Below are 115,343 nucleotides of genomic sequence, written 5' to 3' on the forward strand. Positions count from 1 at the left end.
GAAAGCTGACGATGAAGAGCGCGCTCATGCGCTGGAAGAGCTTCATGCGCTGTGGTCCAATTGGACCCAGACAGAGAATGACAAGAAGGGCAGCACGGCGGTATACAGCATTGTTGGCCAGAAAGCAGACTTCGTCATTTTCCATCTGCGTGAAACGTTAGAAGAGCTCAACGAGCTGGAAAATGAATTGAACAAAACGTCCTTTGCCCAATATACGACTCCTACCTACTCTTATGTAAGTATTGTCGAACTGAGCAATTACTTGGCGAAGCCGGGTTCCACGGAAGATCCGATGGATAATCCGGAAGTCATCGCCCGGCTTAAGCCGATTCTGCCGAAGAGCAAGCACATCTGCTTCTATCCGATGAACAAGAAGCGTGATTTGGCGGATAACTGGTACATGCTGTCGATGGAGGACCGCCGCGCGATGATGCGCAGCCACGGCATGATTGGCCGCAGCTACGCGGGGAAAGTGAAGCAAATCATTTCCGGTTCCATAGGCTTGGACGATTGGGAGTGGGGAGTAACACTCTTTAGTGATGATGCGCTGCAGTTCAAAAAGCTGATTTATGAAATGCGTTTCGATGAAGTAAGCGCGCGCTTCGGCGAATTCGGTTCCTTCTACGTTGGGAATTTGCTCACACCGGACAAGCTGAACGAAATGATGAAGTAAGTTGTAGTTCTTTCTATGCCGCGCGGCGAGAGTGGAGACCGGGAAGCCCGAGGGCGGCCCGGTTTTTTTATCTGACGGCTACTGTCGTTTCCCCGTCACTATACCCGGCATGCCCGACACACAGCCAACGCGGGGAGGCCGCTTAACCATGAGCTGCCAGCACCGATACCGGAATATATGCCTCTCCTTCCATTAATCTTCTGGCGGTTCTGCCGCAAGCCGCACGAATTACATGCCAATCCGTTTCTTTCCTTTCGACAACAGCCTCCACATACATTGTGCCTGACGGATGTCCTATACGTACAGCAGAGCCGGAGGACGATGTTAAGAGGCTAGGAATGGTTCCCGGTATTTGACAAGCTGCCGCTAACGCCATGGCTCCCCCGACAGCGTGTGCTTTGTGCAGCGCTCCCATGGAGATATAACGCGATAAAATATCGATGTCCTCCGCTTGAACCGCTTGATTCGTTAACGTGATATAATCCGTCGACTGTGCGACCATGACGATCTTGGGGAGCGAATGCGTCGTCGGTCTGACTGATTCTTGGGGCCGGATCAGTCCGGCGAGAATTCCGCCCTTCACGCGAATCTGCTCCAAGGTATCTAACAGCTCTGCATTGCTGTTAATTGGATACTGGAGTTCCGTACCTTTAACACCCACATCTTGCGCTCTTACAAATACAATGGTATTGACGCAATCAACGACACTGATTTCAAAACGCCTTCCGTCTTTAATTTGCACCGTGTCGATCGCATTGCCTGACGGCAGCATTTTTTTCGTGAAAGTGCCGCCCGAATCGAGAAAGTTCAACATGATCTTGGAAGATAATCCGGGAACGCCTGCGATTGAAAAATTGCCTTCATATTTAATTGCTCCCTGTTCTACCGGAATTTCAGCCACGATAATTTTATCGATGTTCGTATTATAGATACGGACTTCTGTTATCGGTTCGGTCAACGTTGCATAGCCTTCTTCTGCAGCATAAAGTCCGACCGCCGCGAGCAAATTTCCGCAAGTTACTTTATAATCGATCACATTTTTTTCGAGGCTGACTTGACCAAAGGTATAATCGATGTGGGCCTCCGGTGTTGAAGGAGGCCCAATCAGCGCAAGCTTGCTTGTGAGGCTGGTCCCCCCGCCCAACCCATCGATCTGGCTGCTGTCCGGGCTTCCAAACATGCGCAAAATGATTTGATCCCGTAACGCGGAATCTTGCGGGAGGTCACATCTGCGTAATATGAGCCCTTTGCTTGTCCCCCCTCGCATAATCACAGCTGGTATTTTCACCAATTGTCCGAAGCTATACATTGAAAATCACTCCTTGCCTCTATTCGAATTCTCTCGGAATCCGCCGAGCAGTGAATAATTGACTTTTCATTTTAAGTGTATTACTGTATTTGGAATAAATAAAATATTGATGTTTTATCAATTTCAATAATTTTTTTCAATATCTAAGTAGAGGTGTTGTAAGATGGAGGATAAAGATTGGCTCATATTGGAGACGCTGCACAACGAACAAAACATCACCAAGGCGGCTGCGCAACTCTACATTTCTCAACCTGCATTAACTTATCGGGTTCAGCAGCTGGAAAAAGAATTCGGGATTAAAATTGTAAATCGGGGAAGAAGAGGAATTCAATTTACGGCTCAGGGCGAATATCTTGTCAAATATGCGAAAGAAATGCGGCTGCAATTGCGGCAAACCAAGGAACACCTATGGAATATGGATAATAAGGTAACGGGAATCCTTCGGTTAGGGGTCGCCAGCAATATTGCCACTTATATACTTCCTGCCATTCTAAAACGATTTCTAGAACAGTATCCAGATGTTGAAGTGAGGGTCATGACGGATTGGAGCTCGGATCTCGTTCACTCCGTGTATAGTCAACATGTGCATATCGGAATGATTCGGGGAGATTACGATTGGCCGGATGATAAGCACTTAATGATGGAGGAGAACATATGCATCGTTTCAAAACACGAAATTCATCTTCACGATCTGCCCAACCTGCCAAGAATCAATTATAAAACGGAGCCTTCGCTGCAAAATATGATAGACCTGTGGTGGAAGGAACGATATTCGCAACCCCCGAGCATAGCCATGGAAGTCGACAAAATGGAGACAGGAAAAGAAATGGTGTTGAACGGACTCGGATATGCCATCTTGCCGACTATCGTGCTCGGCGGTCAAGAGGATTTATACAAAATTAATTTGACATCCAAGCATGGTGTTCCATTAAAACGGAAATCATGGATGATCTACAAGAAGGAATCGCTTTATCTATCTCTAATGAAGGAATTTGTTGATTTCATCAAAAATCTTGACTCGGAAGCACCAAGAAGAAGATAAGGTGACAAGCGCACAAGCTCTTCTTATATCTTCTTCTTGGTCTTTAGCTCAATCGTTGTTAACAATTGCGGCTATCGGCCGGGCTTGCTTGAGCGGCTCGCCGCTATCTGCGTCGCTTTCTAATTCGTCCAAGCTGCGCTTGTTCGTTTTGGGACCAAAGCTCAATGCCATAGCCGAACCAATCCAACAAAGGGATATTAAGGTGAATACACTAGAGCTTCCAAACTCGAGGATCATAAAGCTGATGAGCACCGGGCCAAACACATTAGAGAATCTCCCCAATCCGTAAGTAAGTCCATAACCCGATGCACGGATATGTGTAGGATACAATTCCGATGTATACGTGTATAAATTGGAGGAATACGTTCTCTCAATCATATTTACCAAGAACCCGAACACAATCAGGAACACTGGATTTAGGGTCGTGCCATACAAAAACACGGAAATAGCTATAAAAAGTGATGAAGCAATCAAATTCCACTTACGTTCATAGCGATCTGCAATGAGCGCTCCGAGCAGCGCGCCCAACGGAGCCCCAATCGTGATGAGCGTGCTGTAAAGCAAAGATTTATTGAGTACGACTCCGTTCTGTACGAGAAGTGTTGGAACCCAAGAACCAAATCCGTAGAAGCCCAACGTTTGAAAAATCCAAGCCAAGGTCAAAATGACCGTTCTGCCTCGATATTTCCCTTTAAACAGCTCACTGTAGGCATTTGTTTTAGTATCGGCGTTCGGTCTTATTGCAGCATCGCTGATTGGGGGCAGCTCTCCTTTTTCGCGGCGCACCTGTTCCTCGATACGCTGAATGATTTCCTCGGCTTTTTTACGTTCCCCCCGAGATAAATACCAGCGTGGTATTTCGTGGATATTACGCAGAAACCAAAGGCCAACCATCCCCATTCCGCCCCATACGAAAACATATCTCCATCCGTGGGGGCCTAAGGAAATGAAGCAAGTCGAAATCCATCCGGTCACTGGAATGCCCAATAAACCAACGACAAGTGCGATGCCCTGGAATTTGCCGCGGGAAGCGGAAGGAAAAAACTCACTGATATAGGTGCTCGAATTGATCAGTGCCGCCGACACTCCCACACCGGTGAAAAAGCGGAGTATTCCGAGTATAACAGGATTCCATGCCAGAGCCGTAATCATAGAAAATATCGAAAAGAACAACGTCATTATGATGATGGCCCGCTTCCTTCCGAATCTATCCGCGAACCACCCGCCAAATACCGAACCAATGAACATCCCCAGAAAGGAGCTCGACGTAATCCAACCAATCTCGGTGACCGACATCCCCCATTCTTTTTTCAATACGGGAGCTACGAAAGAGAATGTATTCAAATCTGCATACTCAAAAAAATAAATAAACGCAAGCGCCATTAACGTCTTTCGATGAATCGAACCAATCGGCAGACGATCCAATCGGCCGGATACATTGATACCGCTTTCAATTGGCGTGATACGCAAAAGCTTCCACCTCCGAATTGTATTTCCTACCTAATTTCCAAGCACACATTATACGGTTTGAGCTCGCGGCATCAGCTGATTGGTTACACTATAGCACGATTTATGATATAGAAAAAATCAATCTTTTATATCATTATTGATAATTATTTTTTATTATTTCAAATTCAATCGAATCCGTTCTGCTTCGGGATGCTTGTCTCTATTTCCTTAACCTGACGCAAACACACCGCATTTGCTTTTGAAGCAAGGCATTGTCTCTTCACCGTGAACGAAATGTTACGTTCGTGCAGCAGTGACGCGTTCAGACTGACGGTGATTCATATTATCCGCCCCTTTGCTCCATTCTTCCCTTTCATCAGGAGGCGGCACGCCCAAGGACGACTCTGTTTTACTCCCAGTATAACGGGCCGCTTCACGGCATGTAATACAAACGCCATGCCATGCGCCTTATCTTCAAACATTCTCCCTTCTGACTGCATGGGAGAATGGAACTAAGGGCCATTATACGGAAGACCGACTCTACAAAATGAAAAAACCGCCACCGCAATAAGCTGCGGCGACGGCTTGACCATCCCTAATCATTCCTTGTCTTCATCATCTAAAGAAGCCAAATATTGTGCCGTCATACGATCACGCATGCGGCCTTTTTCCTTCAGCCGTTCGATCGCCGGTTGAATGAGCAGATCGACTTCTTTTTGCACCGTATAAGCCAAATCATATCGGTCCTGTTGCTCTAAATAGCCCCCGACTTCCATTAAAGCATTGTAACGCTCCAATTCATCGCGGGTTAAGAGCCCGCGCACTTGCACGCTGCAGTGACGCATGGCTTAGAAGAATTTCCCTTTGCGAAGCGCAAGCGAGATGCCTCCGACGATGAACAGCCAGCGGATGTCGATGATTTTCTTAAGCTGAGCAGCCCAGAAACCTTTCAGCTTTTTCTTGCCAACTACGCCGATTGCTTCGCCTTTACCCAAGGAAGCTACCGTACCTTTGTTGTGGTATTCGAATTTCTTTAGCGGTTGATTGCGAATTGAAGCCACGATGTTGCTTGCGCACACCGGACCTTGCTGCATCGCCATTTGCGCCGTTGGTGGGAACGGGCGATCGTTCTCCGAATTAATCATCAGCGAGTTATCGCCGATAATAAAGATATTGTCATGTCCCGGAGCGCGCAAATGTTCATCAACCTTCACGCGGCCGCGCATCGCTTCAAAGCCGGCTTGTTCAATCAGACGGTTGCCGCGGATACCCCCGGTCCATACGACCGTAGCCGCTTTGATTTCTTCGCCAGTAGCAAGCATTACACCTTCAGGAGTACATTCTTTAATCGCAGTGGCGAGCTTGAAGGTTACGCCCTTCTTCTTCAGCACATCCATCCCGTATTCTACCAATTCCGGATCAAATCCCGGAAGGGCAGACGGCGCCGCTTCGACATTGTAGATATTAACCAGTTGCGGATCCACATCGAACTGCTTGCATAGCTGCGGAACACGGTCGGATAATTCGCCTACGAATTCAATTCCGGTAAAGCCCGCGCCGCCAACGATGAAGTTCAGACGGTCCTTGCGTGACTCGTCCTGCTTGTAAAGGGCGAATTGATGCTCGATATGCTCACGGATAACGCGAACAGAGTTGATGCTGCGAATGCTGAACGCATACTCGCCAAGTCCTGGAATACCGAACGTCTCCGGCTCTCCGCCAAGACCGATAACCAAGTAGTCATACGACAGCGTCCCGTCTTCAAGAATAACCTTCTTATCTTGAATGCGGATTTCTTTGACCGTCGACTTGACGAAATCAATTTTGAACTCATCGATTAGCTTCGAGATGGACACTCGAGCGTTGTCGTAAGAGTCCGTTCCGGCAGCCGGCATATGCAAATGAGTCGTAAAGTAATGATAGTCATGCTTGTTGACTAACGTTACGTCCGCTTCATTATAGTTCAATTCCTTTTGCAAGCGTTGCGCTGCCATGATGCCACCGTAACCCGCGCCCAGAATTACGATTTTAGGTATGTTGCTCATCGTATATGCTCCTTCCAATCAGGTAAATCATTTTGTGTCGGTTCCTTATCCTCTCGGTTAAGCAACTAGTTAGTTCCTCATACTCCGTTTATCCTCATCAATCATTGCGCAGTTGTGAAAAACTCCACAAAAAAAAACATAGCTTGCCTATATCTCTCTCTATGTGATGTTATACAAATCATCAACCAAACACAACGTTATTATGAACTATTTACCTTAAAACAACCCGTATACTCTAAGATAAAGCGTGTATGGTCATCAATTTGTCCAACATCGACAAATTCTCGACAATTTGTATACAATTCACATGCAATGATATCGAGTTTCCAGCTAAATTACAAGCACCTTTTTAGCTGTTCCCCATAATGTAAGCGGTTTAATTAAAATTTTTTTCTAGCTTGCACATTCTGGGAATTTTTCGAAAAGTATAGTTTCCTTCTTGCTCCACTAGGTTTATAATGATAGATGTGCCTAATTACACAATGACCATAATCACATGGTCAGACATCGCCATTGGAGGTGCTCTGCTTTGAATTCGCAACTTACATCGCAACAAGATGTAGTAGATATTTTAATTATCGGGGGCGGCCCTGCCGGAATGTTTGCCGCATTTTATGGCGGCATGCGCCAAGCTTCCGTTCGCCTTATCGAAAGCATGCCGCAGCTTGGCGGACAACTGGCTGCGCTTTACCCAGAGAAATACATTTACGACGTTGCTGGCTTCCCTAAAGTAACCGCACAAGAGCTCGTAAATCAATTGAAACAACAGATGGACCATTTCCATCCGGACGTACGCCTGGAAGAGAAGGTGCTGCGGGTAGAGAAACGTGACGAGCGACTGTTCGAAGTAACAACAGATAAAGGAGTCCACCAAGCGAAGGCGGTCATTATTACAGCTGGAGTGGGCGCTTTTGAGCCTCGCCGCTTGGAATTGCCTGATGCAGGGCAGTACGAGAAGTCAAATCTGCACTATTTTGTCAGTGACCTGCAGCAGTACAAAGGCCAACGCGTACTCATCAGCGGCGGCGGCGACTCTGCCGTAGACTGGGCGCTTATGCTTGAACCGATTGCGGAGCAAGTAACGCTCATTCATCGTCGTGACAAATTCCGTGCGCACGAGCATAGCGTAGAACAGTTGATGAACTCCAAGGTTCAAATATTGACGCCGAAAGAGATTACGCACCTTCACGGTGAAGCCGGCCGCATCGAACGCGTTACGATTGCGGATACGAAGACGAAAGAAACGCTCGACATCGATGTCGATGCCGTCATCGTTAACTTTGGTTTCGTATCGTCCCTCGGCCCAATCTCTGAATGGGGTCTCTCGATTGAGGGCGGATCCATTGTGGTCGATTCCCGTATGGAAACAAATATTCCAGGAATCTTCGCAGCGGGTGACGTGACAACATATCCTGGCAAGCTGAAGCTTATCGCCGTAGGTTTCGGCGAAGCTCCAACGGCAATCAATAACGCCAAAGTGTACATTGATCCGACAGCAAAGCTTTCTCCGGGACACAGCAGCAACATGAAGATGTAACGAAGTCTGCCGACAATAATTTTAATATCATGATAGAACGAAAGAAAGGGTATCCTACTCCTACATCTTTATCTAATGGAGGCGGATACCCTTGTTTCATGTTTGTCCACTATGCAATGGCATAATCAGTCCTGTGTTTCAATGTCCGAACTGTTTGAACCCAGCTATCGACAGCGGCAAACTAGAGGATTATTTGGGACCTTACGCCCCCTATCAACCGGATGACCTATCCGAAGCTCACTTCACAATGCAGGCAGACGGTTCTACGAACGAGTTATGCTTGCATATAGTGTACTGTGAACATTGCCATACCATGATGCATATCAATGGAATGGCGTGGGAGTAAAGTCACGGCAAAGCTCCGGTCATTCTATCTGCGTACCGGCTTCTGGAAGAGGGTCGGATGAAGGCGGCGTCTTCGAATTTCCTTAAGCAGCAAAGAGATGAATTCATGATCCAATTGAAGCTGGATTGCTTGCTCATAGGAATCCATAAGCAGCTCATCGGAAAGCAAAGCCATCTCAATCACAACCTTTCCTAAATGTTTCCTGTCCGTTCTCATCATAGCACGGGTGCGAAAAATAGAACAAGCGTTTCCATTATCCACAGGTGGTTGTGGAAAAATTGTGGTTAAATTGTTGATAACCGTCGAAAATCGTTCTGGCCCAATGGGGATGATGTGGATAGTATTATTCACACCCTTTTTTGGTGTGTCTATAATAAAAATCTTTAATCAAATTGCCTAGCACAACAAATGGAATCTATCATATAGTAATAGCAAAATAGATTTACATGACAGCATCGTTATTGTGGACGCGTATTTACTTCAAATATCCAAATTCGGCCTGAGCGGTCGATACCGTAATCAAACCCGAGCTGACCGATCCCCGGATATTTCCCTTCCAAAATACTTGTGCACAATCGGGTCAACTGCCGCATTTCGCTTTTTTTCAATCGAACTCGACCACTGGATAGCGAACGTCCGATGCCCTGAGCCGCAGTAAGCATCGAGCCGCCTTTGCATAAGTTCGTCACAAACAATCCTTTCCGCGCCACTCTTCCTACCATGGAGCGAAATACCCATTTTCCGTTCTTCTTGACGACTTTGACGCGATAATCGATTGGGCGCCCGCCGACTGCTGCCAACTGAATACCGCGCTGGATCAAATACGCTCGCTTTCTCTTCACAGAAGTTAACGAACGCATCAAGGCGTCGAAGTCGTTAAAAGAGCGGGTACGCGACATATACGTATGCCGGTAGGTCGCTCCTTCCTTCGTCACTTTAATAACCCCCGCCCCGCCGCCGCCCACGACCGGCTTGATGACAACAAACCCGTACTGATTCAGCATTTGGTGCAAGTTGGATGAATTATAAATGCGTGTCGCCGGAATATGAGCGGCAGCGCGAGCGTCCGATAATAGCGCCTCGGTCTTGAGCCACTTGCTCGCCAGTTGTCTGCTTTCCATGCGTGCATCTCCTTTCATCATTATACTTATACATACTCAGAGGCCTTTCACTATTCTTGTATGATTGTCCACGGCTTCTGCCTTATTTTAATAGACTAGAGTAGAGTGAGAAGTAATGATGCTTGTCTTTTCCAAGTTTCGGATGGTATCGTATAAGATGAATGAAAAATGATGAGTTACGCATTTATGAAGATGGGAGCGACCGTCATGACTACCGCAGCTGTATTTGAAGTGTTATATTGGGTAGCCATTGTATCCATGTCCGTTGTGTTAGTACTCGTGAATGTGGGAATATTGGCGATCGGATTTCAATTTTGGAAGAAGCATAAGCGAGTTCTTGGGATAGGATGCTGGCTCTTCTCCATATTCTGCTTCTATCTTATCTCCATCATGATCAATAAGACGTTTATGTAGCTACGTTCCGAAATCCTTGGTATCCGCTTGCGGGTGTCAAGGATTTCGTTCGTTATAACCGCTGCCGCAGGCGGATATCATAAGATTGTATTCCTCAGGAGGTTGTAACCTATGAAAATCAACGTGCTAGTGGCAGACGACGATCCGAATATTCGCGCATTGCTGCGCCTCGTTCTCGAATCGGAACAGTATCACGTGTTCGAAGCGGCCGACGGACAGACGGCAGCAAAGATATTGGAGCACGAGACCGCGCATCTTGCGATCGTCGATGTGATGATGCCGGTTAAAGACGGCTGGGCGCTTTGCTCCGAAATTAGGGCGTCATACGATATTCCCGTCATTCTACTGACCGCCTTGGGCGAGCTGGAGGATAAAGAAACAGGCTTTGCCGCAGGAACTGATGATTATATGGTCAAGCCATTTGAACCGAAAGAGCTGCTCTTCCGCATGAAAGCTTTGTTGCGAAGATATCAGATTGTATCCGATTCTATGATCCGCTTTCCGCATACCATTATTGACCGACAAAGCTATACCGTGATGGTGGACGGGCAGGAACACGTGCTGCCGCGAAAAGAATTCGAGCTGCTCGCCCAAATGGCCGCCTATCCTGGCCGCATCTTTACACGGGATCAATTGCTCGATTGGATCTGGGGCAGCAACTACGAGGGCGACGTCCGCACGATTGACGTACATATCAAGCGGCTGCGTGAACGGTTCCACGATAGCAGCAGTGACTTTCATATCGTCACCATTCGGGGATTAGGATACAAATTGGAGGTACGTGATGCATGAACACGTTATATACGCGCATTGTCCTGTTTTCCGTCGTGATCGTGCTTGTTAGCTTTGCCTCCGCATTTTTCGCAGCTAATTTTGCATACAGCCACACTCTAACCGAAAATTACGAACTTAAAATGGAAAAGGTCGGGGCTGCGCTATCTAAGCTCGGCGAACAGATGACCAACAGCCCTTCTTCTGTCGATGAACTGCTCGATTCATTGTCCAAGCTCGGCTATCAGCTCTATGTCATTGACGAGGCCGGTCACATCAAGACATATGGAAGGGCGTTCGATGACGTATCGTTGACACCCGAAATTATCGACACCGTGTTAAAGGGCGGAACCTATCAAGGCATGCGCACCCACAAGCAAAGCTGGTTTGTTCCAACTGTGTTTGAGAACCGTCTCGAGCTAAGCTACGGTACTCCAGCCGAGCTCGCCGGAGAAAGACATGCCTTGTTCGTGCGGCCGGATATGGTGCAGCAGACCGAAGAAGTGCGTATATTAGTCGCTGTACTGCTCATCGGCACCTTTGTCATTAGCCTTGTTCTTATTGCCATCAAGACCCGCTATCTCGTACGACCTCTTCATCGGCTTACTGACGCGACGATGAAGCTGGAAAATGGAAACTACGACGTTCAACTCGACATTACACGCAAAGATGAAATCGGTGTGCTAGCCCGCAGATTTACCCGCATGGCTGCCGTACTGGGACAGGTGGACGCCATGCAGAAGCAATTCGTGGCGAACGTCTCTCATGAGATCCAATCTCCGTTAACCTCCATTCGTGGCTTGGCCCGACAACTGTTGGATCACCCGCTCCCGCCGGAGCAAGAACGGAAGTATTTGCAGATTATCGATGATGAGAGCTCTCGGCTGTCAGGTCTAGGGCGACAGCTCTTGACCCTCGCGGCGCTGGAGAGAGGGAAAGAATCGCTGAAGCACGCCCCCTTTCGGTTGGACGAGCAGTTGAGACAAATCATTATCGTGCAGGAGCCTCAATGGGGCGAGAAGAATTTACAGCTGAATCTGGAGCTTGAAGAGGTCGTCATTCATGGTGATCCAGGTCTGCTTCATCAAGTGTGGAGCAATTTGTTGAGCAATGGGATCAAATTCACTGAACCCGGAGGCCAGCTCCATATAAAATGTAGGAAACTGCTGCATGAAGTAGAGGTGATATTTTCGGATACGGGTGAAGGTATCCCCGAAGAGGCGCTCCCCTATTTATTTGATCGTTTTTACAAGTATGACAAACGAAAGGGAAATGCCCACGGAACCGGACTTGGGTTATCAATCGTGAAACGAATCGTTGAATTGCACGAAGGAACCATTCGCGCGACAAACAATACCGGCGCGGGAGCGGCATTTTCGGTCAGGCTTCCGGTAAGGGAGATATGAAAGACACGGCTGTTAGAGACATTGTAACAGTCCATTCATCTTCAGTTCACAGTTCTCGATTATACTCGCTACAAGCGGTACATAATCGTCGCATTAATTGAAAAGGAGATCATCACGTTGAGAAAACTATATGTAACTTCTTTTGCCTACGCTATTCTCGGCTTAGTGGCGGGTATCTTTTTTCGCGAGTTTACTAAAATAAACGAATACACGGCCTACACGACACTCAAACCGCTGCATACGCACATTTTGGTGTTAGGATTTATGTTCTTTCTCATTCTTACGCTGCTCGCCAAAACCTTCCACGTCCACGAAACACGCTCGTTCGGTCCATGGTATTTCGTATATAACGGCGGTCTCATTGTTACCTTAATCGCTATGACAGTCCGCGGCGTCTTACAAGTAAACGGAACGGATATGAACGGATTAAATCACATCGCGGGCTTGGGACATGCCATACTTGGCGCTTCTATCATTTGGTTTATGGTGCTGCTCGGCAAAAAAATAAAAGAATAGCGACATAACTGCCCACTGTCGAATAGGAAGCTTCGTAAGTAATTCGAACTGTGGATTATTTCAGGAGAGGGGGCATCCCCTCTCTTAGCTTGTCTCATCCCCCATTGGATTTATCCAATGAAATAGCATGTAAATCTCTGTGCAGGCAGACTTCATTGGAATTTATCCAATCCATTCACACTCATTTCGCTGCGTTCGCTAAAAACAGCTAATTCCACTGTACAAAATACAGTCCACGTGCCGTTCGACCGTCCAATCCGTACATTTGACTGCATATTTTCCAATGGGGCTTACTTAGAAAAATAATTCATTACTATATAAGTTGAACTATTGAATTTCTTGTTCAGAGTTTGTTACAGCTTCGTTACTTATCTCATATTGGAGAGGCGGTACTCTTTCCGTTCGGCGTTCCCGATCACTCTCCCCTCCGCTCAGTAACAATGATTCCAGCATCGCCCAGGCGCTCTATGGTGTGGTCGAACGGTTGATGTAATATTGGGAGGAGCGTCTCCAACTGTAGGCGTTGTGATATAAAGGTGATGTTGCTGCATCGTCTGAGAAGCAATGTTACTAGAGACATGTATACCAAAGTTAAGCTCACCATACGGAGGGATGCCCCTTCTGAACGAGAGGGAGAGTGGAGAGAAGAACGTGACAGCGTATCGTTATTGGTTGGAAATGTGATCTTTCTTTAATTCAATTTATATAGCACAACCATATGCTATTCAAAATAAAGACCTCTCTAATGATTAATTCAACATTAACCATTAGAGAGGTCTGTCATTAACAGTGCTAGCTTAATCGTCGCATTTCTCCGCCTTGCCCTCATCCTTCGCCGTACGGAAGCTGGAGCCGCACCCGCATGTGGCGATGGCGTTCGGATTGTCGATAGTAAATCCGCCCGACATCCCGGATTCTTTAAAGTCAATGACGAGGCCATTCAAATACGGCATGCTTTCTTTATCAATGACGATTTTCATGCCGCTCACTTCCATATGAACGTCCGCTTCGTTCTCTTCATCATCAAAGCCCATTCCGTATGAGAATCCGCTGCAACCGCCTGGGCGCACGCCTAGACGCAGGAACAAACCCGCATTTTCTTCTTGAGCCATCATTTCTTGTATTTTTTCAACCGCAATATCGCTGATTGTAATCATTCTAATCCCTCCTCGTATTTCTAAGTATAACCATCCAGCTTGGCAGATACAAGAGAACGAAGTTGATGGAAAATCCACCCTTCCAGATCCTCACATGTATTGCCCCATCTGATAGGCAAGAGTATAATGGAAATGACTAGCTAATGTGATACGTCTCACTGCAATCCTCCGACGGAACGTCTCCGCCGCGGAGTTTTTATTTTGTTTGGAGACCGAAAACAAATACCGGACATGCTTCATAGTGTCATTCGCAATGTTGCCACTAGCAATGCAAGGCATGAATAACAAAGGAGGCCTGTGTATGACCACAGTCATGACACGACATGCGGATGCCCGCATGGCTGCAATCGCGGATAAAGTTGAACGCGGTGAACGTTTGACGCTGGAAGACGGCGTATATTTATACGAGACAGACGATTTGTTAACCTTAGGTCAATTGGCCAACCTTGCGAATCTGCGCAAGAACGGAAAAAAAGTGTATTTTATTGAAAATATGTCGCTCTACTTTACGAATGTCTGCGAAGCGCACTGCGCATTCTGCAACTTCCGCCGTGATCAAGGCGAAGACGGTTCGTACACGCTGTCCGGACAGGAAATGATTGACTTCGTTGATCAGCACATTCATCCTGACGTGCGTGAATTCCACATTGTAGGCGGACACAACACGCACGTTCCGTTCCAATACTATGTGGACTCCTTGCGTATCCTGAATCAGACTTATCCGAATGTGACGCTCAAGGCGTATACTGCCGCAGAAATTGATTTCTATACCCGCATCAGCGGCTTGAGCATTGAGGAAGTGCTGCGCCAATTGATGGATGCGGGACTTCAATCCTTGACGGGCGGCGGCGCTGAAATTTTGTCGGACGAGTACCGCAAGAAGATGCGTGTTGAGAAGGCCGGCGTAGACCGTTATCTGGAGGTGCACCGCACCGCGCACCAGCTCGGCATGAAGACACACACGACGATGCTGTACGGCGCAATCGAATCGCATGAAGATCGTGTAAGCCATATGATCAAAATTCGCGAACTGCAGGACGAGACGAACGGATTTCTCGTATTTATTCCGCTCTCCATGCAGCCGAAGAGCCCGAAGGCGAGCATTAAACGCCGCAACTCGGCGTACGAGGACTTGAAGACGATCGCGATTAGCCGTCTCATGTTGGATAACATTCAGCACATTAAAGCGTATTTCATTAATATCGGGACACAGCTTACCCAAGTGGCGCTCACTTTCGGCGCTTCGGACGTGCATGGCACTATCGTGAAGGAGCGAATCAGCCATGCGGCAGGCGCGCTCACTCCAGAAGGCTTGACACGCGATGAGCTGATTTGGCTGATCAAAGGGGCAGGTCGCATTCCGGTAGAGCGTGATACGTTCTATAACGAAGTGAAAGTGTACGAGTAATTACTAATTTTGATTTTTAGTGTGCAGAATTAGGATATAGAGATAGAGGAACCTGATGTCATTATTGGATAGACAACGTAAGAATCGGCAACCTAGACAGACAGTGGGGCCATACGACGTACTCGCCGCTAGCGGCGGCACACATCTTTCTAACATATTCGGCATCATGGGGGGAAGTCGAAAGGATGAAACGATACGTCATTTTAGGAGGCGGCTACGGAGGTTTGGCCATCATCGGGCGTTTGCTTGAGGGCGAGCTGCCTTCTGATGTACAGCTTGTATTGGTTGACCGTATGCCCTATCAAGGTTTAAAGACAGAATACTATGCACTGGCTGCCGGGGCGGTGTCGGACATGGAGATTCGCGTTCAGTTCCCGAGCGATCCGCGTGTACACATCCATTATGGCAACGTGCAAGCGATTGACTTGGACGCGCAGCTTCTCCATTTCAGCAACGACGAGCCGCTCAGCTATGATCATCTGGTCATAGGACTCGGCTGTACTGACAAATACCATAATATTGAGGGTGCCGAGCAGTTCGGCAACAGCATTCAATCGCTTGCGAGCACAAGACGCACCTATCAGCTGTTGAATGACATTAAGCCTTACGGACAAGTCAACATTGTCGGCGGCGGTCTAAGTGGGGTTGAACTCGCTGCGGAACTGCGCGAGAGCCGAGCTGACTTGAACATACGCATTTTGGACCGCGGTGGGCGCGTGCTGTCCTCCTTCCCGGAGAAGCTCTCGCGCTTCGTGTCCGGCTGGTTCAATGAACGCGGGGTCGAGCTGCGTTCCCATGTTAACGTCAGCCGTTTGGAAGACGGCGTTATCTACAATCGCATCGATGATGGGGAAGAAGAAATTCATTCTCACGTGACCGTATGGACCGCAGGCATTCAACCAGTGGAAGCGGTGCAGAAGCTCATTGTACCGAAGGATCCACAGGGGCGAGTTATCATTAACCCGTACCATCAAATTCCGGATTATCCGAACGTGTATGTCGTCGGAGACTGTGCAAGCTTGCCCTTCTCTCCGAGCGCGCAAGCGGCGGGAGCCCAAGGCGAGCAGATTGCTGACGTCATGCGGGCGATGTGGCAGGGAGAAACGCCGAACCTTGGTAAAATTAAGCTAAAGGGTGTCCTCGGCGCACTCGGCAAGAAATCAGGATTCGGCGTTGTTGGCAAACGTGCCGTCGTTGGTTATGTGCCTCGTGTCATCAAAAGCGGAGTATTATGGATGTCCAAGCATCATAAAGGATAAACAAACAAGGGAGCAGCGACGTCAATCGACGTCCAACTGCTCCCATGCTTGTAGTTCTTCAATTTTTGCCATAATCTTATTATATAGCTCCTCAGCGGTTTCCGCTGCTACGATCTCTCCGTTGACATAAGCGAAAGGAAACATATAACATTCTCCACAATGGCCGAGACACCCATACTCCAGAACGTCATATTCTGGATTCTGTTCGAAGCGCTTCATAACGCTATCTGTTCCATGATGCATATTGTTGACGCAGAATTCTATGATCGGTCGCATTGACTTTATCCCCTTCTTTCATCTTGCGCCTTTGAATTCAGTTAGCTTTATAATATAATAAAAGCAGCATGGATGAAAGGAGTTGGCAAAGATGAGCGAAAATACACAAGTCGGCATGTACGACGAAGTGCTGGAAGTGTTAGATAAACTGCGCCCGTTTCTGCAACGTGACGGCGGCGACGTTGAATTGGTCGACGTTGAGGACGGTATCGTAAAACTGCGCTTGATGGGCGCTTGCGGCAGCTGCCCTAGCTCCACCATTACATTAAAAGCGGGGATCGAACGCGCTTTGGTGGAAGAAGTGGAAGGCGTTAAGGAAGTTGTTCAAGTATTTTAATTGAGAAGAGGCTGTATGCAAGCGGCAGGTTGCCGCTTGTTACAGCCTCTTTGTTTATACCGATGAGATTAGGAGATATGCGTCCCGGCTGTTCCTGTCAGAGCCAGAGCGGCATCTTCAAGTGAACATATAATGGCGTGTTTGCCCTGCTCCGCAAACGAAACGGCCGCCTCCATCTTCGGTCCCATACTGCCGGTGGAGAAATGCCCCTCCCCGACATACCGTCTCGCTTCACACGTACCGACATGTCCTAGCGCCTGCTGTTCCGGTTTTCCGTAATGAATAAACACATTCTTCACATCGGTCACCATCATAAAAATATCGGCGTTCGCTTCCTGAGCCAATTTGCGGCCGCTGCGGTCCTTGTCGATCACCGCTTCGACGCCTTTAATCGTGCCATCCGCTTCTTGGACAACGGGTATGCCGCCACCGCCGGAAGCAATGACAATCACCCCGCTCTCCACAAGCTTCATAATCGTCTCCGCTTCCAATATGGATTGCGGCTGCGGCGAAGGAACGACGCGCCTCCACCCCCGGCCCGCATCTTCCCGCATGTTCCAGCCTTTCTCCCGCATCATTTGCTTGGCTTCTTCTCCGCTGTAGAAGGTGCCAATCGGCTTGGTCGGATGCCGGAAGGCTTCATCTTCCTGAGACACCTGCGTTTGCGTCAGCACACTGACGACCTGCTGTGGCAATCCCCGCTTCCGCAGCTCATTCTTCAAGCATTGATCGAGCATATAGCCGATCAATCCTTGAGACTCCGCGTTGCACACGTCTAACGGAAAAGGAGGGACAACCTCTTTCGCTTCTTCATTTTGCTGCAAAATCAACCCCACCTGCGGACCATTGCCGTGCGTAATTACTACTTCGTAGCCCTTTTGCACGATATCGGCAATAACTTCGCTGCTGCTGCGTACATTTTCAAGCTGGTTCTCATAGGTTGCTTCTTGATGAGGCTGCAAAATGGCGTTGCCCCCCAATGCAATCACAACTCGTTCTGACATATTCATACCTCCTTAGGGCTATGATGGCATTGGCGATCCCGAATGCCGTATCAATCCCGGAGCTGTGTCCGGTGTGCAGCAATTGTGCAAGCTTGGCTTGAAAATGAGATGTATCTTCCGTAGTCATCGCGTTCAACACCTGGGTTACTGTGTCGCTGAATCGGCCATGCAGCGCATGGAGCAAATAAGCTTTGCTTACATCCGTCGTGATGGCTTCTCTTTCCACAATATGACGCAAGATGGTCAAAAACGCTGGATGAAAAGCTTCGGTTAACCTATGAACGGCCAACAATCCGACAAGAAAGTCGTCGCCCGATGGCGTCAATCCTTTCCCGCGCCCGAGAAAATAGCGCAAATGCGACTCAATGACTCGGACTTCCCCGGAAAGCAAGGCGTCAAGCAGTTGTTCCGCATGCTGTACCGTGACGTACTGCGGGTCATCCGGCATATAATCATGCGCGAGAAAGCGGTCCCATTCCACATCGAGTCCGGTCGGCACACCCCAAGAGAGACATGTTTCCATAAATGAACAGACGTGAAATAAATCACGATTCATCCGGTAACGCTCGGCACGGATTTCATTGCGGAACGGCACGGCTTGAGAAAGATCAAGCGTAAGCGGGTATGTTGGATGATGAAATTGAATGATGTCTGGCGTCCCGGCAATGACGTCGTTGCGCCTGACATAGAAGCGCAGCCTTCTCACGCTCTCTTGTCCCATATGAATGCCGAAGGGAAGTCTGCCGTTCTTCGCCGTCCCGACAAATACTAGCGCGTCTCCCATAGCCAAGTTGATGCCGTTCTCGAATATGCTGTGGACGTAGCCGCTCGGCCTTCGGGAGAGGAGTGCCGCAAGTTGAGCGTGCATCTCCTCCCCCATGAGACACGACGTATACAGCGGTGCGCTACAGAAGTCCGAGCTTGGACGCATAAGCTTCAAGCGCTTTCTCAAAGCATTCGACAGGCGGACGGACCGTACCGGCGCCAATCTGCCCCACCCCCGGCTCCTTGTGGGCGATACCGGTATTAATGACAGGTGTAATTCCTGTTTCCACTACCTTCCGGGCATCGATACCGAGGCAAATGCCACGGAAGTTCCAGGTCGGGACCGTAAAGTTCGGGTTCTGGTCGATTGAAATTTCGACCATTTCGTTGCTCGTTGCCAAGGCATCTTGAAATCCCCCGGCGCCGACAAACCGCGTAACGCCCGGCGCGGCAATCATTGCCATCCCTCCGACGCCGAATGTTTCCGTAATGGCGCTGTCGCCGATGTCCGGATTGGCGTCTGCTTGCGAATATCCGGTAAAGAAGAGCCCTTGCGGCGTGTTTACGGGTGCGGTAAACCATTCGTCTCCCATGCCGCTGATGCGGATTCCGAAGTCTCTTCCGTTCCGGCACATGGCGGTGACGACCGTGCCTGCTTCGATCGTGCGGGCGCCATCCATCACGGCCTTGGTCGCTGCCATCATGATGTTCAAGAAGAACTGATCGGTGTCCGCCAAAAATTTGATAACGTTCCGCATCTCTTGCTTATCCATATCGAGATTGACGATATAAGGGCTGATTTCTTTCAAAAAGACGAGTGAAGCGGCAATGTTGCGTTGATGGAATTCATCTCCCATCGTAATCGCCTTCGCGATCATGACGTTCAGGTTAAGTCCTTCCTTCGTCGCCTTGAGCGCTCGGGAAAGCACCGGACCAAGCACGTCCTTCATCCATGTCAAGCGGGTGACGACCTCTTCCGAATAGGCGCCGAAGCGCAGCACCTTGCCGATGCCTTCATTCATGATGCAGTAAGCCTCATTGCCTTCGGAACGGTTATTGACTACGAATACTGGCATATTTCCTGATGTGATTCCTCCCATAGGGCCGACTGCCTTGACATGGTGGCACGGGATGAAATGGATGTCGCCCCGTTCAAGCATGCCGCGGGCCTCCGTTTCATCCTTCGCCCAGCCCTCGAATAAAGCGGCGCCTACGCATGAGCCTTGCATCGGGCCCGTCATGTCCTTGTATGCTATCGGCGGACCCGCATGCAGCAGCGTCTTGCCTTCCAACTCCGGAATGACGGTGCGTGCCGGCACCACATCGACGAGAAACGGCGTTCCGCCGGCAATTTTATCAATAACCGCCTGATTGGCTTCATCAATTGTCTGATATTTCATATGAGATTCCCTCCCGGCTGTTCATCCGCGACGTCGATAGTTCATCGTTGACGCGGTTAATTCGCAGTTGATTCACAGTTAATTCGTAAACCGGTAATCGTTCAACTGGCTTAATATGCGCTGCATCTTTACGCTGCCGCCCGCAACCGGCCTCCAATCGTACTGGATCGCCTTGGCACCGCTTGCAGTAATGGCTTCCGTAAATTTCTGCAAGCCCACGTTAATGACGGACGGCTTCCCTCCAAGCAGCGCTTCGACTGCGGCAGATGCAGAGAACCCTTCGGAGATAGTCGTTGCTGCTGGACGGTGCGCCTTCGGCACTTCTTCGAGGCCGAGCTTCATCATGGCCAGCACGGTGCGTACCGCTTGATTGTTGCTCTCTTTGACAAGTACGCCCGCCTGTTCGAACTTGCGCTTCTGCTCCTCATAAGACTGCGGATCTTGACGAGTTCCGCACAGAGCGGCCACAAAGTAGAGCTTGCGGCCCTCCGTCTGTGCCTTGGCTGCCGCTTTCTCGATAGCCGGCGCCAGCACACTCGCCATGTCGTCATGGCCACCGTACCCCAGTACGACGTCGAACAATATAACCGCCGTGATTGGGTCTTGCGCAGCCTTCTCGATATGCTGAATCCGAGTAGCCGGATCGATCATCGGATGCGGCTTGCCTTGCGTGTACATATCGTCGCCCAAATCAACTATGGCATGACCGTTCGATTTGAGAACATAACCCGCTTCATGAATAAGCCCGTCCTTCAGTTGAAGCGCATCCGCGATGAGCATGGCCGCTTCGGCAGCCAATGTGCCGCCGGCATACAAGCCCTGAATCGAGGTCTGCCCCGGATTCAATGCTGCCTCCGGCACTTCGAGCGGTAAGCTATATAATGGTTTCACTGCGGCGCCTTTGGCCAGATCGACCGCAATCATCGCCGCTTCCTCCAACGTATAGGCTTGATAGACATTCCCTTCATGCGCGGCGGGTTTCTCTCCGAGGAAGAGCGTGACCACCGGCTTGGACAGCCCTTGCAGCTGGCCCACAACCTTATCGCGCACCGCCTTGGCCGGTGGCTTGGATACGATGACAATCACTTCGGTCCGGTCGTTGTGCGCCAGTCCGCAGATACCGTCCAGCATCGTAATCGCCCCGACGGTTTCCGAGAGGTCACGTCCTCCGGTACCAATCGCGTGACTGATGCCGCCGCCCATGCGGTCGATCAGCGTCGTCACCTCTTGAATGCCGGTGCCCGATGCGCCGACGATGCCGATATTGCCCGCTGTCACCCGGTTCGCGAAGGCGAGCGGAACGCCTGACAAAATACCCGTACCGCAATCAGGCCCCATCACGAGCAGCCCTTTTTCATGCGCCTTCCGTTTCAGACTCAACTCTTCTTCCACCGGCACATTGTCGCTGAAGACGAAGGCATGCAGGCCGTGATCGAGCGCTTTTCCCGCTTCTGCCGCCGCATATTGGCCTGGTACCGAAATGATGGCCAGATTGGCATCCGGGCTCTCCTTCAGCGCGCGCTCCCACGAACGGACGCTCTCGATTGCGGACTGGCCGCTGCTGACGGATTGGTCGCTTAAAAAGCTGTCAACGGCAGCGAGAATATGATCCAGCTTGCTTTGCGCCTCGGCATCGATGACAATGCACATATCGTTGGCTCCAGCCTGCTCCAGCTCACCCGTATACAATCCGGAATTGCGCATAATGTCCTTGTTGGCCGGCGTTCCCATCATGATGGACGCTTGCGTTACGCCTTCAAGCGCAGAAATATGATTGGTCAGAAGCATCAAATTGACTGAATCTTGATACGAATTTTTTTTAATGATCGTATGCAGCATTCTGGTTCACCTCTGGTTGTCCATTTTGATTGTAATGACATTCCTGTAATGCACGTGTTACGTGGCAAAGGGATCTTTATGATCGTAAGTGTTGTTATGAACGACATCGGACGCGAGATAGTCATATACCTCATCTACAATCTCAATGCCGTTAGCTTCGTTCTCCTGCTCGATCAGGTCATAGTTCTGCCCCGGGTAGAGAACGCGCTCGAAGCCAGGTGCGGGATTGATGCCGTTCAGATCACGCATCGTCTTCGAAATGTTGCGCCGGAATATTTCTAAATCGGTAAAAAAGGACGGGTCAAGCACAATATGAAGCTGTCCCAGATTCCGGCCCTCAGTCAGATCGTGGTACATTGAGCTGACCTGATTGCCGAATGGCAGACCGAGCAGAATGCCGGACAGCACATCGACCATCATCATCAACCCGTACCCTTTCGGGCCTGCAATCGGAAGCAGCGCGTGCACTTGAAACGGGTCACTCGTCCTCACTCCGCGTTCATCCACCGCCCACGTATCCGGAATCGTCTCGTGCTTCGAACGGGCGTGTAGAATCTTCCCCCAAGCTTGGACGGTCGTCGCCATATCGAAGGTCATGATCGTGCTTCCTTCGCCGGGAGCGGCGAAGGCAATCGGGTTCGTGCCGTAGTATGGTTCGGCCCCTCCAAAAGGCACGACCATCGGATCGGATTGGCAGACAGAGATGCCAATTAGCCCTTCCCGCGCCGCTTGCTGCACATAATAGGACAGCGATCCGCTATGCCCGATTTGTCTTACCCCAACCACGGCGACGCCATGTTCCTTGGCAATATTCACTGCCTCTTCCATCGCCTGCTTAGCCGCGACATGCCCAGCGCCGTTATCCCCGTCGAACACGGCGGAGCACGGCCCTGTCTTCTCGAACGTAAAGCGAGGATTCACGTTCGTTCCGCCTTTCGCAATGCGTTCCGCATAATATTCGACCCGCATGGCACCGTGCGAGTGGACGCCGCGGACATCAGCATGAACGAGCACGTCCGCCACTACATCCGCATGATCGGCAGACAATCCGGCACGGGACAATTTTGTTCGGATAAGCTCATACAGTTTCTGTTTGGTTACTCTCATGTCAATTCCCTCTTTGCTTGTATTCCGCCTTCTGCCTGCTGCTGGACCGAGCTAGGTCTGGCCAGCAACAGGAAGCGGTTGATCCATATCGCTCTATAGGGACGCATCCCGGTTACAATCTTTGGAATACAAGTAGGCGAACGATTCTCTGCCTACAGCGTAGGTCGCTTGCGGCACGTAAGGACCCATGTACAAGTAATCCCCTTTTTTAATCGGAATCCATTCATTGTCCAGATTGTAGACGCCTTCACCGGATAGCATAATCGCCCCGTGCTCTTGATAATGCGTCTCCACAAACGGATGGCAGCCGCCCGGCTCAAACGACAAAATATGAAAATTCATATCGAACGCGAGGTCAGTTGGAAGCAAGTCCTTCAGCTTGACATTCGTCATGCCGTCGTAATCGATCGCCTCAATATCGTGCACGTTCCCTGCAACGACCCATGGGGTATGGGTATTCCCTTCAAGCGGCGTATATTTCTGCTTGTACAAAAACAATCGCGTATCTTCAGCCAACTCGTTCTCCAAGTACAGCTTCACGCCCGGCGGACAGTACAAGTAACCGCCTTCCTTCAGTGAGAATGACTCTTTATTGGCGGAAGCCTTCACCTGTCCTTCCATACAGTACACGAATGTTTCTACGCCGTCTTCGCCGAAACCTTGTGCATTCTTGCCCCCCTCGTGCATCGTCACCACATAATCGACGAATTTGGCGCCGAGTCGCGGGGAGGCCAATATCGTCAAATCGCATTGTTCAAAGCCAGGTACGATATTTTTGACCAATCCTTCTGGCGGAATTAAGGCGAAGTTGCCGCGTTTGATAATGGAACGGCTCGATAACAAATCTTGCGGATAACCCATGTTTCACACTCTCCTTTTTCTAATGAACCCATTTGCACTACGAATTTTAGAATATTAGATTTTGAGAACAGAAGTATCAAGTCGTCTTAGGCGTCTTCTTCACGTTAGCCAGCAGCATAACCGCCGCCCCGACGACAATGATGATGGTTGCCAGATAGAAGCCCAATACCTTGCTGCCCGTCGCATCAGATATGAGGCCGGTGACGAACGGAGCTACGACCGATGACATCATGCCGAAAAAGTTGAAGAAACCGAACGTCGTCCCGATTCCTTGCTTCGGCGCGATATCCGCCACATACGAGATTAAGAGAGGCTCAACGGCCAGCTTGCCGAGAAAGCCGTACAGAATCAGACAGATGATGAGCAAGGTGTTCGTATTAACTGAAACGGTCAAATATAACATGACTGCCGCAAGCAGTTCCAAAATGATGATGAACGTAATCTTCTTGTGCATGAACTTGTCGGACAGCCGGCTGAAGAGCAAGGCGCCTGGTACGGCGCTGAACGCAACCAGAGCGGCTGCAAAGCCGATAGCTGTCCCATGAAAGCCCCGTTCTTCCTGCAGATAAGACGGAAGCCATGTAACAATCATGTAATAGCCATAGCAAGTCGCAAAATAAAGCACATAGGAGGCAATCATCTTCGGATTGGCTAACAGCCGCTTTAATGTCGCCTTATCCTGGACATCCTCCTCCGAATCCGCCGCTGCCGCTTTGGACAGCACCGTGGTCTTCTTGATGTTCTTGGCGAACACCAGCATTAAGGTGAACGCCAAACCTGCCGTAATAAAGAGCAGCACCCGCCAATCCCAGCCGGCATCCTTCACTAGGAAGCTCGAACCGATGAGGCCGATGGCCATACCAATGGCGGAACCGCTGTTAATGATAGCCGTGGAAATGCCCCGCTTCTCCTTCGGGATCGTCTCCGACGAGATGGAATATGCAGGACCGTAATAAGTGCCTTGTCCTAATCCCGTAATGAAGCTCGCTACCAAAATGAACATGAGCGAGGTCGAGAACCCGACGAGAACAGCCCCGACGGTAAACAGGATAAATCCCGGAATGATTATCGTCTTCCGTCCGAACCTGTCCGCCAGCAACCCCGACGGAATTTGCATCATCGTATAGGCGAAGAAGAACACACTGAAGATGAGGCCCATGCTCGCGTCTGATGTAACATTCAAATCACGTTGAATTTCGGGAAGAATCGGATTCAAGATGGTGCGGTAAATCCAAATGACCGTCCATCCGAGACAAAGCATAACGATGACTTTTTTCCAATATTCCCACTTTCCCTGTTCGCTTGCGTCCCTCACATTACCCACTCTCCTCAGCGCAAATCGATTTGTGCCTGTCTTTCGTTGCCAATCATGCTTGGTACGCCAACTCATATAGCGCATGGGTCAAAGCTTGTATGCCGTCTGCAAGCTGCTCCGGACTGGTGTACTCTTCCGGATTGTGACTGATCCCCTTGCGGCTTGGAACGAACAGCATCGCCGTAGGCACAAACTTCGCCATAATCTGAGAATCGTGTCCTGCTCCGCTGTGCATCGATTTGAACGGAATGTTGTGTTCCCGGCATTGCCGTTCCAATACATCGAGAATCTGGTTGTTCATCGGAACGGGATCCTCATCCATCCACATTTCTATGTTCAACTCCACCCCGATTTTTCTCGCGGTCCGTTTCATCAACTCTGTCACTTCGTCGGAGAATCGGATCAGCTCCGCTTTGTCTGTATGACGGATATCCAAGGTGAACAGCGCTTTGCCCGGCACGACATTAACCACGTTCGGCTTCACTTCAATCTTTCCCACCGTCGTCACAAGCGGATCACCATGCGCTTGCGCTTGATCCAGAATTTGTTGAATCATCCGGCCCGCCGCATGAACGGCGTCTTTGCGGTATCCCATTGGCGTCGTTCCGGCATGGTTGGCTTCTCCGGAGATTTCGACGGTAAAGCGCCGCTGGCCGACGATGCTGTGAACAACGCCGACCGACAGGCCTTCGTGTTCCAACACGCTGCCCTGCTCAATATGCAGTTCGACAAACGCTTTAATATCGGTGCGTGGTTCCGCCGATCCATCGCGGAAGCGGAATCCCGCTTGCTCCATCGCTTCCGTGAAAGGCACGCCATTGAAGTCGGCGATGTCTTGGACATCCTCCTTTTTCGCCACGCCCATAAGATTTTTGCTCCCCCAGAACGTATAAGGAAACCGGCTGCCTTCTTCTTCCGCAAACGATACCACTTCCAACGTGCGCAGCGGTTGACCATACTGCCGCTTCAAGGCCCGCATCGCCATCAAAGCGGCGATGATTCCGTATTGCCCGTCATACTTCCCGCCGTTGCGCACCGTATCCACATGGGAACCGCTCATAATCGTTTCATCGGGGTGTTGGCTTCCTTCCAACCGTCCGTACAAATTGCCAATCTCATCGTAATAAGTGGTGAACCCTTCCTCTTGCATGTACTGCTCCAATGCTTTCTGTGCAGACGTCCATTCCTTGGAATACAGCAGGCGCGAGACGCCTCCATCCGGGTCATTGCCGAACTGGCTCAGCCACTCGACAAGGCGAACGGTTTCCGTTTGGATATTTTCCATAATTGTATCTGTCCTTTCTGTAAGATGTGTGCATTATCCAAGCGGGATAAACGGCGTTCCGCTTATCCGTGGCGCAACCATTTATGGCCGTTTTTGCTTGCAACTTGATTGTAAACGCTTTAAAAAGGAATAACATCGAGGCATCTCGATAAAAAACATCCCTTTTTTTTATCCAAACAGGATAAAAAAGATCAACAAAAAAACTCCGTCCCATGAGAGCGGTTTCACCCTCATGAAGCGGAGCCTGAATGTCAAAGGCCATATTGTTCCGTGATCACACGCCTGCTTGCTTTGTTTGTAAAGATAGGGGCCTGTCGCCAAGCAGGACGAGAATTTTCAACCCGACCTGCACAGACAGCATCTCATCCGGGTCATCCATATCAATACCGGTAATCTCCTTAATGCGTTCAATTCGGTAGGTCACGGTCTTATAATGGACGTACAGATCCTCTGCTGTTTTGGCAGCGTTTTGATGGTGCTGTAAAAACGTTTGCAGCGTCTTGATTAAATCTTCCCGGTTCGGCTGTTTGTAGGCGAGCAATTTTTTTAACGAAAGCGGAATAAATTTCGCAAGCTCGTCAGCATCCTCGATTTGACAGAGTAATCGGTATATGCCCAAATCCGAAAAAGCCGCAATCGCGGATTTGCCCTTAATCATCGTCCCAAGCTGTAAAGCATCCTGGGCTTCCTTATAGCTTCTGGGCAACTCGGATATCTCATAGGCCGCATTTCCGATGCCAACCTGCAAATCAAGATGCTGTACACGCTTGCAAATCGTTTGCTGGATGCTCTTAGCCGCCTCTTTAATCGTGCGCACACAGGCTAATTTATCCCCGTGAGCGCTTTCAACATTCCATAACACAATGAGTTGATCGCTCCGGTTCCGGATGGTGCCTTCCGGAAGCTCCTTCTGAATTAATTCATGAAGCATGCGGTGATATGGATTGTGGTAACCGTACAGGTCCATCTCCTTCTCATTGCAAGCATCCATGCTCCGCAGACGGAACAGCACGACGACATAGGTCTTGTTCAAATCCCAGCCGATCAAATTGGCCCGCTGATATACGCTCTGCAGCGATTCAATCTTAGCGTGCAGCAAATCATCGATTAAATCATCTTTGAATTTCATTTCCACCTCTGCCACGGCGTATTGCTTGACGAGCTCGAGCGATAAGGAGGTGGCCGCGTTCTCAATCGCAACGAAATCAAGCGCTTCCACTGTTTTGCACGTCTCATGGATAACGAGGTGGATCTTGATATGATTCACCGTTTCAACCGGAATGACAAAATGGTCGCACGTTCTGCCGCCCCATTCCGGATAGATGGCACGCTGCCGATAATAAGGAAATTCCGTATCCATCCGGGCAGCATCAGCTTCCTCGCGTTCCAGTACCTCATACTGTACCAATTGCGGATCGGTCGCCGATATGGAACAGAAGTTCCGGTCGTACAGGGTGACGGGATTTCCAATCAACCTTTTGAGGGAATTGATAATGTTCCCCGATCCTTTATTAGCAAGTGTAAGTGCAATAAATCGATCGTGAACTTCTTTAAAATACCTGAGCTTGATCACTTGGTTGTTAAAGAGAGATTCCATAACCGGATACATGATCTCACGATAAGGAACTTCTTTCGGAATTTGAATGACGGGCAGATGGTGCGTCTCCGAAGCTTGAATGATGCCGGAAGGGATGTCGTGGACAAACCTGCCCGTTTTTATAATTAAAGCGCTTACTTTTTTCTCGGATAACTGTGCCATGAAGTCTTGCTGCTCGCTATGATTGTATGATTGCAGCGGATATAGACTGCTCAGCAGCAATTCCCCCCCGTTAATCCACTCCGCAATATCCGGAGCCTCAATAATTGTTACTCCGCGAATTGGATTGTTCAGGCCCTGCTTGCCGCTGACTACAAACGCTTGCTTCAATGTATCAATTTGAAACAAATCCTTTACCCTGAATTCCATCATTTCCCGCTCCTATCGATGTAGAGGTAGATTAGTCGAGCAAAGAAAGAAACAAGCCAACTCCCCTATTCCCTTGAGAATGAGGTTGTTCAGACCGTATTTTTCGTTAGAAAATTGGAGTTGTCTTCTATTAAGAGTAACGTAAGTCAGCATGAAATTCATCATTTTCGGCAACTGCGCCATGAAATTTTTGTGACCGAAATTAAAATAGCTATAGGCTTGAAATCCTCCCCAAAAGCAATAAATAGTGATGAGAAAACCTCTATCGAGGCATTTCTAAGATGAGCGACCGCGTTTAAAGGTTGGTTTTAACGCCATAAGGAATATTTGGTTTCACATTTTCGCTTCACAGAACTTAATCATTCCTTAATGGTCAAAAAAGAGGCGGCCCCTTCCAAAAAGGAAGCATCCGCCTCATATCACCATGGTATTACGCTAGATTGCTGCCGCACTTTAACGCCATAGCAATGTTGCGTGCCGTCTGTTCCATATTGCCAGCGGCTTGTCTCATCGCATCGTCCAAGCTGCATACGCCAGGCACGATCGTAAACACCATGTCAATGCCATGCTCATGCACGACTTCATGTCCATCCGACAGCGTGCCCGCGAGGCCGATGACCGGCACCCCGTATAGCTTTGCCGTCTTGGCGACCCCCATCGGCGTCTTGCCGTAAATCGTCTGACTGTCAATTCGGCCTTCACCCGTAATGACGAGATCCGCGTCCCTCACCTGCGAAGCAAGTCCTGTCGCTTCGATGACGATGTCAACGCCCCGCTTCAGCTCTGCTCCCAAGAAAGCCAGCACGCCAGCGCCAAGCCCTCCGGCAGCTCCTGCACCTGAAATCTGTTCCACGTCGCTCCCCAAATATTCCTTAATCATAGCGGCATAATGGACGAGATTGTCGTCCAACTGCCGCACCATGTCCGCTCCAGCACCTTTTTGGGGACCAAATACGGCCGAAGCGCCTCTCTCTCCGGTTAGCGGGTTATCCACATCACACGCCGCCACGAAAGTAACTTGCTTCAGCCGTGGATCGGCTTCACTCATATCGATGCGGGCAATACGCTGCAGCTCTCCGCCGCCTTGGCCGATGTCGAAGCCATCTTCGGCAAGCAGCCGCACCCCAAGCGCCTGTGCCATCCCCGCGCCGCCGTCGTTCGTAGCGCTGCCGCCGAGGCCGAGAATAACCGTGCTCACTCCCTCGTTCAACGCCGACACAATGAGCTCTCCCGTCCCGCGCGTCGTCGTCACGAGCGGATTACGCAGCTCCTGCGGTACAAGCGCCAGGCCCGATGCCGCCGCCATCTCGATAATCGCCGTCTTGCCGTCGCCAAGCATGCCATAGAACGCTTTCACAGGCGTGCCGAGCGGTCCCGTCACTTCACAATGAATCAATCGTCCTCCTGTTGCATCCACCAACGACTGCACCGTGCCTTCCCCGCCGTCAGCCATCGGCACCTTTACAACTTCCGCATCTGGAAATACCTTGCGCCATCCCTTCTCTATGGCATGACATGCCTCTAATGCGGATAAGCTCTCTTTAAATGAGTCTGGAGCAATAATAACCTTCATTCTCTCCACTCCCTCCCTATTAACCTTTATAGAACCGTTCAGATCTTGTTACAGGAACCAACCGAACACGCCAAACACCAACGTCGATACAATGGCCAGTACCAGACCGATTAATGTTTCATACGGGATAAGACGCAGGCGTTCCTTCATCGCCATATTGACGCTGCCACCCGTTGCGTGGAAGAAGCTGCCGTGCGGCATATGGTCAAAGACGGTCGCTCCAGCGTGAATCATCGCTGCGGCCCCTAAGGAAGCAACGCCGAGCTCCATAATCGTCGAGCCGAACACTGAGCTCGCTACCGCTGTTCCTGCCGTCGTCGAAGCCGTAGCCAATGACATTAACGCACCGCTTATCGGCGCAAGCAAGTAAGCCGGCAAGCCGGAAGAAGCCAGACTGTCGATAATCACGTTCTTCAATTGCGAATTGGATATAATGCCAGCCAGCGTGCCCGTGCCGAGCAGCATGACTGCCACGCCGGTCATCTTGCCCAAGCCCGATATTGCATATTGGTTAATTTGCTTGATGCGGCCCATGCACAGGGCGCCGACTAAGCCGCCGACCGGCAAGGCAATAATCGGATCGATGACCCAACCCGCCAACGGACGAAGCGACAATAGAGCAATGGCCGTTATCGGAGCCATCATCGCTGCAAGAAAGCTTGGAAGCTGCTGCTCCCCATTATCCACACTTTCTTGTGCCGCAATCTTCGTACCTTTATTGGACAACCGCTTCGCAATCATATAAGTGACGAAGAGTCCGATCAAGGCCGGTACAATCCCTGCCATCATCATCGATGTCAACGGAATGTTGAACGCCTCCGCCGCCGAGATCGCGTTCGGATTCGGCGACATAATGTTGCCGGCCTTGCCGCCGCCAATCATGGCGAGCAGTATCGCCATGCGGGACAAGTCCGCGCGCTGCGCAATCGCCAGCGCAATCGGCGCTACCGTAATGACCGCGACGTCAATGAATACGCCGACCGCCGTCAGCACCATCGTCGCGAACGCCAGCGCGAACAGCGCGCGTGTCTCGCCGACCTTGCGGACTAACGTTTCGGCAATCGTCTTCGCGCCGCCCGATTCAATCAGGACGCCGGCAAGCATACCGGCTGCCAGGATGCGCAGCACGGCCGGAATCATCCCCTTCGCGCCATCCATCATCAAGTTCACAGAATCAACCAACCCGATTCCGCCAACAATCCCACCGGCAAGCGCCCCAATCATCATGCCATAGGCTGGCGGGACTTTACGCAATATAAGCACAATGGCCACGACCAATGCCGTCAAAGCACCGAGTACAGATACAGATACGTCCATAGTTCAATCCCCCTAAGGTGTGGTAGCAATTCTTTGTACTACTACTGTACCTGTAATCTGAAAGCGCTTCATCATGCACAAAAATGAAATACAGCGCTTTAATGAATGTGTTTTTTGTTCAAATGCACAATTCAACTCTGCCCTTTCCAGACGTTGTCTGTTTCCGGCTCTTTCTCTTCCAGTGCGCTCAACCAGCGGGCCGTCATCAGCGTATATAAGTCGCGAAAACGTTTCGGATCTTTGCCAGCCACATCATGAATACGCTGCAGACGGTAACGAAGCGTATTACGGTGAATCGCTAACCGCTCTGCTACGCGCTGCTGTTCGCCATTCTCCTCATAGTAAGCCTGCAATGTCTGCTGCAGCTCTCCGCTCTTATCCTCCTGCACAAACCCCCGCCACAACTGATGCAGCTCTTCCACAACCCAAGAAGGCTTCACGTTGGCTGATACCGTCTCGTTCGGCATATCTTCGCCATAGTATACCGTCTGATCGGGGAGAATCGCTTGCCCTGCCCGCATTGTATCTTGGGCGGAACGGTATGAAGCGATCATGCCATCGATGCCTGAGTAAGCTTTGCCAACGGCAATGCAGAGCGGCGCAATCTGCTTGTCCTCCAGCAGCCTGCGAATTTGCCCGATGCCTTCGCAAATGTCGGTGTTGGGCTGTCTCGGATGGAGATGGGGCTTAAATAGCACGATTTGATGCGTATTGCGAATGGCGATTAAGTCGATGGTTGGCCGTCCCTCCAGCAATTCCACCACCCGCTTGAGCGTAGGCAGCGAATCGGCGTCATGCTCGCCTCTCAGCTCCATAATGCACGCGACCCGCGCCTTATCCGGATGGAAGCCAATCCGTTCCGCCTGAATTCGCAGCATTGCAATATCCTTCCTGTCCGCATGAATGACGGACAGAAGAAAATCTTCCTTCATCCGCTTGTCCCATTGGGCCTTTTCCAACAGATCGGCTTGCTCCAGATACATTTCCGCTGTCATTTTCACTAATTCTCCGTACTTTGTCACCTCGTTCGGATCACCCGTAATGCCAATGACCCCAACGACTTCGCCTTGGAATTGAATGGCCAAGTTCGTGCCAGGCAGCACCCCCTGCAGCTTGCGGGCGCTTTCCTCATCAATTTCAAATCGTCCCTTCCGCTCGATCGCAATGAGCGCCCCTTCATGCTTCTGATATAAGCGCGAGCGGTCGCCGGAACCAATAATTCGCCCTCGTTCATCCATGACGTTCACGTTATAATGAATAACCTGCATCGTGCGTGTTACAATTTCCTGCGCCAATTCTTTCGTAAGTCGGCTCATCCTTGTCTACCACCTATCTATGTCAATAACGATATGAAAAAACGCCCTCCATCCGATAAGATCGACGACTCACGTCCTTACCGAAATGGGGGCATTAAGATTACGTTATGTATCATTATTCCACGCTCACATCAGGCTGCCGATGTTGGCCCGTATCGGGTCCAGCCCGCCGGATACATTCATAATGTTGCCGGTTATAAAATCCGATCGTTCCTCACATAGAAAGCGGATCACCCGGGTTACGTCTTCACCGGTTCCCGGACGGCCGCGCGGCGTTTCCTCATCCTTAACGTCCTGCACCTCATCGATGCGCCGCTCTTTATTATCACCTCGGATATCTCCAGGGCAAATCATGTTTACCGTAATGCCGTGCGGGGCTTCTTCCACGGCAAGCGTCTTCGTAAAGGAGACGAGTCCGACCTTGGCCGCGGCATATACGGCACGATGCGGCCATGAGCGCGCTTCTCCAGCATGTCCGAATCCGTAATGAATGATTCGTCCCCAGCCTTTGCGCCGCATCGAATCAAGCAGCAGATGATCGAGCAGTATGACACCCGTCAAATTTCCGTTTAACAAATATAAAATCTCTTCTTCCGTGTAATCAGCAAACAAACGGCGCTCCCGTATAAACGGTCCGGCATTGTTTACGACAATGTCGGCGGGACCCATCTCATCCTTCATCGTATATACTAACCGTTTAATTTCGTCCATTTTTGAAATATCGGCTTGAATGGCACTACAACGGACACCCTTCGCTTCAATTTCCAGCTTCAGCTTCGCCGCTTCCTCTATACTATGCACGTAGTTCAAGACGATATCGTGTCCGGCATCGGCTAACGTCATGGCCGCCATCTTGCCAAGGCCCTTGGCGCTCCCCGTAATCAGGGCAATCTTACGCTGCTGTTCCAACGTCGCAATCCTCCTCCCGGCGCTTCAAAGAACATCCATGTCCAGTATAGATTATTTATGAGGGGAGAACAACAGAACCCAATTATCGGACCGTATCGTCACCCTGAATCGAGGTAAGCAGCTCCACCCTTTTGCTTCACTCTCCCCTTCCATCAGGAAGCGGCACAACCAATTGCCACTCTGATTCACTCTCATCGTGATCGGCCTCGTTATGGATGGTACCTATACGATACGTCATGTCCCTTATCCTCCACTTTATCCCTCCTGACTGTATGGGAGATTGAAGCTAAGAGCATCGTAATGCTTCGTTCGTGCAGTGACGCGCTCTGACTGACTGTACGGGAGAATGGAGCTAAGGGCCATTGCACAGAAGCCACAACATGTTCTCGTTTGAAAAGGAAGGGGGGCTGCCATTCTGAATGAAGGGGAGATCGAGGCAAGGGATGGAACAGGCTCCAACAATGTAAAAAAGCCTTGGCGTCAAGGCTGCTCATCTTTTCAATGAATATGCCGTAAAGCGCCAAGGCTATGCGAGTATGTTCCATTCAACAGCAATAATTAGAACGCTGGAACGATCGCTCCTTTATATTTGTCCTCGATGAATTTCTTCACGTCGTCGGATTGAAGCGCGGCAACCAATTTTTTAATTGCTTCGCTGTCTTTGTTATCTTCACGTGCCGTCAAAATGTTGGCATACGGTGAATCTTTATCTTCGATGAACAGCGCATCCTTCGTCGGATTCAATTCAGCTTGCAGTGCATAGTTCGTGTTGATGAGCGCCATATCGACTTCATCCAACGCACGCGGCAGCATTGCGGCTTCCAACTCTTTGAACTTCAGATTTTTCGGATTGTCTGCAACGTCGCGAGCTGTCGCTTCAAGGCCTGTGCCCTCTTTCAGCTTAATGATGCCTTGTTTCTCAAGCAAAAGCAAGGAACGTCCACCATTTGTCGCATCATTAGGAATAGCGACCGTAGCACCGTCTTGCAGCTCATCGACGGATTTAATTTTTTTGGAGTACGCGCCGAACGGCTCCACATGCACGTTACCGACGCTAGCCAGCTTGTAGCCCTTCGTATTCACTTCGTTGTCCATGTATGGCTTATGCTGGAAGAAGTTCGCATCAAGCTGCTTCTCATGCACCTGTACGTTCGGTTGAACATAGTCGGTAAATTCCTTGATTTCCAATTCAATGCCTTGATCCTTCAACAGCGGCTTGATATGATTCAAAATTTCTGCGTGCGGAACCGGAGATGCGCCGACGACCACTTTCGTCGTTTCGCCACCCGCATTGTCTGAGGCGTTCGTTGCATTGTTGTCTGCCGCCGGCTTGCTTCCGCATGCGGCCAGCACCATTACTAACGTTACGAGAGTCAATACATAAGTCCACTTTTTCATTGCCAACACCTTCTCCTTCCAAACTGCCCCAATTGAATTTTTTGTATATGAGGTTGTTCAAAATCCTCTTAACCTTTTTGAACACTCACTATATGTTGAAGCTCCAAAGAGCGGGCTTCCCAAACCTTATTTGCGGGTAAACTTGCGCACCAACGCATCGCCAATCCACTGCAGCACCTGCACGAGCAGCACCATCACGACAATCGATACAATCATCACTTCGAATTCGTAACGGTGATAACCGTAGCGAATAGCCAGATCCCCTAGACCGCCACCGCCAATCATTCCTGACATGGCCGTATAAGTGACCAGCGTAACCGCCGTAATCGTCGTGCCGGCAATAAGTCCAGGCATCGCTTCCGGGAGCAGCACCTTGCGCACAATCTGCCATGTCGATGCCCCCATCGCTTGCGCTGCCTCGATGACGCCGCGATCCACTTCTCTTAGCGACGTTTCGACCAGACGGGCGAAGAACGGAGCAGCCGCGATGACGAGCGGCGGTATTGTTCCTTCCACACCTATCGAAGTCCCTATAATAATCCGGGTAAGCGGGATAATGGCAATCATCAAAATAACAAACGGCACCGAGCGTAGAATATTGACGATAAATGACACCACCGCGTACACCGGCTTGGCCGCTGCCCTATTCGATTTGCCTGTCAAGTAAAGCAGTACGCCGAGCGGAAGTCCGATAATGAAGGTGAACAATACGGAAAAGAGCATCATCGTCAGCGTATCGGTCGTGGCCGTGCTTACTTCTTCCCAGTTCACTGTAGAGAAATCAAGCTTCATTATGCAATCACCTCCACTTCCAAGCCTTTATCCCGCAACGACAGGAGCGACTGTTCCACGGCCGTCTTCTCTCCGTCAAGTCTTACGACCAACTGGCCGTATGGAACGTCCTTCATGCGCGAGATCGTACCTTGCAGAATGGCGAAGCTGACACCGGCTGCAGTCAATACTTGATGGAGCACCGGCGCGTACGTCACGTCGCCTAAATAATTGATCTTCACCACGCGGGAATGTTCGGTCGCCTGCGTCTTGAAAGCTGCCCAAGGCTGGAGCTCCGCATCATTGCGCTCTTCTAGAATAAACTCACGCGTCACCGGATGCTGCGGCTTCAGAAATACGTCGATGACCTTACCCTGTTCCGCAATTGCACCGGCATGAATAACGGCGACGCGGTCGCATATCGCTTGGATGACGTGCATTTCGTGCGTGATGAGCACAATCGTAATGCCGAACTTGCGGTTAATATCGAGCAACAGGTCAAGTATCGCGTTGGTCGTCTGCGGATCGAGCGCCGAAGTCGCTTCGTCACACAACAGTACCTTCGGATCGTTAGCCAAAGCTCGTGCGATGCCAACCCGCTGCTTCTGTCCGCCAGATAATTGCGCCGGATATTTATCGCGGTGCTCCTCCAGTCCGACGAGACGGATTAAATCGTCCACCTTCGCCTGCACTTTTTCTTTCGGTGTGTGTGCAAGCTGCAGCGGAAAGGCGATATTGTCAAATACCGTCGCAGATGACAGCAGATTAAAATGCTGAAAAATCATGCCTATCTTGCGGCGCTGCTGCTGCAGTCCTCCCTGAGTCAGCTTCGTCAGCTCGACGCCGTCAACGGTCACCGTTCCAGATGTCGGCCGTTCCAGCAGATTTATGCTGCGCAGCAAGGTACTCTTGCCTGCCCCAGAGTGGCCGATAATGCCGAAAATTTCGCCATCCGCCACTGTCAGGCTTACATCGTCCAGCGCCAGCGGTCCGCTTGCTTTGCCTCTCGCATCATATTGTTTGCTTATATGTTCCAAACGAATCAATGGAATCGTCACCTTCCTTTATGCATCGCGTATGCATGATCCGTACGCGTTATTGGCTGTCAGCTTATTCATAATAGGACAGCTCATGAATGTATTATACAGGATTATATATAAAAAGCCCCCTCTTGGCAGATGCCAAAAGGGGGCTACGTCGATTCGCTGTCTCTTGCAGTTGAAACTGGCGGTTGTTCGCAACTCTCCCTTTTCTTATCTGCCAGAACCGTCACGTTCTGAAGGAATTAGCACCATTGACATCTTGCAAGCATATAACGCACCGAAGCGTCATATTGACCGGGTTGCAAGATCGGTTGCCGGGCTTCACAGGGCCTGTCCCTCCGCCACTCTTGATAAGAAAACGGTTATGAAATTTAAATTGAGTATAATCCAGCATTTGAAAGTTGTCAATTAACTTTTTTTACCTTACGTTTCATTTTTCTAGTTTGCACAATTCCTCAAAGGCGATCAGCAACGTTTCGCATGCCATATGGAAACCATCCTGTAAATCCTGCAAATTCGCTTGGATATCCTCCAGCTTGATTTTATCACTTAAGCTGCGGTGGCGCTGCCATAAATCATCCTGCATTTCCGCATTCATATGGTGAATTTCCGTATTGCGGCGCTTGCGGAGACGCTGAAGAGCATCGCCGTACTGATCTTTCAAGGCGGTTAACCGTTCGGCCAAGCGCGGATGGCTGCCTTTGAACCGGATTTGACGCAGAACCGTGAAGTAAGAAAAACGATGCTTCACCTTCTCCGTCTCCAATTGCAGCACCGTGTTCAGGAGCGTCCCGAGCTTGTCCAAAATGGAGAAGACGCGAATGAATCCGTTCTTGTAGAAATAGACATGCCGATAGTAATCATCCAGTTCCTCATCGTCCATCTCCGCTTGATATCGCTTCGTTACGCGCTCCGCAAACTTATCGGAAGCATAAACGCTTTGTTCCAGCTCATCCAAGGATGTCTTTAACCCGACGGTCCAGATTTCAATTTTGCGCCAATAGTGCTCCGGATCGCCCTGCTTGTCCATTTGCTTGCGCACAACGTTCAAGTAGCGCTCCATCAACACCATGGCTTCCTGTAATTCTCCTTCGTCCTGACGGGGCGCTTCACCGAACAGAATGCGCAGCATGGAACTCCTCCTTGTCGATACTAACACGTGAATGGATCCGTGATTATAAGAGGTCCCGTTCAACAACCGCTTATAGTCCGTTCGGGAAATAGTCTTTCCAACGTTGGTCAACCTGTTGCACGATATCTTCACGCGGGAACAATTCGTCTGGGTAACCCGGCTTCATGCGCGCATCGATGACAATCGGTAATTTATAGGCAAGATGGTGATTGCGGACTTCCATTCCCGCGTATATATCAGATGCAGGGTTAAATCGCGTAAATACCGTCCATAGAAACGGAAGCTGTCCGTTCGCGACTTGGGCATCATCCACTAAGAACACAAGCGGCCATTTCGTCTCTTTCTCCGTGAGACGCGCCAATACGCGTTCCGCCAGCTGCGGCTCTGCCTCATACGAAGCGCCAGCTACTGTCAAGCAGCCGCGGCAAAAGACGGCGACATCATGAATCTCGCCAATTTCGCCCTCCTCGTACGTATGCGGCAGTTCCCGCACTGGCTCGCCTACGCCAAGCAGAATGCCTTTGCTGCCATGGTTCAGCTTATGCCCGGTATAATCGAGCGTATCGTGCGACGTGTTATTCATCACATACAAGTCGCTCTCTGGCTTAAATCGCTCGAGCACTGCTTCGGTCAGCTCAGCAAAGTTCTCTAGGTCAACGGGCTGATCCGTCAGCATGAGGAACTTCGTCAAGCTGAGCTGGCCTTCACCGAGAATGCGGAAGCCGGACAGAAGCGCTTCACGTGAATAGCTTTCGCGCACGACGGCGGCGGCCAAGGAATGGACGCCCGTTTCTGGATATGGATGCACCTTGCGCACCGTCGGCATGACGAGCGGGAACGCCGGGGACAACAGCCTTACCAAATATTCGCCCAAGTAATAGTCCTCTTGACGAGGCTTGCCTACAACCGTCGCCGGATAGATCGCATCCTTGCGGTGATACATCTGCTTCACATTAAGCACCGGGAACTCGTGCGCCCATGAGTAATAGCCGTAATGGTCACCGAACGGCCCTTCCATGCGGCGGACATGCGGCGGCACATAGCCTTGAATTACGAAATCCGCTTCAGCCGGAATACGGTGTCCTTCAAAGCCGCTGTCTACGACTGGAAGGCGTTCACCCATCACGAACGAGGTCATCAATAGCTCAGGCAGCTTCTCAGGAAGCGGTGCAATGGCCGCTGCAATAAGCGCAGGAGGTCCACCGACAATTACGGACACTGGAAGCGCTTCATTGCGCATTTCCGCCTCATGATGATGAAAACCGCCGCCTTTTTGAATTTGCCAGTGCATGCCAGTCGTCTCTTCATCGTATATTTGAATGCGATACATGCCGAGGTTATGATCGCTTCCTTTATGTAAGGGATGCTCGGTATAGACGAGCGGAAGCGTAATGAACGGACCACCGTCCAATTGCCAGCTCGTTAAAGCAGGAAGACCTTGCATCGGCTTATCCGTACGCTTCACTCCCATAATCGGCGCTTGCGTCGGCGTAACTTCCTTCATGCCCACCTTCGTCAAGCCGAGCAGATCCTTCACTAGGCCGCGCTCTTCCCACAACTTCTTCGGCGACGGCGGCATCAAGCGGTGAATCGCCTCGATGCACTTGTTCGCAAACTGCTCTGGACGCGGTCCGAAAGCAAGATCGACCCGCCGCATCGTTCCGAACAGATTGGTCGCGACCGGAAAAGGACTGCCCTTCACATTTGTAAATAAAAGGGCAGGACCGCCTTCAGCGATAACGCGTCTGTGAATTTCGGCAATCTCTAAATACGGATCAACTTCCGTCTCGATCACTGCCAAATCATTCTCTCGCTTTAGCATGTGGATGAAATCACGAATATTAGAAAAAGACAATACGAGCCCTCCTTGAAATGTTCCGTTATCGTTTGGGTTGACGTTTCTTACATATAAATTACATGTAAATTACATGTTTCCTCTATAAGTATATCTGTTTTTCATCCGAACCTAAAGCGTGCCTGTTAGACAACTTACGACATTGTAAGCTAGGCGTAAGTTGATTCCATGGTACCTGTCGTCCGTCTCCGATACAATAAAGACATCAAATGAAACGCAAACCACAATTGAGGAGGTAGATGTTCATGAAAAACAATCAAATGGCAGTACGTAAACCTTGGAATGTTCGTTGGTTAGCCGCAGCCAAAGCAGCTGCTTCAGTCGTCCTGTTCGGCACGCACGCCAATGAAACCCGCAACATGCAAGAAGGAGCGTAAAAAGAATGACTGAAGCAATTGATAACCTTTCATTTCCCAATAAAAGAAGCAGCTCGCTGAATCACGCTAACCGGAACAACTTCCGAAAAACGTCAAGCGACCTGCTTCTTTTACATATTGCAACTCGTGGGCCTTATGCCCTTATCATTGATGTATGTATGTCTTCTTATTACTTCCTAAGCTGCCAGACGCGGATGCTCATATGGCACAGAACGCTGAACAACCCGCAAATAAGCGTCGTATGCAGCAAGCTTGCCAACAGGAACAGGTTAGCATCCAGCATTGAAAGGACCACAAATGCCCCGCTGATGATTTGCGCTGCGCAGAGCGCAAGCGACCATATGCCGCACAATTGAATCTCCCGGTTATCCTTATGGTTGTGGTAGGCAAAATGAGCCATAATCGCAACTACGATGAACAGCAGCGCCGCCGCTACACGATGCCAAAACGCAATCGCCGTCCCACCGGACAATTCAGGTATCCATTCCCCGTTGCAGAGCGGCCATCCCATACAGCCTCCCGATGAATCGGTATGCCGTACGAATGCGCCTACATAGATAACAATGTAGGTATAAAGCAAAGTAAACCAGACCCCGTATCGAAATTCCGCACGAATCGGACGGCCTTGATCCGCCTGTACTACAGTTCCCCGTTCATACCGACGCAACACGACGCACAACAGGAAGGAAGAGGCAAAGGCGAGCAAAGAAATTCCGAAATGAAGCGCCATTACGGGTGGAGATTGCGTAAACACAACAGCCAGAGCGCCCATAATCGCTTGAATAATCGTAAATAATAGCGTAAGGAAAGCGTAGCTTACCGCATCGCGTTTGTCTCTCGCAGCGCGCAGAACGAAGATGAACGAGGCCAAGACGAGCAGACCGACAATTCCAGTGACGAAACGGTGGGAATATTCAATCATGGATTCAATCGTGTAAGCGGGAACAAATTTGCCGTTGCAGAGCGGCCAATCCGAACCGCACCCCATTCCGGATCCCGTCTTCGTTACCAATGCTCCGTTCAGCACGACAAGAAACATTCCGATGCATGTAACGTAAGCCAATTGTTTCATTCTACGGTAGATGTTTGAATTCACTAGTTTCACCTGACCCGTTGTTCATAATTGAAGCCGTTCATTATAAATAATAAGAAAAGTATTCCAGTCCGTCTCCCATTATACAAGATTTCCTAAATGAATGTACGGCTAAATTGTGACAAATATTACACTCAGCAGCAGACCATCGCCTTCTTACTCCTCTAAACAAGAAAATCCGTCCGCAAATGGGACGGATCATGCTTTCCTATCCAGTTATACAGCTTCGGACACCGCAAGGGCCCGCTCTACGAACTGCTCGATTTCCGGGCGTGTCTTGCGCAGCTTGTTGACGAATCGAATCGTTTCCTTCCCGTCTTTAAAAGCAACGAAGCTCGGAATGCCCAGTATATGATATTCCTGCGCCACATCGAGGAGTTGCTCTGCATCGACCTCGACGAAAGTCGCCTTGCCTTCAAATTGCGCTTCAAGTTCCGGCATGAACGGATCGATGAAATGACAATCCGGACACCAGGAGGTCTTAAATACTGCAATAATTGTCTGAGATTGAGCGATTACTTCCTGGAACCGTTCGACGACTTGTATTTTTTCCATAGCGCTTCACTCCCTACTTTGTTCAGTTCAAGATATAACAAATGCTTGCGAAAAGTCAAACACGCTGAGTGTACGTCCTCGCTTGAAATTGGACATACTGAGAAGGAAATGCATTAAATTTGTTATTTTTCAGCAGCCTTATCGATTACGCACTTTAACAAAAGGAGGCTTCCCGATGCTTTCCAATCTGTCCAAGCGGTGGCGGCACGCTGTGCAAATGATGCGTCAAGCAGCTGGCACAGTTTACGATGCTATGCGGATGACATGGACTGAACTGCATAATCGGGTGACGCTCATGCGCGAGAGCCGCACGCTCGAATGGAATCGTGCCGCGGCAAAGCGCACGGAGGAACACGTGAACCGCATTCTGCTGGAACGACAGCGGCAACAGTTCGTCAGCGGCAGAAGAGCAGCCGCTTCTTCTTTAACCACGGAGGAATCGATGCTGCTGCGCCACATTCGAAACTCCGTTCGCATGGCGAACCGGAATAACGTCACCCGAACGGCAGCATACGGGCGCATCTACAAATCATATCCCGAGTTGCATTGGGCCTTTCTTGCCCATATGGTGTCGCGTAATGGCGGTTGGAATATGACCGACCTGCAGGGTGAATGGCTGCCGCGCATTATGAGCGCGAATCATCGCCTGTGGGCGTATCGCTTGCTTGAACGATCCAATGCGCTTATTTTTCACGATGCGTATCCTCAACTCTTGCTCTATGCAGCAAGCCGCCGCGAGGGCAAAAGCTTGTTTCACTTGCTGCCCACACTTGACATATCCGCCTTTATGACACCGTTTTGGGAAAGCTTCTGGGTTCAGCCGAACAGTTCGCTCTTAACCACCGCCCTTATCGTCAATGAACAGAATGTTATCGAAGGCAGAGTCGTGCAGCATCCGGATTATCGGGAACACGTTATTAATAAATGGGACTTTCGACTACATGGATGGATGCAAATGAATCAAGTCATCTTTCCCCTTGGCGTCCCGTCGTTGAAAGAACACGAGGCCGTGCCTCTAGTCGGCTTGACCCTTGAAGATTTCTCTGATGTAAATGAGCGAATCTTCTTCGGCCGCAAGCTGTACGCCTTGTTATTCCATACTCCTGAAATTTACGGAGGCGCCTTGCGCTATATGCGTGCCGTACCGCATACCGGCTCGCGATCCGATTATTGGCCGCATATATTTACGAAGAAAGCAGCGGTTCCAGAACATGTCAGGCTCCCAAGCGCTCACCGCGCGTACAGCCCAAGCCTTACCGATGTATGGCAGGACGAGCCCTATACTCCGATCGAACCTGGTGATTGGTTCATCGACGATCGGATGCTGAAGCATATGCAGCCGACACGTCCTCCTCTGCATATAGACATGACTTTGCCGCATGATCGGCTATGGAAGGAAACTGCTTCGCTAGCCGGATTCATTCAACCAAGCTAATCACAACTTGCTGAAATTCATTACAGAACCTCATCCCTCATGCCCTTGTTGCTTTGAACAGGGGCTTGTTGAGGAAATATCGACAATATGAGCTGCATAGTATACTATTATCGTTACTAAAAGTAAGTGCTTGTATATATTTAAATTGCTTACTATAATAAAGTAAAGATGACATGGAGGAATGATTTTATGGCTCAACTCAAGATCGTTTCCGACTTCGTTTGTCCGTTTTGTTTTTTGGGAGAGAAGGCAGTGGAAGAAACATTTCAACCTGATGACATCGAATGGATTCCGTATGAACTGCGTCCGGAAGGCAGCGTACCGCTTGATCCGAACAGCGCGTATGTACAGCAATCGATGAAGCAAAGCGTTCTGCCAATTGCTGAGCGATTGGGAGTAGACATCAGTCTGCCGGACATCTCACCTATTCCGCGTACCCGTTTGGCTCATATCGGCTTCTACTATGCGAAGGAGCACGGCAAGGGCAATGACTATTTCGTCGGCGTCTTTAAAGCGTATTGGCAGCAAGGACTGGACATTTCCCAGTCTGGGGTGCTTGCCCAAGTGGCGGAGCAAATCGGTCTGGACGCCCATTCATTCTTGTCTGCGCTGCAAGATGAGCGCTATGCCAAGCAGCACGAAGAAGGACTCCGGCAGACAGAGAGCGTACGAGCGGTTCCAGCGTTCTTCGTCGGCGACCGGGTTCTGCAAGGAATCCAATCCAAGGAAACATTGGAGATCGCACGTGACGAGGCCGCACGGAAGGATGCAGCTCACCCGTCTGCTTCCTCGACCGACTCCTGCTCGATTGATGGCTGCTGATGTTAATAATGACTTGATATAGGAAAAAGGACTTTGCACCGTCGGTTTACGATGATGGCCAAGGTCCTTTTTCTCATTCTTATCCATATCGCTGCACCTTATCTGAACAACTTCGCAGCCATCGTCGTCAGCTGAGGACTGAGACGGGGCTGAACGTCCATTCGTGCAATAATATCCTCCGCAATGTCAACGCCCTGCGCCACTTCGATCAGCTCCAATTCCCCGCCGCTTAATCGAAATACGGCGCGCTCGGTCACGTACAGCACCTCAATGCCGCGCGACGCCGCATATGCGGCATGGAACGTCAGGTGCTCCACCTGCCGCACGAACTTGCGGTGCCTGCCTTCGCGAACAATGCGCAAGCCGCCGTCTGCGAACTCCACCTGCAGGCCGCCGGCCGTAAATGTCGAGCAGAACACCAGCTTCTTCGCGTTCTGGCTTATGTTGATGAAGCCACCGCAGCCCGTTAGCTTGCCGCCATAGCGGCTCACGTTCACGTTGCCCTGCGCGTCTGCCTCCGCCATGCCGAGGCAAGCCACGTCCAGGCCTCCGCCGTCGAAGAAGTCGAACTGCGACGGCTCGTCAATGATGGCTTCGGGGTGCGCGGATGCGCCGAAGCTGAGGCCCCGCGCCGGAGTGCCGCCGATGGGTCCAGATTCGAGCAGCAGCGTCAGATCGCCGCGTCCGGCCTCCCAAGCGGCGTAACCGACGCCTTCGGGCAGGCCGATGCCAAGATTCACCACGCTATGCGGAGGAATCTCTTGCAAGGCGCGGCGGGCGATGACGAGGCGTTCGTCCCTGTCCATAGGAGGCGGCTCTGCCCGGGATGCACTGTCACCGCCCGCATATGCCGGGTTATAGTGTTCGGCGAACGTCATCGCATGCTCTTCCGGCTCCGCCAGCACGACGGCATCCACGAACACACCCGGGATGACGACACGCTTCGGGTCAAGCAAGCCGGCCGGCACTTTGCGCTCGACCTGGGCGATGACCAGCCCGCCGCTGTTGCGTGCCGCTTGGGCGAGCGCCAGCATTTCCAGCGTTACGGCTTCTCGTTCCATCGAGATATTGCCGCGCTCATCCGCCGTCGTGCCGCGCAGCAAGGCCGTGTGAATCGGGAAGGCCCGGTACAGCAGCTGTTCACGTCCGCCGAGCTGAACAAGCTCGACCAACTCTTCCCTTGTCGCTGCATTCAGCTTGCCTCCTTCCGCTCGCGGGTCGACGAACGTGTGCAGACCGACATGCGTGACCGTTCCGCAGCGCCCGGCAGCGATATCGCGATACAAATGCACGATTACGCCTTGGGGGAAATTATAAGCCTCAATCCGGTTGGCAAGCGCTAAAGCGCCAAGGCGCGGAGCCAAGCCCCAATGGCCGCCGATAACGCGCTTCACCAGCCCCTCGTAGGCCAGATGGTTCACGCCGCGCGCCACCCCGTCGCCTTGACCTGCCGCGTACACGATCGTCAGTGCAGATGGCGCTGCTTCCGTCAAGTAACGCCGCTCCAGCGCCGCCGTTAGCGCTTCTGGATTCGCACAGCCTGCGAATCCCCCTATCCCGACCGTCATCCCGTCGGCGATGAGGCGCACCGCTTCATCCGCGTTCATGAAGCGGACGCCTTGCCGCGGCGCCCGTGTCTTCGGCATAATAGGAACACCGTTCAAATAGATAGCCCTCCGTTCACTTCAATGACAGCGCCGTTAATATAATTCGCCGCGTTGGACGCCAGGAACAGATAGGCTTGAGCCACATCCTCCGGCCGGCCCAGACGGCGCAGCGGTACTTTATCCCGCATGCCATCGACGATCTTCTCTGGCATCTTCGCCACCATCTCCGTTGCGATAAATCCCGGCGCGACCGCATTCACACAGATGCCTTTATATCCGAGCTCTCGCGCCCACGTCTTCGTCATTCCGATGACGCCGGCCTTGGTCGCGGCATAGTTCGTCTGCCCGATGTTCCCCTGCACGCCGACGATAGAGGACGTGTTAATGATCTTGCCATGTCCTTGGGCCGCCATGTAGGGAGCGCCGTATCGGGTGCAATAGAACACCCCGTTCAAGTTCACGTCAATCACATCCTGCCACTGTTCCGGCGACATCTTCATCAGCATCGCATCGCGGGTAATACCCGCGTTATTGATCAGCACATCAATCGCACCGAAGCGCTCCATCGTCTGCTCCATGAGCTGCTGTGCGCTCTTGGGCTCCGCTACATTGCTCTTAACGAAGATGGCACGCTCGGCCGCAGACGGTCCAAGCTCATTCAGCAATCGAAGTCCCGCCTCTTCATTGAAGTCCGCAATGACAACATTCGCTTCTGCTTCCATGAACAACCGGACGGCCGCTTCGCCAATGCCGTTTGCTCCGCCCGTAATAATTACCGTCTTATCGGTAAGCTTCATAATGAATCCTCCTGTCTGTCGACAATCCGCACTCGTCATGCGGATATTAATGGTGATGAGTGGAGATCGATGCCTCCGCTGACAAGAACGCTTCCATCGCTTGCAGCAGCTGCGGCAAATCATCGACGAGCGGGGAATGCCCGCAATTCTTCAGCGATATGAACTGCGCAATGTCTCCCAAGTCTGCCAGCGTCTCCGTCGTCATCGCTTCGTTAATGACCATATCCCTCTCTCCGCGAAGCACGAGCGTTGGCGCTGCAATCCGCTTCACCGCGCCGCTGCCTGCCGCAGCTTCGTTGTCGAATACGCTGATGTTGAACGTATTCAACGCATAATACACATCCATCAAGTTCCGCTGCGTCAGGATATCGTCGATATACGCTTCATAGCGCGCTTCCTTAGGGCGATTCTTGTCATAGATGACCGACTCATACAGCAGCTTCATGAAGGCACGGTCACCCCGTGCGTTCGCGTCCCATACCGATCGATTGCGCGCCAATGCTTCAATGCCATCATAAGTTGCAATCCGCTTTGTCACATCTGGCAGCCCATTCTCACCGTTTTCATAGAATGGATACCCGCGCGTGGATACCGAGGCCAGCAGAATCAGCTTCGTGACCGCATCTGGACAGTCTGCAGCCAATTCCATCGCTACACCGCCACCTGTGGACCAGCCCATGACGGCGAACCGTTCAAGTCCAACTGCATGCGCAAACAGCTTCACATCTTCAGAAAATTGTTGCAGGGAACGAATCGGTTGATGGTACGTCGAGATGCCGAATCCTCGCAAATCGATCGCATACAGCTTGTAGCGCGCATCCAGTTGCTCCAGCACCACATCCCAATGATAAGAAGAATTCATGTTGCCATGAATGAGCAGGACGACTTCATCTCCACCTTCGCGTTCGCGATATCCGAGCGTTTCCCCGTTCGGCAGCAGCACCGATTTCAACTCTACCTTCATTGGACTTCCCCCCATTTCAAAGTGAGCGCCCCCCATGCATAGCCGATGCCTGCCGCGGCCAGCACCACTACGCTTCCCGGATGAATCAGCCCTTGCTTCATGCCTAACTCTATGCAAATCATCGGGTCAAATTGACCAATATGTCCGAATTCATCCAAATATACCGACCTTCGGTCTGGAATGCCTAACGCCCGGAGCACCGCTTCGTGCGCCGAACGCTTCATATGAAGCAGACCGATAAAGCCAACCTGGTCGATGCTATATCCGCTGTCACGTACCGAGCATTCCACCACTTGGGCGAAGCGGTCCATCGATACGGCGTCCAACCGATTTTTCATGCGTTCGGGGTCAGGCACACGGAATCGCGGCTCCCCTTGCGCGATAAGCTCCGCCGTCAGCGGCTGCTTCGTCCCGCCCGCCGCGATGATGACATCTTCGGCGAAGGACCCGTCCGTTATAATCGCCGTCTCCAACACTTCCGGATAAGCGGTGCCAGCATCTGAGCCCCGGCGCAATATCATTGCCCCGCCGCCGGCGCCGAGATTGATCATAAAACGCGTATAAGGATCGGTCACATCAATCAAATCGCCATTGCGGTATCCGCCTGCTAGCAGAACGGTCGAAATGCGCGCATCGCCCCGCATCATCGCCTTCGCCGTCTTCACGGCCATCAGCGTCGTGCAGCAGCGGGACGCCAGATCGAACCCCCATGCATTGATGGCTCCGATATCATGCTGCAGCTTAAGAGCAGCGGTCCATACGGGATACTCCTTATGCTCTTCGCCGATGTAGATAACGAGGTCGATCTCTGCGGGATCGATGCCCGCCCGTTCTAACGCTTGCTGTGCCGCACGCACTCCCATCGCGCAAGGGTGGTCTTCCGGTCCGGGGACCGGTTTTTGCCGAATGCCGAGCTTCGTCTCGACGATCTCCTGCGGTATACCGGACGCCTGCGCGATATCCTCACTCGTCATCCGGCCTTCCGGTATGTAGACTCCTACCGAAAGCAGCCGAACCACGTCATCTGCTGTATTCGCGTTAACGTTCATGTCATTCCATCCCCCGTTTCATCCGCTGCTGCATGAAGAGCACCGCCTCTTCCCATGAAGCGACCGTCATCTCTTCCTGACCTTGGACATAAGTGACCCGAATGCGCCAAGCGTCACACAGAGCTTCATCGTGGTGCGCTTGGCAGCGGATGACAAACGAACCGACCGCCGTACCGCCTTCCGCTGCACCGCCTTGCTCTCCTTGGAGACTGCATGCATTCGCCCGCTCATGCTTGCCGTATGCTTCCTTACTGTCGCCCGCCGTCATCCCGCCCCCTCCTTCCGAATCGCATTGGAATCAGCCTGCAGTGACTGCTCAAGTCGGCGTCCTCTGCGCTTCAGCCACCAGAGGCGCAGCGTGCCAACAATTCCTGCCGGGAACAGCAGCACGACCACGATGTACAACAAGCCGAAAAAGATAATCCACCGTTCAAAAATCGGATGGAACTTGGCCAATTCCGATAATCCGTGATGCGCCCATTCAATAATGGAAGCGCCAATAATCGCGCCAAACAGCGTGCCTACCCCGCCGATAATCGTCATTAACAGAGCATTCAGCGTCATATCCATCCCGAAGACAGTCGTATTGACAAATCGCAATGTCAGCACATACAGAGAACCGCTTATACTGGCCGCCATACCTGCAACGACGGTCGCAAACACTTTATAATGAACGATCTCATAGCCGAGCGACTCGGTTCGCTGTTCATTTTCCCGAATGGCCAGCAGCACCCGGCCGACCGGGGATTGCGTGAAGCGGCGCAGCAGCAGGAACATAACCACCATGACCGCCACCGCGGTGAAATACAGGACGGTCCGGTCTTTCATCACGGACGGTATCGGAAACGTAAAGCCGTCATTGCCGTTCGTCAGCGAGCGCCATTTCTCAGCCAGCACTAATAGTAGTCCCGAGAACGCGAGTGTCAACATCGCATAAAAATGACTTTTCAACCGCAAGGACAGCATCCCCACAATATAACTGAGCAGAGCAGACAGCAGCACGCCGACCAAGACGGACAAGAGAAGCGTTCCGATGGAAGCGTCGAGGCGATCGAGCATTACCCCGCTCGTGTAGGCGCCGATTCCGAAAAACATGCAGTGGCCGAATGATACGATGCCAGTAAATCCGAGCAATATGTCATAGCTCATCGCAAAGACAGCGAAGATGCATATTTGTGTCATCAAAATAAGAAAGCTGCGCGAATCATTAATAAAAGGCAACGCCGCCAGGCCAGCGACAAAAATAACGAACCATATCGTTCCGATTTTTGACGTTCTCATCCCGCTCACCCCTTTGCTCCGAACAATCCCGACGGCTTAATGAGCAGCACAATGACCATAAGCAGCATATTTGCCGCAAGCGACAATTCCGGCACGTAGTAAGCCATAAATGCTCCTGATAAGCCAACGAGCAGCGCCGCAAATGCAGAGCCCTGAATGCTGCCCATGCCGCCGATGACGACGACGATGAAGGCCAGAATAGCGAACTGCATGCCCATTTCGGCGAAGATAACACCCGAATACGGTGCCAGGAGTGCGCCGCCAAGCGCTGCCAAGCCGGCTCCCGTCATGAACACCAGCGTAAAAACGCGGCGGATAGGAATGCCCAAAGCTTGCACCATCTCGGGATTCATGACGCCAGCTCGCACAATGAGACCGATTTTCGTCCGCTTTAATACAAACAGCAATCCGGCGAATACTATCGCTCCAATACAGATGATGAACAACCGATATTTGATTAAAATGACGCCTTCTACCTCCCAGCTGCCGTTCAAAAGCGGTGGTACATCTGCCTTGAGAGGATTCGGGCCGAATACTACCTTCAGCAGCTCGCTTAAGACGAGCATGGCACCTAACGTCACGAGAATTTGCTGAATATGATTGCCGTACACCGGTCGAATGACAAGCCGCTCCAGCACGAGACCAAGCAGCATGCCGATGACAACGGCACCTAAGATGGCAACGAAGAACGAACCCGTCGCAGCATACAGCCATACCCCTCCATACGCTCCCCAAGCGAACAATCCGCCATGAGCAAAATTCAGCACGCTCATCAACCCGAAGATGAGCGTAAGCCCCGACGCCAACAGGAAGATAAGCATCCCCGTCGCCAGCCCGTTTACGAGTAAGTTAATGATGCCATTCAATATTCGTGTCCCTCCGTTCACGGGCTTGCTATGCGATGCCCAAATATTTGCGTCTTGTCGCTTCATCCTGCTGCAATTCCGCCATCATTCCTTCAGAGACGATACGTCCTTCATCCATCAAGTAGTACCGATGTCCGATGCGGCTTGCCATCATGAAATTCTGCTCCACCAAGAGCACGGTCGTCTTCGCCTTCATCTGCTCAATAGCAAGCATCAGCTTCTCCACCATAATCGGAGCCAGCCCCTTGCTCGGCTCATCGATGAGCAGCAGCCGATTATCGTTCACATAAGCCCGGGAAATCGCCAGCATCTGCTTCTGTCCTCCGCTTAACAGCCCGCTCTTGCGCCCCCAGAATTTATGCAAATCCGGAAACAGCTCCAGCACCCATTCAAGCCGTGCCTTCGTGTGGTCGTCGTTCAGCCTCATCGCAATGCGCATCGTTTCACCTACGGTCAAATCGGGAAAGATCCCTTGATCCTCTGGAACATATCCGATGCCTTGCCGCGATATCCGATGCGTCGGAAGCGCTTCCACACGTTCGCCTTGAAAGCTAATTTCGCCCTTGGATACCGGATTCAGCCCCATGATCGAGCGGAGGGTCGTCGTCTTGCCCGCGCCGTTGCGTCCAAGCAGCACCGTGATTTCCCCTGGCACCACCTCGAAAGTCACGCCTTGTAAAATATGATATTGACCAATATGCGTCTCAATCCCCCGCACTTGCAACAGCGTCATCGTACAACCCTCCCAAATAAGCCGCTTGAACCGTCTCATTGTTCATAATATCCTCTGGGCGGCCGTCCGCCAGCAGCTTGCCATTGAATAGCACTGCGATAGAATCAGATAAATCCAACACCATGTCCATCTTGTGTTCGATCAGCACAATCGTGCGGTTGCCCGCTTCCTTCACTTTGCGGATGACTTCAAGAATGGCTGGCACCTCCTCAATGGAAATGCCGGCTGTCGGCTCGTCGAGCAGCAGCAGATCCGGCTGCAGCGCGAGCAGCATCGCCAGCTCCAGCTTGCGCTTCTCCCCATGAGCGAGGTAGTTAGCCATTACGCCAATCCGGTTGCCAAGCAGCACCATATCAAGCCAATGCTTCGCCTCCTCCTCGAACCTGCGGTACGCTTTCGCCGAAGCATACCAGTTCAAGCGGACACCCTGCTGCGACTGAACGGCTAGCCGCACATTTTCGAGCACGGTCAAGTTGGGGAATACGTTCGTAATCTGAAAGGAACGCCCCATTCCTAAGCGTGTGCGTTGAAACGGAGCAAGCGGCGTAATGTCCTTACCTTTGAAGCGCACATATCCAGCCGTCGGGCGCAGCTGTCCGCTAAGCAGATTGAATAGAGTCGTCTTGCCCGCGCCGTTCGGTCCGATAATGGACTTGAAGCGGTTGCGCTCCACCTTCAAGCTGACCTCTTGAACGGCCACATGACCACCGAATGCAATCGTCAGCCCTTCGGTTTCCAATATCATGTCATCTGCTTGATCCGTTCTCCTTCCACTCATGACCCCACCTCCTGACTAGCGTTTGTTGCGTATTGGCGGAGCCGTTTCTTCCGGAGACAGCTCGCGAATCAGCACCGGAACCGGATAATCGCTCCCATCTTGCTGCTCCAATTTAACCGCATACAGCGTCTGCAGCGCTTGATGGTCCTCTGCTCGGAACGTCATCTTGCCTTTTGGCGACTCGAAGCTCATTCCTTCCATAGCCGCAATCAATTTCTGCGTGTCCATCTCGCCATCGGTTTTCTTAATCGCTTCGATAATCGCGATCGCGGCAGACATGCCTCCCGGCGTGAACAGATCCGGCAAATCGCCGTTAAACCGTTTCTTATGCTCTTCCACCAGCCATTTATTCACGTCATTGTTCGGCAGTGTGTGATAGTAGACCGAAAATCCTTCCATTCCGGTCAGCTCCTGCATCGTCTTAAGCGATGCGATATCCGGCGCGCCGGTTGATATCTTAATGCCCTGTTCCTTCACCTTCATATCCTGCAGCTGCTTCCATGGCGTGTTCGCTCCGGCCCACACGACGAACAAATAATCCGGCTTGGCGCTCACGATCTTCTGAATGTTCGCAGTAAAGTCGGTTGCCGTTGCGTCCGCGTACTGTTCCTCTACAATTTCCGCTCCAAGCTTGACTGCTGCTTCCGTGAACGCTTTAATGCCGTCGCGGCCGAACGCGCCATCAGGAGCGAAGGTGGCAATCTTCACGCCCTGCTTCGCAATCGCCGCGGCACCAGCCACCGCATCCTGCGAAGAGTTGCGCGCGGAGCGGAACACATATTTGTTCCACAGCTCGCCGGTGATGCTGTCGGCAACTGCCGGTTCAACGACCATCACTTTCTCATACTCCTCTGCAAGCGGAAGCACAGCAAGTGTATCGCCTGAGCTGGAGGAACCGACGAGGAAGTCAACTTTATCGGTCTCGAGCAGCTTGGTCGCTTTCTTCACCGCCACGTCGGGCTTCGTCTCCGTATCTTCGATGATGAATTCAATTTTCCGTCCGGCTGCCGTCTTCGTGCCTTGAGTAGCATAATCAATGCCGAGCTCGAATCCGCGTGTACTCTGCTTGCCGTAGCTTTCCAGTGCGCCTGTCATCGAAGCGAGGACACCAATTCTAATAGGTGGTTTATCGGCGGCTTCTGCGCCTTTGGCCTCGCCATCCTTATCTTTGTCCTCTCCGGAATTACTGCCGGAGCTGCTGCCCAATGCATTGCCGCCATTGTCTGCACCCGCGTCTGTTCCGCCGCTGCTTGCGCATGCGGTAGCAAAAAGAAGGACGAATGCAAGCAGTCCGAACATGCAAGCGCGTAACAATCGGTGAGAGATACCGAAATTCATAGACACACAAAAAACCCCCTTACGATTCAATTCCCGTTCATCATAAGAGGGTTCGGTTACAAATGAGTTGCACATCATCTTTTCATTCTACTAGAAGTATGGTGAATAACGGCCATAAGATGTAAAAGTACATGTAAACAGCCCCAAAACCGGAGTATCGCCAAAAACGACCAAATTGACTGCACTTATGCAGATTGCTCAAGGTAAACGGCGCTCGATACTCCATTGACCTGCACATTTGCAGGTTGTCGTGACTATTTCACCGGACTTCTAAAGGTTGTCTTCAAAGCCCCCTTGCACTACTATCGAAATCATCAATTCTCGAATACTTGGCATAGGCTCGATGCCAAGTTCATCCTGCAGAGCTTTGGTGCACTTGCGGTACCATTTCAGCGCCTGGATGCGATTATTCAGCCTAAGATGGCATGAAATCATGATGCGGTACGCCTCTTCCCAGCAGCGGTCCTTGACCGTCATCGCCTCTGCCCATCGTATCGCCTTATCGTAAGCTTCCACCTCGACATAATAGAGAGAGAGCCGTTCCGCTCCGCGCATAAACAGCACCTGTAATCGTTCTCTCTCCTCGATGCACCAATCTTCATAACGCCGTTCCGGCAAATAGTCCCCTTGATACAGATGAAGCCCTTCTTCCAGAAGGGGGATCGCCTCATCCGCATCATTCGCTTCCAGCCCGTGCACGATCGATTGCTCGAATCGATTCGCATCGAGCACCCAGCCTGCAGCCGGATTCAACTGATAGGCCGAGCCCCGGCGAATGATGAAGTAAGGCGTAGCTCGGGCGCGGCGATGAGGCTCCAAAGCGGTATTCAATGCGTTGAGAGCAACCTTGAAATCGCGATTGGCCGCTTTCTCTTCCGCATGGGGGAACAGCTGGACGAACAGTTCCTCCTTCGTCAAGGGGCGATGGCGACGGGTGACCAGCAACTGGAACAGCTCCTTCGCTTTACCGCGCTGCCAATCTTTATCTTCCAGTTCCACATCTCCGAGGCGAACGCGACATTCGCCTAGCGTATCGATATATAGCGTGTAGCCGGGATGATAGGTCAAGCGGTCCATTCCAAGCTCTGTCAGCAGTGAAGCAGCATAGGCGCGGCATAGGCCCAGCCGCACAGCTTCAATGAGCAGTGGAATGAGCTGCTGCGTATCGCTTGGACCGAACAAGGTGCGCCGTGTAAAGAGAAATGCGTACCCTTCCTGCTCGACCAGTGTCAAAAGGCGTTCCATCGAGACCGCAAACCAGCCGTCCTGCTCCAAGCGATAGGCTGTCAGCGCCTGCCACATTTCCGTGGACGCGCATCCGAATTTGTCTCCGCATGCGACGAAGCGCTCACCGCATTCACGGAACACCTGCTCCGCTTCCTCGCAGCGGTTGGCGTAGAATAGCGCTATCCCCATGCTCAACCGAATGAGCGCGGTCAGCCAGCCGTCGTTCGCGCTCTGCGTTTCATCCCAAGCGGTCTGGCCGTAACGAAGCGCGGTTTCCGCCGAGCGGGCTTTGCCGAACAACAAACATAAGCCCATATACGGCTCTGCACTCCCCCGCTTCACCTCCAGCCGCTCCATGATGGTCAGCGCCGCATGATAGCAATCCGATGCCACCTCGGCATCGTAAGTGCCCATCAATTGCGCGGCGTGTCCCATTCTCATCCAGCCGCACGCTTCCACGAACGGCGCCTTCAAGCGAATGCCGTGCATCATGCCTGCTTCCGCTGCCCGCTTAGCCGAGGGTGGTTCGCCGCACATGCTGTCGATAAGCGACAGCAGCAGATCAATTTCGCGATGGGATCGCGACAGCGTCTTCGGATGATAGCTGAGTCCTCGGTATATTGTCCCTTCCTCTCGTTCCAAATGCTGCGCTCGCATCAGCTTCGCCATCGCTTCGCGAAGCCGTCCAGTACGCAGACATAGCCTTGCTTCCAAGAGCCAGTCACGGCTGTCCTGCTCCACGCAAATCGCACGGTCATACCAGATCTGCGCTTCCATCCCTCTGCCAGCGTTAAGCATATTTTCCGCCATCATCGCATACAGCCGCGCCAGCCGCTGCCGCTCTCTTGTATGGCCACGCCACGCCGAGTAATAAGGGGCGGTCGTGGCTTGAATATTTGCATTAGGTTGGTTCCCAGACGGCGCAAACCAATCTGCTCCTCCTTCTTGCTCTAATGGCGGGTAATATCCGCACAATGATTCCGCCAGCGCAATGGCCCGCTCAAGCAGCGGCTCCGCCATTCCCGGCCGAATCGTATCCAAATATAAGAGCGACTGCCCTTCGAGGGCCATCATCTGCACCATCCGGTTGCCTACGCTTCCGGCTCCATACTCTGCCAGCCGATACTGCTCAAATGTAGCTTCATATTGACAGTGATAACGCAAAATATCGCCTTGAAGCACAAGCAAATAGGGATGGCGATGCTTAATCCGTTCCGGCAGCTTCATTAATGAGGTATAGACAAGCTCCAAATGGCCGTTCTGTATCAGTTCACTGCCTCCGTCCTGCAGCAAGAGCGCCATTTCATCCTGATCTTGCAGCGCAACCGCTTGCGTCATCGCAAGATCGTATCGTCTGCGGGCGGCAAAGACGTGCACCGCCTGCCTCAGCAAGGAACCGTGCCACTCTGGCTGCCTCCTGAGCTGTTCCGCTAGAAATTCCCGAAATAAAGCATGATAACGGAACTGCCGATCGTCAATCGCCGTCAACAGCCCGCTTCCGCACAGCTGAAGCAACATGGCGTAAGAGCCGTGCCTTCCGCATACCGCGTCGCACCACTCTCCGGTTAGTTCGTCAAAGATGCTCGTCTCCAGCATGAACGTGCGGATGGAGGACGGCTGCTTCTGGAACAGCTCCAACGCCAGGAATTGGAACAGGTCTTCCATCGTCTCCCGCGGAGCCTCGAGCACCTCATCCAACGATCCATTTGATGAAAGTAAGCGCTGCCAAATGAATTGGACCGCAATGATCCATCCTTCCGTTTGCTCGTACACCTGATGGATTTGCCGCTTCGTCAACGGGTAATCATAATAATCGCTGAACAGAACATCGATTTCTTCTTCGTTAAAGGTGAGATCTTCTTTGGTGAGTTCAAGTAAATGTCCACGGATTCGCATAGAGGTCAGCCCTTCCCATTGCGGGCGTGAACGGGAGGAAAGGACGAAGCGCAGTTTATCGCAATCAGGCAAATAAGTGAGCACATATTGCATCCATTGCTCAATGCTGTCGGTTGCTTCCACGAGATGATAGTCGTCGATAATGAGCACTGTCAGCTGTTGAAGTCCGGTAAGTTCATTCAGAAACAAATCTGCCAGCGCATAGATGTCCTCGCTGCTGCTCCGGTTTCCGCTTCTTAGCTCAGCAAGCATCGTCTCTCCGAATTCGGGAACCGCTTGCCTAAGCGTGTAGACGATATGAGATACAAAAGGAATGAAGTCATTGTCTTGGGGAGATACGCCGTACCATGCATACGTCATGTCAGAGGAACGAAGAAATGCGGAGAGCGCCGTCGTCTTGCCGAATCCCGGACCTGATGTCAATACGGTGAGCGGGTAGTCCGGTATGCGGGAGAGCCGCTTGGCTATCTGAGGACGGTGAAGCAGCTGCTTTTTCAAAGGTGGCGGCATCAACTTCATTTTAAGCACGCGTCCTTCTTTCATGCAGAACCTCTCTTTTCCAACATTCTCCTGTTTATTGTAGCATATTTGATTTGATTTCCACTGTTTTTTCACAAAAAAAGGAGCGGCTGACTGCGTCAACCGCTGAACCACTGCTTCATTTGTTTTTTGTCCAATTTGCCCACCGCCGTCTTCGGCAGCTCTGTGACGAACATGAACCGCTTCGGCACTTTATATTTCCCGATGCGGGCAGAGCAGAAAACGATAAGGTCAGCTTCCGCAACAGAAGTGACTTCGTCAGCTACAATTACCGCTGCAACGACCTCTCCCCACTTATCGTCAGGCAGGCCAATAACAGCCGCCTCCTTGACGTGCGGATAGCTTGCCAGCGTCTGCTCCACCTCCAGCGGATACACGTTCTCTCCACCGGTAATAATCATATCTTTTTTGCGCCCGACAATATAAAAATAACCTTCCTTATCTTGTTTAGCCAGATCGCCCGTCAAGAACCAACCCTCCCGCAATGCGCCAGACGTGGCCTCCGAGTTGTTCCAATAATGCGAGAACAGGTGCCCTCCCCGAAGCGCCAGCTCCCCGACCTGCTCAATTAGTAAAGCATCTCCTTCCGTTGGGATGAGCTTCACCTCGCTGAACAGCATCGGGAGACCGACGGATCCGGGTTTCTGTGCCGCGATGAGCGGGTCAATCACGAAGTTGTTCGGTCCCGATTCGGTCGCTCCATAACCTTCTTTGAACGGTAGGCCCTTCGCCTTGAAGGCATCATATACCGACAACGGGCAGGGAGCTCCTCCAGACAGGAACGTTCGCATCGTCGGAAACGCCGACCGTGCAAACTCGTCGGATTGAATAAGCTTATGGTACATGGTCGGCACCATGAGCGCTATCGTACACCGTTCTTCGTTCAACAGCCGCACCATATCCTCACTCTGAAACGATCGCACCACGATGACTGTTCCCCCGGCCATCAGCATCGGCAGCGTCAGTGCGTTCATCCCGCCGGTATGAAACATTGGCAAAATCGTCGGTGTAACGTCATCTTCCGTCAACTGCCAACTGATGACGGTGTTGACCGCATTCCAGAATACCGAACCGTGGGTCAGCACAACCCCCTTCGGCTTTCCGGTCGTGCCACCGGTATATATCATCATCCACGCATCGTCAAGTGTCAGAGCCGCCCTTTGCACCAGCGTACGTTCACCAGCTGAATGCTCTCCCGCTGAACCGATGTCACCGTTCGCATTTCCTGCTGAACTCACATTGGACGCTTTATCCGATTTCTTGTCCGATTCGTTATCGTTATCTGAGTCCTTATCTGATTCCTTATCTGATTCAACAACCGCTACAGACAACAGGACGCAGGATACTAGTTGAAGCCCTGACATAATCCGCTTCATATCCGCATCCTCATCGTCATACAACAGCACCTGCGGCTCGCAGTCCAGTATGATTTCGTCGAGCTCCGGAATCGATAACCGCCAATTCAATGGCACCGCAATGGCACCGAGCATCCCGCAGGCGAGCATAGCTTCCAGCATCTCCGCTTGATTGTGCAGCAGGATGACAACGCGGTCGCCCAGCTTAATGTTGGAAGACTGCAATGCGGCAGCCAAGCGCTCCGACCGAAGATGAAGGCTGCGGTAGGTGAGACGGAGCCCGCTTTTCCAGTCCACCACTGCAATCCGATCCGGTGTATGCAGGCACCGTTTATCGAACCAGTGAACTGCACTATCATGCACAGCTTCATCCCTCCGTTCTTGTTCAGCCTCGTTCGACAACAACAGCGACACCATGACCGCCTCCCACACAGAGAGCTGCTGCGCCATATCGTACTTGTCGGCGTTGCATCTCATGAATCAAGGTAACTAGCACCCGCGTTCCACTCGCCCCGATAGGATGGCCGAGAGCAATGGCGCCGCCGTTCACGTTCACTCGCTCTGGTTCAAGTTGCAATTCATGCATCACGGCTAGCGCTTGGGCCGCGAACGCCTCGTTGATTTCGAAGAGGCCGATATCTTGCAGACGCAAGCCTGCCTTGAGGAGCGCCTGCTTGATGGCGGGAACCGGGCCAAGCCCCATCCACTCCGGTTCAAGCCCGACAGCGGCATACCCGCGAATGGAAGCGATAGGCGCGAGCTGATGCGCAGCAGCCGCCTCCGAGCTGCACAGCACGACAGCAGCCGCGCCGTCATTGATGCCTGACGAGTTGCCCGCTGTCACCGTACCTTGTGCGCTGAAGGCGGGCTTCAGCTTCCCAAGCGCCTCCATGGTCAATCCCGGCCGCGGATGCTCATCGGTCGCGATAAGCCGCGCGCTCCCCTTGCGGTCCGCAATGGATATCGCAACGGTCTCCTCTTCGAAGCGCCCGTCCCGCATCGCTGCTTCCGCGCGTTGCTGACTTTGCAGCGCAAAGGCGTCCTGCTGCTCGCGCGTCAGTCCGTAGCGCTCGGCAAGGCGCTCTGCCGTCACTCCCATCGGCTGCTTGATGATGGCGCACGTCAGTCCGTCAAGCAGCACCGAATCAACCAGCTCCCCATGTCCGTATCGGTAGCCTTGACGCGCCTGCTTAAGCAAATAAGGGGAATGCGTCATATTTTCCATGCCGCCCGCCATAATTACGCCCGCATCTCCAGATCGTATGCATTGCGCTCCCAGCATCACTGTCTGCATACCTGACCCGCATACAAGATTCACGTTCGTTGCCGGAACGCACACCGGAATTCCTGCCTTCACTGCTGCCTGTCTTGCGCCATTCATTCCAATCCCGGCCTGCAGCACCTGGCCCATATAGACCTGGTCTATCCGCTCACTTGCAATATTCGCACGTTTACAAGCTTCCTCCATGACAACCGCGCCCAACTCCACTGCCGCCATATCCCGGAAATTGCCCTGAAACGCTCCGATTGGAGTGCGCACGGCACTCGCAATGATCACTTCATTCAAGTCGTCCACCTCATTGTTCGTACTAGAGTCGCTTCCAGTAAACAGGATGGCGGTTACAAATCAGTTGCACCTGTCGACAGCATGAAAAAAATCCCCCCTGGGTGTCACTCTATCGAGAAACCCTTGAAATCAAAAAATAGAGGGGATCCGCTGGAGAAACCTGACGATTGCCCTTGAATCCGTGTCACTTTTGTATATTCTTATCCTTATTGAATTGAATTAGCAGTGACTATGGCGAAAATACCCCACCATTCTTTTTTCTTCTCAATTTTCTCAATATATTTCGGGTTTCTCGTCAAGCTCAGGCCCCCTACGAGTGTTCTATGCAAACATCTCGTGTTCGCAAATGGGTTACCGAAGAGACTGAACGCAACTGAGTGAACTGAGCGAGACTAAGCGAGACTTAGTAGAAGACTAAGTAAACTGAACAAGACTGTGTTAAGGTGCAAGGAATTTGCCGCGTGGTCTGAGAGTTTGGGAGAGTGGATGAAAGAGCAGATCAATGGATGCAAGCCGAACATACGTCCTGCTGTTGCTGTTGTTATTGCTATTTTTGTTGCTATTGCTATTGCTGTTACTGTTACTGGTGCTGTTACTGGTGCTGTTACTGTTACTGGTGCTGTTACTGGTGCTGTTACTGGTGCTGTTTCCTTGTTGATGCTGCTGTTGTGCAGTTTGCTATTCTTGCTATTCTTGCTGCATCATCCGCCAAACAGTCGTTCCATTGGAATACGTACAGTCTTCTGCCTGTTTTCAAGCGTAAACTCACCTTTCCACTGGAAATCTTCCAGTCAAATCGTAATTAAGCCTTGAGTTCAGCCGTTTGAGCATGTTTCTGCTGGATTATTTCCAATGGTTCACCATGTTATCAGCCTAAACCTTCAAATCCATTGGACAGAATCCAGTCATTATCCACAATAGAAAAACCGTCAGGGTAAAATCACTCTGACGGCCTTTAGGATTGGCGGATATCTGTAATGTTGTGCGCGTGCCCGTATATTTATGACTTGAAGCGTGCAGATAACTGCTGCAAATCATCAGCAATGCTTGCCAAATGATTCGCATATGACGCCATTTCCTGCATTGCTGCATTTTGCTGTTCGCTTGCTGCTGCGACGGTCTCCATTTCCATTAACGTACCATTCGTCATTTCGCTCGCGGCATCGAAAGATTCGATCATGTCAGCGTTCGAAGACGCAAGCTGCGAACCCAGTTCCGTCACGTGATTCAACTGAACGTTCATTTCATCGATCGCTTGGAAAATATCTGTAAAGCTATTCGTTACCGATTCGGTTAACTGCTGTCCAACGGCCACGGACTCTACTCCATTCTGCATGGCGGTCCATACAGAGTCAGAACGCTCCCTAATCTGCTGCACCATGCCCGTAATCTTCCCGGCGGCCTCCTTCGTCTCCTCCGCCAGCTTGCGCACTTCGCCCGCTACGACTGCGAAGCCACGCCCATGTTCACCTGCGCGAGCCGCTTCAATAGCTGCGTTCAATGCAAGCAGCTCCGTCTGAGCAGCCACCTCTTGGATAAAGGCAACGATACGATGTATGTGATGCGATTGCTCATTCAATCGCTCTGTCTCCGCCTTAGCCTGTTCCGTGTTCTGCGTAATGGCATCCATCTGCATGCGCACGCTGTCCAGTGCCTTTCCTCCACTCGCTGCCCACTCGCTCATCTCTTGTGCCGCATGAGAGGAACTGCCTACGAGTGTTACGACACGATGCAGCTGTGATTCAGATTGATGCGCTTGTGCCGTTACGGTATTCAAGCGTTCATCCAACAGTGCCGATTGAGTCGACACTTGCTGATAGGAGGCCGCGACCTCCTGCAAGGAGCTTACGTTCTCCTCCGAACTAGCGGATAGCTCCTCGGCGGAAGCCGCAACCACTTCGGATACTTCACGTATTTGCGCCATAATGTCGGATAAGGATTGCGTCATCGAGTTGAAGTTCTTTTCCAGACGGCCAATTTCGTCCAATCTTCCGTCTACCGGAACGCGAACAGAGAAATCACCGTCTGCAATCCGCTCTGTCATTTGCTGAATCCGCACGACGGGGCGTATGATGTTACGAACGAACTTCCACAGAAATAAACCGATAAGACCGATCAATACGACGAGAAACACGGAAGCGATAATCACGATTTCATTCGCTTGGGCGTTAATTTCACTTCGACTCAAGACCGAGACGATGTTAATCCCGAGTTTGTTTCGCTTATCATAGCTGATGAATTCATGTCTGCCGTCAGCGTTCGACATATACTTGCCATATTCGTCTGATAGCAGCTCTTTATATTGCTCTCTGTCCAGTTGGGAGCCCTGCTTATGTACCGGGTGGGATAGCACGTGATTGTCCTTATCAATTAGGCTGATATACCCGCTGTCCCCCACCTTGAATTGGCTAACCGATTGATTTAAATTGTCGATCGAGACATCAATGCCTGCAACCCCTTCCCCATTCGGTAACGAACGGGAGAACGTCACAATCATTTGTCCCGTAATCATATCTTGATAAGGCTTGGAGACGATGACTTCGCCTTCATGCTCTTTGGCCAATTGATACCACTCGCGTTTTTTCGCTTCATTGATGTCAATCTCACTGCCGCTGTTGTCGAAATATTTATCTCCAAGCAGGACATAAGCAAACAATATGTTGCTGATGTCTGAAGTCAGGTCCGTGACCCGATGTTTAATCCGCGTCACATCCTGCGAGTTCTCGCTTATGCTGGCTGCCAGACTGCTTACCAAATGCCCATTCGTCTCATAAGTCTGATTCAGCATTCGCGAAATGGATTGTGTCGCTTCATTGACCTCATCATACATCATGTTTTTCGTGTTGTATGATGCCGTTAACGTTAAGATAACGATGAGGACAATCGTAGGAACGATAATGAAGCAGGTGAGCAGGAGAATAATTTTTTTATGTAGAGAACGTTGAATCGATTGAGCCCAATTTCTATAGTATTTCAATGTAAAATCCCCTTTGCCAATCTTGAAGTCAGACACTTTTCGTATATCGGAAATATTGATAATGTTTTTATACTTTTCAGAAAATATACATCAGGTAATTCAAGGAAACTCCGGTTAATGCCTCTCCCCTGCAACCCCAAAAAAAAGACTGCGCCCCTAAGCTCTCCTTGGCACAGTCTTGCTATCATTGTATAACTCTCGCTTATCTCCGCGAACGCCCCCGTGTCGAGCCGCCTTGCAGTCGCATTAATGGACGCAGCGCCTTCTGAACGGGACGCGGATAGCTCCCAAGTTCATCCTGACGCACGACGCGGAAAGCAACCAGTCCAACTACGAACAAGGCTACGACGACTAAAGCTACAATACCAGCTGTGAACATGTATACTAGCTTGGCCGGCAGTATTCCGACCAACTGCTCGCCCAGTTTCTCGACTCCGAAGCCGATGCCGCCGGCCATCACAACGGTGAGCAGAAAGCCCGGCCAACGATTACCGAGCACATCGAACGGAACTACCTTCTTCATGACGCGAAGATTAAGCCACGTAATGATAAGGAAGCTTATCGCTGTGCCTCCAATGATGCCGTAAATGCTGAAGAAATGAACAAGTCCAAAGCTGGCGAGCAATTTAATAATAATGCCAAGTGTTACGCTAATCATAGCGATATAAGGCTTACCAAGTCCGATTAGAATGGAGCTCGACGTCATCATCGTAATTTGAAAAATGGTTCCAAAAGTAAGCATGGCAATAATTCCCGCACCATCCAGTGTACTGAACAAGAAGCCGTTGACAGAGTATGCTCCGACCGCAAGGGCCAATACGATCGGCATGCCGCTCAGTACAGAAATACGCATCGCCAAAGAGGTCTGGCGTTTCAAATGATTCAAGTCCCGCTTGGCAAACGCCGCAGAAATGACCGGGATAAGCGAAGTGCTGAGCGCAATCGCCAAAATCGGCGGTATGCCTGCAATCGATTGTGCCCTTTGCCCGAGGATACCATATAAATGCGCAGCTTCTACCTGTCCGAGATCTGGAGCCAGCAGCGGAATTGTAATGGACGTATCGATAAAATTCACCGCAGGAACAGCCAGTGAAGACAGTACGATAGGGACTGACAAAGCAAAGATCGAACGGAAAATATCACTTAAAGGAACCTTCTTAGCCCCGGTGCGACGCGCACGGACACCTGCCTTACGGTCTGCCTGGCGCAGCTTGCCGAGGTAATACACCATAATGATGAAGGCGCCGACACTTCCCAGCACACCGCCGAAGGAAGCTGCAGCTGCCGTCCATTCCTGGGATGCTCCGTTGTGCATGAGCACGAAGGCAAGTCCGATCGCGGTCACGACGCGGAGTACTTGCTCCACGATCTGAGACACTCCGCTCGCTTGCATCATGTTGCGGCCTTGCGTGTAACCGCGCATCATAGCGATGACCGGGAACAACAACAGCGCCGGCGCTAACGCACGAATGGCAAGCGCGGCTTCCGGCAACTGGATCATGTCTGCATAGAACGGTGCAAATATGAACAGCAGGGCCGTCGCGACGACGCCTGAGACTAATCCGAATAAGAGCGCCGCATAATAGACTCGCTCCGCTTCACGCACTTGGTTCAGCGCATAGCGTTCGGAGACCATTTTGCTCAGTGTGCTTGGAATACCCGCCGTCGCAACGGCAAGTATCATAAGATATACCGTCTGCGAAGCCGCGAACGATGCGTTCCCGACGGAACCTAGCATATGCTCGAGCGGCACGCGCTGGAATAAGCCGAGCACACGCGCCACTAACGTTGCAGCGGCGATGATGAGCGTTCCTTTTATAAATGATTCCTTTGCCAAACGTTTCCCTTCTTTCTTTATGCTAGCCCGTACCTCATCAGGTCATACAAGCAGGAAGAGCCTCTGTCGAAGCTCTTCTAGAGGTTGTCCAAAAAGCCCCCTCGGTGCTGAAAAGTGACCTTTTTGAACCGCTCTTCTACATTAGAACATGAACACCCAAATGAAGAACAGAATAATCATCCCAATTTGCAAAGCAAATTTAACCACGATACTTGAGAACAAACCGACGACCGCTCCAATAGCCGACTTAGCTGATTTCTCAACGTTAGCTCCTGCAATAATCTCCCCGATAAACGCGCCGAGAAGCGGCCCCAATATGATGCCGAATGCCGGAATAACGAACGGCCCGATCAGAATTCCGACCGTACTGCCAATAATCGAAGCGCGTGATCCGCCGAACCGTTTCACGCCCCATGCATTGACGACGTAATCAGCTATGAACAACACGGCGACGATAAGTGTCTGTATCGTCCAGAACCAGAATCCGAACGGTTCGAAGCTGACGAACAAGCCATATACAAAGAAGGCTGCATAGATGGCTAATGCTCCCGGCAGAATCGGGTAGATCGCACCCGCCATGCCAAGAATAAATAATGCGATCACACATATCCAAGCAAGGATGGTCATAGACAGACGCCTCTCATAGGTTTTCTACAATACATATTCCCGGATTACCTGAGCCACACCATGTTCATTGTTCGAACGTACGACGACATCAGCCGCTTTCTTTACTTCATCCTGCGCATTGCCCATGGCAACGCCAAGTCCTGCCGCTCGAATTACCGCTAGATCGTTCAAGCTGTCTCCTACGGCAACCACCTGTGACATCGAAAACCCGAGCAGATCGCACACGGTCTGAATGCCCGACGCTTTACTGATGCCAATCGGATTGATCTCTATATTATGCGGTGAAGAATTGGTTAATTCCAGTCCGCCCATCGCCCGCAGCTCTTTCCATAGCTGTTCCCGAACTTGGTCATCCTCCGTAAAGTAGCCGAATTTCAGCCATTCCTCTGCGTCAATATCGGCATCCCAGTTCTCTCGATTATATTGCCGCTCTGTGGAGTAAGCCCAGAACCAAGCATCATACTGTTCTGACATCTCCACCATTTTGCTGACCGCATCGCGGTCAAGCAGGTGACGCACAAGCAGCTCATTCGAATTTTTCCATACTTCACTGCCGTTTACCGTCACCATCGGCGACTCTAACCCGAGCTCCTCTGCATAAGGCTGAGCGTTCTGAAACGCCCGTCCTGTGGAGAACATGACAATGATGCCGGCATCGCGCGCAGCATGTATCGCATCCGCCGTTTCAGTGCTGATGTTCTGATCTTCATCCAAAACCGTTCCGTCCATATCAAGGGCCAACAATGTATATTTACTCATTTCAGCATTCACTCCTAGTTCTGGCTGTCCCGCTTCAGACTCGTTGCCGTCGTTCTTGTCGAAGCTTGTATATTTGAATATGTTGAAGTTTGTCATACGTAAATTTGCATAACGACATTGTATCATAACGATGCGGCTACAACAAAGACTTCCTTCCTATTTAACTCTCTAACTAGAGGTTGCTCAGAAAGCCCCCTTTTGATCACGAAGTGGTTCAGCAGGCAGACTCGACATCGAATCTTGCACCACGTCATACGAAAAAAAGCCCCATTGCCCGAATGTATCGAGCAAGGGGCATTCCCCGTATCCAAATCATGCCTTCATTTCCGCCATCCGGCGCGATTTATATTGATGAGGGTCGACACTCGGCCCCATTAAGCCGATATCATCCACATGCTCGCCGCCTACTTCTTTGACGACGTCCGCAATTATTCCAATCGTAGTGGTCACCTTCAGCTTGCTGTCCCTCACGGCAACCTTCATGCCTTCCTCTTCCTGTTTCCCCTCGTTCGTATTGCCGCAGGCCATTAGAGCGAATACTACGCTCAGGAACAACACCGTCATAACTAATCTCTTTAACGCCGAATTCCATTTCACTGTACTTGCCGCTTTCCCCATTTTCCTAGTCATTCTACCTGCACTCTCCTATCTTTCCGGTTCCCCTAATTGTGATAATTTTGATACTCCCAAAAATTTTGTTATAGACCTTATTTTTTAAATATATGAAAAAATGTTTTACCAATGCAACTTTTTCAGCAAAAAAAAGGAAAGACTTTGTCATATCGTATGCGGACACCCCATTACTGGTGCGCTTTCCGGATAGTGGACAAAGTCTTTTTATTTTTGTTATGTCAGTATATCTGTCTTGTAGCATTGTCTTCTTTATTCATCCGCTGCTGTCTCTGATTCCGCAGCACCCGTCTTCGCCTTCTTCTTCGGCACGCCGTCCAAGCCGTATTCTTCATCGTACGCATCGAAGATTTCACGTGCGATCGGACCAGCCCCGTATGAACCGTATCCGCCTTCTGGCACGACGACGGCCACCGCCAGCTTCGGCTTATCCGCAGGCGCATACGCGATGAACACCGCATTCTCAACACGCTTCCCGCCGCCAACATCCTGCTCGGACGTACCCGTCTTGCGGTAGAACTGATAAGGGAAATCATCGAAGCCTTGAGCGCCGACCTTCAGCATCCCCTGCTCGACGACATCCCAATATGATTCATTGAATTTGGTTTCGTTCAACACCTCACGGCCGAACGTTTTGACAACCTTGCCTTCCCCATCCACAATTTTGCTGATGAACTGCGGCTTGATGCGCTTGCCATGGTTCGCGAGCGTCGCCGTATATTGCGCAAGCTGCAATGTCGTATACTTCCCTAATTGGCCAAATGAAGCACTTGCCAACGCAGACTGGGCACTATACTTTTCCGCATCGGCGATGTAGTCCTTCAGCCCGGGAATCTCTCCCGGCAAACCGCTGCCTGTCTTCACGCCGAGACCGAATGCTTCCATATATTCGTCCCATATTTGCAGACCGTTCTTGCCGTCCTTCTCCGGCATGCTGTACAATCGCTTCCCGATCATGTCGACCATAAAGGCGTTGGATGATTTCTCCAGTGCATACGCCGGCGTCATTCCTGGTCCCCAAGAACGGCGGCTCGAGTTCCATATCTTCCGCTCGTAGCCTTTACGGCCAATCTCCGCATACCCATAATCAGTATATCTGTAATATGGGCCGAAAAATCCCTCCTGCAAGCCAATGAGTACGGTTAACGGCTTCATCGTCGAGCCGAGATAGACGAGTGAGCTCGGATGCTTCATCCGCTCCTTATCATCCTCATAAGGCGCCTGCACTTCGCGAATTGCCCCGTTGCCCATAAAATACTGATTACTTCGATAATTTTCAGGACTTATCGATCCGTTCTTCCACACGTTCGTGTCGTAGTCAGGCATGCTCGCAATGGAGACCACGTTGCCTGTGTCCACTTCCATCGCGACGGCAAAGCCGGTACGGGCGTTCGGAGCCGATTCGAACCGGTTGGACGAATTGCGCAGCTTCTTCAAATGCTCCATAATCGCGGTTTCCGATCGTTCCTGAATCTCTTTATCAATCGTCAAATAGAGATCGTTGCCCCTCTGCGGCTTCGTCAATTCCATTGGACCGATAATGCGTCCAGCGACGTTGACAGGGAACTTCTTGACGCCGTTCAAGCCGCGCAGCTCGTCTTGGTACATGAGCTCAATGCCGTCGAAGCCGACATCTTCATATTCCAAATACCGCTCTTCGGTTGACAGCTCATTGCGTTTTTCATGTTTTTCCTTGTAATAGGAAGAGTCCTCGCGTACCCCTTTGAATTTCTTCAAGTAGCCCACCGTCTGCACGGCCACCGAATTGGGATCATAGTTGCGTACGCTGTCCTCGACAATGTCGATGCCTTTGAATTCCGGCTTATGCTCGAGAAAATACGCAATTTCCTTCTGCGTCAGACCGGTCTTGATGAGGCGCGGCACATATACGAAATATCTCTTCCCTTCTAAATCCATCAATTCATTATAAATGACATCTTGCGTTAACGGCTTCTCGCTCGGAGTACCGAGCCTGTTGAACACTTCGGCGAGCTGTTTTGCCAAGAGCTGCGCCTCTTCCCGGTTCTTCTGCTGAACCTCCGTCAGCTTCGCCTTCTTAGGATCCCCATAGTTCTTCTCCACATTGAAATAGAGCGACTGGGTCGCCGTAGAATACGCCACCCTTGTCTTACCGGAAGCGTCCCATATCGTGCCCCGCAGCGGCGGAATCGCCGTCTCCCGGAACCCAAGCTGCGATTCCTTCTCCTTCAGGCTTGGACCTTCTACGAATTGCAATATCGCCAACCGCACGATAAGTACGGTAAATACGACAAAGGTTATAAAAAAGAATAAGTTCAACCGAAACGAGAAATTCCGGCGGTTATGGAGTTCACGCTTCTGCGGATCATCCGCATGTGGATGACTCAAGCCTCATCATCCTTTCTTGCTTTACTTTACAATCCTGTCTATTTTACCATATCCGCTCCTCAATATTCAAAGTATCAATGCGAGGTAATATTACTGGCGGAAAGCAGCTTGTCCGGGATATGCGTCGCATCGAATTTCGGCGGATTGAACCAATCACCGGAGCTTGCCCACGTTGCATCCAGCGGTATCCAGCGTTTCTCCTCGCGCAGCCATACTTCGTTCCACGCGTGCGGGCCATAGCCGCCATTACCGTTATAGCCGAGCCCCGTCACCACTTTCACGTCGAGTTCGGCCACGCGCGCCATAACTGCATACAGACGTGCGTAGTCGATACATACGCCCTGTTTGGATGCAAACGTATCTTCCGGCCCCTGCTCCTTCCAGATGCGCTTCGTCTCATACTGACGGGCTTTATCCCAATCATACTGCACTCGACTGCCGATCCAGTCGTATAACCGGCGCGCTTTATCTTCATCCGTCGTCGCGCCACGCACAATTTCAAGCGCAGCCTGCTCGATATCGGCCGGAATTTGATTGTCGATTACCTCGTACTTCCGCTGCATTAACGCGCCTAATTCCTTCTCCACTTGAGAAGTAAACACAGGAAGCTGCTCTGCAATGAAGTCTCCGGCCAATGGCTCAATGACCCGACTGGCTACGGTGCGATAAGCGGACGAAGCTTGTATCATATCACTTGCTTTTGTATCGGGCTGCAGAGTGACATAGGCGAATAGCACCAAGATGACGAAGAATGCGCGCGCTATCCCTACAGCACTGCCCAGCACGGCTCCGACAATCCAATTCACAGCCTTCTGGAGCACGTATATGATTCCTGATTTCTGTGCTTCCCCACGGCTTCCCGCTGCCGATTCAGCGCCTCCGCGTAATACGGTATGCGCTCCGATCCACGCCAATATCATCCGCACGACTAAATAGAGGAGCATGAACAGAATCGCAAAGCGCAGCAGGGCAAAATCGCGCATTCCGGTAATAAATGTATAGTACATTTGCTCCCACCAAGCCAATGAATGCGACGGAATCGTAATGTTCCACTCCACGAATTGACGCTGAACATACGGAGAGATCCATAGCACCATATGAAAGGTGATGAACAGGGACATGAACGTAAACAAAGAATCCATAACAAAGAAGAAGAGGTGACGCATGGACCCTGTAGCGCCTCTCGTCACCCCTTGCAGTACGGAGAGAATGACAATGACGAGGAGCAAGATCGTCACGGCATTCCATTCCCACACTATCCCCGAATTCATTTATTCTGTTTCGCCGCTTGAATGAATTGGCGTATCGAATCGTTCATGTCCCATTCACCTAGCGATACGCCACGGAAGGAGACGTTCACCTTGCCGCTGTTCGGCGTCCCTTTCATTTCAAGATTCGACGTCTTAATCGTATACGTCCCGTCTTCATTGGTGGTGAAGTCAGCCTGCTTCGCTTCGTCCATCATTGCCTGCACCGCTTGGTCCTTCAGCTTATCCACCGCTTCATCCGTCACCGTAGTCACGACATTGTTCACATCGTCCCATGTAATGCCGCTATATACGGCTACCGCTGCTACAATAACGACGACAAGTGCCCATTTGACCATCGTCTTCACGAAGCTTACGATGACGAACAACACGATGAGTGCGATTAGGAAGACAAGCCAATTTTGCTTTATAAATTCAAACCACATTTCCATTTGATTCACTAGGTAACCATCCTTTCCTTTGCGTCTTTGCGTATTATACATCATTCCCAATTGTTGCAACAGTAAGACCAGCAGTATGTCCGGCCAAAACTTTTGAACTGCCTTTGAAAAAGTAATAAGTTCGTCCATTTCGACGTACAAGTATACCATAGCGATCTGGAGGTGACTGATTTGCGCTCTGTGCTTTGGCTTTACTTGTTCTTATTTGTTGCATTTTTTGATCTGCATGCGCAGTATCCGATATTGACCCCGTTTGCCATTTCGTTAGGCGCGGCCCCGTCCTTTATCGGATTGATGATGGGCATGTACTCCTTTACCCATTTGCCAGGCAATGTAATGGCCGGTTACGGAATTGACCGATTCGGCAGCCGGATTTTTATTGTACTGAGCCTTATCGGTGCCGGTATCATCATGATTCTGCAAGCCCATGTCGTCAATCCGTGGCAGCTGCTCGTGCTGCGCTCGATTAGCGGGTTCGTGCTTGCCTTTCTGTCTCCGGCCTGCTTGACGTTGCTCGCCCGTATGGCGCGGGATCATGTGCAGCAAGGCAAGCTTATGGCTGGCAACGGCCTTGTACATACGCTAGCTTCCGTCGTCTCTCCGGCAGCCGGGGCCTATCTCGTCGCCAAGATAGGCTTCTCAATGGCGTTTCAAGCGCTTGGCATCGCGCTTGTCTTCGTCGGTGCGCTGGCATGGTTTTTTATCCAAGATATTAAAGAAAGCGACATGCATAAGACGCCCGCTCAGAGCGAAAACACGTCAACTCCTGTGACCGCCAACGACAAAGCGCCTGCGGTACCGTGGCGCTTCTACTTTATGCCGCTAGCTATTGCCTGCTCGCAAGGCATCTTGTTCTTCGAGCTTCCGCTTATGGCTGACGCGCTTGAGTCCATAATGAAGACAGGCATCTTATTCTCCGCTGTCAGCCTCGGCGCCTTATTCACACTCAGCCTGCTGTTCTTGAACCAATACCCTGCATTTACCCGCACATGGATGGGCGCATTCGGGTTATCGTTGCTGTTCTTCGGGCTCGCTATCCATTGGCCGATCCCGTTGATGGCAACACTGTTTCTTATCGGGATGACCAAGGGAATTATACTTCCCGCTTTATCAGCTCATTTAATACAGCTTAGCGGAGGTGTCCGCTATGGACGTATATTCTCCATCCTGTCCATCGCTTCTTCCATCGGTTCCTTTCTTGGCCCGATGCTTGCCGGACAAATACGGGACACGATTTCACCTTATTTTATCGCTTTTCTGTTTCTCATGCTGGCAGTCACGATGCTTCCAGCCAGACATCCGTTTATACCACACGGCAGGCTGCACACGCAACAGCCTCAGGCAACATCCCCGCGTACATAACAACATGAGGGACATACCGGGCGCTAACCTAAATCGGAGCGGTCTGGGTAGAAGCACAGAACACTCCGTGACATCTGACATAGTATAGCATTGTGATAACAGACTATCGACGAAAGCGGGGTGAAACGAGATGGGAAATTGTTTTGATCCATGTGGTCCTGAACCGACACCCGTAGCGCCAATCACCGCCGGTTGCGGAATAGGCTTCTGGACAGCAACAAGCACAATCCTCGTTCTGTACATCTTGCTTGTGATCATTCTCCGCGCACCATTGCTTTAATATCCTCTCGCTCTCTCCTCATGCGGCTTGTCCCCTAGGCAGGCCGTTTTTTACCATCTAGCTCTACACGCGGTCGCTCATCTTCGAAAAGCCTCGATAGAGGTTTTCTCATATGTACGAGGGTAGCGGCTGGAACGTTGCAAGGCGGGGATGGGTTTATGTTACACTAGGAGTGAAAACCGATACATAAATGAACTTTATATATTAGTAGGTGAACGCCATGGAAATTACAATCATTGTAGAGGGAAAGAACGACCGCAGCCGCTTGCGCCGCCTCTTGAATGATGAGGTCTGCATCTTGTGCACATACGGCACATTGAATACGGAACGGACTGAAGCGCTGCACAAAGAGGCGGGGGACAAGCCGGTCTATTTGTTCATGGATAATGATGCCTCTGGCAAGCGTATACGGGGCGTGCTGCGGGATACGTTTCCCGATGCCGAACATATATATACCCGGCGTGGTTATGCGGGGGTGGAGGGCACACCCGATGATTATTTAATCCAGCAATTAGAAAAAGCGGGGCTGGACGAATACATCATGTATCCGGACCCACCCCCGCTTGCTTGATTCATTATGCTGCTACTTCACTAAACTCATAACGTCATTCGCAATGATCTCAGGTGACGAAGTTTCACGATCATTGGCGTTGTAGTATTTGCGGATGTTGCCATCCTGATCCACCAGCGTAATGACATTCAAATGAGTAAAGTTGCCGTCCTCGTCCTTGATGACACTCGAACCGAGGGCTGGCATCATCTTGGCCACATCCGCCTCGTCACCGCGAAGGAAATACCAGCCGCTGTAGTCAGCATTGTATTTCTTAGACCATTCTTGAATCGCTTCCGGTGTGTCCCGCTCTGGATCGAACGATATGGACACAATGCTTGCATCCTTGCCAAATACGCCTTTATCCTTCAACAATTGCTGAACTTCGGACAGCATGTATGTCGTTGGCGGACACACATCCGGACAATTGGTGAAGTAGAAGTAGAACAACCGCGCTTTGCCGTTCGTATCGGCCAAGCTAACCGTGTTACCGTCTACGTTCTGCATTGTAAAATCCGGTGCCGTCTTATCCGTAAGCGGCAGTTCCGGCCCGCGAGGCCAGTATAGAATGGCCGCTACGACAGCAAATACAAGGACTAACGCCATCAGAAAAATTTGAAAAGAATACTTCTTCGCCCATTGTGACATCGCTCGATCCCCCGTTACTCTCCCATGTTCTGTAATTCTTAACTCATGAATCAGGCTTTCCCCATTGTATCCAAGATAAGAATAATCAGATGCAGCATCAATGCATTGATTGAGAAGATGAAGTTGCGCTTAGCCCACACCTCGTCATTGTTACTCCGAAGTCCTGCTATGCACAAATACAACCAAATAAGGTTAATCACCGTTCCTGCAATGCCGTAAATAAGACTGACGTAGCCGTATGCATAAAATAACCAGGATACGGGCAAAAGCAACGCAACATAAGGAATCATCTGCCACTTCGTGCGCTTAATCCCTTTGACGACCGGCAGCAAAGGGTAGCCTGCTGCGCGATATTCTTCCACACGCCGAATACCGAGCGCCCAGAAATGAGGCGGTTGCCACAAGAACAATACAGCAAAGAACAGAACCGCTCCAATATCAACATACCCAGTAACGGCCACATAGCCGATAACCGGCGGCATCGCTCCCGAGATTCCGCCTACCGATGTACTCCATGTCGATGTCCGTTTCAGCCAGAGCGTATAGACGACGTCATATACGAACATGCCTATTAATCCGAGCCAACCTGCAAGTGGATTAATGAGTAAAAATAAACATAATAATCCCGCGATTCCCAATCCAATCGCATACCAGAGTACGACTTGAGGCTGCAATCGACCCGTAGGAAGCGCTCGGTTGCGTGTGCGTTCCATCTTCATATCGAAATCACGGTCGAAATAGTTGTTAAATACACATGAGGATGCCATAACGAGCGTCGTTCCCGCCAGCACCCACAGCAAGGTCATCCAGGGAATGTCCCATTTAGCTGCCACCCAGAAGCCCGCAAACGTAGCCAATAAATTGGAGCGTATAATTCCCGGCTTCGTTAGCAGAATAAACTCTCTCCATAATCCAACCCGCATCGGTCCCGGCGATAGCATAACGGCATCGGAAGGAGCCTGACAAGTCATTTGTTTATCCACGTGACCCTTTCCTCCTTGTTGTGTTCAGAGAAGAGCAGAAAAGTTGTGCATCTGCTGTAATTTTTATCATAGCAAAAATGTCCAGCACATGACAATGTCGTTCAATAATTTGACAAGGCCTTGACCTTTTATTCACAATGTTTATTAAGCTCCTCAAATTCCCAAATATGCAATTTCCCCCTTCCCCCTGGAATACATGCCGTAATTTCATCCCATTCACTGCTTTCTTCAAGCCGCAATTTTTTCATGCGAACATAATCCTCATGGGATGTGTTCAACCATTGTTCAACAAAAACGTTAGGTTGATCCGTTCCTTCATACAACACCGCATTCGTGTGGCTCTGCAGCTGTCTCTTTACGAGAGACAGATAGGTCTCCCGGAGCTCTGGAGCAATCCGATATTCTACAAAAATGATTCGATTCAACTTGACCACCCTTTCTTTATCTTCTTATGAACCCATGAGTCATATTTTGGAACAAAGTTGTCCACAATACAAGTGGGTGATTAATGATGGATACAAGCACACATGCCATAATCGGACTCGGATTGGCCGGGCTGTCCCAGTGGGACCCCCTCGTCGTATCGGAGCCAGCAACTGCGACTGCCGTCTTCTTCGGCGTGCTGCTCGGCTCTCAGGCGCCTGATGCCGATACGGCCCTAAAATGGAAAAGCAATATTCTCTATATTCGCCAGCATCGCGGGTACTCCCATTCGCTGCCAATGATTGCAGTATGGTCCTTCCTAATATCCGGTGTGCTGACATGGCTCAATAAAGGCGCATCCTTCACGCATGTATTGCTGTGGACAGGCTTGGCCGTGTGTCTGCATGTCCTGACGGACGTCTTCAATGCATATGGCACCCAAGCGGTCTGGCCGTTTACGAAACGATGGATATCATGGAACATCATCGCTTTGTTCGATCCGATCATTTTTTCCACGCATCTTATTGCGATCGCGCTCTGGGGATTCGGCATCCTCTCTCCACGCGTGCTGTTTCCCGCTCTATATCTGCTGCTTATCACTTACTATGTATGGCGAACCCATGTTCACCGACAAGTGGAACGACAATTGCCTCTGCTTGATAAGGAGTATGAAAAAGGAGAAATATACACGATAATTCCGACCGTAGCCCTGTCGAGATGGAATGTAGTAAAGCGGAGTCCGAACGGGTCTTTTATGATCGGCCATTGGAAGCGGGGCATTCTTCATTGGACGGAAAGAGCGGTATGTCACGATCATCCCGCCGTTGAAGCATCCAAGTCTCACCCTGCCGTGCGGGCACTGCTTTATTTCTCAAGCTATGCATGCGCTACCGTGGAGCATACCGGATACGGCTATGCCGTACGTTGGGTGGATGTAAGGTATCGCCACCGCAAGCAGTATCCATTAGTGGCCATCGTCATGATGAATTTGAAGTACGAAACATTGGACTACTTCATCGGTTGGTTAAGTCATACCCGCACCGTCAAACGATACGGATTGGAATAAAGAAGCCGGATCCGCCGGACAATGTACAGTCTACATGCTGTTTGCCGCAGGCTGATGTCAACAAACACAAACAGACGGTCCAAGGATGACCCGTCTGTTTTGCTGCGTTAGTCAAGAAGAATTTTGTCTATTTCGATTAAAAATCTACTTTTGGGCAGGCCCCTCTTCCGTCTATAATGCTGTCCTGCAATAAATCTGTTGAAGTCCGTTATGTGATATACTGATTATGCCGTAAAGCTAAGGGAATATGACCATCATTTGCAACAATTTGTCAAATATCACGAATCAATCGCCACAAGGAGTGCTTGGGTCGCTTTAACGCTTCACAGAACTTGAACTTTCCTTAATGGTAAAAAGCTACTCCGCGCGCAGGAGTAGCCTCGAAACTTCAATGCATGCTATTAGCGATTTCCGCCGGACAATTGTTGCTCAGCCATTTGCACAAGACGCTTTGTAATATATCCACCGATGGAACCCATATCACGGGATGTGTAGTTTCCATAGTAGCCGTCTTGCGCAATCGGAATGCCCAATTCTTGAGCGATTTCGTATTTCATTTGTTGCAGTGCTGCAGTGGCTTGAGGAACGACCAAATTGTTGGAACGGGATTGATTAGACATAGGGTGAATCTCCTTTCACATTGGCGCTTCTAGTTGTGCAAGCTTGCAAACTTATTTTATCCGACCTGCGAAATGTTATACTTGTTTTCGACTCAATTTCTATCCAAAAGGAGCGATCCCCATGAGTAAAGGCTTGGCGCTATGGTTCGCCTTCTCTTCTATTGGCCTCTTGACGGCCACCGCCATCTCCTTGAGCTACAATGCATGGCTTGTCGTCTTGTTTGCAGTCTTGGCCGTGTGCAATATCGGGTTTGGCTTTGTGACGAAGGCAAGACTGCGTCGCCAATCCACATCCTCCGCGAATGAATAAACAAAAGCAAGAGTCCCTCTTCCGAAGCGAATCGCTCCTTCAAGAGGCCTCTTGCTTTATTGTTGTAGCCACACGACTATCATTCAGTCAACTGGCCGACTTACTTATTGAGGAAGCACAAATCCCATACGGCGCTTCACTTCATCAAGTGTCTTCTCTGCCACTTCCCGGGCACGTTCGGCACCGCGGCGTAGCACCTCGTGATGTTCTCCCGTACGGCGCACTTCATGATAACGGGCTTGCAGCGGTTCGATAAGCGCAGCGACTTGTTCCGCCAAATCCTTCTTGAACGGTCCATACATCTGGCCTTCATATTTCGCTTCAATCTCTGCAATCGGCACTCCTGCAGCGTGGGAATAAATACTAAGCAGATTGCTGACTTCCGGTTTATTGACCGGGTCGTATTTGACGACAGCCTCGGAGTCGGTCTTAGCCCGGCTAATTTTCTTCCGAATGACAGCAGGGTCATCCAGCAGCGCAATGTAGCTTCCCGCATTCGGATTGCTCTTGCTCATCTTCTTCGACGCATCGTCCAATGACATAATTCGTGCGCCCACTTCCGGAGTGTAGGTCGCTGGCACGGTAAAGTAATCGCCGAAGCGATGATTAAATCGGTTCGCGATGTCGCGAGTCAGCTCCAAATGCTGCTTCTGATCGTCCCCGACAGGAACAAGGTCTGCATTGTAGAGCAAAATATCTGCCGCCATTAGAGACGGATAGACGAACAACCCGGCACCAACCGATTCCTTTCCTTCCGATTTGTCTTTGAACTGCGTCATTCGTTCCAGTTCACCCATATACGTCAACGTCGTCAACAACCATCCAAGCTCTGCATGCTGCGGCACCTGCGATTGCAGGAAAATAGCAGCCTTATTCGGATCGATGCCTGCTGCAATATACAGTGCAGCGACCGATTCCGTCTGTTCTCTCAATGCTTCTGGATCTTGAGGGACCGTAATGGCATGCAGGTCTACGACCATGAAGAAGCATTCATGCTCATGCTGCAGCTTCACGAAATTTTGAATCGCTCCGATGTAATTGCCCATCGTTAATTGACCACTTGGTTGGATGCCCGATAATACACGTTTCATCCTGTTCACTCTCCTTTTCCTTTCAACTTCACAGCGCCAAAAAATACAAAAAGGCCTTTCGTCAAGGGACGAAAGACCGTGGTGCCACCCTCTTTTAATTGCATCAACCTAAAGCATAAAAATAATGGGTTGCGCAAACCTCTACCCGATAACGCCGGGATGCGGCCAAGCCTACTGTCGTGTGAATATCGCACCGGTTCGGCTCAGCGCTCAAAGGTCCATTCGGCAGCTACGTCAGCACCGGTTCACAGCTTCCACCGGCTCTCTGAAGCATAACGTATCGCTTACTTGTCCTTATCATCGCTTTCAACTAGATGACGCCGCCTTAGTCAAGGCATTGCGTACTTGATTAGCCACTAGAATAGCGAAGAACTCCCCATTTGTCAATCGTCTCGTGTACATCAAGTCATATGACTTTACGGAACGGATTTGTTATTATGATCTTAACGCAGAAGCGCTCAAACTCATTTGTATAAAGGAGCCAATACATATGTATCAGATTACGAAGGGCCAATGGAACGGTTATGACACGTTCATTATGCACAGCGACACCTTGGAAGCGACACTGCTTCCCGAGCTTGGATGCAATGTCATCCGGCTATGGGACAAAGCGGCGCAGCGCGACATCCTGCGTGCACCAGCGGAGAGCGATCTCGATTATTATATGACGAAGCCATACCATTTCGGCATCCCGATGCTGATGCCACCGGGACGGATTCGCCGGGGGAAATTCGAATACGCAGGCGTGTCGTACCAGTTTGACCAAAATACAGCGAACGATAACCATATTCATGGTCTGCACCGCTTACAGCCATGGTCCGTCATTCGCGCGGAAGCGGACGATGAGCAGGCAGTCGTCACGGCACAATTCCATACAGCAGACGATGATAATTGGATGCGTCAATATCCGACTCCGCTGGAATTTCAATTGACGTTCATCCTGCAAGGAAGCACGCTATCTCAGCACTTGACGGTGACCAACATAGGAGGTCAAGCGGCACCGTTCGGGTTCGGAACGCATACTTGGTTCCTTATCGACGGCGAACCGAATCGCTGGACGCTGCAGGTTCCGGTAAGCGGTATTTATGAGCTTGATGAAGAGCTAATAACTACAGGCAACACCATACCGTTAGGCAAGAATGAACAGCTTCTTAATGGAATGAACCTGCGGGGCACTGACTTCGACACGGTATTCAGCATCGGGACGGACAAGCCGGAGGCTTGGCTGACACGGGATGACGGCTATCGCATCCGTTATGCAGGCAACCGTCCGTTCTTCAAGCACTGGGTGCTCTACACGCGTGGAGTTGCGGATGAAATCATGTGCGTCGAGCCGTATACATGGCTGACCGATGCCCCTAACCTTCCATTTGATAATGATACGACCGGTCTAATCGACTTGAAGCCGAATGAGCCGATCACACTAGTGCTCGATCTTGAAATTCAGCATCCATAATTACGAACTTTAACGATGCCAAGTCGGTCCCTCGACTTGGCATTATTTACATGAACGAGTTAGCTTTTTTCATCGCATATTTCCACTCTAGCTTTCCATACTAACAAACACAAGGAGGTGAACAACATGCCAGTGAATCAACAACAAGGAAGCCGCTCTAACAACTTGGTAGTACCACAAGCTACAGCAGCTCTTCAACAAATGAAGTATGAAATTGCTCAAGAATTGGGCATTCCAATCGCACAAGACGGTTACTATGGAAACTACACATCCCGTGATATGGGTTCCATCGGTGGATATATTACAAAGCGTCTTGTTCAAATGGCTGAGCAACAATTGGCGGGCCGCACTCGCTAATAGCTGCGTGCAGCTATGCCGCTGCATCGTCCATACTTAAGCAACCACAGCAGCTACGGCTTGCCCGGCCTCTCATTTGCGGCCACAACCGTGCCTGCGAGGTGAGCAAGCATACTTACTCACCAATGTTAAAGAAGCTCTCTTTCCTAGGATAGAGAGCTTCTTTGCTTATGTAATGCGGTTCAGGAAGCGCGCTTATATGTGTGAGTATCCTGCTTATCAAGCATATGTATTAAATTATAATTCGACTCGAACCATGTGCTGATATGCAGCGTATCCTGCTTAACAGCAAAGTCGAATACGATTTCACCGTGAGTCCATTGCTTCTTATGCTTCAGAGCATCGATCGCAGTCTGACGAAACGAGGCGACATGACGTAAGGTCAATCCCTGTCTAAGGGGCTTGATTACACCGTTGCTGCTCTCCAGCGCATCGTGCTTCACGCCGAACTTTCCCACCACATCATTGCGAATGCAGACAATGATTGTACCTCCAGTTAGTCCAATCAATTCAGATTCCAGCTGTTCAAACACTAGGCTTAATTGCCTAGCCAAAGGCATTCCGTTAGTCTTCATCTCACAAATTCCCTCCTTTATAAAATGGCCACACCATCCCAAGAAATGGTTCTCAAGACTCATTATAAGGGAACTTTTTCCTATTTTCAACACATATATACATATTTAGATTTTTATTGACTCCAAACGACAAAAGTATAATAAATGTTTGATTATTTGCTAACATTTACATAGACCCTGTACAGAGGCGATGCTATAATGATGCTAGCATGCTATATTATGGATCTCTTGGGACATATAAAGGAGCGGTCGTATGAATTGGTTCAATACGTTAAACTTTAAGCATAAGCTGTTAATTGGCTGCTATGGTATCGTGGGCTTGTTCGCATTGACTACGATTGTACTGCTTACAAGTGGTGCTTCTCTCATACCAGGACTAATTACCCTCGTCATCCTTATAGGGATCAGCTATCCGTTCATTAACATGTTGGAGAAATCGCTGACCGAACCTATTATGGAGATGTCCCGATCCGCATTGCAGATTGCGAAGGGAGATTTCTCCCAGACCGTTCAGGTGACGACGAGCGATGCCTTAGGAGAGCTCGGTCATTCCTTTAATTCGATGGTCATCAAGTTGCGTGAAATTTTACAGCAGACGACTGACATATCCCGTCACGTCTCTGATTCTGGACGAGATATGTATCATAAGAACCAAAACATGAAAATGGTAATGGAGCAGGTGGCTTCTTCGTCGAACGAGCTTGCCATTGGCGCTGCCGAAATATCCGAAGATATATCCGCTATGTCGGATTCTATCAAGCAAATCGAACATAAAGTCGAATCCTATACTCATTCCACCAAAGAAATGAACGAGCGCTCCGCCCTGACCTTGCAATTGGTGGATAAAGGCCGGACAGCCGTAGACACGCAAAGTGCAGGAATGCAGCGGAATATTGAAGCGACTGATCACGTGGCAACCGCAATTACGCAGTTGGCCCGCCAGACCGAAGGGATATCCAAAATCACCCGCACCATCTCGGAGATCGCCGAACAGACGAATTTATTGTCTTTGAACGCCTCCATTGAAGCGGCGCGTGCTGGCGAGCACGGCAGAGGCTTTGCCGTAGTTGCTCAGGAAGTGCGGAATCTTGCTGAAGAATCGACCGCTTCCACGAAGGAAGTGTTTACGCTTGTCAAAGGAATTGAACAAGGCATCAAGCAAGCGATAACGAATATTCATGTCAATGAAGAAGTTGTACATACACAGACCGAATTGATTCGGGAAACCGAACGCATTTTTAATGATATTGTAGAGAGCATCCAGTTCATTACGGAACAGATTGCAGCCTTTGCCCATGAAAGCGACAGCATGCTGGACGGAGCCAAGACGATTTCGAGCTCCATTGAGAATATTTCTGCGATTACGCAGCAGTCCGCCGCCGGAACCGAGCAGGTGTCCGCTTCCATGAATGAACAGATCTCCTCCGTGCAAGCGATGGTGGAGACTACCGAGGAACTGCAGCTTAAAGTAGTGCAGTTGCAGCGTACATTTCAAGTATTCAAATTGTAAAATGAATAGTTTACAACATAAAAACAGGCAGCCGCCAATGGCCGCCTGTTTTTATGTTACATTATTAATTTCGTTTCCGTTCAAAAAAAGAGCTGCAGATCATCAAGATCTGCAGCTCTTTGCCAGCTCACGGCGGTCATCCTATCATTTGCTCCTCAGGGCGAACGGAACGCTTGCGTTCTCTAATCAACCACAGCATGAAACCAGCTGTGCCTATAACCCCGCAGACGAAGCCGTATAAGTACATCGCCTGACCTCCATACGCTTCCTGCAACGCTCCCCCGCTCATTCCTCCAGCAATGCCGGCAAGTCCTAGGAACACCATGCCGAGCAGCGCTTGACCAGTAGCGGCCAATTGCTTCGGCAGAAGCTGTACGACGAACTCGATTGCAAGCACCCATAACGCCGCATACGTCACCGCATGCGCTCCTTGCAGCACGACAACTACCCATGGGTCCGTCACAAGGGCGTATAAGAGCCATCTTATCGCATATAGCGCGCTGACCAGCGTCAAGAGCGTCAGCATCCGGCTGCGCTGCATTAGCCTGGTCATGAGGGCAAAGCCGATAATTTCGCTAAATCCGGCCACCGCCCAGGCCCAAGATACCTGCATCGACGAGGCTCCCAAGTCATTCATATGAAGCGACAACAGGGCATCATTCATGCGGTGCGGCATCGCAATGACAAAGATAAGCGTCAGGAGCAGGAGCAGCGAAGGGACGGAGAGTGCCTTCTTCAGCACGGCTGCATTTACAGCGGTATCCGTATCCGCCGCTTCTTGCGGCGGTTCTTGCAGCAAGAACATGCTCAAGAGCAAGCCGCCCCATATCGGCAAGTACATCCAGAACAGCGCGTCGACGCCGCCCCACAAATCAAACATCTGCCCCATCACGATGGCGGTCAACGTGAATCCCACCGAGCCCCACATTCGAATCGAGCTGTAAGACTGCCCTAACGCTGTCGCCGACTTCACCGTCAGCGTATCAAGCAATGAAACAGCCGGCAGAAAGCAGATATACAGTGCAAGCAGACTGATTGCCGCCGTAATGCGGTCTGTCGACAGAAACAAGCAGGCAGCGGCAATTCCTTTTCCAATCCATAAACCGAGCAGGAGTGGTCGAATCGCTTTCATACGGTCGCTCACCAGCCCGGCGACGGGTTGGGCGAACATAGCCAGGAAAGGCCCCAGCATAAGCAACGTCCCCACTTCTAAAGATTGAAATCCCCGCTCCCGCAACAGCAGCGGCAAATAAGGGATGAGCAACGCATTGGTGGAATAGAACAAAGCATGAAACAGCTTTAACAAGCGATTCGATGTCACAATGATGTCTTTCCTTTCCAGGTAGCTCTAATTGTGCTCCTGCAGCCTATGAGGAAATGCCGCCGTGCTTCTAGCTTATTCCGTCATTTGCAAGAACAATTCAACATCCTTGAGCGTAACGTCAATTGCGGTTTGCCAGAAATCCGGCTTCGTCAAATCGACGCCAAGGTGCTTCTCAGCCAACTCTTCGACTGTCATGACACCTGTATCACGCAGCAGCGCATCGTATTTGGCAGCGAATGATTCGCCTTCCTGTAAAGCACGCGCATACAATCCAGTACTGAACAGATAACCGAACGTGTACGGATAGTTATAGAACGGAACATCAGTGAAGTAGAAATGCATTTTCGATGCCCAAAAATGCGGGTGCAGCGAATCTAGGGCACCGCAGAATGCTTCATTTTGCGCCTCTTCCATCAAGGAACACAGCTGTTCGGAAGACAGAAGTCCTTCTTTGCGTTTTTCGAAGAAGCGCGTTTCGAACAAGAAGCGAGCATGTATATTCATGTAAAAAGCAATGGAGCGCTGAATCTTGTCTTCAAGCAAGGCCAACTTCTCTTGCTCGTCTTTCGCCTGCTTCACAGCAGAATCCGATACGATCATTTCTGCAAAAGTCGATGCGGTCTCTGCGACGTTCATTGCATACTGCTGCGCAAACGCTGGCAATCCGTCCATCACGTATTGATGATAGCCATGACCCAGTTCATGCGCCAGCGTAGAAACATTGGAAGGCGTACCTGCATATGTCATGAAAATACGTGTCTGATTAACGACCGGAAGCGAGGTGCAGAATCCACCTGGACGCTTGCCAGGACGGTCTTCCGCTTCAATCCAACGGTTCTCGAACGCCTGCACGGCGAACTCCGACATGCGCGGGCTGAATTTACCGAACTGCTCGACGATAGTATTCGCGCCCTCGTCATACGATATGGTCGCTTGCGTCCCGCCAAGCGGCGCTTCCACATCGCACCACGTCAACTTTTCTACGCCCAGCAGCTTCGCTTTGCGCTCCAAATAGGCTACGAACTTCGGCTTATTGCGGACAATCGTATTCCACATAGCGTCCAGCGTCGCTTCTGACATGCGATTCATCGCAAGCGGCTCTTTCAAGACGCTATCCCATCCGCGATGCTCATACAGCTTCAAGCGGAAGCCGGCGATACGGTTCAACGCATCTGCGCAGAAGTCTGCCTTCTCACTCCATGCTTCTTCCCATAGCTTGAACATTTCTTCTCTGATTTCGCGGTTAGGATGCGACAGCTTGTTGTGTGCTTGACCCGCGGAAAGCTGTACCTTTTTGCCGTCTTCTTCATAATCGATGCGGAAATGCGAAATGACCGTGTTGTACATTTCCGACCAGCCGTGATAGCCGTCTGTAGCCAGATCGCCGACGAGCGCTTCTTTTTCGGGGGACATCTTCTCCCGGGCCCATTCGCGGCGCTCATTCAAGTTGAAGGCGATGCCCTCGTTGTCAGGAAGCTTCACAAAAGCAGCCCACACTTCGTCCGGCATGCTGCGCAGCAGTTCATCATACAGCGTATCGACTGTAAGCAGCTGCGCGCCCAGTGTTTGAATGCGGCCAGACAATTGAATCGCTTTCTTGTCTTTAATGTTTTGCGCTGTAAGGCAGCCAACATAAGCTCCAGCTTCATGGAGGCGCTTATTTACATCTTGCAGTTGTCCAGTAATATGTACGAGTTCCTTCGTGTCCTCCAACGTTTGCGGAGCAGACATTTCCTTAAGCTTGCCAGTCAGTGCCGCGATATCCTGTTCTGCGGCTGCAAGCGATTGCTGCAATGCTTCGGACTCAGCGCCCCCGGAGAAAATGACATCCAAGTCCCACGTTTGGCTTAAAGGTTGTTTCATGCCATACACACCTTTCTGCGAATATTATTGGTAACGGAAGGCATATGAGGTTGTTCAAAAGCTCTTCTTGAACACGCACTGTTTGAGTTTTGCACCTTGACCGTGTATAACTAAACTATACCAAAATTAAACTTACTCGCACAGGGAGGATTATAGCGCATGAGACCTTTGCAAATCTCAGCGGATACCGCGTTGAAGTTATCGAAAGCGCTCGGCGTCCCCATGGAGCAGCTTATGCATATGCCGCAGCATATTTTATTGAAGAAGCTTGCCGAGCTGGCCCAAGCCGAAGCTGAGTCTTCTGCTGCCGATGATCATACTTCGACGGAGAATCCGAAATGATACCATTAGAAAATACGCTGCCTTACGATCACATCATGGGAGATATTTATATTTCAAGCTGCCCGTTCTGTCATAAAGATAATGTCTTGCTCCCATTGAAACCGCAAGAACTGCCGGATATTCGCGACGGCAAGAAACGGCTGCTCGTATTTCCATGCTGCCGGAACCGTATCGTCATCGTAGATGTGGATAGCGATTACTTGTTGGCTGACCGCCAGATTCGTTAAACATGAAGTTTGATGAACTACACCCCTTATCGTAGACATTGGTAAAGCACCTTGGTGTAACAAGCCAACTGGAATGTGATAAGGGGATTTTTCTATACCTTTTTTCAAAAATGAAAGGTGATTAATATGAAAAAGAAAATTTTCACCATTTTATTTATTTTTTGTACCTTTCTGCTCCTGTTCGGATGCTCAGGTAATACAAAATTTATGGGGAAGACGGAAAATTGGGAAGTTAAAATCATTCAACGAGGAAATTTGGAGCAGCTTCAATATGAAATCAAGTATTTAGGAAATGAGCAATCGATTACAGATTTTGGTTATCAATTCGAAAGCAAGACCCTGCATTTATCAGGCAACGATCCTAACTCGAATCCAACACCATTTATGTACAATTCGAATGTGCGTCTTATTGGACAGAAAAAGATAGAGGAGCCAGTTCAAATAACAATCCGTTGGAATGGCAAGCAGGAGACGGGGGATTTAAAGGTATATTAGTTAACTATTATTTCAATCTCCATTGGATTTCGTACAGTGAAACAGTGGCATATCCCTCTGTACGACAGGTTCCATTGGAAATCATCCAGTGTTTTGGCACTCTTTCAACAGCAACCGCTGAAAATAAGCCAGATCCATTGGATAAAATGCAGTCCAAGCGCCTTTTAGCCCCGCAATCGCCACATCCTGCTGTATGTTTTCCAATGGATCTTACTCCTGAGCTCGACAACAACAAGCAAGCTGGCTCCCTTTTAATCTCAGGAACCAGCTTGCCAGTTGAACATTATTGTGTGAATCCCCCGCCGATGCTAACGACAGGCGGCGTATTCCCTTCCTCCGCCATCTGCTCCCGAATGGCGGCCCACTGCTCGCGTGCCGCGCGAATCATCGCGGCATCCATAATGCGCTTGTCGTGAATAATCCGGCCGAAGCACTTCGCAGCTTCATTCAGATCACCCAGCCGGCGGTACAGCTCACCGATAATATAGATGAGGCGGGCATCGTTCTGGTCACGCCATTCATGCTCGAATACACTAATATACGAATCCAGGGCAAAACGCAGATAGCGCAGCTCGTTCTTCGTATCGTTCCGATAGCGGTACAGCCATGCAATGTGATGCAGCAGACCGGCAACGACGCGCTTGCTTTCTCCGATCGTCTGGGCGGTCAGCAAGGCGAGCTTATAAGTTTCCAACGCTTGTTCCCATGTACGCTCGCCTGCGTATTCCCGCGATTTCCATTGGGAAGCTACAACTTCTTCAAAATCTTTCCGATGGGTAGGAAGCCATTGCTTCAGTGAATTCTCTGTCGAGGCGCAGCCGCATTCTGGACAGACTCGCACGACGTAAAAGTCGGGATTCACTTTATCCTCACCGAAATGCGGACAAAAATCACTGTCGATATGAATCGGTTTTTTAAAACGCGACCTTACGCGTGACGATTGGAATGTGTTCTTGCAATATGGACATTCGACTTGTAACAGGTAAAGTGGTTCAACCTCCATTAAAGTGTCCCTTCCTTCTTGCTGATTAATATGTAAGTGATGAGGGAACTTTACCACATTATCGGAACTTATGCTGTGAACTAATTGGTGTTAATGAAATGATAAGCAGGTCCCGACAAGCGTTCCAACACCATGTCTCGCAGCGCAGGCTCCAAGCCGATCTCTATCAACGCCTCACGCATGCACCCTAACCACGCATCTGCACGTTCGCGGGTAATCGGGAACGGCATGTGACGCGCCCGCATCATCGGATGTCCGTATTCATCGGAAAAGAGTGACGGTCCCCCGAAAAATTGTGTCAGGAACATGAACTGCTTCTCCATGACGGGCATAATATCTTCCGGAAACAGCGGACCGATTAGAGGATCAGCTTGCACGTTCGGATAAAAGGCCTCTACTATTCGTCGAACAGTCGCTTCCCCCCCGATCGCTTCATATATCGTCTGTTTATATCTTTCCATACGCACTCCTGTCTTTTGGCATAAGAAGGGATAACACTTCGGACTCCCCTCCTTCAGCCCTATAATAATTAGTAGTCTCTGCTCATCACTTTATTATAAAAGCACTACGTTTTCAATTCATTTACGCTAATGCTCACCGCCACAAGGGTATAATTGCACAAAAAAACGCTGAATAGTGATCAGCGCCGTGACGTAATTGAATTATCTTTCCCAATCCTCTTCCTGCGGTCCCATTAACGACTCTCGAATGACATAGACGAAAGCGCAAACAAGGATGCCAGCGATTATACTCATCCTCATCACCCCTAACGAACTTCTACGCGTTTCATCGTTCTTTATATTTATTTTATCACAATGGTACCCAAAAATATACGTCCTTCTGCAAGCGTTTACTTTACATTTTGATTACAAAATCAGACTGTAGATACTTCAGCAGCTGCTTGGTGTGGCATGTTTGCCTTTATGTCATCATATGTTTGAATGGAGTATTCGTGCAGGCCCCGTGAAAGGAGAGTGCCCATGAAACGCAGGACAAGCCGTTCTTATTTGGCACCACTGCTTATCGCAGGTGTATGTGGCCTATTTCTTATCCTAATGGCAGCGCATCCCTCCACTGTCTTGGATGCAGCCACACGTGGCCTGTCCATTTGGTGGGACGTGCTGTTTCCTTCACTATTGCCTTTTTTTATTATTTCCGAAGCGCTGCTAGGCTTTGGTATTGTGCACTTTATCGGGACGCTGCTTGATCCCGTCATGCGCCCTTTGTTCCGCATCCCCGGCATCGGGGGCTTCGTAGTCGCGATGGGCTATGCTTCCGGATACCCGGTAGGTGCCAAGCTGACGACACGGCTGCGCATACAAAATTTAATTACACGCGAAGAAGGCGAGCGACTCGTTGCATTCACTACCTCGTCCGATCCGATCTTTCTCATTGGGGCTGTGGCGGTCAGCTTCTTCGGAAATGCTGGCCTCGCCTTAACACTAGCACTCGCCCATTATGGCTCTGGGCTTCTCGTCGGAATTGTGATGCGATTCTACGCACCGCATGCGCCACTTACCCCAATGGACAACACTTCTCCTGCAAAAGGGGTTGGTAATATCAAGGGAACTTTCATTTTCCGGAGAGCTTTTCATGCCATGCATGAAGCAAGGAAGCAGGATGGCAGACCGTTAGGAACCCTGCTCAAAGAAGCAGTCGATTCCTCACTTAAGCTGATGATCGTTGTCGGTGGACTTGTCGTCTTCTTTTCCGTTGTCATGGATTTGCTCGCCGTCATTGGAATTATGCCATTCTGGGAGCATCTGCTTCAGCTGCTGCTGCAAACCTTTCACTTATCTCCGGATCTGGCTCCCGCTTTCACGGGAGGTTTATTTGAAGTCACCTTAGGTGCAAAGAGCGCAGGCGCAGCCGTCTCTGCCGGAACCCATGCACAGGTGGTGGCAGCCGCTTGGGTGCTGTCTTGGGCCGGACTATCGGTCCATGCTCAAATCGCGAGTATAATGAACCAAAGCGATTTAAGGTATATGCCATTTCTGTTCGCCAGGCTTGTCCATAGTGTGGGGGCTGCTGTGGCCGCGTATTGGTTATATCCGCTCCTCATGCGATTGGAACCGCAGCTCTCCGCCTGGCTTCCATATCAAGGGCACTCGGCTGCATGGATGTCTCCTTGGGAGACCGCTTGGAGTTCAATGAGAGTCGGTCTTGTGCTGGCAGCGCTCTTCTTCATCTTGATGTGTCTTATCTCCTTCTTGATCGAGACGATGCGCTTGAATCGCAGATAACTTCCATCGCCATCGCCACTTTACCCGAAATGGCGATTGTATTCCTCATGCGGAACGTATAATATGGAGTTGATGTGTTCTATAACACGGTTATACATTACATTACCGCATAACAAAGGAGTCAGCGCCTTGAAATACGCAGTATTAAACCGAGGAGACGACATCTCTGTCTCTTTGACCGAGACGTTTCACCGTTTAGCTAACGGCCAGGGTCTCATTTGTGATGATGAGGAGCCTGAGATTGTTCTATCGATCGGCGGTGACGGAACGATGCTCCAAGCCTTTCACCGCTATGTTGGACAACTTGATCGAATCGCATTCGTCGGCATTCATACCGGTCATCTTGGCTTCTACGCTGATTGGAAGCCGAATGAAATCGAACTGCTCGTTCAGTTGATGGCCGAGAACCGTTCGAAGGACCAGATTTATCCGCGTATCGTCAAGTATCCGCTCATTGAGCTGCAATTGGATGGCGAAGATACCGGCAAGAGAACATACATTGCCTTAAATGAATTTACATTGAAGGGCGTCGAGAACACGCTCGTCGCTCAAATCGATATTAATGACGAACTGTTTGAGATGTTCCGCGGAGATGGGATATGCGTATCCACCCCGTCCGGCAGCACGGCCTATAACAAGAGCCTTGGCGGGGCTATGGTGCACCCCTCCATCCCGTCCATTCAGCTTGCCGAGATAGCATCCATCAACAACCGCGTGTTCCGCACACTCGGATCGTCGCTTATTTTGCCTAAGCATCACCATTTCGACATTCATCCACGCAAGAAGCAGAAGCTGTTGTTGACGGTCGATCATGTGAACATCCCAATTGACCACTTTCGCTCGATTCGCTGCCGGGTTGCCGATCAGACCGTAACATTCATTCGCTACCGGCCGTTTCCGTTCTGGAATCGCGTGCGCGAGGCGTTTCTCGGCTATGATGAGCACGGACACTACAATGTATAATTTGCATACGAAAAAAGGTGCGTCCTTATCAAAGGACGCACCTTTTTTTGCAAGCTGAAGCTGTACCATCTTCAGATGTAGAGCATTCTAATTCATTGAAAACAAGCCTTATCCAAATTTCCGCTCGGCAAGGCTTGTTGATGAATGGGTTATGAACGAACTTCCTTCGCTTCACGCGGCTCTTTCGACTCCGCTGAGCTGCGCTGTTGTGCGTGCGCATTCGGCGCTGCAGAGCCCTTACCGCTATGCTTGTGGCGATTGCGATGCTGACGCGGTTTGCGCTCCGACGAGGCTGGTTTTGGAGTCTGCTCGGCTGAAGATTCGTTGGCGGCCGTCTTCGGCTGCAATGATATGCCTTGCTTCGCTTGCGGCGCCGCTTCTTCACCGGTATCTTCCAATGCAGCTGCGCCTTCCTGCTCCGCTTCATCCCCTTGGTCAGTACCCGAACGCAAGCGCGCATCTTTATTGCTGACCTTCTCAAGAATGAAGTAAGCACAGCCGAAGTTGCAATATTCATTAATATAATCCATCATGCTGGATACGCCCGATTCTTTAGTGGACTTCGGATGATTGTCCCTAAAGAAGCCTTTTAAGCGAAGCTGACTGTAACCCCAATCGCCCAGTATGTAATCATACCGTTCCAACACTTCGCTATATCGGCTTCGGAACGCCTCCGGATTCCATGCATCTTTGTGTTCTTGAATTACTTCGTACGTTCTGCCTCCAACTTGAATCACGTCCGTGATTCCCCCTTCCCCGTCGATGACAGGCTCAAGCACGAACGGATGAGCGCGCTGCCTCTTGACCCCGGGTCCACATGCCGCGGCTTGCGATATGCCTAGGCTTGGGATAAAGCCATCGTCTGATGAGCAGATTTCACTTGTTCATGCGCATGGTAGGAGCTGCGTACAAGCGGTCCTGATTCGACATGGCTGAATCCGCGCTTCAATCCTTCGTCCTTCAACTCTGCAAATTGCTCCGGACGATAATATTTTTCAACATTCAAATGTTTCTTAGTCGGCTGCAAATATTGTCCAATCGTCAAAATATTACAATCTACGGCACGCAAATCGTCCATCGTCTGCAATATTTCATCCCACTCTTCACCAACACCAAGCATAATGCTTGATTTTGTTGGAATTTGCGGCTGCATCGCCTTCGCTTGCTTCAGCAATTCTAGAGTGCGCTCGTACTTCGCCTTGGCCCGCACACGATCTGACATCCGTTCTACTGTTTCCACATTGTGGTTCAAAATATCTGGTTTGGCGTCCATCACGATACGGAGCGCATCCCAATTTCCCATGAAGTCGGGGATAAGCACTTCTACACTGCACAATGGCATCCGGCGGCGGACCGCGCGAATCGTCTCCGCAAAGATAGAAGCTCCTCCGTCTTGCAGATCATCTCTGGCGACAGAAGTAACGACGCAATGTCGTAAGCCCATGCGTTCAGCGGCTTCAGCCACACGTTCTGGCTCTTGCAAGTCCAATTCAGTCGGCATACCAGTATTCACTGCACAGAAGCGACAAGCACGCGTACAAATATCACCCAAAATCATGAACGTTGCCGTGCGATTAGCCCAGCACTCGTATATGTTCGGACAACGCGCCTCCTCACATACCGTATGCAGCGTCTTGGAGCGCATCATATCTTTAATCTCGGTGTAATTCTCTCCCGTGGTCAGTTTGATGCGTATCCAGTCTGGTTTCTGCTCTATCGTTTTCATGAAGTGTACCCTTCCTTCTCTGTTCGCTTAACCTTGACCTAATTCAGTATTATACCATGAACCCTCAAAAATCCATACCTGCGTGTCCATCTCCTTGGATAAAAAGGCTATCAACGCACATTCTAACATTAAATCATTCCTTTCGGATATGGAAGAAGGAGGAAAATGCCGCATGAGACAAGTTGCATCTGTATTGCTTGCAAGTCTTGCCTTATCGATTTGCTTTAGCTCACCGCTTGGCGCATCGCCAGCGCATTCCTTGGGCCGTAACGAAATGTCGGTGCGCACCTTTGCAGATGAGTTGCCTGCAACAGCCGATTCAGGTGGCGAGGTATGGAGGGAACGACGAGACTTATATGAAAAAATGAGCGTGGTCACCGGTATACCCTGGTATCGTCTGGCGGCTATCGATCAATACGAACGAACATTGACGAAGGCCAATCAAAAAAAACGAGAGCATCCAAAACGGTTAACCGGCGTTTTCGTCGAGCCCCCGAAATGGGTAGGCCTCATGAACCCGGATATTGAGGATCAAAATCCGAAATCGATCTCATTGTTCAAAGGGGTTGGGCGCGACGGTTCAGGAGATGAACGTGCCGATGCTAACAACGATACCGACCTGCTGTACAGTGTCGCTTCATTAATTGGGTCTTACGGGCCGCACGAGGACGACTTCGGCAGGGGTTTATGGAATTATTATTCCAATCCCAGAGCAGTGCAGCGGGTGAAACAATTCGCACGCATCTATGAACATTTTGACCAACTGCAGCTGTTCGAACACGCTTTCCCGCTGCCAGTAAAGTCCACCTATTCATACCGCAGCACTTGGGGCATGGGACGGCATTACGGCGGATTCAGAATTCACGAAGGCACCGATATATTTGCTGGTTATGGAGTGCCCGTGCGCAGCACCTGCTACGGCATTGTTGAGGTGAAAGGCTGGAACCGTTACGGCGGTTGGCGAATTGGAATCCGCGATTTGAACAACCTGTATCACTACTACGCCCACCTATCCGGCTATGAGAAAAATATTAAAATCGGTGATATTGTCACACCAGGACAAACGATCGGGTGGGTCGGAAGCTCAGGGTATGGCAAGCCGGGGACATCAGGCAAGTTCCCGCCGCATTTGCATTATGGCGTCTACCGAGATCGGGGGCTGGTGGAATACGCGTTCGATCCGTACCCGCTGCTTCATCAATGGGAGCAAGCGGACAAGCGAAAGCTGAAGCAGCCAAAAAAAGTGAAGCAAGATTCTACTGCTAAGCCTGCAAAAGAGACAAAAAAGTAGTGCCGCATGCAGCCATAAATGCGCTGGCGCACAAGAATTGAATTGAAACGAAAGAAGCGGCCTCTGGGCCGCTTCCTTCACTTTACTCGTGTCCCTGTCCTTGCACAGGCACAGATGGTTCTGTGTTTGCCTCAACTGGCTGTGAAGGCTCTGTATGCGTCTCTGTCTGTGAAGGAACGCTGACGCCGTCCTGAGGCACAGATGTTCCTATCGCCCCCCCTGGCGAGGACTGCATCGGCAATGACAGCGCAGGCGCCTTCTCACGGTTAGTGCCAACCGGTTGTCCTTTGCCGTCATAATAATACATCGGCACATCGCCTACGACGAGCAGATAGGAAATCGGGATTTCCGTCTCCACCACCTCAGGCTCCAAATCGAATGGAATGACAATCGCCACTTCCTCCACTACTTTTATATAGACTTCAATGATTACCATATTGATGCCGACGTCCATAGGACGGGTATTAAGCTCGACCTTCGCTGCTCCTTGCGGCTCCATCCGCACCGGAATGCGCGGCCCGAACGATGCGATCAGCGGACTGCCCAACGCTTGGCCGACCGGAATATGATCCTTGAGCTCATTTGCTTGATTCAGCGTCGACTGAACGACATCGACCGTATCAGCCGTAATTCGCATTTGCTCATTGTAGTTTAAGGCGACACTGGTCACCTTGCCGCGTGAATCCGTCTTCCATTCGATTAATTTATTGAGCTCTCTGCCCCGCATCACCTGCTCGGTTATCGCTTTGTTAATCGCCTGCGTCGCAATTTGCTTCACCCGTATTTTCGCAAGATGCATTAACGGTCCCCGTACATTTTTATCCACATAGACGAACATTTGCACCGACAGCAGCACAAATATTACGAGCGCAATAAAGAACAGCCTCCGTTTGCGGCGCGGCTTAGCCGGCCGATTTTGCCACTGCAGCGCGGTGTTCGCGTTTCCGCTTCCCAACGGACGGACACCTTTGCGCCAGCCTGTTGAACGCCATCCAGAAGCTCGCCTTTTGCTGAACGATATTTGGGGCAGCTGCCATCTGCGCGTACGAAATCCCGAGCGCCAGCCTGGCCGCCATCTGCTCAAATCATATCCCCCCCTTCTGGCTCGGCTTGAAATGAGCAGTCTGTACGTTCCCAGTGTATGCGGACAGCCACAAAAAAAGAAGAACGGTCCTGTCCATGGGCCGTGAGCTTGTCGGGGAACCCAAACTATCTTGACATAACAGCTGGCAGCTACGTATACTTGCTAACGTATAACTATAAATTTCTAATGAGGTGGAAAGGAAATGATGATTTTATCGACTGTTCTGAAACGGAATTTGGCTTAACACGGGAGAAGTCTGCCCATTTTTTCATCTAAGCCAACCGAAGAACAGGTGATAAAGAACTCTATTCCTTTCTTACAAAATTAGTTTTGTAATGGGTAAGGTGGTGTTCACCTTGCCCATTTTTTATATTTATTTTTGCGATCCATTGAATCGAATATGCTCTTTATTGCTGCTGTCCTCTCGGTTGGCTTTGCACGCAAAGCGAAAAGGAGAGAATAAGATGTCAGCAAACATGGAACAAAAATGGAGTTTGGCGAACAAACAAGGGGTATCGTTATTTTTGGTGTTATCGAATATATTCATTGCATTTTTAGGAATTGGTCTTGTCGTCCCTGTCATGCCATCCTATATGAAACAATTGCAGCTAAATGGCGCAGTGATGGGTTACCTGTTTTCAGTTTTTGCCTTTGCCCAATTAATTTTTTCTCCAATTACTGGAGTCTGGGTTGATAAAGTCGGAAGAAAGAAAATGATGGTTTTGGGCTTATTGCTCTTTTCTTTTGCTGAATTTCTGTTTGGGATTGGAAATGGCGTCGGAATGCTTTTTACTTCTAGAATATTAGCTGGATTTAGCGCTGCGTGCATCATGCCTGCGGTTACCGCTTTTATAGCTGATATAACAACGATGGAGCAACGGCCTAAAGCATTTGGATTTCTATCAGCCGCAATTAGCGGCGGCTATATTATCGGTCCAGGAATCGGTGGATTTATTGCAGATTTCGGCTTGCGCGTGCCTTTCTTTTTTGCCTCTGCTATCGGATTAATGGCAGCTATTTTGTCGTTAACGATACTTAAGGAGCCATTATCTGCAGCAAAGCGAAATGAAATGATAGCAAATAAAATAAAGACAAGTTTTATGCAAGAAATGAAAAAATCGTTTCAGCCTTTATATTTTGTGCCTTTCATTATTGTCTTCATACTCGCTTTTGGATTGTCATCGTATGAAATGATGCTAGGATTGTTTGTTTCCAACAAGTTCGGCTTTACCCCGAAAGAAATATCAGGAATCATTACAGTCAGTGGTGTTCTCGGAGTAGTTGTGCAAGTTATCTTTTTTAATAAGCTCGTTAAAACATTTGGCGAAATCAAACTCATTCAAGCAAATTTTGCTCTCGCCGCAGTTTTTATTTTTCTCTCCATATTCGTCGAAGGATTTTGGATAATTTCGGCTGTTACCTTTGTCGTATTTTTGACTTGCGGTTTACTGCGTCCTGCAGTTACATCGATGCTATCCACATTGGCGGCAGATAAAGATCAAGGCTTTGTCGCAGGAATGAATTCCACGTATACAAGCCTGGGTAACATCATCGGACCGGCTCTGGCAGGTATCTTGATCGACTTGAATATCAACTTGCCTTACAGCTTAGCTGCATTCGTTCTTCTTAGCGGTTTTGCAGTGTCTTTCATGTTAGGGGCAAAAAAATGAGAGTGCACACAGTGGAATTCTTTAGTTGGGCATGCGTTCACTTGACATGGCACCGGGCGGCTAAGTATACTTCTCCATGTAACGACAATAATTTTTAATGAGGTGGAAAGGAAATGATGATTTTATCAACTGTTCTAAAACGGAATTTGGCTTAGCACGGGAGAGATCTGCCCATTTTTCATCTAAGCCAACCGAAGAACAGGTGATAAAGAACCATATTCCTTTCTTACAAGATAGCTTTGTAATGGGTAAGGTGTGCGTTCACCTTACCCATTTTTTGTTTATTTTGAATGTTACAAATTGAATACGATCTTTAAGATGCTGTTCTCTCGGTTGGCTTTGAACGTGAAGCGAAAAGGAGAGAATAAAATGAGTATATTAACTGTTGAACAAGTTACCCATATGTACGGCGATAAAAAAATATTTCAAGATATCAGTTTTCGATTGCTTCCAGGAGAGCACGCCGGACTCGTCGGAAGCAACGGAGCTGGCAAATCGACACTGCTGCGCATTTTGACTGGAGAACTGCTGCCTGATGCAGGGACGATGGAATGGCATCCTCATGTTAACATTGGCTTTTTGCAGCAGCACATTGATTTGAAGCCGGGTACTACCATTATGCAATATTTGCGAAGCGCCTTTGCTCATCTGTATGAGATAGAACAAAGCATGCTGCAAATCGCAGAGAAAATGGCTGAAGCAGATGATGAACTCGAACGATGGCTGGCACAGTATGGTGAGCTGCAAAATAAACTGGAGCATTCTGATTTTTATCAGATTGATGCGAAAATAGAAGAAATTGCCGCTGGATTGGGCATTTTAGAGCTAGGCAAAGACCGCGATGTGGAGAAGCTTAGCGGTGGCCAGCGTACGAAGCTGTTATTAGGTAAGCTGCTATTAGAAGAGCCGCACGTGCTGTTGCTTGATGAACCGACAAATTTTTTGGACGACTCGCACATTGATTGGCTTATCGGATATTTAAAAAGCTACGAACATGCTTACCTTGTTGTGTCGCATGACGAACGATTTTTAAATGAAATTACAACTGTGATCTACCATTTAGAGCATCTCACGCTCAAGCGGTATACAGGGAATTATGAAGCATTTCTCAGCAGCTACGAACAAAGCAAACAACAGATTCAAGCTGGATATGAAAGGCAGCAAAGAGAAATTGACAGGCTGGAAAGCTTTATACAAAAAAATCGAAATCGGAAAGCTAAGCAAGCGAAAAGCCGTGAAAAGGTGCTCGAGAAAATAAACCGCATCGATAGACCGACATCTGGGCCACAGCCTCGTTTTATGTTTCAAGTAAACACCGATCCCGTGAACCGGATTATAGAGGCAAAAAATATACAGATTGGCTATTCAGAGCCACTGTTCGGACCGATTGATTTACTAATCAAACGCGGTGAAAAAATTGCGATCGTTGGCTATAACGGAATCGGAAAATCCACAATGCTCAAAACATTATTAGGGCATCTGCAGCCGATAAGCGGCACTGTGCAATTAGGCGAACGAGTACAAGCAGCTTACTTTGCACAAGAGGATTTCGCTTCAACCCTCACAGCGCTCGAACAATTATGGTCATACCGGCCTGATTTGACGCAAAAAGAGATTCGGCAAACATTAGCAATGTCTGGCCTCACAGACAAGCATATACGGCAGCCGCTAAGCTCATTAAGCGGCGGAGAGCAGAGTAAGGTTCGTTTATGTGAGCTGATGCTGACAGCAAGCAATGTGCTTGTATTGGATGAGCCGACGAATCATCTGGATGTTCGTGCCAAGGATGCGCTTAAAGAGGCACTCAAAAAATATAAAGGCACAATTCTGCTTGTTTCTCACGAGCCGGACTTTTACGAAGACTGGGTAACACAGATCTGGCAAGTGCAAGGTTGGTGCAATAATTAATAAAAGGTATCAATGGAGTGATTTCACTCTGTTGATACCTTTTTCTTTTCGTTTTTTAATGGCGATAGATTGTTTTATGTAAAATATCTGTTATAAATTTCGTTTTTGCATGGACATATTTATCAATATCATAGCGATAAACTTGCGCCAGTTGTAATTTTAACGATTGATAATCATTGCGGGCAGCTTCATTGGCGCGAAGATAATCACGCAATGCAATATGTTCCAAGTATCCTTTTCCGTCTTTTGGACATACGTAAAGGTGGTATTTCATATACCCGTCGTCAAATGTTCTTTGGAAGGCTTCCCGGCCCTCCACTCCCAAGCTTCCTTGATGTTCAAATCCTTCCTTGGCTAAACGATCAATAATTTCAGGCAACACGCTGTAGCTCTCAATGACTACGTCTATATCAATAATCGGCTTAGCCGCTAATCCTTCTATAGAGGTGCTGCCAACATGCTCTATTTTCAAAATGAAATCACCGATGTAACCAGTAATCATTTCTTTAATGTTATTAAATTGTTCTTTCCATTCCGCATCGTAAGGAACAACCTCGATAACTCTAGTTCGTTCTGCCATTATCAACATACTCTCCCTTCCTATATTCCTTTGAAAAAAGAGGTATCGATGGAGCGAAAAAACGGGAGCAAGAGCATTCGTTCCCACTCCTGTCCCCGTCTTCGTTATCATAAAAAGCCCGTTTCATGCTGGGGGGGCTAAGCGTATTATACTAAGGCCAGTGTCGGTTTGCGCACAGTATTTTGCCGCATGAGGCACTTATTTAGAATAATGACGCTGACGCATCGCTTCGTACAGCAGCACGGTCGTCGCCATCGCGACGTTCAGCGATTCGGCTTGACCGCGCATCGGTATGATGATGGTGTCATCCACCAACGCCTGCACCGCGTCAGATACGCCTTGACCTTCATTCCCCACGATGATCCAGGTGGCAGCGCAATAATTGTAGCTATAGCACGAATGCGACGCCTGCAGACTTGTGCTCACAAGCCGCGCCCCGCAGGCTTTCGCTTCCGGCAGCAGTGCCGTTAAATTCCCTTCCACAACTGGCAGATGAAATAACGAGCCCATAGTAGAACGCACGGTCTTAGCATTGTATAGATCGACCGTTCCTTTACCTATGACCACGCCGTCCGCCCCGACCGCATCAGCCGTTCGTATAATCGTTCCCAAGTTGCCGGGATCCTGCACTCCATCGACGACTACGACAAGCGCAGACTTGGCGCCAAGCAAAGCTTGCAGCCCATCTGCCTCCCATTTCTGCACCACGGCAAAAACAGGCTGGGGCGTATCTGTATCACAGCATTTGCGAATAATGGCGTCCGTAGCCGCAATCCATTCCACGTTTACAGGGGCAGCACTGTCGTCTTGAGCCTTGCCTAAGGCAGCATTATAAATATTGCTGGGCCCATATGTGATCAATTCTTGCGGAATGCCGGCTTCCAAATCGTAGACTACCGTCTCGACGTTGGCGTCAGAACGAAGCGCTTCAAGCACGAGATGGATTCCCTCTACGATGAACCGGCCTTCCTTATTCCGATGCTTGCGCTCTTTCAACTGAGCCCATTGCTTCACTCTTATATTTTGCAGCGATGTAATTGTCTGTTCTCTCATGATTCGGAATATGCCAACTCCAGATTGTGCAAATGATCGTTAAGGCCAACAATGACCAATATATCGCCCTCTTTGATGCGATCCTCCGCATAAGGAGAAATATTCGTCTTGCCATTATTTTTAATCGCCATCACGTTACAGCCGTATTTGGCGCGAATGTCCAATTCCTTCAAGTTCTTGCCAACCATGAGCGAAGATGCGCGTACTTCAATGATACTGTGGTCATCCGACAGCTCGATGTAATCCAAAATGTTAGGAGAAATCAGATTATGCGCTACCCGTGTCCCCATGTCTCGTTCCGGGAACACTACCTTATCGGCTCCAATTTTGCTTAGCACTTTACCATGCAGCTCATTTTGCGCTTTCGCCACTATTTTCGGCACGCCGAGATCCTTCAATATTAATGTCGTTAAAATACTGGCTTGAATATCCTGTCCGATGGCCACTACGACAACGTCAAAATTACGGACACCTAACGCTTTAAGCGCTTCCTCATCTGTACAATCTGCGGATACGGCATGCGTCACCATATTTACGACTTCTTGTATTTTCTGTTCGCTCGAATCGATTGCAAGCACTTCAAAGCCCATCTTGCTTAAGCTTTGCGCAATGCTGGAACCGAATCGCCCCATACCAATAATTGCAAATTGTTTTTTTGCAGCCATAGACTCACCTTCCCCATATACCGACACTTATCAATGCAATTATTATACCATGCTCATCCCGTTTGTTGAAATTTGTCTGTCTGACAATCAATGCATGAGGACGAAAACCTTAGGGAACGTTATACGCGAAGCCGCAAGGTAACCTTCTGTATGTAGTGTAACCGTGTCTTGCGTACATCTTGTGCGACTCACGCCCCCATTTTTTGAGAAAAAGGATAAAACAGGACTTCGGCTATATGTATACGAACAGACCGGCGAACATGCGGAACGTGAAGGAAGGAGGAATACCCAATGGCCGTCACCCTTAATTTGCGTCAAGCCATCGTCCAAAAAGTAACGAATAAGCCAGATGCGGACATTATCGAAATGATCGAGGGCTCTATCGATTATGACGAACGTGCGCTTCCTGGACTTGGCGTATTGTTCGAAATGATCTGGAAAGAAAGCGACAATACAATGCGTCAACAACTTGTCGATACGTTGCAGCATAAGCTGCACGAAGGACAAGGCCCACAATAACCTATGCTTTTTTGCTTGTTTAGCGCAGACTCATGAACCTCAGACGCGGAAAAGGATCGGCTCGTGCCAGCCGGCGCCTATTCCGTGTCTTTTTCCGTTGTTTAACGAGTTATCAAGCTATTATTTTTATTTTTATCGTAGATGTCTTTACTTTGACGCAGCGTCAAGCGGTACAATGATGGCAAAAGGAGTTGAATGCATGAAAATCCAAGAAGCAGCGGCGGCGTTGGGCATGACGACAAGGGCGCTGCGTTTTTATGAACAGAAGGGGCTGCTGTCCCCTATGAAGCAAGAAGATAATGGCTATCGCGTGTTTCGAGAAGCAGACATCGACCGATTGCGTACTATCAGTGCATTGCGCGAACTCAATTTGTCCTTGGAGCACATTCGTTGTTGTATCGATGAGGCAGAAGCCGGTCAAATGGAGGCATTACGTCCTTATTTAACAGAGAAGCGTCAAGTACTTGCTTTACAATATACGGAGCTGAAGCGCTTGCTTGGTCTGCTGGATAATTTACTCGATATGGATCATAACCAAAAAGGAGAGGTTGTTGTGAAAAAACTGCATCATATTGGCGAACAATCACGCCGCTATCAGAAGCTGCGCAGCGATTGGACCGATCGCTGGAATTTCGATGCGCAGGCTACTCAATACGATAACGCCGTGTACGTGAATACAGACCCGCTCAGAGTACATGCCGATTACGAACAGATCTTGGATCGCGTATGCCAAGAAGCCGCTCCGAAGCCGGGAGAGCGCGGGCTGGAAGTAGGTATAGGGACAGGCAACTTAGCGGGGCGCTGCCTGCTCCTTGAAGCAGAGATGACAGGGGTGGATCAATCTGCAGCGATGCTGGAGCGCTGTCAGGAGAAATGGCCATCCATCCGGCTCCTTCAAGGCAATATGATGGCCTTGCCGCTTGCAGACGAGAAGTTCGATTTTATCGTGACAAGCTATGCGCTCCATCGCTTGACAGATGAACAGAAAGAAATCGCCCTTGAAGAGATGGGACGACTGCTAGATTCAGAGGGGCGTCTCGTTGTTGCCGATCTAATGTTCATTGATCAAGCGCACCGGTCAGCATTTATTGCTGATCTGGAAGCAAAGGGAGATACGTGTTCCGTTGAAGCGATTCACGACGAGTTTTTTGCGGATCGCTCCCGCTTAATCTCATGGTTGGAGCAGCGCTACGAGGTAACCGCCGCTCAGCTCAATCACTTGATGCATTTGCTTGTTGTACGAAAAAAGAAAGGAGTGTGAACGATGGCATCGCAGCGAGCATCGGACCATATTGCCGTTCCCGATCATGTCTCCATCTATGAGCATCAAGCAGCTCAATATGATCGTCTCATCGAGTGCGAAGACGATAAGCTGGAATTGAGGCACGCGCTCAGTAAGCTTCTGCAATCGGAAGCACATGGCCGCGTTGCAGAGCTTGGAGCGGGCACAGGACGCTTGACGCGCCTCGTGCTGCAATATGCTACTCGGTTAGCGGAATACACCGCCTGTGACGCCTCTGCTTCCATGTTGCGACAATTGGAAGCGAATGTGCGACGTGATGTGAAGGATGGACATTATAACAGCGTGCGGGCCAATATGGTGCGTACCGTGACGGCACCGCATCATCGTCTCCCTCTAGCTGCTGGTTCGGTCGACTTAGTGCTGGCTGGCTGGACCATATGCTACGCCTGCAGCGAGGAGCACGAGCATCAGAACAATATGCTGCCGTCCATCATGGAAGAGGCCCGTCGCATTCTGCGGCCGGGTGGGCGCATAGTCATCTGGGAAACGCTCGGCACCGGTGTCGACGCCCCCGCAGTTCTCCCCGCATTACGCGGCTATATCGAAGCTATGGAGGAACGATATCATTTTCGTCATACCATCCTACAAACTGACTTTCGCTTTCCGAATCTCCATGAGGCTGAATCGCTCTCAGATTGGTTCTTCGGCAAAGAAGTGCTTCGTATGCTCCGGCAAGAAGCTGATGGAACTGTCTTGCTGCCATCCTTCACAGGCATGTGGATTCAAGAATGAGAAACAGACCCGCTGATATAACAGCGGGTCTTGCTTCACTTCTAGTATTGCAGTTCTCCGCTTATGGCGCGGTCTCCGAAAATGTCACATCCGGCATTTTGTCCATTGCCGTGCGCATCGCATATTCATTCTCGAACAGCGCGACATAATTTCCATTCTTATCTGTCACCAATTGCGAGTTAATACGGAACTTCGACGGATCGAGCGATGCCCCTGCCACCCAACGCGCAAATTGATACGTCAGACGCAGAAGCTGCACTTCAACGCCGTACTCCGCTTTCATGCGGTATTCGAACACCTCGAACTGGAGCTGACCGACGACGCCCAGAATCGTCTCGTCGAATACGCCCGTCGCATGGAACACTTGAATGGTTCCTTCTTCCGTCAGTTGGTCTACACCTTTTTGATACTGTTTATGCTTCAAAGCATTTTTAACTGTAACCCGTGCAAAAATCTCCGGAGAAAACGTCGGCATTTCGTCGAACGTCACTTCCGAACCTTGGCTCAGACTGTCTCCGATACGGAAGATGCCCGGGTCGAACAAGCCGATGATATCTCCCGGGAACGCTTCCTGAACAATATCCCGGTCTTGAGCCAGAAATTGCTGCGGCTGCGCCAGTTTGATCTCTTTGCCCGCGCGCACGTGCTTCACACTCATGCCGCGTTCGAATTTGCCCGAACAAATACGCAAAAAAGCAATACGGTCACGGTGTGCCGGATTCATATTCGCTTGAATTTTGAAAATATAGCCTGTAAATTTCTCATCGGTCGGATCAACCGGCCCTTCCGTCGATTGACGGATTTCCGGCTTCGGTGCCAATTGCAGGAAGTTCTCCAGAAATGTCTGTACGCCGAAGTTATTGATCGCACTGCCGAAAAAGACCGGAGTCAATTCGCCACGCTTCACTTTCTCGTAATCGAATTCATCGCCCGCCACATCGAGCAGCTCGAGCTCTTCGCACAATTGATCATGCAAATAATCGCCCGCCATTTCCCGAATGACCGGATCGCGGTAATCCTCGACTTTTTCTACTTTGATGACAGAGTGGTCGTCCCCTTGGAACTGCTCCACCTGCTTCTTCATCCGATCATAGACGCCACACAGCTCGCGCCCCATACCAATCGGCCAGTTCATCGGAACCGAACGAATGCCGAGCACCTGCTCGATTTCTTCCATCAGCTCGAACGGATTCCGTCCTTCCCGATCCAGCTTGTTAATAAACGTAAAGATCGGGATGCCTCGCTTCGCGCACACTTGGAACAGCTTAATCGTTTGCGCCTCGACCCCTTTGGCCACGTCAATAAGCATGACGGCGCTGTCCGCAGCTGTAAGCGTACGGTATGTGTCTTCACTGAAGTCTTGGTGACCCGGAGTATCGAGAATGTTGATCCGGTGTCCGTTGAAATCGAACTGCATTACCGAAGAAGTAACGGAAATTCCCCGCTGCTTCTCGATTTCCATCCAGTCGCTCGTCGCGTGCTTGTTCGCTTTACGAGCTTTTACCGTTCCTGCTAGGCGAATAGCGCCCCCAAACAGCAACAGCTTCTCTGTCAGCGTGGTCTTACCTGCGTCAGGGTGGGAAATGATCGCAAAAGTGCGGCGTTTCTCCACTTCTTGCTTTAATTGTTCTGATAACGATTTGCTCATATTTTTAGCCCTCTCATCACAAAATCACGTATCTGTTATTGTATCACAAAACAGGTAAGCCCATAAATGGGGAAAGCGAACAACATGAGCGATAACCTATAAATATTTTATTTCTGCACTATTTTGTTTCGGCAGACCGGTATAGAGATATTTTAAAGCTGATACCGCAAAAAATATATTCAAACATTATTTTGAATGTTATAATGATTAAAAAATAGACTAGATAGCGGGTGAGCATATATGCATACATTTCAGTCAGATCCAATAATTGATGTGGTCATTATCGGTGCAGGGCAAGCAGGACTTGCTTTAGGCGCGCAGTTGAGCTTGCTCCAGCCCAGACTATCCACCCTCCTGTTAGAACGCCACCAGCGAGTTGGCGACAATTGGCGCGAACGATACGATTCGCTCGTATTGTTCACACCGAGAAAATATAGCGAACTGCCCGGGCTGTCCATGGCAGGAGATCCAGATGGGTTTCCTGCGGGTGATGAAGTCGCAGACTATCTGGAGCATTATGCCAAGCATTGGCAGCTGTCTGTGAGGACCGGAAGCCAAGTCGAACGAGTCGAGCACGATCCGGCTCTTGCCGCTGCCTCTTCAGCTAGCGGCGCAACATTCCATGTATACCTGCATGGACAAGACGCGCCTATTCGCTGCAGACGACTTGTGCTCGCAACCGGGCCGTTCCGTACGCCTTATGTCCCAGATTGGGCTCAATCGTTGCATGACAACGTCATGCAGCTCCATTCCAGCCAATATAAGCGTCCATCACAGCTGCCGTCAGGTCCGGTGCTCGTCGTGGGCGGCGGTAACTCCGGCGCGCACATTGCGGTGGAGCTGTCCAAGTCTCACCCGACCTCCCTTGCCGTACGTGGAACTATCCGCCAGCTCCCGCTCCATATCCTTAACCGAAGCACCTTCGAATGGATGGATAAGCTGACTTTGCTCCATGCGCAAGCGGACGGGAGACGCGCTCGTTGGCTCAGACGCAAGGGAGACCCTATATTCGGGTATGCGTTGCGGGAAGCTATTCGCTCAGACCAGCTTCAGCTCAAGCCGGAAGCCGTCGGCATTAATGAACAAGGCACTGCCGTCCTGTTCAAGGATCGGTCGAGCTGCAAGCCTGCCACCGTCATCTGGGCCACCGGCTTCCGCAATGACAACCGTTGGCTGCAGCTCCCTTCCTTGTTCGACGAACATGGCCAGCTTATGTACACTGGGCATCGCACCCCCGTGAACGGGCTGTACGTCATCGGCATGCCATGGCAGCATGCGCGCAGCTCTGCGCTGCTGTGCGGTGCGGGCCCGGATGCCAAGCGGCTCGCCACAGAGCTCTCTGCAAGCGACAGGGTGCTCTAATTGAGCCCGATAGCAGAGCTTGCGGTTGCCCCTTGCCACATGAAGTCGGGTCGCCGGTCTGGCAGCTTCCTTGGATCGAAAGTACTGTTCGCTCGCCGCTAATGAGCCTAAACCAGAATTTCCATCCATAGCATTGCTTATGACAGCAGTGTTTATAATACACGAAGTGTGCCGTACGTGCCGGGGGAACGATCAATCTGACGGGGATTTGCTTCATAGGCCTCTTTGCTTTGTTCTCCCAATCCATCAGGTCACGGCATACCCAGAGATGTCTCTAGTTTCATTCCCATCGTAATTGGCCACTTCTTGACTAATATCTTTACGGAACGGCACTGGAACCTTATCTTCGACGTTATCCATCCATTCTGACTTTACGGGAGAATGAGGCTAAGGGACATTGCACCTATGATTCCCGTCTACATGTTTTCTTTTGTAAGCAAAGGAAGGCCTTGTACCCCCTTTGCTTCGTTCTCCCTCTCCATCAGAACGCGGCATGCCCATAAGACGTCTCTGATTCAATACCATTGTAATTAGCGGTTATCTACATAGAACTTCATGTAATACCTTATACCTCTATCCAGCCGGACTGTATGGGGGAATGGAGGCAAGGGACATTACACGTATAACCAACTACATGCTCTTTCTTCTGACTGTATGGGAGATTGAAGCTAAGGAGCATTACTCGCATGACCAACTATATATTTTCTTTTCTGGCCGAATGGGAGATTAAAGCTAAGGACATTACCCGCATGACCAACTATATATTTTCTTTTCTGACTGTATGGAAGATTAAAGCTAAGGAGCATTACCCGCATGACCAACTATATATTTTCTTTTCTGACCGAATGGGAAATTGAAGCTAAGGAGCATTACCCACATGACCAACTATATATTTTCTTTTCTGACTGTATGGAAGATTAAAGCTAAGGAGCATTACCCGCATGACCAACTATATATTTTCTTTTCTGACCGAATGGGAAATTGAAGCTAAGGAGCATTACCCACATGACCAACTATATATTTTCTTTTCTGACCGAATGGGAGATTGAAGCTAAGGAGCATTACCCGCATGACCAACTATATATTTTCTTTTCTGACTGAATGGGAGATTGAAGCTAAGGAGCATTACCCGCATGACCAACTACCTATCCTCTTTTGTAAGCGAGGGTTACTGCTACTCTGTTTGAAAGGACTTCATAACGAAGACGTCTTCTATTCCAACATTCTAATAAAAAAGCGCCTGCCCTCCTCTTAAGGAGAAACAGACGCTTTTCGGTCTTCAAATATTTAAGCCTGTTGTCCAACAAAAGCGCGCACTGCGAGCGTAACCGTTCGTTCTGAACCGATAGCCGCTTCTTCCTCGATGACGGTCCAGTTCGCCGCAAGTGTCGATTTCAGCGCATCTAGGTTGGCATCAGACAGCTTCAACCCGTTGTATTGTCCCTCTCCGCGGGAGAAATCTGTGCCTTCCTCCACACCGAATCGTTCCTGCAACCAAATTTTCAATCCGTTCATCGTATTGAACGTGATACGGTAGCCTTCCAAGACGGCCTGCTCCAGCGATTCGCCATGCTCTTTGGCATAGGACAAAAAATCATCGTACGTGAACCATTCCTCATTGATCCGGATGAGTTCGCTGCTGTCTTCAGTACGGATGATATTCAGCAGCTGCTCGTCCGTAAAGCCTTTGCGACGCGCCCGTTCCAACATAATTGCTGTATTTTGCGACAACAAAATTCCGTTAGCCAACTATGACACCTTCCCATTTCCCTGTCCATAGACAGTTATTATCGAGTTGACATCCTCAGCCGTCCTTGACCACCATTAGGCGGCCAAGCAGGCCTCTCCATTCCAGCCTTGCTCTAAAAGCCGTTTCCACCTTATCCGCGCAGACGACTATTATTGTTGTCCGTCATGCAGATGGCAAGCTGCATAGTGGCCCGGAGATATTTCCCGCCACTCCGGCTCTTGATCACGGCACCGATCGGTAGCAAACGGGCACCGCGAAGCGAACTTGCACCCGTGAATCTCATCCATTGGGCTCGGCAAATCCCCCTGCAGCATGGCGGATGAAGCTCCGCCCACCGCTTTCGGGTCAGGCACGGGAATAGCCGAGAGCAGAGCTTGCGTGTACGGATGAGCGGGATGACGGTACAACTCATCGCTCTCCGCCACCTCCACCAGCTTGCCCAGGTACATGACGCCGATTCGATTCGAAATGTGCCGTACCATCGATAAATCATGGGCTATAAACAAATAGGTCAAGCCATACTCCGCTTGCAAGTCTTCAAGCATATTAACAACCTGCGCTTGGACAGATACATCCAATGCCGATATCGGCTCATCACACAATATAAATTCCGGTCTGACCGACAATGCTCGCGCAATGCTGATGCGTTGTCGCTGTCCGCCGCTGAACTCATGCGGATAACGTTCGGCGTGCTCTGGCTTTAATCCGACTTTGTCCAACAGCTCCAACACAGTCTGCCGACGCTCCTGTGGGCTTCCGAACCCGTGAATCTCCATCGGCTCGCTAATGATTTGCGTGACGTTCATCCCGGGGTTCAGTGACGAATACGGATCTTGAAAAATCGTCTGCATCCGCTTGCGGAACGGCTTCAGCTGAGCTTCATGCATGCCGGCTACATTGCTGCCATCGAACCATATCTCACCCTCTGTCACATCATATAAGCGGACGATGGAACGTCCTGTCGTCGATTTGCCGCAGCCTGACTCTCCCACAAGACCGAACGTTTCGCCGCGGTTAATGTGGAAGCTTACATTATCCACCGCTTTTAACACTTCGCGACTGCGGCCGAATAACCCTTTAGAAGCAGGAAAATATTTCTTTAGCCCGCGAACGTCCAACAGCACGTCTTCCTTTTTACTCATTTGGCATCCTCCCCCCGCTGCTGATTGGCGCCGTCTTGGTTCTGTTCATCCAGCAGCCAACAAAGCGAACGATGCCCCGGTTCCGTCGTCACATAAGGCGGCATCTGGCGGCACTGCTCAGTGGCATAGGCGCACCGTTCCATGAACGGACAGCCTTCGGGCGGATCCAGCAGATTAGGCGGCGTGCCTTCAATCGTAGCCAATCTTTCACGCTGACCGTCCGCCACTTTCGGGATGGAACGCAGCAGACCTTGCGTGTATGGGTGCTGTGGTCTCTCAAAGATATCTTCCACCGAGCCCTCTTCCATAATGAGTCCGCCGTACATGACAACTACACGGGTACATACCTGTGCCACGACGCCCAAGTCATGTGTAATTAGCAAGATGGCTGTGCGGGTCGTATCCCGCAGTTGCTTCATCAAACCGAGAATTTGCGCCTGAATCGTGACGTCCAGGGCGGTAGTCGGCTCGTCCGCAATCAACAATTCCGGCTGGCAGGACAACGCCATGGCGATCATAGCACGCTGCCGCATGCCCCCGCTGAACTCATGCGGATATTGGTCGATGCGCGTCTCCGGAGACGGGATGCCCACCTGACGGAGCAATTCGATAGCCCGGGCACGGGCTTCCGCCTTGCCGAGCTTCTTGTGGCGCTGCAGCACTTCGATGATTTGCGCGCCGACCTTGACTACCGGATTGAGCGAGGTCATCGGATCTTGAAATATCATAGCGATACGGTTGCCGCGGATGCGGCGCAGTTCTTTTTCGGACATGGCCAAAATATTTTCGCCGCGGAACCATACCTCCCCGCTCTTGATTTGTCCTGGTGGCGGAATAAGACCGATGAGCGATTTGGCGGTAACACTCTTGCCGCTGCCCGATTCGCCGACAATGCCGATAACTTCTCCTTCGCGCACGTCAAAGCTGACGCCCCGGACAGACTGCACTTCCCCACCCCGTGTCATGAACGAAGTTCTCAGTTGTTGAACGGATAGCAATTCAGTCATAAGTCTCACTCCGTTGTATATAATCATTGCGCCATTCCCAACGTAACCGTCGGGCCGCATCCTCTACACTTGCTACTACATGGTCTAAAGCTTCCGTGCCAGAAGTTTATCGTCGATTCGCTCTTGGTTCGAATGCAACACGGAATACGTCGCCCAAGAAATTGAAAGACAGAACAGTTAACAAGATGAACATACCCGGGAACAACGCCAAATACGGAGCTTCCCCGATATAACCCTGTGCGTTATTCAGCATGCTGCCCCACGACGAATTCGGCTGCTGCACGCCAAGACCGAGAAAGCTGAGCGACGATTCCATCAAAATAGCAGATGCGATGTTAATCGTGGCCGCGACGATAATGGTCGGCATAATGTTCGGTACGATGTGCTTCAAAATAATATTAAGCCTGCTCTGGCCAGAGACTCGCGCATAGAGCACATATTCACGCTCTTTGACAGACAATGTCTCCGCGCGCACTATCCTCGCTATATTCATCCAACTGAGCATACCGATAATAATAATAATCGTGCTAATGCTCGGCTTTAAATACGCATTTAAAATCAACATTAAGAAAAAAGACGGAATCGACATCAATACGTCGACCATGCGCATCAGCACATTATCAACCCATCCGCCAAAATATCCGCTAACCGTCCCAACGGCAGTTCCGACCAAGACGGCTATCGCCATGGACAAGAAGCCGACCGAGAGCGACACCCGTCCGCCGTACAACGCGCGGGCGAAATAATCCCGTCCGTAATCATCCGTTCCGAACCAATGGGATGCGTTCGGTGCCTGCAGCTTGTCCATCGGCATAATCTTGTTCGGATCGTAAGGCGACAGAAAGGCCAAGACGGACATGAGGACAAATACGGCGAGTATGATGAGTGCGGCAAGCGCCGCTTTCTGTTCTTTTAACTGTGTCAGTACGTTACGCCATTTCATTCGGTTCATTTTCCATCACCCCATCGTCTTTATTCGTGGATCAACCACGCCGTACAGTACGTCTGCCACCAAATTCCCTATGACAAGCATCACTGACGATATCATGGTGATCCCCATGATGACGGGATAATCGAGAGAGAACACCGAATTAATGCCGAGCAATCCCATACCTGGCCACGAAAATACCGATTCCGTAATGAACGCCCCTGCGATAAGTTCAGGAAAAGACATTCCCAATATCGTAATGATCGGCAGCAACACGTTCTTCAGCACGTGACGACGCAGCACGGTGCCCTGGGTCGCGCCATAAGCGTACTGGATCTGGACATAGTCTTCTTCAAGTTGACTAATCGTGTGTGATCGGATGTAACGCATATAGACCGACACATTCATAAAGGCGAGCACCGTACACGGCAAGATGCCGTGCTTCATTATATCCCATATCGAGTCAACGCCGATCGTCCGCATCCCCATACTCGGCAGCCAATTCAGCTTTACCGCAAATAAATAGATGAGCATGATGCCGAACCAGAAGCTAGGAATGGAAATTCCGATATAGGAAATCAAGCCTAATACGCGGTCTGCCGGACGATTTTGTCTCGACGCTGCATACATGCTGAGCGGGATGGAAATAATGAGCGACAATAAGAGGGCTGACCCCATTAATCCAATAGTAGCCGGTAGGCGCTCCACGATGAGCGTCAGCACCGGCCGATGATTGGATACAGAGTAGCCCAAGTTACCCATAAATACATTTTTGAGCCAAATCCAATACTGGATGTAGATCGGCTGGTCCAGTCCCAAGCTTTGGCGAACTCTCTCTACGGCTTCCGCGTCCATGTCTGGCGTGACGAACGAAAGCACCGGATCACCCGGTGCAAGCTTAATGAGCGCGAACGATACGATAGAGATGAACCACAGAAGCGGAATCGCCTGCAGGACTCGTCGCAAGATGTATTTCTGCAAAGGGGTTCCCTCCGAACAAGCGCCGGTGACATCACCGGCGCTCTTTTTCTTGTTGTATAGTTCAGTACCTTATAGGCCGTATTAATTCAAATAGAGCTTGGACAAATCTTCGAACATGAAGACCGGCTTCGGACGAGCTTCGTCCAGTCCGCCGTAGCGCTTATCCACTGCGATAATCGCCTTGTCGAACGCAATCGGATAGACAACCATATCATCGGCTATGGTTTGCTGGATTTGCTTGTACAGCTCAGCGCGTTTTGCCGTATCCATTTCAACTGCAGCTTGATCCCACAGCTTGTCGAGATCTGCATTTTTATAATGTGAGTAATTGTAGGCCGCATCGCTCAAGTACAGCGATTTATAAGCATCTGGCTCGACACCCATAATGTAACCATTGAACGACAGGTCGAACTTCGTGTTATTTGGATCCAATGACATATTGCTGTATGCCGTAGAATCCAGCGGCATCAATTCCACCTCGATGCTCACTTCTTTCAGCTTCTGCTGAATAACAAGAGCTTGAGCCTCTTGGATTTTGTTCGAGTTCGCATAGGCGAGGCGAAGCTTCAAGTTCTCGGCGCCCGCTGCCTTAAGCAGTTCTTTCGCTTTGTCCGCATTGTAATTGTACTGTTCGTGGTCTGCCGATTGATATTGCGTATCCGGTGTAAAAATCGATGTTCCCGGCTCGGCAAATTCAGATGATCCGTATGCGGTCGCAATCAATTCATTTTTGTCGAGTGCATAGCCAATCGCCTGACGGACTTCTTTCTTTTTCAGCGCATCGATATTAAAATTATATACCATGTAGTTCAGACGGCCTTCCGGATAAATAACCATATTGAATTTTCCAGTTCCATTCAGCTTGTTATGATCCGCAGGGTCAATTTTGCGCATATTCAGCTCACCATTTTGCAGCGCCAGGTTGGCCGCATTCGGATCCTTAGCAATCCGATATGTGACGGAATCCAAATGAGCTTTACCGCCAAAATAATTGTCGAATCGCTCGAGTGTCACATATTCACCTGGACGGTATTCTTTGAATTTGAACGGTCCCGAACCGATCGGATTGCTGTTCTTACCACTCTTCTCTAAGTCCGTTTCCCCTTCAAATACATGCTCCGGAATCGGCTTTAACGTTGCCAGCATCGCTTCAAAGGATGCCGATGACTGCGGAAGCACGAATTCAACGGTGCGATCGTCCACCTTCTTCACGGTCAGCGGCTTGCCGTTGAATACGAAGGAGCCTCGCTGAGAGCTGTTCTGCTTCTCATCCAAGATGCTGTTCATCGTGTACACGATGTCGTCAGCCGTCAACGACTGGCCATCATGCCATGTCAGCCCTTCGCGCAGCTTCAGCGTATACGTCAGAAAATCTTCCGATGGAGTCAGGCTTTCTGCGAGCACGAATTTCTTCTCGCCTCCATCTTCAATTGTATATAACGGTGCGAACAACGATTGGTTAATCGTTAACGTTACCCGGTCATTCGAGTATAATGGATTCAATACGCGGGGATCCTCATGCACGGCGATGATAATATTGCCGCCGTCCTTCGGCTGGCCTGTCCCCTCTGCCGTTGTCGACGATGTCGAATTAGGATCCTGTGCAGGAGTCGAGCTGTTACCGCAGGCGCTCATGAAGAGAACGAGAAGAGATAACAGACCTGTAATCCAGATGTTCTTGCGTTTCATGTCGATTCCCCCTGAAATTTGTAAACTAGAGTATGATATTAGTATAACGATCTTTTTTCAGATAGCAATCTTTTTTTCCGAGTTAATTTATAGGAATTAAACATTTTAACGAGGGAAAGTACGAAGAAACCGATATATAGCAGCAAAAAGGCTGCGCTCTTTCCGAAGAGCACAGCCTGTCCACCAACATCAATCAATACTACAAGCCCGGGCAGGCTCAGTTCCAATTGTTGTTATTTCGTCCACACCACTTGGCTTTCCTCTTGCCCGTTAACCGGCCACCAATGGAATCCGTCCTCCGCCAACATCTCGTCTGCTTGCGTCGGTCCCCAAGATCCAGCCGGATACAAGAACAAATCGTTATTGTCTTCCTTCCATGCGTTAGCGATGCGATCAACGAAAGTCCATGCCGAAGCCACTTCGTCCCAACGCGTGAAATAGGTGGAATCCCCTCGTGCCGCATCAAAGATCAAACGCTCATACGCCTCTGGCGTGTTAATGCCGATCATGCAGCTTTGGCAGAAATCCATGGCGAGCGGTTGAACGCCGCCTTCAGCACCAGGCTTCTTACCGTTAATCTTAATGTAGATGCCTTCCATCGGATTGACACGAATGACGAGCAAGTTCGGCTCGAGCGTGTGCTTCTGTCCGAGATACACATTGGTCGGCATATTTTTAAATTCCACGACGACTTCGGTCGTCTTCACTGGTAGCCGCTTGCCCGTACGAATGTAGAACGGTACACCAGCCCAGCGGAAGTTATCCACATATACGCGTGCGGCAAAATACGTCTCCGTAACAGACGCCGGATTAACCTTGTCCTCTTCGCGGTATCCTGGCAGCGCCTTGCTGTTCAAGGACCCTGCGGAATATTGCCCGCGGACGACATTGCGCCGCACTTCTTCTCCCGTATGATATTGACGAAGCGAGCGAAGCACCTTCACCTTCTCATCGCGAATATCTTCTGGATGAAGTCGGCTAGGCGGCTCCATCGCAATCATCGTCAGCATTTGCAGCATATGATTCTGCGCCATGTCTCTCAGCGCGCCTGCATGATCATAATAGCCGCCGCGCTCTTCTACTCCCACCGTTTCAGACAAGGAGATTTGAATGTTCGCAATATGCTTATTGTTCCACAATGGTTCAAAGAAAGCATTCGCGAAGCGAATCATTTCAATGTTCTGAACCATCTCTTTGCCGAGATAGTGGTCAATGCGATATATTTCTTCCTCTTTGAACACTTGGCGAATTTCTTCGTTCAGCTTCTGCGCCGACGGCAGATCATAACCAAATGGCTTCTCGATGACAAGACGATGCCACCCAGTGCTGTTAAGCATCCCGCCCTCGCGCAAGTTATGGGACACGCTGCCGAAGAGTTCAGGTGCGAGAGCCAAATAGAACAAGCGGTTACCCGGAATATGATATTCCCGTTCGATATGTTCCGTTTGGACCAGCAGTTCGCGGAAGCCTTCCACATTGTTGATGTCGAGCGGTTTGTACTCAAAAT

At 50.3% G+C, this 115,343-nt stretch carries 109 protein-coding genes, 1 riboswitch and 1 other annotated feature (2 of these 111 cut by a window edge); of the genes, 35 read left to right on the forward strand and 74 right to left on the reverse strand.

Going from position 1 to position 115,343, the window contains the following annotated elements:
- On the forward strand, positions 1-673 hold the 3' portion of the coding sequence (gene hemQ, locus A372_RS0125365; protein WP_019423728.1) for a hydrogen peroxide-dependent heme synthase. 77 nt of this gene lie to the left of the window's left edge; only the last 673 of its 750 coding nucleotides appear in the window; its start codon lies off the left edge, out of view; the stop codon is at positions 671-673.
- 142 nt (positions 674-815) lie between these two features.
- On the opposite strand, the gene A372_RS0125370 is transcribed toward hemQ, so the two are convergent.
- Positions 816-1,982 (reverse strand): 2-methylaconitate cis-trans isomerase PrpF family protein, encoded by a 1,167-nt coding sequence (locus A372_RS0125370; RefSeq protein WP_019423729.1) that lies wholly within the window; start codon positions 1,980-1,982, stop codon positions 816-818.
- Positions 1,983-2,145: 163 nt separating this feature from the next.
- On the opposite strand from A372_RS0125370, the gene A372_RS0125375 reads away from it, so the two are divergent.
- The gene (locus A372_RS0125375; protein WP_019423730.1) at positions 2,146-3,024 is read left to right on the forward strand and encodes a LysR family transcriptional regulator; all 879 of its coding nucleotides are present in this window, start codon (positions 2,146-2,148) and stop codon (positions 3,022-3,024) included.
- Positions 3,025-3,072: 48 nt separating this feature from the next.
- On the opposite strand, the gene A372_RS0125380 is transcribed toward A372_RS0125375, so the two are convergent.
- From A372_RS0125380 to A372_RS0125395, 3 genes are all read right to left on the reverse strand, one after another.
- Positions 3,073-4,494, reverse strand: coding sequence for an MFS transporter (locus tag A372_RS0125380; RefSeq protein ID WP_019423731.1), 1,422 nt, complete (start codon positions 4,492-4,494; stop codon positions 3,073-3,075).
- Between the two features lie 578 nt (positions 4,495-5,072).
- Positions 5,073-5,318: a hypothetical protein gene (locus A372_RS0125390; RefSeq protein ID WP_019423733.1), complete on the reverse strand. Its 246-nt coding sequence runs from the start codon at positions 5,316-5,318 to the stop codon at positions 5,073-5,075.
- A gap of 3 nt (positions 5,319-5,321) precedes the next feature.
- Positions 5,322-6,518 (reverse strand): NAD(P)/FAD-dependent oxidoreductase, encoded by a 1,197-nt coding sequence (locus A372_RS0125395; protein ID WP_019423734.1) that lies wholly within the window; start codon positions 6,516-6,518, stop codon positions 5,322-5,324.
- A 496-nt stretch (positions 6,519-7,014) separates the two neighbouring features.
- Between A372_RS0125395 and A372_RS0125400 the strand changes: the two genes are divergently transcribed.
- A complete protein-coding gene (locus A372_RS0125400; protein ID WP_051004541.1) occupies positions 7,015-8,055 on the forward strand; it encodes an NAD(P)/FAD-dependent oxidoreductase in 1,041 nt (346 codons plus the stop codon).
- A 370-nt stretch (positions 8,056-8,425) separates the two neighbouring features.
- Here A372_RS0125400 and A372_RS0125405 read toward each other — a convergent pair whose 3' ends face one another.
- Positions 8,426-8,575, reverse strand: a complete 150-nt coding sequence (locus A372_RS0125405) for a sporulation histidine kinase inhibitor Sda (protein ID WP_019423736.1) — start codon at positions 8,573-8,575, stop codon at positions 8,426-8,428.
- Positions 8,576-8,859: 284 nt separating this feature from the next.
- A complete protein-coding gene (locus A372_RS0125410; protein WP_019423737.1) occupies positions 8,860-9,522 on the reverse strand; it encodes a YheC/YheD family protein in 663 nt (220 codons plus the stop codon).
- A gap of 168 nt (positions 9,523-9,690) precedes the next feature.
- Between A372_RS0125410 and A372_RS0125415 the strand changes: the two genes are divergently transcribed.
- From A372_RS0125415 to A372_RS0125430, 4 genes are all read left to right on the forward strand, one after another.
- Complete coding sequence (locus A372_RS0125415; RefSeq protein ID WP_019423738.1) at positions 9,691-9,936, forward strand: hypothetical protein; 246 nt, start codon at positions 9,691-9,693, stop codon at positions 9,934-9,936.
- A 111-nt stretch (positions 9,937-10,047) separates the two neighbouring features.
- Entirely contained in the window at positions 10,048-10,728 is a 681-nt protein-coding gene (locus tag A372_RS0125420; protein WP_019423739.1) for a response regulator transcription factor, read from the forward strand.
- Entirely contained in the window at positions 10,725-12,113 is a 1,389-nt protein-coding gene (locus tag A372_RS0125425) for a sensor histidine kinase (protein ID WP_019423740.1), read from the forward strand. Before A372_RS0125420 ends, A372_RS0125425 begins: the two co-directional genes overlap by 4 nt.
- A 117-nt stretch (positions 12,114-12,230) precedes the next feature.
- A complete protein-coding gene (locus A372_RS0125430; protein ID WP_019423741.1) occupies positions 12,231-12,629 on the forward strand; it encodes a DUF2871 domain-containing protein in 399 nt (132 codons plus the stop codon).
- A gap of 797 nt (positions 12,630-13,426) precedes the next feature.
- Here the strand turns inward: A372_RS0125430 and A372_RS0125435 are convergent.
- Positions 13,427-13,786 carry a HesB/IscA family protein gene (locus tag A372_RS0125435; protein ID WP_019423742.1) on the reverse strand — a complete coding sequence of 120 codons (360 nt, stop codon included), beginning with the start codon at positions 13,784-13,786 and terminating at the stop codon, positions 13,427-13,429.
- 301 nt (positions 13,787-14,087) lie between these two features.
- Between A372_RS0125435 and mqnE the strand changes: the two genes are divergently transcribed.
- Both mqnE and A372_RS0125445 read left to right on the forward strand, forming a co-directional pair.
- Complete coding sequence (gene mqnE / locus A372_RS0125440) at positions 14,088-15,194, forward strand: aminofutalosine synthase MqnE (protein WP_019423743.1); 1,107 nt, start codon at positions 14,088-14,090, stop codon at positions 15,192-15,194.
- A 185-nt stretch (positions 15,195-15,379) separates the two neighbouring features.
- Entirely contained in the window at positions 15,380-16,453 is a 1,074-nt protein-coding gene (locus A372_RS0125445; RefSeq protein WP_019423744.1) for an NAD(P)/FAD-dependent oxidoreductase, read from the forward strand.
- 21 nt (positions 16,454-16,474) lie between these two features.
- On the opposite strand, the gene A372_RS0125450 is transcribed toward A372_RS0125445, so the two are convergent.
- Entirely contained in the window at positions 16,475-16,729 is a 255-nt protein-coding gene (locus A372_RS0125450; protein ID WP_019423745.1) for a YuzB family protein, read from the reverse strand.
- Positions 16,730-16,820: 91 nt separating this feature from the next.
- Between A372_RS0125450 and A372_RS0125455 the strand changes: the two genes are divergently transcribed.
- Positions 16,821-17,066, forward strand: a complete 246-nt coding sequence (locus A372_RS0125455) for a NifU family protein (protein ID WP_019423746.1) — start codon at positions 16,821-16,823, stop codon at positions 17,064-17,066.
- A gap of 68 nt (positions 17,067-17,134) precedes the next feature.
- On the opposite strand, the gene arcC is transcribed toward A372_RS0125455, so the two are convergent.
- The 18 genes from arcC to A372_RS0125550 all read right to left on the reverse strand — a co-directional run bounded on the left by arcC (position 17,135) and on the right by A372_RS0125550 (position 39,922).
- A complete protein-coding gene (gene arcC, locus A372_RS0125460) occupies positions 17,135-18,070 on the reverse strand; it encodes a carbamate kinase (protein WP_019423747.1) in 936 nt (311 codons plus the stop codon).
- Entirely contained in the window at positions 18,000-18,938 is a 939-nt protein-coding gene (locus A372_RS0125465) for a DUF2877 domain-containing protein (protein WP_019423748.1), read from the reverse strand. The genes arcC and A372_RS0125465 overlap by 71 nt, the downstream gene beginning before the upstream one ends.
- Positions 18,939-18,975: 37 nt before the next feature.
- Complete coding sequence (locus tag A372_RS0125470) at positions 18,976-20,235, reverse strand: DUF1116 domain-containing protein (RefSeq protein ID WP_019423749.1); 1,260 nt, start codon at positions 20,233-20,235, stop codon at positions 18,976-18,978.
- A gap of 78 nt (positions 20,236-20,313) precedes the next feature.
- Complete coding sequence (gene fdrA, locus A372_RS0125475) at positions 20,314-22,074, reverse strand: acyl-CoA synthetase FdrA (RefSeq protein ID WP_019423750.1); 1,761 nt, start codon at positions 22,072-22,074, stop codon at positions 20,314-20,316.
- Between the two features lie 57 nt (positions 22,075-22,131).
- On the reverse strand, positions 22,132-23,181 hold the full coding sequence (allD, locus tag A372_RS0125480; protein WP_019423751.1) for an ureidoglycolate dehydrogenase: 1,050 nt from the start codon (positions 23,179-23,181) through the stop codon (positions 22,132-22,134).
- A 93-nt stretch (positions 23,182-23,274) separates the two neighbouring features.
- On the reverse strand, positions 23,275-24,042 hold the full coding sequence (gene allE, locus A372_RS0125485) for a (S)-ureidoglycine aminohydrolase (protein ID WP_019423752.1): 768 nt from the start codon (positions 24,040-24,042) through the stop codon (positions 23,275-23,277).
- 76 nt (positions 24,043-24,118) lie between these two features.
- Positions 24,119-25,357, reverse strand: coding sequence for an MFS transporter (locus A372_RS0125490; protein WP_019423753.1), 1,239 nt, complete (start codon positions 25,355-25,357; stop codon positions 24,119-24,121).
- Between the two features lie 52 nt (positions 25,358-25,409).
- Positions 25,410-26,642, reverse strand: a complete 1,233-nt coding sequence (gene allC / locus A372_RS0125495) for an allantoate deiminase (protein WP_019423754.1) — start codon at positions 26,640-26,642, stop codon at positions 25,410-25,412.
- A 274-nt stretch (positions 26,643-26,916) separates the two neighbouring features.
- Entirely contained in the window at positions 26,917-28,608 is a 1,692-nt protein-coding gene (locus A372_RS0125500) for a PucR family transcriptional regulator ligand-binding domain-containing protein (RefSeq protein ID WP_019423755.1), read from the reverse strand.
- 430 nt (positions 28,609-29,038) lie between these two features.
- On the reverse strand, positions 29,039-30,181 hold the full coding sequence (locus A372_RS0125505; RefSeq protein ID WP_019423756.1) for a glycerate kinase: 1,143 nt from the start codon (positions 30,179-30,181) through the stop codon (positions 29,039-29,041).
- A 48-nt stretch (positions 30,182-30,229) separates the two neighbouring features.
- A complete protein-coding gene (locus A372_RS0125510; RefSeq protein ID WP_019423757.1) occupies positions 30,230-31,498 on the reverse strand; it encodes a GntP family permease in 1,269 nt (422 codons plus the stop codon).
- 131 nt (positions 31,499-31,629) lie between these two features.
- Complete coding sequence (locus A372_RS0125515; protein WP_019423758.1) at positions 31,630-32,814, reverse strand: sugar diacid recognition domain-containing protein; 1,185 nt, start codon at positions 32,812-32,814, stop codon at positions 31,630-31,632.
- A gap of 126 nt (positions 32,815-32,940) precedes the next feature.
- Positions 32,941-33,666, reverse strand: coding sequence for an SDR family oxidoreductase (locus A372_RS0125520; protein ID WP_051004543.1), 726 nt, complete (start codon positions 33,664-33,666; stop codon positions 32,941-32,943).
- A gap of 615 nt (positions 33,667-34,281) precedes the next feature.
- The gene (locus A372_RS0125530; RefSeq protein WP_019423761.1) at positions 34,282-35,121 is read right to left on the reverse strand and encodes a MetQ/NlpA family ABC transporter substrate-binding protein; all 840 of its coding nucleotides are present in this window, start codon (positions 35,119-35,121) and stop codon (positions 34,282-34,284) included.
- A 126-nt stretch (positions 35,122-35,247) separates the two neighbouring features.
- A complete protein-coding gene (locus A372_RS0125535; RefSeq protein ID WP_019423762.1) occupies positions 35,248-35,913 on the reverse strand; it encodes a methionine ABC transporter permease in 666 nt (221 codons plus the stop codon).
- A complete protein-coding gene (locus A372_RS0125540) occupies positions 35,913-36,938 on the reverse strand; it encodes a methionine ABC transporter ATP-binding protein (protein ID WP_019423763.1) in 1,026 nt (341 codons plus the stop codon). Before A372_RS0125540 ends, A372_RS0125535 begins: the two co-directional genes overlap by 1 nt.
- A 204-nt stretch (positions 36,939-37,142) precedes the next feature.
- Positions 37,143-37,292, reverse strand: a riboswitch (SAM riboswitch).
- A gap of 73 nt (positions 37,293-37,365) precedes the next feature.
- Positions 37,366-38,067, reverse strand: a complete 702-nt coding sequence (locus tag A372_RS0125545) for a Cthe_2314 family HEPN domain-containing protein (RefSeq protein WP_019423764.1) — start codon at positions 38,065-38,067, stop codon at positions 37,366-37,368.
- 70 nt (positions 38,068-38,137) lie between these two features.
- Positions 38,138-39,922, reverse strand: a complete 1,785-nt coding sequence (locus A372_RS0125550; RefSeq protein WP_019423765.1) for a UbiD family decarboxylase — start codon at positions 39,920-39,922, stop codon at positions 38,138-38,140.
- Between the two features lie 245 nt (positions 39,923-40,167).
- Between A372_RS0125550 and A372_RS39150 the strand changes: the two genes are divergently transcribed.
- A complete protein-coding gene (locus tag A372_RS39150; protein WP_019423766.1) occupies positions 40,168-40,299 on the forward strand; it encodes a hypothetical protein in 132 nt (43 codons plus the stop codon).
- 169 nt (positions 40,300-40,468) lie between these two features.
- On the opposite strand, the gene A372_RS0125560 is transcribed toward A372_RS39150, so the two are convergent.
- Together A372_RS0125560 and A372_RS0125565 are read right to left on the reverse strand one after the other, a co-directional pair.
- A complete protein-coding gene (locus A372_RS0125560) occupies positions 40,469-41,371 on the reverse strand; it encodes a COX15/CtaA family protein (protein WP_019423767.1) in 903 nt (300 codons plus the stop codon).
- Between the two features lie 237 nt (positions 41,372-41,608).
- Positions 41,609-41,947: a thioredoxin family protein gene (locus A372_RS0125565; RefSeq protein ID WP_019423768.1), complete on the reverse strand. Its 339-nt coding sequence runs from the start codon at positions 41,945-41,947 to the stop codon at positions 41,609-41,611.
- A 175-nt stretch (positions 41,948-42,122) separates the two neighbouring features.
- Between A372_RS0125565 and A372_RS0125570 the strand changes: the two genes are divergently transcribed.
- A complete protein-coding gene (locus A372_RS0125570) occupies positions 42,123-43,382 on the forward strand; it encodes a DUF2515 family protein (protein ID WP_019423769.1) in 1,260 nt (419 codons plus the stop codon).
- A gap of 189 nt (positions 43,383-43,571) precedes the next feature.
- Positions 43,572-44,204, forward strand: a complete 633-nt coding sequence (locus tag A372_RS0125575; protein ID WP_019423770.1) for a DsbA family oxidoreductase — start codon at positions 43,572-43,574, stop codon at positions 44,202-44,204.
- 98 nt (positions 44,205-44,302) lie between these two features.
- Here A372_RS0125575 and A372_RS0125580 read toward each other — a convergent pair whose 3' ends face one another.
- The 13 genes from A372_RS0125580 to A372_RS0125640 all read right to left on the reverse strand — a co-directional run bounded on the left by A372_RS0125580 (position 44,303) and on the right by A372_RS0125640 (position 60,202).
- The gene (locus tag A372_RS0125580) at positions 44,303-45,868 is read right to left on the reverse strand and encodes an acyl CoA:acetate/3-ketoacid CoA transferase (protein WP_019423771.1); all 1,566 of its coding nucleotides are present in this window, start codon (positions 45,866-45,868) and stop codon (positions 44,303-44,305) included.
- Entirely contained in the window at positions 45,865-46,608 is a 744-nt protein-coding gene (fabG, locus tag A372_RS0125585) for a 3-oxoacyl-ACP reductase FabG (RefSeq protein WP_019423772.1), read from the reverse strand. The genes A372_RS0125580 and fabG overlap by 4 nt, the downstream gene beginning before the upstream one ends.
- 46 nt (positions 46,609-46,654) lie before the next feature.
- Positions 46,655-47,572 carry an intracellular short-chain-length polyhydroxyalkanoate depolymerase gene (gene phaZ, locus A372_RS0125590; RefSeq protein ID WP_019423773.1) on the reverse strand — a complete coding sequence of 306 codons (918 nt, stop codon included), beginning with the start codon at positions 47,570-47,572 and terminating at the stop codon, positions 46,655-46,657.
- Positions 47,569-48,621: a 3-oxoacyl-ACP synthase gene (locus A372_RS0125595; RefSeq protein WP_019423774.1), complete on the reverse strand. Its 1,053-nt coding sequence runs from the start codon at positions 48,619-48,621 to the stop codon at positions 47,569-47,571. Before A372_RS0125595 ends, phaZ begins: the two co-directional genes overlap by 4 nt.
- Before the next feature lies 1 nt (position 48,622).
- Complete coding sequence (locus A372_RS34735) at positions 48,623-48,889, reverse strand: hypothetical protein (RefSeq protein ID WP_019423775.1); 267 nt, start codon at positions 48,887-48,889, stop codon at positions 48,623-48,625.
- A complete protein-coding gene (locus tag A372_RS0125605) occupies positions 48,886-49,902 on the reverse strand; it encodes a branched-chain amino acid ABC transporter permease (protein ID WP_019423776.1) in 1,017 nt (338 codons plus the stop codon). The genes A372_RS34735 and A372_RS0125605 overlap by 4 nt, the downstream gene beginning before the upstream one ends.
- A 5-nt stretch (positions 49,903-49,907) precedes the next feature.
- Positions 49,908-50,768, reverse strand: coding sequence for a branched-chain amino acid ABC transporter permease (locus A372_RS0125610; RefSeq protein WP_019423777.1), 861 nt, complete (start codon positions 50,766-50,768; stop codon positions 49,908-49,910).
- A 28-nt stretch (positions 50,769-50,796) separates the two neighbouring features.
- Positions 50,797-51,501: an ABC transporter ATP-binding protein gene (locus tag A372_RS0125615; RefSeq protein ID WP_019423778.1), complete on the reverse strand. Its 705-nt coding sequence runs from the start codon at positions 51,499-51,501 to the stop codon at positions 50,797-50,799.
- A complete protein-coding gene (locus A372_RS0125620) occupies positions 51,473-52,279 on the reverse strand; it encodes an ABC transporter ATP-binding protein (RefSeq protein ID WP_019423779.1) in 807 nt (268 codons plus the stop codon). The genes A372_RS0125615 and A372_RS0125620 overlap by 29 nt, the downstream gene beginning before the upstream one ends.
- Before the next feature lie 15 nt (positions 52,280-52,294).
- Positions 52,295-53,617 carry a substrate-binding domain-containing protein gene (locus tag A372_RS0125625; RefSeq protein ID WP_036705321.1) on the reverse strand — a complete coding sequence of 441 codons (1,323 nt, stop codon included), beginning with the start codon at positions 53,615-53,617 and terminating at the stop codon, positions 52,295-52,297.
- Positions 53,618-53,887: 270 nt separating this feature from the next.
- The gene (locus A372_RS0125630; protein WP_019423781.1) at positions 53,888-57,283 is read right to left on the reverse strand and encodes a BTAD domain-containing putative transcriptional regulator; all 3,396 of its coding nucleotides are present in this window, start codon (positions 57,281-57,283) and stop codon (positions 53,888-53,890) included.
- Positions 57,284-57,378: 95 nt separating this feature from the next.
- A complete protein-coding gene (locus tag A372_RS0125635) occupies positions 57,379-59,052 on the reverse strand; it encodes a class I adenylate-forming enzyme family protein (protein ID WP_019423782.1) in 1,674 nt (557 codons plus the stop codon).
- Complete coding sequence (locus A372_RS0125640; protein ID WP_019423783.1) at positions 59,021-60,202, reverse strand: acetyl-CoA C-acetyltransferase; 1,182 nt, start codon at positions 60,200-60,202, stop codon at positions 59,021-59,023. Before A372_RS0125640 ends, A372_RS0125635 begins: the two co-directional genes overlap by 32 nt.
- 486 nt (positions 60,203-60,688) lie before the next feature.
- Between A372_RS0125640 and A372_RS37655 the strand changes: the two genes are divergently transcribed.
- Positions 60,689-61,015, forward strand: coding sequence for a hypothetical protein (locus tag A372_RS37655; RefSeq protein ID WP_157259720.1), 327 nt, complete (start codon positions 60,689-60,691; stop codon positions 61,013-61,015).
- A gap of 187 nt (positions 61,016-61,202) precedes the next feature.
- Here A372_RS37655 and A372_RS0125655 read toward each other — a convergent pair whose 3' ends face one another.
- From A372_RS0125655 to A372_RS0125695, 8 genes are all read right to left on the reverse strand, one after another.
- Positions 61,203-63,179 carry a methyl-accepting chemotaxis protein gene (locus A372_RS0125655; RefSeq protein ID WP_019423786.1) on the reverse strand — a complete coding sequence of 659 codons (1,977 nt, stop codon included), beginning with the start codon at positions 63,177-63,179 and terminating at the stop codon, positions 61,203-61,205.
- Positions 63,180-63,381: 202 nt separating this feature from the next.
- The gene (locus A372_RS0125660) at positions 63,382-65,016 is read right to left on the reverse strand and encodes a putative polysaccharide biosynthesis protein (protein ID WP_019423787.1); all 1,635 of its coding nucleotides are present in this window, start codon (positions 65,014-65,016) and stop codon (positions 63,382-63,384) included.
- Positions 65,017-65,157: 141 nt separating this feature from the next.
- Positions 65,158-65,643 carry a DUF456 domain-containing protein gene (locus tag A372_RS0125665; protein WP_019423788.1) on the reverse strand — a complete coding sequence of 162 codons (486 nt, stop codon included), beginning with the start codon at positions 65,641-65,643 and terminating at the stop codon, positions 65,158-65,160.
- A gap of 24 nt (positions 65,644-65,667) precedes the next feature.
- The gene (locus tag A372_RS0125670) at positions 65,668-66,402 is read right to left on the reverse strand and encodes a Cof-type HAD-IIB family hydrolase (RefSeq protein WP_026011292.1); all 735 of its coding nucleotides are present in this window, start codon (positions 66,400-66,402) and stop codon (positions 65,668-65,670) included.
- Between the two features lie 312 nt (positions 66,403-66,714).
- The gene (locus A372_RS0125675; RefSeq protein ID WP_036705296.1) at positions 66,715-67,032 is read right to left on the reverse strand and encodes a metal ABC transporter solute-binding protein, Zn/Mn family; all 318 of its coding nucleotides are present in this window, start codon (positions 67,030-67,032) and stop codon (positions 66,715-66,717) included.
- 252 nt (positions 67,033-67,284) lie between these two features.
- Positions 67,285-69,399: a peptidoglycan D,D-transpeptidase FtsI family protein gene (locus A372_RS0125685; RefSeq protein WP_019423792.1), complete on the reverse strand. Its 2,115-nt coding sequence runs from the start codon at positions 69,397-69,399 to the stop codon at positions 67,285-67,287.
- A 74-nt stretch (positions 69,400-69,473) separates the two neighbouring features.
- The gene (locus A372_RS0125690; RefSeq protein WP_019423793.1) at positions 69,474-70,670 is read right to left on the reverse strand and encodes a transglutaminase domain-containing protein; all 1,197 of its coding nucleotides are present in this window, start codon (positions 70,668-70,670) and stop codon (positions 69,474-69,476) included.
- Positions 70,667-71,107, reverse strand: a complete 441-nt coding sequence (locus A372_RS0125695; protein WP_026011293.1) for a hypothetical protein — start codon at positions 71,105-71,107, stop codon at positions 70,667-70,669. The genes A372_RS0125690 and A372_RS0125695 overlap by 4 nt, the downstream gene beginning before the upstream one ends.
- Before the next feature lie 171 nt (positions 71,108-71,278).
- On the opposite strand from A372_RS0125695, the gene A372_RS0125700 reads away from it, so the two are divergent.
- From A372_RS0125700 to A372_RS0125705, 3 genes are all read left to right on the forward strand, one after another.
- A complete protein-coding gene (locus A372_RS0125700; RefSeq protein WP_019423795.1) occupies positions 71,279-72,469 on the forward strand; it encodes an MFS transporter in 1,191 nt (396 codons plus the stop codon).
- A gap of 181 nt (positions 72,470-72,650) precedes the next feature.
- On the forward strand, positions 72,651-72,749 hold the full coding sequence (locus A372_RS39685; protein WP_233698015.1) for a YjcZ family sporulation protein: 99 nt from the start codon (positions 72,651-72,653) through the stop codon (positions 72,747-72,749).
- Positions 72,750-72,969: 220 nt separating this feature from the next.
- On the forward strand, positions 72,970-73,320 hold the full coding sequence (locus tag A372_RS0125705) for a toprim domain-containing protein (protein ID WP_019423796.1): 351 nt from the start codon (positions 72,970-72,972) through the stop codon (positions 73,318-73,320).
- A gap of 12 nt (positions 73,321-73,332) precedes the next feature.
- Here A372_RS0125705 and A372_RS0125710 read toward each other — a convergent pair whose 3' ends face one another.
- The 3 genes from A372_RS0125710 to A372_RS0125720 form a co-directional block, all read right to left on the reverse strand.
- Entirely contained in the window at positions 73,333-73,947 is a 615-nt protein-coding gene (locus A372_RS0125710; RefSeq protein WP_019423797.1) for an SCO family protein, read from the reverse strand.
- 50 nt (positions 73,948-73,997) lie between these two features.
- Positions 73,998-74,930, reverse strand: a complete 933-nt coding sequence (gene cyoE / locus A372_RS0125715) for a heme o synthase (RefSeq protein ID WP_019423798.1) — start codon at positions 74,928-74,930, stop codon at positions 73,998-74,000.
- Positions 74,931-75,058: 128 nt separating this feature from the next.
- Positions 75,059-75,364, reverse strand: coding sequence for a hypothetical protein (locus A372_RS0125720; RefSeq protein ID WP_019423799.1), 306 nt, complete (start codon positions 75,362-75,364; stop codon positions 75,059-75,061).
- Between the two features lie 77 nt (positions 75,365-75,441).
- On the opposite strand from A372_RS0125720, the gene A372_RS0125725 reads away from it, so the two are divergent.
- A complete protein-coding gene (locus A372_RS0125725) occupies positions 75,442-76,419 on the forward strand; it encodes a metal-dependent hydrolase (RefSeq protein ID WP_026011294.1) in 978 nt (325 codons plus the stop codon).
- 401 nt (positions 76,420-76,820) lie between these two features.
- Here A372_RS0125725 and A372_RS0125730 read toward each other — a convergent pair whose 3' ends face one another.
- Complete coding sequence (locus A372_RS0125730; RefSeq protein WP_019423801.1) at positions 76,821-77,039, reverse strand: alpha/beta-type small acid-soluble spore protein; 219 nt, start codon at positions 77,037-77,039, stop codon at positions 76,821-76,823.
- Positions 77,040-77,160: 121 nt separating this feature from the next.
- Here A372_RS0125730 and A372_RS0125735 point away from each other — a divergent pair, with 121 nt between their 5' ends.
- On the forward strand, positions 77,161-77,349 hold the full coding sequence (locus A372_RS0125735) for a DUF5325 family protein (protein WP_019423802.1): 189 nt from the start codon (positions 77,161-77,163) through the stop codon (positions 77,347-77,349).
- Between the two features lie 104 nt (positions 77,350-77,453).
- On the opposite strand, the gene trpS is transcribed toward A372_RS0125735, so the two are convergent.
- Positions 77,454-78,440, reverse strand: a complete 987-nt coding sequence (trpS, locus tag A372_RS0125740; RefSeq protein WP_019423803.1) for a tryptophan--tRNA ligase — start codon at positions 78,438-78,440, stop codon at positions 77,454-77,456.
- A 61-nt stretch (positions 78,441-78,501) separates the two neighbouring features.
- Positions 78,502-78,750: a binding site (T-box leader), on the reverse strand.
- A gap of 180 nt (positions 78,751-78,930) precedes the next feature.
- On the opposite strand from trpS, the gene A372_RS0125745 reads away from it, so the two are divergent.
- Together A372_RS0125745 and A372_RS0125750 are read left to right on the forward strand one after the other, a co-directional pair.
- The gene (locus tag A372_RS0125745) at positions 78,931-79,896 is read left to right on the forward strand and encodes an aldose 1-epimerase (RefSeq protein ID WP_019423804.1); all 966 of its coding nucleotides are present in this window, start codon (positions 78,931-78,933) and stop codon (positions 79,894-79,896) included.
- Positions 79,897-80,022: 126 nt separating this feature from the next.
- Complete coding sequence (locus tag A372_RS0125750) at positions 80,023-80,253, forward strand: alpha/beta-type small acid-soluble spore protein (protein ID WP_019423805.1); 231 nt, start codon at positions 80,023-80,025, stop codon at positions 80,251-80,253.
- A 182-nt stretch (positions 80,254-80,435) separates the two neighbouring features.
- On the opposite strand, the gene A372_RS0125755 is transcribed toward A372_RS0125750, so the two are convergent.
- On the reverse strand, positions 80,436-80,828 hold the full coding sequence (locus A372_RS0125755; RefSeq protein WP_019423806.1) for a hypothetical protein: 393 nt from the start codon (positions 80,826-80,828) through the stop codon (positions 80,436-80,438).
- 253 nt (positions 80,829-81,081) lie between these two features.
- On the opposite strand from A372_RS0125755, the gene A372_RS0125760 reads away from it, so the two are divergent.
- Positions 81,082-82,338: a methyl-accepting chemotaxis protein gene (locus A372_RS0125760; protein WP_019423807.1), complete on the forward strand. Its 1,257-nt coding sequence runs from the start codon at positions 81,082-81,084 to the stop codon at positions 82,336-82,338.
- Positions 82,339-82,474: 136 nt separating this feature from the next.
- Here the strand turns inward: A372_RS0125760 and A372_RS0125765 are convergent, their stop codons facing one another.
- Positions 82,475-83,659, reverse strand: a complete 1,185-nt coding sequence (locus tag A372_RS0125765) for an MFS transporter (protein ID WP_019423808.1) — start codon at positions 83,657-83,659, stop codon at positions 82,475-82,477.
- Positions 83,660-83,734: 75 nt separating this feature from the next.
- On the reverse strand, positions 83,735-85,525 hold the full coding sequence (locus A372_RS0125770; RefSeq protein WP_019423809.1) for a M3 family oligoendopeptidase: 1,791 nt from the start codon (positions 85,523-85,525) through the stop codon (positions 83,735-83,737).
- 159 nt (positions 85,526-85,684) lie between these two features.
- Here A372_RS0125770 and A372_RS0125775 point away from each other — a divergent pair, with 159 nt between their 5' ends.
- The 3 genes from A372_RS0125775 (at position 85,685) to A372_RS0125785 (ending at position 86,589) form a co-directional block, all read left to right on the forward strand.
- Positions 85,685-85,867, forward strand: coding sequence for a YycC family protein (locus A372_RS0125775; RefSeq protein WP_019423810.1), 183 nt, complete (start codon positions 85,685-85,687; stop codon positions 85,865-85,867).
- Positions 85,864-86,094, forward strand: a complete 231-nt coding sequence (locus tag A372_RS0125780; RefSeq protein ID WP_019423811.1) for a hypothetical protein — start codon at positions 85,864-85,866, stop codon at positions 86,092-86,094. Before A372_RS0125775 ends, A372_RS0125780 begins: the two co-directional genes overlap by 4 nt.
- 126 nt (positions 86,095-86,220) lie before the next feature.
- Positions 86,221-86,589 (forward strand): hypothetical protein, encoded by a 369-nt coding sequence (locus A372_RS0125785; RefSeq protein ID WP_019423812.1) that lies wholly within the window; start codon positions 86,221-86,223, stop codon positions 86,587-86,589.
- Between the two features lie 81 nt (positions 86,590-86,670).
- On the opposite strand, the gene A372_RS39155 is transcribed toward A372_RS0125785, so the two are convergent.
- The 3 genes from A372_RS39155 to A372_RS0125800 form a co-directional block, all read right to left on the reverse strand.
- The gene (locus A372_RS39155) at positions 86,671-86,793 is read right to left on the reverse strand and encodes a hypothetical protein (protein WP_019423813.1); all 123 of its coding nucleotides are present in this window, start codon (positions 86,791-86,793) and stop codon (positions 86,671-86,673) included.
- Between the two features lie 79 nt (positions 86,794-86,872).
- Positions 86,873-87,592 (reverse strand): DUF2225 domain-containing protein, encoded by a 720-nt coding sequence (locus A372_RS0125795; protein ID WP_019423814.1) that lies wholly within the window; start codon positions 87,590-87,592, stop codon positions 86,873-86,875.
- An 80-nt stretch (positions 87,593-87,672) separates the two neighbouring features.
- Complete coding sequence (locus A372_RS0125800; protein ID WP_019423815.1) at positions 87,673-88,053, reverse strand: globin domain-containing protein; 381 nt, start codon at positions 88,051-88,053, stop codon at positions 87,673-87,675.
- Between the two features lie 519 nt (positions 88,054-88,572).
- Here A372_RS0125800 and ylbJ point away from each other — a divergent pair.
- A complete protein-coding gene (ylbJ, locus tag A372_RS0125805; RefSeq protein ID WP_019423816.1) occupies positions 88,573-89,835 on the forward strand; it encodes a sporulation integral membrane protein YlbJ in 1,263 nt (420 codons plus the stop codon).
- A gap of 129 nt (positions 89,836-89,964) precedes the next feature.
- Entirely contained in the window at positions 89,965-90,798 is an 834-nt protein-coding gene (locus A372_RS0125810; RefSeq protein WP_019423817.1) for an NAD kinase, read from the forward strand.
- Between the two features lie 149 nt (positions 90,799-90,947).
- Here the strand turns inward: A372_RS0125810 and A372_RS0125815 are convergent, their stop codons facing one another.
- Together A372_RS0125815 and lipA are read right to left on the reverse strand one after the other, a co-directional pair.
- Positions 90,948-91,535: a YutD family protein gene (locus tag A372_RS0125815; protein ID WP_026011295.1), complete on the reverse strand. Its 588-nt coding sequence runs from the start codon at positions 91,533-91,535 to the stop codon at positions 90,948-90,950.
- A gap of 101 nt (positions 91,536-91,636) precedes the next feature.
- Positions 91,637-92,524: a lipoyl synthase gene (gene lipA, locus A372_RS0125820; RefSeq protein WP_019423819.1), complete on the reverse strand. Its 888-nt coding sequence runs from the start codon at positions 92,522-92,524 to the stop codon at positions 91,637-91,639.
- A 172-nt stretch (positions 92,525-92,696) separates the two neighbouring features.
- Between lipA and A372_RS0125825 the strand changes: the two genes are divergently transcribed.
- Positions 92,697-93,815, forward strand: a complete 1,119-nt coding sequence (locus A372_RS0125825; RefSeq protein WP_019423820.1) for a M23 family metallopeptidase — start codon at positions 92,697-92,699, stop codon at positions 93,813-93,815.
- An 82-nt stretch (positions 93,816-93,897) separates the two neighbouring features.
- Here the strand turns inward: A372_RS0125825 and yunB are convergent, their stop codons facing one another.
- A complete protein-coding gene (gene yunB / locus A372_RS34745) occupies positions 93,898-94,899 on the reverse strand; it encodes a sporulation protein YunB (protein WP_019423821.1) in 1,002 nt (333 codons plus the stop codon).
- A gap of 335 nt (positions 94,900-95,234) precedes the next feature.
- Here yunB and A372_RS0125835 point away from each other — a divergent pair, with 335 nt between their 5' ends.
- On the forward strand, positions 95,235-96,569 hold the full coding sequence (locus A372_RS0125835; RefSeq protein WP_083858943.1) for an MFS transporter: 1,335 nt from the start codon (positions 95,235-95,237) through the stop codon (positions 96,567-96,569).
- Between the two features lie 369 nt (positions 96,570-96,938).
- On the forward strand, positions 96,939-98,477 hold the full coding sequence (locus tag A372_RS0125840; RefSeq protein WP_019423823.1) for an ABC-F family ATP-binding cassette domain-containing protein: 1,539 nt from the start codon (positions 96,939-96,941) through the stop codon (positions 98,475-98,477).
- Between the two features lie 55 nt (positions 98,478-98,532).
- Here the strand turns inward: A372_RS0125840 and A372_RS0125845 are convergent, their stop codons facing one another.
- The 3 genes from A372_RS0125845 to A372_RS0125855 all read right to left on the reverse strand — a co-directional run bounded on the left by A372_RS0125845 (position 98,533) and on the right by A372_RS0125855 (position 100,775).
- Entirely contained in the window at positions 98,533-99,057 is a 525-nt protein-coding gene (locus A372_RS0125845; RefSeq protein WP_026011297.1) for a GrpB family protein, read from the reverse strand.
- Between the two features lie 198 nt (positions 99,058-99,255).
- On the reverse strand, positions 99,256-100,110 hold the full coding sequence (locus A372_RS0125850; RefSeq protein WP_019423825.1) for a TrmH family RNA methyltransferase: 855 nt from the start codon (positions 100,108-100,110) through the stop codon (positions 99,256-99,258).
- Positions 100,107-100,775 (reverse strand): potassium channel family protein, encoded by a 669-nt coding sequence (locus tag A372_RS0125855; protein ID WP_019423826.1) that lies wholly within the window; start codon positions 100,773-100,775, stop codon positions 100,107-100,109. Before A372_RS0125855 ends, A372_RS0125850 begins: the two co-directional genes overlap by 4 nt.
- 291 nt (positions 100,776-101,066) lie before the next feature.
- On the opposite strand from A372_RS0125855, the gene sspI reads away from it, so the two are divergent.
- From sspI to A372_RS34750, 3 genes are all read left to right on the forward strand, one after another.
- The gene (gene sspI, locus A372_RS0125860) at positions 101,067-101,294 is read left to right on the forward strand and encodes a small acid-soluble spore protein SspI (protein WP_019423827.1); all 228 of its coding nucleotides are present in this window, start codon (positions 101,067-101,069) and stop codon (positions 101,292-101,294) included.
- Positions 101,295-101,493: 199 nt separating this feature from the next.
- On the forward strand, positions 101,494-102,555 hold the full coding sequence (locus A372_RS0125865; RefSeq protein ID WP_019423828.1) for a MerR family transcriptional regulator: 1,062 nt from the start codon (positions 101,494-101,496) through the stop codon (positions 102,553-102,555).
- Positions 102,556-102,558: 3 nt separating this feature from the next.
- On the forward strand, positions 102,559-103,329 hold the full coding sequence (locus tag A372_RS34750; protein ID WP_019423829.1) for a class I SAM-dependent methyltransferase: 771 nt from the start codon (positions 102,559-102,561) through the stop codon (positions 103,327-103,329).
- A 61-nt stretch (positions 103,330-103,390) separates the two neighbouring features.
- On the opposite strand, the gene A372_RS0125875 is transcribed toward A372_RS34750, so the two are convergent.
- A complete protein-coding gene (locus tag A372_RS0125875) occupies positions 103,391-104,977 on the reverse strand; it encodes a peptide chain release factor 3 (protein WP_019423830.1) in 1,587 nt (528 codons plus the stop codon).
- A gap of 240 nt (positions 104,978-105,217) precedes the next feature.
- On the opposite strand from A372_RS0125875, the gene A372_RS0125880 reads away from it, so the two are divergent.
- Positions 105,218-106,339 carry a flavin-containing monooxygenase gene (locus tag A372_RS0125880; RefSeq protein ID WP_019423831.1) on the forward strand — a complete coding sequence of 374 codons (1,122 nt, stop codon included), beginning with the start codon at positions 105,218-105,220 and terminating at the stop codon, positions 106,337-106,339.
- A 686-nt stretch (positions 106,340-107,025) separates the two neighbouring features.
- Positions 107,026-107,196, forward strand: coding sequence for a hypothetical protein (locus tag A372_RS37660; RefSeq protein ID WP_019423832.1), 171 nt, complete (start codon positions 107,026-107,028; stop codon positions 107,194-107,196).
- A 430-nt stretch (positions 107,197-107,626) separates the two neighbouring features.
- Here the strand turns inward: A372_RS37660 and A372_RS0125900 are convergent, their stop codons facing one another.
- From A372_RS0125900 to zwf, 7 genes are all read right to left on the reverse strand, one after another.
- Positions 107,627-108,088, reverse strand: coding sequence for a hypothetical protein (locus A372_RS0125900; RefSeq protein WP_019423835.1), 462 nt, complete (start codon positions 108,086-108,088; stop codon positions 107,627-107,629).
- 150 nt (positions 108,089-108,238) lie between these two features.
- Positions 108,239-109,231, reverse strand: coding sequence for an ABC transporter ATP-binding protein (locus tag A372_RS0125905; RefSeq protein ID WP_019423836.1), 993 nt, complete (start codon positions 109,229-109,231; stop codon positions 108,239-108,241).
- Positions 109,228-110,238, reverse strand: a complete 1,011-nt coding sequence (locus tag A372_RS0125910) for an ABC transporter ATP-binding protein (protein WP_019423837.1) — start codon at positions 110,236-110,238, stop codon at positions 109,228-109,230. Before A372_RS0125910 ends, A372_RS0125905 begins: the two co-directional genes overlap by 4 nt.
- A gap of 106 nt (positions 110,239-110,344) precedes the next feature.
- A complete protein-coding gene (locus A372_RS0125915) occupies positions 110,345-111,190 on the reverse strand; it encodes an ABC transporter permease (RefSeq protein WP_019423838.1) in 846 nt (281 codons plus the stop codon).
- Positions 111,191-111,196: 6 nt separating this feature from the next.
- On the reverse strand, positions 111,197-112,147 hold the full coding sequence (locus A372_RS0125920) for an ABC transporter permease (protein WP_019423839.1): 951 nt from the start codon (positions 112,145-112,147) through the stop codon (positions 111,197-111,199).
- An 81-nt stretch (positions 112,148-112,228) separates the two neighbouring features.
- Positions 112,229-113,836 (reverse strand): ABC transporter substrate-binding protein, encoded by a 1,608-nt coding sequence (locus tag A372_RS0125925; RefSeq protein ID WP_019423840.1) that lies wholly within the window; start codon positions 113,834-113,836, stop codon positions 112,229-112,231.
- Between the two features lie 233 nt (positions 113,837-114,069).
- Positions 114,070-115,343: the 3' portion of a glucose-6-phosphate dehydrogenase gene (gene zwf, locus A372_RS0125930; protein ID WP_019423841.1), read on the reverse strand. 271 nt of this gene lie beyond the right edge of the window; the window shows 1,274 of its 1,545 coding nt (coding positions 272-1,545); its start codon lies off the right edge, out of view — the gene reads right to left on this strand; it ends in the stop codon at positions 114,070-114,072.

The organism is Paenibacillus sp. OSY-SE (assembly GCF_000283315.1).
Classification (GTDB): Bacteria; Bacillota; Bacilli; order Paenibacillales; family Paenibacillaceae; genus Paenibacillus_B; species Paenibacillus_B profundus.

Coding starts and splice junctions, on each gene's coding strand:
- A372_RS0125370 (WP_019423729.1), bottom strand. CDS start 1,982: ATGTATAGCTTCGGACAATTGGTGAAAATACCAGCTGTGATTATGCGA.
- A372_RS0125375 (WP_019423730.1), top strand. CDS start 2,146: ATGGAGGATAAAGATTGGCTCATATTGGAGACGCTGCACAACGAACAA.
- A372_RS0125390 (WP_019423733.1), bottom strand. CDS start 5,318: ATGCGTCACTGCAGCGTGCAAGTGCGCGGGCTCTTAACCCGCGATGAA.
- A372_RS0125395 (WP_019423734.1), bottom strand. CDS start 6,518: ATGAGCAACATACCTAAAATCGTAATTCTGGGCGCGGGTTACGGTGGC.
- A372_RS0125400 (WP_051004541.1), top strand. CDS start 7,015: ATGGTCAGACATCGCCATTGGAGGTGCTCTGCTTTGAATTCGCAACTT.
- A372_RS0125405 (WP_019423736.1), bottom strand. CDS start 8,575: ATGGCTTTGCTTTCCGATGAGCTGCTTATGGATTCCTATGAGCAAGCA.
- A372_RS0125410 (WP_019423737.1), bottom strand. CDS start 9,522: ATGGAAAGCAGACAACTGGCGAGCAAGTGGCTCAAGACCGAGGCGCTA.
- A372_RS0125415 (WP_019423738.1), top strand. CDS start 9,691: ATGATGAGTTACGCATTTATGAAGATGGGAGCGACCGTCATGACTACC.
- A372_RS0125420 (WP_019423739.1), top strand. CDS start 10,048: ATGAAAATCAACGTGCTAGTGGCAGACGACGATCCGAATATTCGCGCA.
- A372_RS0125425 (WP_019423740.1), top strand. CDS start 10,725: ATGAACACGTTATATACGCGCATTGTCCTGTTTTCCGTCGTGATCGTG.
- A372_RS0125435 (WP_019423742.1), bottom strand. CDS start 13,786: ATGATTACAATCAGCGATATTGCGGTTGAAAAAATACAAGAAATGATG.
- mqnE (WP_019423743.1), top strand. CDS start 14,088: ATGACCACAGTCATGACACGACATGCGGATGCCCGCATGGCTGCAATC.
- A372_RS0125445 (WP_019423744.1), top strand. CDS start 15,380: ATGAAACGATACGTCATTTTAGGAGGCGGCTACGGAGGTTTGGCCATC.
- A372_RS0125450 (WP_019423745.1), bottom strand. CDS start 16,729: ATGCGACCGATCATAGAATTCTGCGTCAACAATATGCATCATGGAACA.
- A372_RS0125455 (WP_019423746.1), top strand. CDS start 16,821: ATGAGCGAAAATACACAAGTCGGCATGTACGACGAAGTGCTGGAAGTG.
- arcC (WP_019423747.1), bottom strand. CDS start 18,070: ATGTCAGAACGAGTTGTGATTGCATTGGGGGGCAACGCCATTTTGCAG.
- A372_RS0125465 (WP_019423748.1), bottom strand. CDS start 18,938: ATGCACGCTCAACTTGCGGCACTCCTCTCCCGAAGGCCGAGCGGCTAC.
- A372_RS0125470 (WP_019423749.1), bottom strand. CDS start 20,235: ATGAAATATCAGACAATTGATGAAGCCAATCAGGCGGTTATTGATAAA.
- fdrA (WP_019423750.1), bottom strand. CDS start 22,074: ATGCTGCATACGATCATTAAAAAAAATTCGTATCAAGATTCAGTCAAT.
- allD (WP_019423751.1), bottom strand. CDS start 23,181: ATGAGAGTAACCAAACAGAAACTGTATGAGCTTATCCGAACAAAATTG.
- allE (WP_019423752.1), bottom strand. CDS start 24,042: ATGGGTTATCCGCAAGATTTGTTATCGAGCCGTTCCATTATCAAACGC.
- allC (WP_019423754.1), bottom strand. CDS start 26,642: ATGGAAAATATCCAAACGGAAACCGTTCGCCTTGTCGAGTGGCTGAGC.
- A372_RS0125500 (WP_019423755.1), bottom strand. CDS start 28,608: ATGGAATTCAGGGTAAAGGATTTGTTTCAAATTGATACATTGAAGCAA.
- A372_RS0125505 (WP_019423756.1), bottom strand. CDS start 30,181: ATGAAGGTTATTATTGCTCCAGACTCATTTAAAGAGAGCTTATCCGCA.
- A372_RS0125510 (WP_019423757.1), bottom strand. CDS start 31,498: ATGGACGTATCTGTATCTGTACTCGGTGCTTTGACGGCATTGGTCGTG.
- A372_RS0125515 (WP_019423758.1), bottom strand. CDS start 32,814: ATGAGCCGACTTACGAAAGAATTGGCGCAGGAAATTGTAACACGCACG.
- A372_RS0125520 (WP_051004543.1), bottom strand. CDS start 33,666: ATGGCGGCCATGACGTTAGCCGATGCCGGACACGATATCGTCTTGAAC.
- A372_RS0125530 (WP_019423761.1), bottom strand. CDS start 35,121: ATGAAAAAGTGGACTTATGTATTGACTCTCGTAACGTTAGTAATGGTG.
- A372_RS0125535 (WP_019423762.1), bottom strand. CDS start 35,913: ATGAAGCTTGATTTCTCTACAGTGAACTGGGAAGAAGTAAGCACGGCC.
- A372_RS0125545 (WP_019423764.1), bottom strand. CDS start 38,067: ATGCTGCGCATTCTGTTCGGTGAAGCGCCCCGTCAGGACGAAGGAGAA.
- A372_RS39150 (WP_019423766.1), top strand. CDS start 40,168: ATGAAAAACAATCAAATGGCAGTACGTAAACCTTGGAATGTTCGTTGG.
- A372_RS0125560 (WP_019423767.1), bottom strand. CDS start 41,371: ATGAAACAATTGGCTTACGTTACATGCATCGGAATGTTTCTTGTCGTG.
- A372_RS0125565 (WP_019423768.1), bottom strand. CDS start 41,947: ATGGAAAAAATACAAGTCGTCGAACGGTTCCAGGAAGTAATCGCTCAA.
- A372_RS0125570 (WP_019423769.1), top strand. CDS start 42,123: ATGCTTTCCAATCTGTCCAAGCGGTGGCGGCACGCTGTGCAAATGATG.
- A372_RS0125575 (WP_019423770.1), top strand. CDS start 43,572: ATGGCTCAACTCAAGATCGTTTCCGACTTCGTTTGTCCGTTTTGTTTT.
- fabG (WP_019423772.1), bottom strand. CDS start 46,608: ATGAAGCTTACCGATAAGACGGTAATTATTACGGGCGGAGCAAACGGC.
- phaZ (WP_019423773.1), bottom strand. CDS start 47,572: ATGAAGGTAGAGTTGAAATCGGTGCTGCTGCCGAACGGGGAAACGCTC.
- A372_RS0125595 (WP_019423774.1), bottom strand. CDS start 48,621: ATGAACGTTAACGCGAATACAGCAGATGACGTGGTTCGGCTGCTTTCG.
- A372_RS34735 (WP_019423775.1), bottom strand. CDS start 48,889: ATGACGGCGGGCGACAGTAAGGAAGCATACGGCAAGCATGAGCGGGCG.
- A372_RS0125605 (WP_019423776.1), bottom strand. CDS start 49,902: ATGAGAACGTCAAAAATCGGAACGATATGGTTCGTTATTTTTGTCGCT.
- A372_RS0125615 (WP_019423778.1), bottom strand. CDS start 51,501: ATGACGCTGTTGCAAGTGCGGGGGATTGAGACGCATATTGGTCAATAT.
- A372_RS0125620 (WP_019423779.1), bottom strand. CDS start 52,279: ATGAGTGGAAGGAGAACGGATCAAGCAGATGACATGATATTGGAAACC.
- A372_RS0125625 (WP_036705321.1), bottom strand. CDS start 53,617: ATGAATTTCGGTATCTCTCACCGATTGTTACGCGCTTGCATGTTCGGA.
- A372_RS0125630 (WP_019423781.1), bottom strand. CDS start 57,283: ATGAAAGAAGGACGCGTGCTTAAAATGAAGTTGATGCCGCCACCTTTG.
- A372_RS0125635 (WP_019423782.1), bottom strand. CDS start 59,052: ATGGTGTCGCTGTTGTTGTCGAACGAGGCTGAACAAGAACGGAGGGAT.
- A372_RS37655 (WP_157259720.1), top strand. CDS start 60,689: ATGAAAGAGCAGATCAATGGATGCAAGCCGAACATACGTCCTGCTGTT.
- A372_RS0125665 (WP_019423788.1), bottom strand. CDS start 65,643: ATGACCATCCTTGCTTGGATATGTGTGATCGCATTATTTATTCTTGGC.
- A372_RS0125670 (WP_026011292.1), bottom strand. CDS start 66,402: ATGAGTAAATATACATTGTTGGCCCTTGATATGGACGGAACGGTTTTG.
- A372_RS0125675 (WP_036705296.1), bottom strand. CDS start 67,032: ATGACTAGGAAAATGGGGAAAGCGGCAAGTACAGTGAAATGGAATTCG.
- A372_RS0125690 (WP_019423793.1), bottom strand. CDS start 70,670: ATGAATTCGGGGATAGTGTGGGAATGGAATGCCGTGACGATCTTGCTC.
- A372_RS0125705 (WP_019423796.1), top strand. CDS start 72,970: ATGGAAATTACAATCATTGTAGAGGGAAAGAACGACCGCAGCCGCTTG.
- A372_RS0125710 (WP_019423797.1), bottom strand. CDS start 73,947: ATGTCACAATGGGCGAAGAAGTATTCTTTTCAAATTTTTCTGATGGCG.
- A372_RS0125725 (WP_026011294.1), top strand. CDS start 75,442: ATGGATACAAGCACACATGCCATAATCGGACTCGGATTGGCCGGGCTG.
- A372_RS0125730 (WP_019423801.1), bottom strand. CDS start 77,039: ATGTCTAATCAATCCCGTTCCAACAATTTGGTCGTTCCTCAAGCCACT.
- A372_RS0125735 (WP_019423802.1), top strand. CDS start 77,161: ATGAGTAAAGGCTTGGCGCTATGGTTCGCCTTCTCTTCTATTGGCCTC.
- trpS (WP_019423803.1), bottom strand. CDS start 78,440: ATGAAACGTGTATTATCGGGCATCCAACCAAGTGGTCAATTAACGATG.
- A372_RS0125745 (WP_019423804.1), top strand. CDS start 78,931: ATGTATCAGATTACGAAGGGCCAATGGAACGGTTATGACACGTTCATT.
- A372_RS0125750 (WP_019423805.1), top strand. CDS start 80,023: ATGCCAGTGAATCAACAACAAGGAAGCCGCTCTAACAACTTGGTAGTA.
- A372_RS0125755 (WP_019423806.1), bottom strand. CDS start 80,828: ATGAAGACTAACGGAATGCCTTTGGCTAGGCAATTAAGCCTAGTGTTT.
- A372_RS0125760 (WP_019423807.1), top strand. CDS start 81,082: ATGAATTGGTTCAATACGTTAAACTTTAAGCATAAGCTGTTAATTGGC.
- A372_RS0125770 (WP_019423809.1), bottom strand. CDS start 85,525: ATGAAACAACCTTTAAGCCAAACGTGGGACTTGGATGTCATTTTCTCC.
- A372_RS0125775 (WP_019423810.1), top strand. CDS start 85,685: ATGAGACCTTTGCAAATCTCAGCGGATACCGCGTTGAAGTTATCGAAA.
- A372_RS0125780 (WP_019423811.1), top strand. CDS start 85,864: ATGATACCATTAGAAAATACGCTGCCTTACGATCACATCATGGGAGAT.
- A372_RS0125785 (WP_019423812.1), top strand. CDS start 86,221: ATGAAAAAGAAAATTTTCACCATTTTATTTATTTTTTGTACCTTTCTG.
- A372_RS0125795 (WP_019423814.1), bottom strand. CDS start 87,592: ATGGAGGTTGAACCACTTTACCTGTTACAAGTCGAATGTCCATATTGC.
- A372_RS0125800 (WP_019423815.1), bottom strand. CDS start 88,053: ATGGAAAGATATAAACAGACGATATATGAAGCGATCGGGGGGGAAGCG.
- ylbJ (WP_019423816.1), top strand. CDS start 88,573: ATGAAACGCAGGACAAGCCGTTCTTATTTGGCACCACTGCTTATCGCA.
- lipA (WP_019423819.1), bottom strand. CDS start 92,524: ATGAAAACGATAGAGCAGAAACCAGACTGGATACGCATCAAACTGACC.
- A372_RS0125825 (WP_019423820.1), top strand. CDS start 92,697: ATGAGACAAGTTGCATCTGTATTGCTTGCAAGTCTTGCCTTATCGATT.
- A372_RS0125835 (WP_083858943.1), top strand. CDS start 95,235: ATGGGTAAGGTGGTGTTCACCTTGCCCATTTTTTATATTTATTTTTGC.
- A372_RS0125840 (WP_019423823.1), top strand. CDS start 96,939: ATGAGTATATTAACTGTTGAACAAGTTACCCATATGTACGGCGATAAA.
- A372_RS0125845 (WP_026011297.1), bottom strand. CDS start 99,057: ATGGCAGAACGAACTAGAGTTATCGAGGTTGTTCCTTACGATGCGGAA.
- A372_RS0125850 (WP_019423825.1), bottom strand. CDS start 100,110: ATGAGAGAACAGACAATTACATCGCTGCAAAATATAAGAGTGAAGCAA.
- A372_RS0125855 (WP_019423826.1), bottom strand. CDS start 100,775: ATGGCTGCAAAAAAACAATTTGCAATTATTGGTATGGGGCGATTCGGT.
- sspI (WP_019423827.1), top strand. CDS start 101,067: ATGGCCGTCACCCTTAATTTGCGTCAAGCCATCGTCCAAAAAGTAACG.
- A372_RS0125865 (WP_019423828.1), top strand. CDS start 101,494: ATGAAAATCCAAGAAGCAGCGGCGGCGTTGGGCATGACGACAAGGGCG.
- A372_RS34750 (WP_019423829.1), top strand. CDS start 102,559: ATGGCATCGCAGCGAGCATCGGACCATATTGCCGTTCCCGATCATGTC.
- A372_RS0125875 (WP_019423830.1), bottom strand. CDS start 104,977: ATGAGCAAATCGTTATCAGAACAATTAAAGCAAGAAGTGGAGAAACGC.
- A372_RS0125880 (WP_019423831.1), top strand. CDS start 105,218: ATGCATACATTTCAGTCAGATCCAATAATTGATGTGGTCATTATCGGT.
- A372_RS37660 (WP_019423832.1), top strand. CDS start 107,026: ATGACCAACTATATATTTTCTTTTCTGGCCGAATGGGAGATTAAAGCT.
- A372_RS0125905 (WP_019423836.1), bottom strand. CDS start 109,231: ATGAGTAAAAAGGAAGACGTGCTGTTGGACGTTCGCGGGCTAAAGAAA.
- A372_RS0125910 (WP_019423837.1), bottom strand. CDS start 110,238: ATGACTGAATTGCTATCCGTTCAACAACTGAGAACTTCGTTCATGACA.
- A372_RS0125915 (WP_019423838.1), bottom strand. CDS start 111,190: ATGAACCGAATGAAATGGCGTAACGTACTGACACAGTTAAAAGAACAG.
- A372_RS0125925 (WP_019423840.1), bottom strand. CDS start 113,836: ATGAAACGCAAGAACATCTGGATTACAGGTCTGTTATCTCTTCTCGTT.